Below are 115,343 nucleotides of genomic sequence, written 5' to 3'. Positions count from 1 at the left end.
AATACCACATTATCTAAAAGAGATTAAAAAAGGAGAAAGTGCCACTCAAATTATTGATAGGTTGTGTTTCACCAAGGAAGGGTTGTTGGTTAATGAATTTAAAAATCTTTATAGCTCTTTGTTCGAAATGGCTGACAGGCATATTGCAATCGTCAAAGCGCTTGCAGCAAAGTCTTCTGGATTAACTCGAAATGAAATCATCTCGGAATGCGGGTTGGTTAGTGGTGGTGGTACGACCAAATTATTGGATGAGTTGATGGAGTCCGGCTTTGTAAGTATTTATCTTCCATTTCAAAGAAACGTTAAGGAATCAATATATAAGCTAGCTGATGAATACAGCTTGTTTTATCTAAAATTTATTGAGCATTCGAGGGCAACAGGCCAGGGAACATGGATCAAGAAGGCGAGCTCACAATCATGGAAAAGTTGGAGCGGAATAGCTTTTGAAAGTATTTGCCTAAAGCATACTGTCCAGATCAAGCAAGTCATCGGAATTTCGGGCATCTATTCAGAAGAGTCAGCCTGGAGGTTTGCGCCAGGCAAATTAGGTAAGGGAGCCCAGGTCGATCTGCTTTTAGATAGGCAAGATGTATGTATCAGCATTTGCGAAATGAAATTTTCGAACGAAGAATATGCAATTAGCAAGTCTTATGCTGCGGAACTCCAGGACAAATTGAAGATTTTTAAAGCGGAAACAAAAACAAAGAAAACCTTATTCCTGACAATGGTCACCACTTATGGTACGAAGGATAACCTATATAAAACTGGTCTCGTACAAAATGAGGTGACCATGGACGATTTGTTCAAAGCATAGAGATATAAAAAGCTATTGCTGGTTTTTATATTCCTCAATAAAGCCGTATATTTAGTTAAACAAAATAAAAACCGTTACAAATACATTACGGGATTTCTTTGAAGGCTTGTAACTATTTGATAAACATATTGTTAGAAATAGATTACGTCCGTCTGTTAATCAGAGGGTCGCTGGTTCGAGCCCAGCAGAGGGAGCACCATAATTGGCGCAAAGCCTTACCAAGAGCGGTAAGGCTTTTTTTTGCTCAAAAATCTAGAAGATGATTACTATACATAAACTTGTTTTAAAAATTCGTTCGTTTGTTGATGAACCTCTACATTTAAAAAAAGTGAGGTATTCGGTTTAGCCTTCGATATTAGTGCATCAAAGAAAACTTCATTAATCTCTTTTGGTGAGCCAACAAAGATGGCAACTGGAAGTTCATTCTTAACTTTTTGTTCACTACTAAAAACAGTTACAATCATTCGGCTTTCATCTGTAAATGCAATGTCTATTTTCCACGAATCTGCTTCTGGTAAATTATTAATGGATTGAAAAAAATTGGTTCTCATGTTTTTATTTTTTAGCCTTAATAAGTTGTGTCGAACAAAAGAATCGTTTTTAATGAAGTTTTAAAAAATAATAAATACGCAGATCTACACGATAGTGGTAAAATGCTGATTATCAATTGCGAGAAAATAAACACTTGTTTAGTTAAAAAAAAAGTGTTTGATTTTCAATCTTATAAAACCTTGGAATTTTAGGATATTAAGCCTAATTTAAGTTTTAAAATTGTTATCAATAAATTTTAAGCATTTAAATAGGCTATTTAATGAAATGTGTAGATGTGAGTAGGGGTTATTTCTTTGATTATTTTCAATTTTGTTAAATTATTTATAAACAAGTTTAGATTATCCTACTTCTTATCCCTATCAATCCCATTAATGAATTTTACTTATACCTGGGCTTTAGCCAAAAAAATACTTTCTGTTTTCTTAATTTTTGTGATTATTGCCGTTGGCGCAGCAATTATTGTTTTAAATACAATAAACGAAAAACTAGGTGATATATCTAGTCTGGCTACTAATATAGAGCATAGTCAATTAGAACCCGAGAAAATCTTGTTACTTATACATGAAGCTGAAGGCGATTTTCAAGAATCTTTGGTGCGTGCAAGTAATAAAAAGTACGCAGATTATAATGTTAAGCTATCTAAAGTGTTTCTTATGATTGATACACTTCTTAAGGAAAGAACAGATACTTCACAACTTAATACCAAGCAAGTAAACAAGGTTAAATTTTGGTATCATCAAAAATCTAAACTATCCGATAAATTATTCGTGCTTAAACATAGTTTTGACTCCCTCTTAACTATTTATGCAAATTTTAATAAAGAGGCTTCCCAAAATTTAAAAAAAATAGATGTAAACTCTCATAAGCAAGAATCCGATATTAAAAGTAATGCAGATACAATTTTAAAAGTGGTGAAGGTTGAAAAAAAGAGTTTCTTTAAAAGAATTAAAGATGCAATTTCAAATAAAGATAAAACTGAAAGCATTAAAATCATCAATAATAAAAATACACATGTAACCGATTCTTATAATAAAAATATTGCTGGCGATGGTAGAAAAGAATATCTGAGAAAATTGCAACAACTGCAGCGAGAAAATGAAAAACTGCTTACAATGCAGGGAGAACTTATTGTTTTGAATAGTCACATTAGCAATGAATTACAAAGCATAATAAGCAATTTAAAAGACATTAATTACAAAATGATTGATGAGTTTAAGGTTTATGCACTTAAAAACTATAAAGAAACAACCACACTGTTAAATAAATTTTATTTGGGTTCACTTTTTCTAGTAGTTCTCTTTGCTGTTTTGCTTATCATATTCATAGTTAAGTTAAATGATGCAGAAATTTTATTAAGAACGGAGAGTGCAATGTCTATAGAAAGGGCACATCAGAAAATAAATGACCTGGTTAAGAAAGCAGAAATTAATAATGGTGCACAATCTCCAGCTAAAACAGAAGAATTGAAGGATATTGTTCAACTTGCTGTAGAGAATAACCCTGCATTTTTTATTAAATTTAACGAGTTTGATACTGAATTTAGTAAGAAACTTTTAAGTATTGCACCTAATTTAATTGCAGCGGAGGTAGAGTTTTGTGCTTTGTTACGATTAAATTTTGAAACTAAGGAGATTGCTCGTTACACAAAGAGCTCCGTTCGTGCAGTTGAGGGTAAAAAGTATAGAATAAGAAAGAAAATTGGTATACCATCTGTTACTGACTTGAATATGTGGATGGCGCAAATTTAATGAAAGATTTAAGACAGAAATAAACCCATCTCAAGCGGACCCTAATAATCAGAATGGACTGCAGTAAATTTAGAAACACCTACTGTTAGATAGCTTAAGTATTCTAAAGAAAGTACCAACGCACCTGATAAATATGGCTCATATCCTTTTGGCTTTATAATGTGTAGAATATTTCTTTTGCTGAAGTAATGATCATCACAAAAAAGATTAAACAAATTAAACCTTTTTTCTAAATTATTCATGGCTAGAATAAATGCTGCGGTTTCACCCGTTGGAATAAATCCGTTATTTTTAACATCTTTTACGCCACCAAATTCAGTGAAATTTTTATTGAGATTTTCATTTTTAATTAAGAAAACATCAAGCATCTCTGGTTTTATATGAGGCGCAATAGATAAAAGTAAAACAATTCTTTCAGCAATACTTGTTTGGTCTCGCTTAATTATTTCAGCATAAAAAGACTCATCTAAAGTAACATCGGGTGGCTGAATATCATATATGCTTTTATATTCTGTTTCCTGACCTAAAAATAATTTTATACTTGTGTTGATAATTTTTGACAACCAATCTAACTCTTGAGTTAATGCGACGGCGTTTTTTTTAATGATGCCTTTCATGAAAGCTTGTTTAATTTCTGACAAGTTAAGTTAAGTATTTTTTGTGGTTAAATAGAATTATTTTTTTTGTATAGTATTGATTTATTGTTTATTGCGATAAAGTACGGTGAAGGAAAAGTTGATTTTTGTAGAGATTTTTAAACATTTAGGAAATCTGAAATAAATATATATTAATAAACGGAGGGTAAGTCTTGTGTAGCAACTCCAATTGTGCTACTAGAATTCAAATTCCAGTTGATTGCTTTCTGGCTTATCAATCGAAACTTCATCGTAAAATCTTGATAAAGTAATCCCAAGAAGCCTAACTTTTGATAAGCCGATATTTGCTTCATTAAGTAATTTAATGGCTTCATCGTAAATTATTTCAGTATTATTAATAGGTGTTGTAAAAGATCGGCTTCTCGTTATTTGTTTAAAATCTTCGAATTTTATTTTTAGTGTTACCGTTTTACCTTTAAGCTGATGCTTTTCTAAACGCCCTGCAACCGTAGCACTAATTTCTTGTAGCAAGCTATGCATTACCGAATCGTCATTTGTGTCTTCTGAAAGCGTATCTTCGGCGCCAACAGATTTACTTTCTCTGTTAGATTGTACTGGCCGTTCATCTATTCCTCGCACTACTTTGTAGTAAAATTTACCTGTTTTGCCAAACTGGGAGATGAGTTGCTGTTCTGTTAATTTTTTTAAATCAGCACCAGTATTAATTTGCATGGCCTTCATTCTGGCGGCGGTTACTTTACCAACACCAAAGAATTTTTCTACTGGCAATTTTTCCATAAAGGCTTTAACTTTTGATGGACCAATAAAGGTTAATCCATCGGGTTTATTCATGTCAGAAGCAATTTTGGCGATAAATTTATTCACAGAAACACCAGCAGACGCTGTTAAATTTAACTCGTTTTTTATGGCATCTTTTATAGATTGGGCAATATCAATTGCCGACCCAATTCCAAGTTTATCTTCAGTAACATCAAGATAAGCTTCATCTAAAGAAAGTGGTTCAATTAAATCGGTATAACGGCTAAAAATCTCTCTAATACTTCTTGATACTGATTTATAAGCATCGAATCGAGGATATACAAATATTGCTGAAGGACAAAGTTGATAAGCTTTACTGCAAGACATTGCCGAACGGATTCCAAATTGACGAGCTTCGTAACTTGCGGTTGATACCACTCCTCTGCTATCGGGTTTGCCACCCACAACTAAAGGTTTCCCTCTATATTCTGGAAAATCACGTTGCTCAACAGACGCGTAAAAAGCATCCATATCAATATGAATAATTTTTCTTAATACTGGTAGGTTTTCTTCAGACATCTAATCATTTAAAATTCGGGATTTTTATCTTGAATCTTGAATTAGATTTTTTTCTTTACAAAACATGGAAAGAGCACATAGAAGATTGTTTTGATGGATTGTAAGGACTGGTTTTTTGCAAAGAATAAAACGTAAATTATTTTAACTACTACTTCGGTTTGGTAGATTTATTTACATGCTTGCTTAAAATTAATTAAGTAAATGAGTTACTTTATTTAGTAAAGAATCCATTTCAAAGGGTTTTTCCATGAAATCGTTAGCGCCTGCATCAAGAGCCGACTGTTTAATATCCCGACTTGCAGAAATCATCAAGATTGGAATTTCTTTGTAAATGGGGTCGCTTTTAAGTTGTTTGCAAATATCTCTGCCATCGTGTCCGCTCATCCAAATATCAAGTAAAATTAAATCGGGTTTGTTTTTAACGGCATCTAATACTGCTCCGCCATCGTAGGTAAAATCAACTTCATAACCCATAACTTGTAGTATCATTGTAACAGCATCAACTATTCCTTCATCGTCATCAGCTATAAGAATTCTTTTATTTTCCATCTTTTATTCCTAATACCAATTACAGGCTGTAACACGCAGCCATTGCTTTTATAAGCTTGTTATAGTATTAATACGTTTAGTCTATATTTTGTTTTATAAATATAGATTATTTTTTTGCGTTAAATCTTAATACATATTAGTATGAGTTTTAATACCTTCTCAAAGAGGTAAAATGGTTTTTTGTTTTAATTATTGATTTATAAGAAGATCATTACAATTAGTGTATTAATCCTTTATATTTACACCATTATTTTATAATAATCATGCTTTTTAACCAAAAATGGATAGTATTAATATAAAGAAATTAGCTGAAGCCCTAAATTTATCTACATCTACAATCTCAAGGGCTTTTAGAGATAATAGTGATATTAATGCTTCAACAAAGGAACTTATTCTATCAAAAGCTAAAGAGTTAAACTACCAGCCCAATCATTATGCTAGTAATTTAAGAGAGCAAAAAAGTAAAACCATTGCTGTAATTGTTCCAGAGTTGGCCAATAATTATTTCTCGCAGGCTATTCATGGTATAGAGCGTGTTGCAAGAGAAAATGGTTACCATATTCTAATTTACGTAACCGATGATGACTATTCGAAAGAGGTAAATTTTATTCGCCACTTGCATAACGGTAGAGCAGATGGTATAATTATGTCGGTTTCGGGAGAGGCAAATGACCATAATTATTTGAACAAATTTGGCGCCAGGCAGTTACCACTGGTTTTTTTCGATAGAATTTACGAAGATATTGAAACCCCAAGAGTAGTTACAAACGATTATAATAGTAGCTTTTTAGCTACCGAGCATTTAATAGAGCAAGGTTCTAAAAGGATTGCTTATTTAGTGGTAAATAAAAGTTTATCAATTGGTAAAACTCGTATGCAGGGTTACATAGATGCATTAGAGAAATATAAATTACCATTCGATGAGAATTTGATTGTAGATTGTAGCAACAGCTATGAAGAAAACAGTGTAATTATTAAGTCTGCATTAACCGAACTTAAACCCGATGGTGTTTTCACCTCTGTAGAGCGTTTAGCATTTGCCACTTATTACGCTTGTTATGATTTGAATATTTCTATTCCTCGGGATTTAAAAATAATTAGCTTTTCGAGCTTAGAAATTGCGCCGTTGCTCAACCCATCTTTAACTACAATTACTCAGCCAGCCACAGAGATAGGTACAGAAGCGGCCAAAATGTTATTCGATATTTTGAGCTCGGATGGTGATAAAAAACGCCCAAAAGAACTGGTTTTGCAATCAAAAATTATCATGCGAAATTCGACCTCAAATTCGCCTCAAAAACCCTAAAAAAAAGACAGTTATTTTTGCCTGTTTTTAATCAAAAAAAATCTTCACTTAGTGTATTTTAAGCAGAATTTACCGAATTTTTCGGGAACGTTCCCGAAAAATATTCCTTAATCTGTTGAAAAACGTCGGGAACGTTCCCGAAATTACCACCAGAAATAGCTTAGTGTAAAAAATACACTTAAATTAAAATTTCAACATTTATAAAATGTTGAATTACAGTTTATTGTGATTTTTAAAGTTGATTAATTGTAAAAATAAATTTATTAAAAATTACATTTTCTTCAATTAAAACAGCTCACAAAATAAGGCTGAAAATATATTTTTTAAATAAATTTTGAATTCTAATTTCCTGCTGTAAATTAGACCTGTGTGTAAATCACTATAATATTTAACCAAATTTTTATACTTAAACGAGCTTCGAATATGAAAGTATTTTACCTGTTAAAACAGGGGCTTTTGGTGCTGTTAGTTTTTTCAGCATTAATCGTAAAAGCACAAACCGGATCTGTATCCGGAACAGTGCTTGATGAAACCGGCCAACCATTACCTGGTGCATCCATTTTAGTAAAAGGAACAACCAGGTCTACATCAACAGATGCAAATGGTAAATTTAAACTGGCAGGTTTAACAAATGGTTCCCTAACATTATCAGCAAGTTTTATCGGTTATCAAACCTTAGATAAAGCTGTAAATGTTACCGCAAATGCAACCGCCGATTTTAAATTAGTTCCAGATGCACAAAAATTAAATGAAGTTGTTGTTATCGGTTACGGTACTGCAGAAAAGAAGAACTTAACCGGTTCAATTACAACGGTAAGTTCGAAAGACTTCCAAAAAGGTACGATTACTACGCCAGAGCAATTAATTCAAGGTAAAGTTGCAGGGGTAAACATCACTTCTGGTGGTGGTGCACCTGGTGGAGGTAGTACAATCCGTATTCGTGGAGGTGCTTCCCTAAATGCGAGTAACGATCCTTTAATTGTGGTAGATGGTGTTCCTTTTAGTGGTAATAGTATTGGTAATGCACCAAGTCCATTATCATTAATTAACCCGAATGACATTGAAACTTTTACCGTTTTAAAAGATGCAAATGCAACTGCAATTTATGGTTCAAGAGCATCGAATGGTGTAATATTGATTACAACTAAAAAAGGTGGTTCTGGTGCTCCGGTGATTAATTTTAGTACAAACAACTCTATTGGTACCGTTGCTAAAAAAGTAGATATGTTATCTGCTGATGAAGTTCGTGCTTATGTAAATGCAAATGGTAATGCTGCTCAAAAGGCTTTATTGGGTACTGCAAATACAGATTGGCAAGATGAAATTTATCGTACTGCCTTTACAACTGATAATAACTTAAGCATTTCAGGTTCATTCAAGGGTGTTCCGTATCGTGTTTCGGGTGGGTATTTAGATCAACAAGGTGTAGTTATCAGAAGTGATTTAAAAAGAGCAACTGGTGCAATTACTTTATCACCAAGATTATTTACCGATCATTTAAAAATTGATTTAAACTTAAAAGGCTCATTAACAGAGTCGCAATATCCAAATGATAATGCAATACAAAATGCTGTTCAATTTGACCCTACAAAACCAGTTTATGCTCCTAACCAATTCGGCGGTTATTTCGAATGGATAAATGGAGCTGTTCCAAATCCAAATGCACCCCGCAATCCTGTGGCCTTGATTGAATTACAAGATAACCAAGGAAATGCAGCAAGAAGTTTTGGTAACGCTAGATTCGATTATTCTTTCCATTTTTTACCAGAACTACATGCGAACCTAAATTTAGGTTACGATGTATCTAAGGGTTACGGTTCTACAAGTGTTCCTACTTTTGCAGCACAAAGTGCTTCAACAAACGGATCTTACTCAAGCAGAAAAAATATTGAGAAAAATACATTCTCTGAGTTTTATTTAAACTACGCCAAAAACTTTGAAAGCATTAAAAGTAGGTTTGATGTAACTGCTGGTTATGGATACTACGATATTGCACAAACCAATTTCAACTACAACACGTATAAAGGTACTGGCGAGTTATTAACTACTCCTGTATTTCCATTCTCTGTTGAGCAAAATAAATTGCTTTCATACTATGGAAGGTTCACTTATACTTTCGATGAAAAATACATTTTACAAGGAACCATGCGTGCTGATGCTTCATCTAAATTTGCTGAAGAGAATCGTTGGGGTTACTTCCCATCTGCAGGTTTTACCTGGAGAATTATTGGCGAGGATTTTTTGAAAGATAGTAAAGTAGTGTCTGACTTAAAATTGAGATTAAGTTACGGTGAAACAGGTAATAAAGATGGTATCGGAAACTATGATTACCTATCTAAATACTATGCCAACAGCAATAATGGTCAGTACCAGGTAGGTAATACATTTTACAACTACTACAGCCCGGCGGGTTATGACCCTGATTTGAAATGGGAAACAACCACGACCTATAATGCAGGTTTAGATTATGGTTTTATGAAAGGCAGATTATACGGAAGTGTTGATGCTTACTTTAAGAAAACCAAAGATTTATTAAGCACAATTAATATTCCAGTAGGTACTAACTTTAGCAACCTGTTAACCACAAATGTTGGTAATATGGAAGTTAAAGGTATTGAGGCAAGTTTGAATTTTGTAGCGATACAAAAAGAAAATGTAACCTGGGATTTTGGATTTAACATGGCTTACAACCAAAGAAAAATTACCAACTTAACTTTAAATCCAGATCCGGGTTCGAAAGTAAGTGCAGGTGATATTACTGGGGGTACTGGTGTAACACTTAAATATAATGCGGTGAACCAAGTACCTGGTGCATATTTTGTTTACAAACAAGTTTACAACGCAAGTGGTGCTCCAATTGAAGGTGTTTATGCAGATTTGAACGGCGATGGTATTATCAACACTAACGATCAGTATTTTTATAAATCTCCAGATCCGAACTTTACATTTGGTTTTAATACTTCATTCACTTACAAAAAATGGACTGCAAGTACGGTTTTAAGAGCTAATATTGGTAATTATGTTTACGATAACGTTTCTTCTAACTTCGGTATTAAAAATAACGTGTTGAGTACGCAAGGTATTTTAAATAATTCTAGCCGAGATATTTACAACACAGGTTTCCAGAGCAATCAGTTTTTAAGCGATTATTATATCAAAAATGCTTCATTCCTAAAAATGGATAATGTGGGTTTGGCTTATAATGTTGGTAAACTTTCTAAAAATGGTAATACAACAATGCGCATTTCTGCAAACTGCCAGAATGTATTTGTCGTATCTAATTTTAAAGGCGTTGACCCTGAATTAATCTCTGGTATTGATTATAACTTTTATCCAAGACCAAGAACATTCACTTTAGGTTTAAATGTTGGGTTTTAAAAATATATAAAAATGAAAAATTCATTTAAAATAATTTTGGCATCAGCTGTTTTACTGGTGTCATTAAATTCATGCAAAAAAAGCGATTTAAATTTAACACCAACTAATGATGTTACTGCACCAATAGTGTATGCTACACCTGCAGGTTATAAAAACAGTTTAGTTAAATTATACGCAACCTATTCATTAACGAGCCCCGGAGGTTCTGATGTAAGTGATGTCGGCGGATTGAACTCAGGTTTCGCAGATTTTTTAAGGTTATTCTGGACATCTCAGGAATTAACTACTGATGAAGCAATTTGTGCCTGGGGCGATACTGGTATTCCAGAATTAGATTATTCTACACCAAGTGTTGATAATCAATTTTTAAGAGGTTTATACTCAAGAAGTATTCTACAAATAACATTCGTTAATGAGTTTCTTCGCGAAAGCACACCAGAAAAATTAGCAGAGCGTGGCATTACTGGCACAGATGCAACAAACATTCAACGCTATCGTGCTGAAGCTCGTTTTTTACGTGCCTATCAGTATTGGGTATTAATTGATGCTTTCGGCAACCCGCCATTTGTAACAGAAAACGATGTTATCGGTAAAGTTGCCCCTCAACAAATTAAAAGAACGGCCTTATTCGCGTACATCGAATCAGAATTGAAAGCAATAGAACCTGATTTAGCAGAACCTCGTACAAATGAGTATGGTCGTGCTGATAAAGGTGCAGATTGGGCATTGTTAGCTAGGTTATACTTAAATGCTCAGGTTTATTTAGGAACAGCAAAATATACCGAGGCTATTACTTATTCTACCAAAGTAATCAACGCTGGTTATCAGTTAAAAGCAAATTATATGGATTTGTTTAAGGCAGACAATAACATTAACAACCCTGAAACCATTTTAAGCATTAATTACGATGGTGTAAACGGCACAAACTATGGCGGCACAACTTTCTTGATTAATGCAGCTATTAATGGCGATATGAATCCATCATCTTATGGTGTGCCGAATGGTGGTTGGGGTGGTAACAGAACCCGTGCTAATTTACCTGCTTTATTCCCTGATGCAAATGGAACTTTAGATAAACGTGGTGTTTTCTTTGGTACTAAAGCAGCAGTTGACGAAGTCGGCGTATTTACCGATGGCTTACGGGTAACTAAATTTAAAAATGTTACCATAACTGGAGCAACACCACCATCTTTAAATGGAACATTTAGTTCATTAGATTTTCCAATTTTCCGTTTGGCTGAGCAGTATTTAATTTATGGTGAAGCCGTATTGCGAGGTGGTAACGGTGGTTCGATAGCTCAGGCTTTAACTTATGTAAATGCTTTACGTACACGTGCTTACGGAAATGCATCAGGTAATGTAACTACACTTACAACAGATTTTTTCTTAGACGAACGTGGTCGTGAGTTGTATTGGGAAGGTCACCGCCGTACAGATTTGGTACGTTATGGTAAATATACAGACGCAAGTTATTTATGGCCATTTAAAGGTGGTGTTAAAGCGGGCACAGGTCTTCCTGCATTCCGTAACTTATATCCATTACCAACAGCAGATTTAATTGCAAATCCAAATTTGGTTCAAAACACAGGTTATTAATCTTAATATTTTATAAGATATGAAATCAATTTTCTTAAAATCCATGGCATTAAGCTTAATTGCTTTATCACTATGGTCGTGTAAAAAAGATGAAACTAAAGCAATTGCAACATCTGGCACTGGAGGCGCACTACAAACATCGGCAACTTCTGTTGTTTTGGATAAATCGAAATTAACATCAACCGTTGTTACTTTTACTTTAACTGATGCCAACTTTGGATATCAGGCAGCCGTTTCTAACGTTTTGCAAATGGCAGTTAAAGGAACCAACTTCGCAACGCCAAAAGAGACAATTTTAGATGCTAAGGCAGCTACCAAAGCATACAATGGCTTAGATTTTAACAATCTTCTGCTATCATTAGGTATTCCAACGACTTCAAATACGGATGTAGAAATCAGAATAAAATCGTCGATATCTACGGCTACCTCTCCTGTTTATAGCAATGTAGTTAGCATTAGCGCAAGACCATTCCCATTAACGGCGTGGATTTACGTTCCTGGAAATTACCAGGGCTGGAATCCGGCAACTGCCGATAGTTTAATTTCTGCTACAGGAAATGGTGTTTACACTGGTATTATTGCTTTCGATGGTGATAAATTTAAAATTGCCCCTGCTAAAAACTGGAATGTTTCTTATGGCGACGGTGGAAATGGTAAAATCAGCACTACTGGTGCAGATATAAATTCTGTAACAGCAGGAGCAAAACAATTGGTCGTAGATTTAAATGCAAACACATTTACTTTAACACCATTGGTATGGTCGATTATTGGTAATGCGGTACCAGGTAGTAACTGGTCTGTAGATACGGATATGAAATTCATTAATGATGGTAAAAATACCTGGACAATTACAACTCCATTAACTGCGGGTGAACTTAAATTTAGATTAAACCACGATTGGGGAACCAGTATTGGCGATGGTGCTAACAATGTTGTCATTGCTTCAGCCGGAACTTACAAATTAACTTTAACGCTTAATGCTGATGGTAAAACCGGAAGCTTTACAGCAGTAAAACAATAATAATTTAACTAAAAGCCCTGTGGAGATTATACTTTCTACAGGGTTTTTAATATTCCTAAAGTTTCAGCATGATTAGAACACATATTTCAATTTCTCCTCTACAAATTAATGCTAAGATTCGTTGTTCGCATTTCGCCGGAATAAAAACAATCCTTTTTACCTTTCTAATACTTTCATCAAGTATTAATCTTTTCGCTCAAAAACTTGAGCGTATAGAACCCATGTTTTGGTTCGCTAGGATGAAAAATCCCAAATTACAATTACTTGTACATGGCGATAATATTGCCGCAAGTACAATCTCACTAACTTATCCAGGTGTTAAGCTTGTTAAAGTTAATAAAGTCGAAAATCCTAATTACCTGTTTGTCGATTTGGAGCTTGCTCCATCTGCAAAAGCAGGTAAATTCCCTATAAACTTTTCTGCCAATGGCAAAAAGATATTCTCTTATACCTACGAATTAAAAAATCGCGATAAAAGTGCAGATAGAATTCAAGGTGTAACGCAAAAGGATTTTATTTATTTATTAATGCCAGATCGCTTTTCTAACGGCGATAAATCTAACGATGTTGTTAAGGGCTTAACAGAAACTGCATTAAACCGCGATAGTATGTACTATCGTCATGGCGGTGATATTCAGGGCGTAATCAATCACTTAGACTACCTTAAGGATTTAGGTGTAACGACCGTTTGGATGACTCCCGAAATCGAAAACGATATGCCACAGGCATCTTATCATGGCTATGCAGCAACAGACCACTATAAAATCGACCCCCGTTACGGCACAAACGAAATTTATAAAAAATATGTAGAAACTCTTCATGCAAAAGGCATGAAAGTGATTAAAGATATCGTTCATAATCATATTGGTACAAACCATTGGTTTTATAAAGATTTGCCAATGAAAAACTGGTTAAATCAATGGCCAAAATACACTCAAACAAATTATCGTGATCAAACGGTGATGGATATTCATGCTTCAGCAGCAGATCGTAAGCAAATGCTCGATGGTTGGTTTGTACCATCAATGCCCGATTTAAATCAAACAAATCCTTTTGTTCAAAATTATTTAACTCAAAACCATATTTGGTGGATAGAATATGCAGGAATTGATGGTTTGCGTTTAGATACTTACGGTTATAACGACCCGGTTTACATGGCCGATTGGGCTTTAAAATTACAAGCAGAATTCCCTCATCTTTCAGTTTTTGGAGAAACATTAGTTACTGCGGTTGCGAACCAGGCATTTTTTACAGGAGGTAACACAGTAAATCGTGGGTTCGATACGCATTTACAAGGCATAATCGATGCGACTTTAAAGGATGCAATTTATGAGGGCATTAATGGTAAAAATGGCTGGGTAGATGGTATTAATCGTGTTTATGCAACGCTGGCTCATGATTTCCTTTATAAAAATCCTAATACAAACTGCATCTTTTTAGACAATCACGATATGAGCCGCTTTTATTCAATGGTTGGTGAAGATTTCGATAAATATAAAATGGGCATGTCTATTTTATTAACTATGCGTGGTATTCCTCAAATGTATTATGGTACAGAAATATTAATGAAAAATTTCTCTAATCCAGATGGTTTAATACGTTCTGATTTCCCTGGAGGATGGGATGGAGACAAAAAAGATAAGTTTACTGCCGAAGGCAGAACAAATAAAGAAAATGAGGCATTCAGTTTCGTTAAAACTTTAGCTAATTTCCGCAAAAATAGTCCTGCTTTGCAAACCGGAAAGCTAATGCAGTTTGTGCCGCAAGATGATATCTACGTATATTTTCGCTACAATGAAAATGCAAAAGGTACAGTAATGGTGATTGTAAATAATACTGAAAAAGAGAAAAATTTAAGTACAGATAGGTTTGCCGAAAGAACGAAAGGAGTTACTGCAGCAAAAAATGTAATTAGTAACGAAACTTTATCCTTTAAAGAAATTAAAGTTCCTGCTAAAACAACTTTAGTTTTAGAATTAAATTAATTAGAAACCTGAAAGACTAAAGCAAAAAGATTGGGCGATTTATCTTTATACTTGATATACGCTACCTGAAACAAAAATTATAAAAATGCAAGATACAGCTCACATCTCACATCTCACATCAGCTATCAAAGCCTGCCTATTCGATTTGGATGGCGTTTTGGTCGATACTGCAGTTTACCACTATAAAGCTTGGAAACGTTTGGCTAATACCATGGGCTTCGATTTTACAGAAGAACAAAATGAGCAATTGAAAGGCGTAAGCCGGGTAGAAAGCTTAAATAAAATATTGGCTTGGGGTAAAGTAGAGAAAACAGATGCAGAAAAAGAAGAACTGGCAACCTTAAAAAATAGCTGGTATGTTGATATGATTACAAAAATGACACCTGCTGAGGTTTTACCTGGAACAGTTGATTTTTTAACCGAAATTCACAAGGCGGGTTATAAGTTGGCTTTGGGGTCTGCTAGTAAAAATTCAGGAATCATTTTAGAGCGTACCAATCTCGCTCATTTCTTCGATGAAATTGTAGATGGAAATATGGTTACCAAATCAAAACCAGACCCTGAGGTATTTCTAAAAGGTGCTGAGCTTTTGGGTTTCCAGCCTGATGAATGTGTAGTTTTTGAAGATGCAGTCGCAGGTGTTGAAGCGGCAAAGCGTGGGGGAATGAAAGCCATTGGTATAGGCGAAAAAAGTGTACTTACCGAGGCAGATATTGTGGTAAGTGGATTAGATAAATTAACGGTTAAAGATTTAGAGCGTTTATAGGTTAAAGGTGTAGGGTTTAAGGTTTAGGCTCCATGTCTTAATACCTGATACTAACTACTCGATACTAGATTATGAAGAATTACATTAAAGCAGATGAGTGGAACATTATCGAAGAAGGCTTTGATCCACATTTAAATAAAATTTCAGAAAGTATTTTCAGCTTAGGTAACGGCCGAATGGGGCAGCGTGCCAACTTCGAAGAAACTTATACTGGCGAAACTCTGCCTGGTAACTATGTTGCCGGTGTTTATTATCCTGATAAAACCCGTGTAGGTTGGTGGAAAAATGGCTACCCTGAATACTTTGCTAAAGTTTTAAATGCTGCAAATTGGGTAGGCATAGAAGTGAAAATCGATGATGAGGTTTTAGATTTAGCCACAGCCGAAGTAAGCGATTTCAAACGCGTACTGAATATGCATGCTGGTGTTTTAGAACGTACTTTCACGGCGAAATTAAAGAACGGCAAAACTGTAAAAGTAAAAGCAACTCGTTTTTGCAGCATCGCTGATGATGAAGTGGGGGCAATACGTTACAGCATAACGCCAGTAGATTTTGATGGTAAATTAACGTTAATGCCCTTTATTGATGGTGATGTTAAAAATCAAGATAGCAATTACGACGAAAAATTCTGGACTATGGTTTCTGATGAAATCACAGGAACCGGAGCTTACATCAAATTAAGAACCAAGAAAACGGAGTTTGAGGTTTGCACAGGAAGCAACATCGAAGTTTATAAAAACGGAGAAAAATTATCAGTAAACCCACAAGAAGTTCGTAAAGAGAAATTCGTCGGACAAGCCATTTCTTTAGACGTAAAAGCAAACGAAGAAATTACATTAGTTAAAATCGCTGCAAATTTATCTTCAGAAAATTATCCAAAAGAATCCCTTTTAAAAGAAACTAAATCGGTGATCTCGAAAGCAACTGCCAAAGGCTTTGATACGTTGTTAAAAGAACAAACCAAGGCTTGGGCAACAAAATGGGAAGAAAGTGATATCGTTATCGAAGGCGATGTTTCTGCTCAACAAGCAATTCGTTTCAATATTTTTCAGTTATTCCAAACCTATACTGGTAAAGATGACAGACTGAATATCGGTCCAAAAGGTTTTACAGGGGAAAAATACGGAGGTTCTACTTATTGGGATACCGAAGCGTATTGTGTGCCTTTCTACTTAGCAACTGCGCCACAAGAAGTAAGTAAAAACTTATTGATTTATCGCCATAAACAATTGGGCAAAGCTATAGAAAATGCGGCGAAATTAGGTTTTAAAGATGGGGCTGCATTGTATCCAATGGTTACTATGAATGGCGAAGAATGCCATAACGAGTGGGAAATTACATTCGAAGAAATCCATCGTAATGGTGCCATCGCATTTGCTATTTTCAATTACATCCGTTACACAGGTGATGAGAGTTATCTATCCGATTTCGGTTTAGAAGTATTAATCGGTATTGCTCGTTTCTGGAAACAACGTGTAAACTGGAGCGGCGACAAGCAGCAATATGTAATGCTCGGTGTTACTGGTCCCAACGAGTACGAGAATAACATCAACAATAACTGGTACACCAATTTACTGGCAACCTGGTGCATGAAATATGCAACCGAAGCTGCCGGAATTGTTAAAAAACAACAGCCAGAAAAATATACAAGCTTATTAAAAAGTTTAAATTTTGATGATAAAGAATTTGCCGATTGGGCAGATATTATCGAAAAAATGTATTACCCACAAGATGAAAAGTTAGGCATCTTTTTGCAACAGGATGGTTATTTAGATAAAGAACAAATTCTGGTTAAAGATTTAGCGGCATCTGATAGACCCATAAATCAAAAATGGAGTTGGGATAGAATTTTGCGTTCGCCTTTCATAAAACAGGCTGATGTTTTACAAGGAATCTATTTCTTCGAAGAAGATTATGATTTGGAAACAATTAGAAGAAACTTCGATTTTTATGAGCCACGTACCGTTCACGAAAGTTCTTTATCGCCTTGCGTGCACAGTATTTTAGCGGCTAAATTAAACGATGAAGCCCGCGCTTACGAATTCTATTTACGTACTGCCCGTTTAGATTTGGATGATTATAACAACGACACTGAAGATGGTTTGCATATCACTTCGATGGCCGGAACCTGGATGAGTGTGGTAGAGGGTTTTGCTGGTATGCGTGTTCGAGATGGTAAATTATTATTCAATCCGTTTTTGCCAACGCAATGGAAATCATTCTCATTTACAATTGGTTTTAGAGGCGCAACTTTAAAAATAAATATTACCGAAAATGGTATCAATATTAAAAATAACAATGATATCGATTTAGAAATTGCCATTAAAAATCAGGTTTATCAACTTAAAGGTAACGCCAACATTAAAGTTAACACTAAAGAAATGGTATGATTTTAAATGTAAAAAGTAAAATAGAAACCGACATTTTCTTCGTGAATTGTTATGGCGAGAAGGAACGACGAAGCAATCTTATTGCAGTAGCTTATTTAGCGGTGCTTTTCTTTTTATGTATTTCATCATCATCATTAGCACAAAAAAAGAGTAAAAGTATGAACGATAAACAAATCGTTATCTACCAATTATTACCCCGGTTATTCGGAAATAAAAACACTACAAATATACCTTACGGAACCATTGAGCAAAATGGTTCGGGTAAATTTAACGATATTACGGATAAAGCCTTAGATGGCATTAAAGAACTACATGTAAGCTACGTTTGGTACACTGGTGCCATTGCCCATGCCAGCTTAACCGATTATTCTAAATACGGAATAAAGGTTGATGATGCAGACGTGGTTAAAGGTAGAGCTGGTTCGCCTTATGCTATCCGCGATTATTATGATGTAAATCCTGATTTAGCCGTTGATGTTAACAGAAGGATGAAAGAGTTTGAGGCTTTGGTTAAAAGAACTCATGCTAAAAACTTAAAAGTAATTATCGATTTTGTTCCAAATCACGTAGCCAGAAGTTATCATTCTTATGCGAAGCCTAAAAATGTAATCGATTTCGGCGCAAAGGATGATGTAAATGCAGGTTTTAGTCCTGCTAATGATTTTTATTACATCCCAGGGCAAAAATTTTTAGTTCCTCAGCTTGCGCCACAACAAACGCCAATTTCTTCTTTGCAGGATGGTCATTTTGATGAAAATCCAGCTAAAGCATCGGGTAACGATGTATTTGTGGCACAACCAAAAGGCGATGATTGGTACGAAACCATTAAGTTAAACTACGGCGTAGATTATCAAAATGGCAAACAACAACATTTCGACCCTATTCCACCTGTGTGGACTAAAATGCGTGATATTTTAGTGTATTGGGCAAAAAAGGATGTGGATGGTTTCCGTTGCGATATGGCCGAAATGGTGCCAATTGCGTTCTGGAATTGGGTTATTCCGCAGGTTAAAAGCATAAATCCAGATATTATTTTCTTAGGCGAAGCTTATAATCCAAAGGTTTATAAGCAATATTTAGATGAAGGTAAATTCGATTACCTATATGATAAAGTTGGTTTATACGATGGCTTAAAAAGATTGATCAAAGATGAACCGAATGCAGATGTTGCATCTATTAAATATGTTTGGCAATCAGAAAGTGCTGGTTTTGGCAATCGTATGCTGCGCTTTTTAGAAAACCATGATGAAGAACGAATTGCTTCTGCTGGATTTGCAGGAAAAGCTGAACTGGCATTGCCTGCGATGGTGGTTTCGGCAACATTAGGTTCTGGTCCGGTAATGCTTTATTTCGGGCAAGAAGTCGGCGAACCGGGCAAAGGACAAGAAGGTTTCGGCGGTGATGATAACCGCACTACAATATTCGATTACTGGGGCGTTCCGAATCATCAAAAATGGATGAATAATGGCGCTTTCGATGGAAAACAACTGGATGAAAATCAATTAAAACTAAGAGCTTATTACAAGCAGTTATTAAAAGTAACTTCTACGAGCGATGCTGTTTTACACGGTGATACTTACGAAGCGCCACATACTGGAAATATGAATAACAGGATGTATGCTTTCATTCGTTACTCAGGAAAACAGCGACTTTTAGTTGTGGTAAACTTCGATAGAAACCAAACTTTAGAGGCAAGTATAGAAATTCCGGATAGTATTCTTAAAGTGAAATCTTCATCTCCGGTTACGGATTTGTTAACGGATAGGAAATTAAATATCCCCGCAGGAACGAGTATCCCGGTAAAACTTGAACCAGTTTCGGCGCAAGTGATAGAATTTTAAAAATGAATAATTTTAACCGCAAAGAACGCTAAGTTTTTACGCAAAGAAATTGAAGAGCATGCTTTGCGTTTCTTCGCGGATTTTTCTTTTCGAACTTTGCGGTTAATCAAAACCAAATAGAATGAGCTTAAAAACAATATTAGAGAACCCAAAATTAACGCTTGTACAGATTATTAATATGAGCGTTGGGTTTTTCGGAATCCAGTTCGGCTGGGACTTACAACGTGCCAACATGGGTCGTATTTACGAAAACCTTGGTGCAAATCCAGATCAGGTTCCGCTATTGTTTTTGGCAGCTCCGCTAACAGGGCTTTTGGTTCAGCCAATTATTGGCTATTTGAGCGATAGAACATGGCATCCAAAATGGGGTAGAAGAAGACCTTATTTCATGATTGGTGCAATTGTAAGCAGCATCGCATTAATTTTTATGCCGCATAGCAGTGCTTTATGGATGGCCGCTGGATTATTATGGGTTTTAGATGTTTTTGGTAATATTGCCATGGAACCTTTCCGTGCTTTTGTTACAGATAAATTGCCCGATAGTCAGGTTAACCGTGGTTTCATTATGCAAAGTATGATGATTGGTTTAGGCGGAAGTGTGGCCTCATCGTTACCTTGGTTAATGAATAATATTTTTCATTTGGATAATACAGCAGCGCCAGGAAATATTCCCGAAAACGTAAAATTTTCTTTTTATATCGGTGCATTTTTCTTCTTCGTGGCTGTGTTGTGGACTGTTCTTACAACTAAGGAGTATCCACCGCAGGATGTAGATTTTAAAGAGAAAGTACGAGAGAGCAATAAAGGTTTCGGTGGTGGTGCCCGTGAAATTTTTCATGCATTAAGGAATATGCCAAAGCGTATGCAAATTGTTTCATTGGTTCAGTTTTTTACATGGCCAGGGTTATTTTTAATGTGGTTTTATTATACTACAGCTGTAGCTGTAAATGTTTTTGGTGGCAAAGATGCCGCCGATCCGGTTTATGCTCATGGTGCCGATTTCGGAAGTTTAACTTTAGCTTATTATAGCGTAATCACTTTCCTTTTTGCTTTAGTTTTGCCAAAAATAGCCGATGCTTTAGGTCGTAAAACAACACATGCTATTTGTTTGCTTTGTGGCGCAATTGGTTTAATTAGTGTGGCTTGGGTACACGATAAAAATATGCTTTATCTATGTATGACAGGTGTAGGTGTTGCCTGGGCAAGTATTCTATCGATGCCTTACGCTATGTTAAGCGGCTGTTTGCCCAAAGATAAAATTGGCATCTATATGGGGATTTTCAATTTCTTTATTGTCCTTCCAGAAATTATTGCCTCATTAGGTTTCGGTTGGTTAATGCGTAACGTATTAAATAACGATAGATTATTAGCGGTTCAGTTGGGTGGTGGGTTAATGATTTTAGCCGCTATAATTTGTTATCTCTTCATTAGAGAGCCAAAGAAAATCAATAATGTTTTAGCTACCGAACTTGGGATAGAAGAAAACCGATCTGTATAAATTAACTTAACAGCAAAGTTTACAAAGATAAATGGCAAGAAACGCTAAGAAAACTTGCTTAGCGTTTCTTTGCCGAATCCTTTGAGCCTCTTAGCGGTTAATAAATTCCTAACCAAATGAAAAAAAAAATATTCTATCTGCTACTTTTGGTAGCAGCCTTTACTTCCTCGTGCAAAAAAGCAGCTACAGATGGTGGAATTGAAACGCCAATAACTCCATCAACAGAATTACCTGCTGGTGCTAAAGATGGAGTCGCATTTATCAATAATGGCAAATCGGCAATTGTAACCTTATATGCTCCCGGAAAAAGTTCTGTTTCGCTAATCGGAGAATTTAATAATTGGTCAGCTACAGTATCGGTAATGAAAAAAACATCTGACGCAAATACCTGGTGGGTTCAAATTGATAATTTGGACGCAAACACAGAATATGCTTATCAGTTTTTAGTTGATGGCACTTTGAAAATTGCAGACCCCTATTGTGAGAAAATTCTTGATCCAGCAAACGATAGTTATATTTCTGCGATTACCTATCCGAATTTAAAAGCTTATCCTGCCGGAAAAACTACAGGTATTGTAAGCACAATGATGGCCAATCAACCAACTTATACTTGGAAAAACACTGGTTTTACCCGTCCGGAGAAAAACAATTTGGTGATTTATGAATTGCTTATCCGCGACTTTACTGCCGAACATAATTATACTTCTACATTAGCAAAGCTCGATTATTTGCTTGCTTTAGGCATCAATGCAATTGAATTAATGCCTGTAAACGAGTTTGAAGGAAATTTAAGCTGGGGTTATAATCCATCATTTTATTTTGCTCCTGATAAATATTATGGAACCAAAACGGCTTTGCAGAATTTTATCGATGAGTGCCATGGAAAGGGCATTGCTGTAATTATGGATATGGTTTTAAATCATTCTTTCGGGCAATCGCCAATGGTACAATTATACTTTGATGGTTCGAAACCAACTGCAAATAGCCCTTGGTTTAATGTTGATGCAAAACATCCGTTTAATGTAGGTTACGATTTTAATCACGAAAGTGCAGCCACAAAAAAGTTTTCGAAAGATGTAATGAAATTCTGGATGCAGCAATATAAAATTGATGGGTTCCGTTTCGATTTATCTAAAGGATTTACCCAAACACCATCATCGGATGATGCCGTTTTTAGAAAGTACGATGCAGGTAGAGTAGCGATTTGGAAAGATTATAATAGTTATATCAAAAGCATCGATCCAAATAATTTTTATGTGATTTTAGAGCATTTTGCCGAAGAATCAGAAGAAAAGGTTTTAGCTGATGAAGGAATGATGCTGTGGAATAACCTAAATTATAACATGAACGAAGCCACTATGGGTTGGTTAGCAAATTCTGATTTCTCATGGGGATTTTATGCTAAACATGGCTTTAGCAGAGCTGATGGTTTAATTACCTATGGCGAAAGTCATGACGAAGAGCGTTTGAACTACAAAAATATTTCTTTTGGAAACATGTCGGGAAGTTATTTAATCAAAGGCAATTTGCCAACCTCATTAAAACGCCAAGAGATGGCTGTCGCTTTTCTTTTCAGTATTCCCGGGCCAAAAATGGTATGGCAATTCGGAGAATTGGGTTACGATATAAATATCGATTTTAACGGAAGAACTGGTGAAAAACCCATTAAGTGGGAATATTTCAGCGATCCAAATCGAAAAGTTTTATACGATGCTTACGCTAAGTTTATCAACTTAAAGAAGAATAACAGTATTTTTAATTCAAACAATTCTACATACAATTTAGCTGGTGGAGTTAAATACATAAAACTCGTAGAAGGTTCAAATACTGTTATAGTTGTTGGCAATTTCGACGTTGCCAATCAATCTGCTAACATAGATTTTGGTGCATCTGGTGTTTGGATGGACGCAGTTGGTAGCTCAATAAATTTGTCATCAAATACCTATTCTGGAACATTAGCACCCGGAGAATATCATGTTTTTAGCAAAGTCGCTTTAAAGTAACATCAATTTATACTGCTTTTGCCTTTGATGATTAGAGTTTATAAAAGAAATCTGATTATCAAAGGTTTTTTGCATTATAATTTATCTATTTTAGCTAAGAATACCCTAACAACTAACTAATATATGGAGAACAAATTAATGCATCACCTGCTATGGGAACGAATACGTGCCGGGGACAAGGATGCTTTTTTTGATCTTTACAAAGAACTTTATTACCCTTTAGTAAATTTTGGTATTCGGGTTTGTGCTGATGCAGATATATCAAGCGAAGCTACAGATTTGGTTTTTACCACAATCTGGGAAAAACACGAGACATTAAATCGTGTAGATAATGTTGAAGCCTATCTCCGCACTTTCCTCAAACGTAAACTCTTGAGGATTTTAGAACGCAAGAAAAAAGTTAACGACGCACTTTTTAATGCTGGTGCTGAGGGCGATTGGATGGAAATGAGTTATGAGGAGTTTATTGTTAAGGTACAAAGTGATGAATTGGTAAAATATCAACTAAAAAATGCTCTGGAAAAACTTACTTTCAGACAAAAACAACTTATTCATCTCAAATTTTTTGATGGTTTGAGTTATGAACAAATTGCCGAGCAGACTAGCCAAACGATTAAAACTGCTTACAATACTATTTATGATGCCTTAAAGGTACTTCGCAAGGAACTTAAAGCTTAAAAGAGCATAATAATTCCTTAAAAAATTGGCTTTCTCGTATGACGATATATGGTTTTTCGTAATCTCGACTGGAGCGTAGCGCAACGGAGGGATCTTTGGATCTAGTTTTTACTACTTTAAAAGATTTAGGTACGCTGAGCACTTCGTGGTTCTCGGCTTCGATCGAAATGGTTGGCTAGAGAGTTAAATATCCAACATTAATTTTGTCACTCTATTAGTCTGTAAGGCATATATTTCGTCCTGTTAAAAAAAAGTTAAAATTTCTTTAGGAAAAAGTAAACTTTTTAGGCACTGATATATAAAAGCCAAATAATAATGATTGATAGAAGTCAATTCAATGCAGAAGACTTTCTTGTTGATAGTACCTTTCAGCAATTTTGCGAAGGAACTGATAAGCTCTGTGTTGGATATTGGGAGAAATATATTTCGGCTCACCCAGAGCAAGCAGGTGTTATCGCCGAAGCAAAAAGATTACATTTTATTTTAAGTGGTAACAAACGTTCATTAAATAATCAGGTTGAAATACTAAAGCAGGATACTGATGAAAGAAAAAATATCAGAATTTATAGAAAATATAATTGGTTAAAAATTGCTGCGGCGATTTTATTAGTTGCGAGCATTGGTTTCCTGTACCGAAACTACAGCTCAAGAAAAGAACAAGCTGAAATTGCGGTAGCCCATACTTTTACAACAAAAAGTGGAGAAAGAAAAAAAATTACACTTTCTGATGGCTCTACAGTTCTTCTAAATGCAAAAAGTTCTATTTCGATAGGTGCAGCGTTTAACGAAAGCACTCGCGAAGTTGTTTTAAAAGGAGAAGCTTATTTTGATGTTGTTCACAATAAGGACAAGCCCTTTAAGGTTCATACAAGTGAATTTGATATCAATGTTTTAGGTACTGCATTTAATGTTAAGGCATATCCTGATGAAATTTCATCAGAAGCAACTTTAATTCGGGGTTTAATTACAATGGAAGCTGTAAATGGAAATGGTGGCACCATAACCCTTAAACCAAGTCAAAAAGTTACATTTTATAAAAATGTTGTTGTTAAAGAGAAACAGAAGATTTTAAAACCTGCAGCAACCCGTCCTGAAATTATAATTAACCATTATACTTTAATAAAAGACAGTACGATTGTAGAAACAGCATGGACTCAAAATCGAATTGAAATTTACGATCAGGATTTCGATCAAATACAAAGCGTTTTGGAAAAGTGGTTCAATGTAGAAATAAAATTTGCCGATCCTGAAATAGAAAAATATCGATTCACGGCAACTTTTAGCCACGAAAGTATAGAACAGGTTATGTCGGCTTTACAAAAAGTAGAAAATTTTAAATATGAGATAAAAGGGAATCAAATAATCATCTCAAAGTAGATAAAAAAGGACGGTGTTGGCGCACCGCCCTTCCAAAATTCTTCTTTGATTAATCAATGGCAGTTTATGCGCAAACAGATTGCTGCCAAATAATTATGCAACCAAAAAAACAAAAATATGATTTATTATTACTTACTGCAAGGGCATCCGAAATACAGGAGGCTTTTAAAATTCATTATGCTAATGAAACTAACCTGTATCATGGTTTTCATTACCTGTCTTAATGTTTCTGCATCGGTTTTTTCCCAGGAAAAAATTTCACTCGATGTAAAGAAAACAAAACTAGCCAGGGTATTACAGATTATAGAGCAGCAAAGCAGTTACCATTTTGTTTACAGCTCTTCTTATGTTCCGGTTAATAAGGATGTAAGCATAACGGTTTCTAATACATTAGTAACCGATGTTTTATCTACAATTTTAAATCGAACAAACTTAAAGTATTCTGTTTCTGATGGTGGCTTAATTGTTATCAGCAGAAATAAGGAGGTTCCAGTTTCGGGAACAGTTAAAGATGCGCAAGGCGGCTCGCTACCCGGAGCAACTGTTCGGGTAAAAGGAACGGCTATCGGAACATCGACAGATGTTAACGGTAAATTTACCTTAAATGCGCCAGAAAATGCCACTTTAGTAATATCATATGCTGGTTTTCAAACAAAAGAAGTTTCGATAGGTACTCAAACTGCTATAGATATTGTATTAACCGAAGATACAAAGCAACTTACCGATGTTGTGGTTACCGCATTAGGTATTAAAAAAGAAAGAAGAGCTTTGGGTTATTCAGTTACTCAAATTGGTGGCGAAACCTTAACGCAAGCTCGTGAAAATAATATTACCAACTCCCTTGTTGGTAAAGTTGCAGGTTTAGATATTGCTGGTACTTCTGGTGGAGCAGGAGCGGCGTCAAATGTTACTATTCGCGGTGTTTCTAGTCTAGGCTCATCAAGCCAACCTTTATACGTTGTAAATGGAATTCCTATGGAAAGTGCACCAGTTGGTTTTGGTAGCACAATTGGAATTGGTAATAATGGAGGACAATACGATAATGCACCAGATTTGGGCGATGCCATTAGCAACCTAAATCCTGATGATATCGAAAGCATATCGGTGCTTAAAGGTGCTGCTGCATCTGCTTTGTATGGAAATAGAGCCAAAGCTGGTGTAATTTTAATCACTACAAAAAGTGGAAAAGGTAATAGTATAGAGTTCAGTAGTAATTACGTTGCCGAGCAGGTAATGGATAGAACAAACTGGCAATATGTTTATGGTCAGGGTGTAAATGGACAAAAACCAGCAACACAACTTGCAGCTGCTTCAACAGGAAGTTCAAGCTGGGGCGCAAGATTAGATGGCAGCAATGTCGTTCAATTTGATGGCGTAAGCAGACCATATTCTGCACAAGAAAACAATATTGAAGACTTTTACAGAACTGGTGGTACCTGGACAAATACGCTCGCTCTTAATAAAAGCTTTACTGGTGGCGTAATCCGTTTATCGGCAAGTGATTTAACTAATAATTCTGTCGTGCCAAACTCTGGTTTAGACAGGCAAAACTTCACCTTATCGGGGACCTTCGACCCAATTAAAAATCTGGTTATTGATGCCCGAATTAACTATATTTTAGAGCAGGCAAAAAACAGACCGATGTTATCTGATGGAGCGGGTAATGCAAATTATAATGCAGCATTTTTACCTACTAGTGTTAATATTGCAACTCTACAACCAGGTAAAAATCCAGATGGAAGTGAGTTGTCTTATAATACTGGTAATCCTTACGCAACAAATCCATGGTTCGCTGCTAACGATTTTATTCACGATACCAAAAGGGAGAGGTTGTTAAGTTCTTTTAGTGCTAAATATACTTTCGACAATGGTTTATTTTTACAAGGCAGAGCCGGAAGAGATTCTTATAACGACAGTTATATTGCTGTAACTCCATCTGGCACTGCTTATGATGCCGATGGTGGATATACTGAGCAAAACAGTAAATTTTCTGATATAAACATTGATGGTTTAGTTGGTAAATCCTTTAAAATTGATGATTTCTCTATTACACCAAATTTAGGTGCCAGTTATCGCCGTACTAAAAGCGAAGCCGTTACAAATGGAGGAGCTTCATTTCAATTATTCGGAATATATACTTTAGCAAATACTGGTGGTAAATCGGTTTCTGCTTACAAGCAAGATCAGGAAACTCAATCGGTTTATGGAACTTTAGAATTAGCTTATAAAGATGTTTTATATTTAACAGGAAGCGCCAGATCGGATTGGTTCTCTACACTTGCTACGCCCGGACGAGATAATAAACTTAATGTAATTTATCCTTCTGTTAGTGGTTCATTTGTATTTTCTGAATTATGGAAACCATCATTCTTAAGCTTTGGTAAATTAAGAGCTGGTTATGCAATGGTTGGTCAGGCTACAATACCTTTTCAAACTCAACTTTATTATAACTTAAGAAGTGAGACCGTTAATGGTAGTCCACTTGGAAATATTGTAAATCCTTCTATACCAAATTCATCTCTTCGTGCATCAAAAGCTACCGAGTTAGAAATTGGTACAGAAATGAAGTTTTTTAATAACAGATTGAGTTTAGACCTTACTTGGTATAATAAAAAATCTACTGATGAGATTCTTCCGGTGCCAACATCAACCACAACTGGCTATAGTGGTGCCGTATTAAATATTGGTAAACTTAGAAATAAAGGCTTGGAAGCATTAGTTTCTGGAGTGGTTTTAAAAACTAATGATTTTAACTGGACATCAAGCATAAATGGTTCTTATAACGATAATAAAGTAATTACACTTGCACCAGGAACAGCCTCGCAATTGTTAGCAACTTCTAGAAGTAACGTAGGTTTCTTACAAAATTTAGAAGGAATGGCAATTGGACAGGTAATGGCTTATGATTTCTTGTATGATGCAAGCGGTAATATTGTAAAGGATACGAATGGCGCACCACAAAGAGGCGAATTAAAAGCTTACGGTTCCGCATATAATAAGTGGGCAGCTGGCTGGAACAACGAATTCAGTTATAAAGGTGTAAATCTATCTTTCTTAATCGATGGCAAATGGGGTGGTAAAATCTTCTCTGCAACAGATTATTATGGCTATGTTTTTGGCTTACATCAGGCAACGCTCGAAAACAGAGATGCTTTAGGAATTAATGCTGCTAATTATTACAGCACTTACGCCAATAACGTTTCAAAACAGTTTGTTCAGGATGCAAGTTTTATCAAATTCAGACAAGTTATACTTGGTTATAATTTCCCTGCTAAAATGTTTAACAACAAAATTAAGGGCTTAAATGTAAGTTTCGTTGGTCGTAACTTATTTATCCTGATGAAGAAAACGGATAACATCGACCCTGAATCGAGTTATAATGCAACAATACCAGGTATGGAGTTGGGTGGTGTTCCACCAGTACGTACTTACGGTCTAAATTTAAGTGTTAAGTTATAATCCTTTAAACGAATTGAAAATGAAAACGATCATAAAATTATACGTACCACTTTTATTATCTGGCATAGTGCTAATATCTGGGTGTACCAAAAACTTTGAGAAAATAAATACAGATCCTGTTTCAGTAAGTCAGGATCAATACAATCCAAATTATCTCTTATCTACGGCACAACTAACTTATACAGGTAGTACCGATTTTGCATACGAAACATGGAGAGGGAATTTAATTTACTCTGCAACTATGATGCAAGGATTATCATCTGTAATAGGATATTGGGCCGGAGATAAGTATATGTTAAACGAAGGTTATACTGCTGCTTATTGGGAAAAGGCTTATCCTGACCAGGTAAAATATGCCGTTGATTTGGTTGAATTTACCAGAGGTAAAGCACAATACAACAATATTCATCAAATGGGTAGAATCTGGAAAGCCTTAATTTTCGAAAGATTAACAGATTTGTACGGAGATATTCCATATTCTGATGCAGGAAAGGGGTATTACTCTGCAATTCTCTATCCAAAATATGATACTCAGCAGGCCATTTATACAGATTTATTAAAAGAAGTAGATGAAGCTTCGACTGCATTAAATGCTTCTGGCGATGTAGTTATTGGCGACCTAGTTTTTGCAGGTGATGTTGCCAAATGGAAACGTTTTGGTAATAGTTTGATGTTGCGGATGGCTATGCGTTTAACTAAGGCCGATGCTACTTTGGCGCAAACCTATATTACAAAGGCTGTTGGTAAAACAATGACCAGCGATGGCGACAACGCTTTCTTTAAGCACGATGCAAACGGTGGTCGTGTAACACAAAATAGAAACGCACAGGTTTTACTAGGAGATGGTGGGCAAGAAAACTACTACACTAGATGGAGTAATACTTTTATTAACTACTTAAAAACAAATAATGATCCGCGTTTAAGCAAAGTGGCTGTTACAAAATTGTATTTAACAGATGCAACGAAAGTTCAAAACTCGGCGTTTATTACCACGGCATCTGTTCAAAAAGGTATGCCTAATGGGAAAGATTTAAGTGGTATTGCAGTTAGAGATGTTCGTCAGGATGCTTCTTATACAGATTTTACTGATTATTCATCACCAAATCCTGGTATGTTAAAAAGAGATGGAAACACTTTCATTTTAACTTACGCAGAAAGCGAATTAATGTGGGCCGAAGCTGCACAACGTTTTAATATTGGTGGCTCGGCAGCAGCACATTACAATGCTGGTGTAACATCAGCAATGACTTTCCTTTCTCAATACGATGCAAGTATGGCGGTAAATGCAAGCGATGCGGCAACTTATTTAACTGCACACCCTTACGTTGCAGCTAATGGTTTAGAAATGATTTCTACTCAATATTGGGCGCACACCATTACTATGCTAGATTTCTACGAAACATGGTCTAATTGGAGAAGAACAGGCTTGCCTGTTTTAACACCAATTGTATATCCAAATACAAATACTGGTGGTTCAATTCCTCGCCGTTTTCCTTATCCTTTAGGAGAAGGCGTATCGAATGCGACAAACTATAAAGCTGCTTCGGCTGCGGTTCCTGGCGGCGATAAGTTGGTTGGAAAAGTTTGGTGGGATAAATAATATTTAATACAACAAAATTTTGAAACGACATTGCGTAAAGCAGTGTCGTTTTTTTATGGTAACATTTTCAATGCTTTTTTGATTAGAGCCACTTTAATTTGATATTTATATCCCAAACCATAAACTAAATGAAATTTAAACTCTTACTCTCTGCCTGTATGCTTGCAGGTTTTTTCGCAAATGCACAGCAAGCGTCTAGAAGAGCGCCAGCTAAAGAAACCACAACCACATCACAGGTAACCATTAAAGAGGAACCGAAGCCAACAGGTAGCGAACGAGCTATTAAAGTTGAAAGCGCTGTAGTTACTAACCATTCAGTAAATATTGATGGTAAATCAGTTCCTTATAAAGCCACAACAGGCACTTTACCCGTTTGGGATGAAGATGGTAAACCAATTGCTGGTTTATTTTACACATATTACGAAAGAAGCGATATCCAAAATCGTGATAAAAGGCCTTTGGTTATTTCGTTTAATGGTGGCCCTGGCTCTGCATCTGTTTGGATGCATATTGCATATACTGGTCCGGTTGTTTTAAATATAGATGATGAAGGTTATCCGGTTCAGCCTTACGGTTACAAAGAAAATCCATATTCTATTTTAGATGTTGCCGATATTGTTTACATCGATCCGGTAAACACAGGTTATTCAAGAGCGGTTAGTAAAGATATTCCAACAAATAAATTCTTTGGTGTCCGTGCTGATATAAAATATCTGGCCGAATGGATTAATACTTTCGTTACCAGAAATAATCGTTGGGCTTCTCCTAAATTTTTAATTGGCGAAAGTTACGGAACAACTCGTGTTTCAGGTTTAGCTTTAGAATTGCAAAACAGCCAATGGATGTATTTAAACGGTGTTGTTTTAGTTTCGCCTACAGAATTGGGTATAGAGCGTAGCGGTCCGGTTGATGCGGCTTTGCGTTTGCCATATTTCGCAGCTACTGCATGGTATCATAAAGCTTTGCCATCAGATTTACAATCGAAAGATTTAACTGCAATGCTGCCAGAGGTAGAGAGTTTTACCATTAACGAAGTTATTCCTGCTATTTCGCAAGGCGGAATGTTAAGTGCCGATAAAAAGAAAGCCATTGCTGCAAAAATGGCTCGTTATTCGGGCATTTCAGAAAAAGTATTTTTAGATTATAATCTTGATGTACCAACAAATTTCTTCTGGAAAGAACTTCTAAGAGATAAAGGATTTACAGTTGGCCGTTTAGATTCGCGATACAAAGGCGTAGATAAAATGACTGCCGGCGATGGACCAGATTACAACGCAGAGCTTACTTCCTGGTTGCATTCTTTTACTCCGGCAATTAATATGTACATCAGAAATGAGCTAAATTATAAAACAGATTTGAAATACAACATGTTCGGTTCGGTTTATCCCTGGGATAAAACAGGAGATAATACTGGCGATAATTTAAGACAAGCCATGGCTCAAAATCCATATCTGCATTTATTGGTTCAGTCTGGTTATTACGATGGTGCCTGTGATTATTTTAATGCAAAGTATAGCATGTGGCAATTAGATGCAGCCGGTAAATTGCAAGATAGAATGAGCTGGGAAGGTTATCGTAGCGGGCACATGATGTACCTGCGTAAAGAAGATTTAAAAAATTCTAATAATCATATTCGAGAGTTTATTAAAAAAGCGTTGCCTAAAGCTGGCGAAGCGGCTAAATTTTAGGCCAGGATTTTTTAGAATTTAAGACTTTTCAAGTTGCTGCTGCAAAGCATTTATTTTCTTAAATCAGCAGTTTTTATTGGAACTTTTTTAAAGTTTATTTATATAATTTGTAGCGCAAATACAGTAGAAATATTAATCGTTCGTACTGCTTTGCGCTACAATATTTTTTGCTCTCCTTAGGCTACGCTCAGGATTACCGCAAAAAAGTATTCTCCCTTCAATCAGTGCTATTTAACTTCGGCAGCTGCAACTAAAACCCTTTATAGTTGTAAAAACTGGATAATCTAAACCCGGTAGAACGAACGCCATTTTTCATGGCAGCAGAGATAGCGGGGCAGAAACCTACCTATATTTTACTGTCATTGCTTTTCAAATCATTAATGTAAGTTTGATATCATAAATGAAATTTTTATATTTCGTTTATAAACCAAGTAACAATGAATATCGTTCTCAATCTAATTTGCATAATTGTAGCCATTGCACTTATTACCATAGGTGTAAATGCAATCAGTCAACCGTCTGATTTTAAAGTGATAATCGGCGTTGTTGAAATTGTTCTGGCACTAATTATATTATATTTTCCTATCAAAAAACTACTAAAAACCTTTTAACGCTCATGGAATACGAAGAAACCGGAAGAAAACCTTTAATAAAAAGATTAATAAAATATGGTGCAATATTGGTTGCGCTAATTATCGTTTATGTTATACAGCCCTTTACCTACGAAAATATTGACGCTGGTAATGTTGGCATAAAAATTAACTTATATGGCACAGATAGAGGTGTTGATAACATTACAATTGTAACAGGGCGTGTTTGGTACAATACATGGACAACCAAAATAGTTGAGTTCCCGACCTACACACAGTCGGTAGATTATGAGCCTTTTGTAGTTACTACAAGAGATGCTGCGGAATTTAAAGTTGACCCTAAACTAAACTATCATGTAAATTCTACAATGGTTCCGCAGATTTACAGACAGTATCGTAAGCCTTTGGCAGAAATTGAACAGCAATTTATGCGTAATACCATTTACGATGCGTACCGGATTGTTGCAAACTCTTTCAGTTCTGATTCTGTAATGAGTAATAGAGAGCGTTTTGAGGATAGAATTCAAATGATTCTGACCAAAAACTTAAGCAAAGATGGCTTTGTTTACGACCAGTTAACCTCGGCAATTACGCCTCCAGAAAGTTTAAGACAAATGATTGATGAGAAAAATGCTTCGATTCAGGCAAGATTAAAGGCCGAAAATCAAGCAAAACAAGCTGATGCAGAGGCTAAAGTTAAAGTGGCAACCGCAACTGGTGAGGCTCAGGCATTGTTGGTTAGAGCAAAGTCAGAATCTGAGGCCAATCGTTTAAGGCAATCGTCTTTAACGCCAATGTTAATACAGCAAGAATGGATTAAAAAGTGGGATGGTAAATTGCCAACTACTCAAGCTGGTGGTAATACAAGCTTAATGATGCCAATAAAATAATTTTAATGTGGCGGCTTAAAAAAAACTGTTAACTGCAAACTAAAAATAATTGCTTATTTTTGTAACCCAATTATGCAGCAGATAAAAACATCATTCGATTTTGAGAAACCTATTGCCGATTTAGTTCAGCAGATAGAAAAGGTTAAGCAAGTGGCCGAAAAAACTAAGGTAGATATGTCTGCCACGTTAGACGAGCTTGATGGTAAATTAGATGAAACTACCCAAAACTTATATAAAAATTTAACTGGTTGGAATAAGGTTCAAATGAGCCGCCACCCAGACAGACCGCAAACGCTTGATTATATAAGTATGATTTGCGATGATTTTATAGAGTTACACGGAGATAGAACGGTAAAAGACGACAAAGCAATTATTGGCGGTTTTGCAACTATTAATGGTCAAACAGTAATGGTTATCGGTCATCAGAAAGGTAAGAATACAAAAGAGCGTCAGTTTCGCAATTTTGGTATGGCGAACCCAGAGGGCTATCGAAAAGCTTTACGTTTAATGCGTTTAGCCGAAAAGTTTAACAAGCCAGTAGTTTCTTTTATTGATACGATGGGTGCTTACCCAGGTTTAGAAGCCGAAGAGCGTGGACAAGGTGAAGCTATTGCCAGAAACTTATTAGAAATGTCGGTTTTACGTGTACCGATTATCTGTGTTGTCGTAGGCGAAGGTGCATCGGGTGGTGCTTTAGGTATTGGCATAGGTGATAGAGTTTATATGTTGGAGCATACATGGTATTCTGTTATCTCTCCTGAATCTTGTTCTTCTATTTTATGGAGAAGCTGGGATTTTAAAGAAAAGGCTGCAGAATGCTTAAAATTAACTTCAGACGATATGTTTGGGAATAAGTTGATTGATGGTATTATTCCAGAACCACTAGGTGGAGCACATCAAGATCCTGAACAAATGGGACAAACTTTAAAAGAATATATCCTTAAAGATTTAGCATCATTAGGTAAATTGAAAACCGATAAACTTATCGAGCAGAGAATTGATAAATTCTGTGCGATGGGTGTTGTGAATGAATAATCATTAGCTAATTATATTGAAATCCTGCATGACTACTTGTCTTGCAGGATTTTTTTTGCTTTGGTTTTTAACCCATACTTACGAAGTTTCTTCTTGTGCGTTTATAAAACTTCGTAAGTCTTTACTGAGAGTTTTATTAAGCAAGTCAATTCATACTTAAGGAATTAGTCTGAATACTAAAAACGCAGCTACAAATTATTTGCAGCTGCGTTTTTAGTATTGTCAATTTAATCTATTGACCTTGTTGCTGACCAAAATAACCTGAAAATCTGGCTTCTAAGCCTGTAAATTGTTTTTCGAGTTGGGCACTTACTTTTGTTTGTCCAACAGCTTTAGCTGTTTTAATCATTCTATCTAAATAGTACAATCCGGTTTGAACATTCTGTGTGCCTGTTAAACTTCCTTTCGAGTTAGAAATATCGGCCAAGTAGGTTAATTCTTTTTGAATATAATCACCCGATTTAAGCAGAATTTCGTTTGCTCTTTCTGTTTCACCAATTTTGTATAAATTTTCTGCCATGTAGTATTTTACAACTACGGTACGAATGCCGTAGAATTTCTCAGGCATCACAGCAAAATACTTATCTACAACTTTCTTTGCGTCTTCAATTTTACCTTCTTTAATTAAGCTTCCAGTTAGGCTGCTGAATAGATTTGTGAAAATAAATGTATCATCAGATGATTGAGGATCTAAATATGTTGCAGTTTTCATATTGCCCCATTTAAATTTTTCCATCACGTTTTTATACAGAACAGGTGTGTTAAGTAACTCTTCTCTTTCATCACTTGCAGTTGTGTCCGCTTTTAAAGGTAATAAGCGCAATGCTAACCCTTCACTGTATAAATAGCTACCTAAGCCATTATATTGATCTGAAGGAACCGTAGAAGCGAAATAAATTGGCCTTTTCCAGTTGTTGTGAGCAAGAATATCCAACATGGCTAAAGTTCCTTTAGTTACGTAACCTTTGTTAAACTTCCATTCCATTACCGGTGCAATTTTATCTGCATCAGCAGCAGCAACTGTTCCGGTGCTAATTACTTCTTGTGGATTAATGGTTAGTTTAAAGTTTTTAGTAGGCAAGAAGTTCGATTTAGTGCCATCTTGCATTGCAACTTTATCATCAGGATTATCAGATAATAATAAATCTACAACGTTTTTAATTTCTACGCTACCTGCAATTTTATAATCATCGTACGGCATCACATCGCGTTCTCCTTGTACAAACTGCGACTCTTTCATCGAAATTGGTAAAGGTTCAGAATCGTTTTGTTTTTGCTTCATTCCGTTGATGTACCAATCGGTATCAAACAAACTTAAATTTACAATACGAACATCCGGGCGAACTTTCTCTACCTCTTGGATGTACCATAAAGGGTAGGTATCATTATCTCCATAGGTAAATAAAATAGCGTTTGGTGCGCAAGATTGAAGATAATCTAAAGCAATATCGTGAGCAACTAGTTTCGAAGAACGGTCGTGGTCATCCCATCCTTGTTGAGCCATAATTACTGGCGCTGCAAATAAACCAATAACTGTTGCAGCGATTGCGCCTGTTGCTGGGGTTAGCTTTTTAAATAACCATTCCTTTATGGCTAAAACGCCCAGGCCTATCCAAATGGAGAAAGCATAAAATGAGCCAACATAAGCGTAGTCACGTTCACGTGGTTCTAATGGTTTTTGATTCAGGTATAAAACAATTGCAATACCTGTAAAGAAAAATAATAACCCAACAACACCTGCATCTTTTTGATTACGGCCAAAATGCCAGATAGCACCCATTAAACCAATAATTAAAGGTAGGAAGAAGAATCTATTATAGGCTTTATTATCTACCGTTGATGGAGGTAAATGGCTTTGGTCGCCATGCCAAATTGCATCAATTGGCTTAACTCCACTTAAAGAAGTACCTTCAAAACCACTTCCCTGACCTTGTTCGTCGTTTTGGCGACCAACAAAGTTCCATCCAAAATATCGAAGATACATGTAGCCAATTTGATAACTGAATAAGAAACCAATGTTATCTACGGTATTTGGTTTTTTACTTTCATCAAGATGCATCCATTCTTTGTAAAACTCAGCATGTTTCTGGTCATCACTATACATACGTGGTAAAAATGTGTTATCACTATATTGATAATCACTTTTTTTACCTGCAACTTCATATTTTTCAGCACCTTTTCTCCAAATGGTTTTTCCTTGTTCTACACCAGTTCTTTCTGAATTATAGTTCGGACCAAATACCAATGGCCTGTCGCCATATTGTTCACGGTTTAGATAACTCAAGAAAGAGAAAGCATCTTTAGGTGCGCTGTTATTTAAATTTGGATCTGCTTTAGCTCTAATGATAATCATCGAGAACGATGCATAACCGAAAATGATTAAAACGGTAGAAATTAAACCTAGGTTTAAAAGTTTCTTTTGATGTTTGATAGAATAACGAATCCCCCAAACTAATGCACCAATAACTAAAAGTGCGAAGAATAATACACCAGTTCCAAATCCTAAGCCTAAAGTATTTACAAAGAACAAGTCGAAGTAAGCTCCAAATGAAACGAGATATTGAATAATACCATATTGAATTACACCCAATATTAAAATACCAACAAAAAGAGTTTTAAAAATACCAGTGGTTGTAACTTTTTCTGATTTTTTGAAGTAATAAATAAAAGCAATTGCAGGAATCGTTAATAAGTTTAAAAGGTGAATGCCGATTGATAAACCCATAATATAGGCGATAAACAATAACCATCTATCGGCTCTTGGTTCATCAGCATGTGCTTCCCATTTTAAAATACCCCAAAAAACGATTGCAGTGAATAATGATGATTGTGCATAAACCTCAGATTCTACAGCCGAGAACCAGAAACTATCAGAAAATGTATAAGCTAAAGCACCAACAGCACCCGCACCCATAATGCTGATTAATTGTCCGTTCGTTAATACTTCGCCTGCTTTTACTAAAGTTTTTTTAGCTAATGCAGTGATTGTCCAGAATAAGAAAAGGATCGTTGCACCACTTGAAATCGCCGAACCAATGTTCATCCAATAAGCAATTTTAGTGACATCGCCGAATGCAAATACAGAGAAAAATCTTTGTAGCATTAAAAATAGAGGAGCACCTGGTTGGTGAACAACCTGCATTTTAAGCGCAGAAGCGATAAACTCACCGCAATCCCAAAAACTTACAGAAGGTTCTAATGTTAGAACATAGGTTAGTGTTGCGATGAAAAAACAGATCCAGCCAGTAATATTATTAACTTTTGAATAATTCATTGGTATTTGATAATGATAAATTAAATGTTTTGCACATAAAAATGCTGCCGAAATTAATTAATATAGTCGATAAATGAGGAAAATCTCCCATTGTTTTTACAATTTTAACGCTTTAAAATTTTGTTATTGTATAATACGAGTTCTAAAGCGCATTTCAATTAAATAACAAAACCCGTAAAATGCTATTAAGTAGAACACCTTACGAGTTTTGTAGGATTGTAAATTATAATCTAACTGCCTAGAAAAGGGGTAAACCTCGTCATAAACTGGTTGTACTGTTTTTCTAATTTATTGCTGAGTTCATTTTGTTTATAAGCTTGAGTCAGTTTTACCATTTGACCCAAATAGGTCATGTAAACCTGTATTTCTCTTTCAGATGAAAGCTGATTTTTACTTTCAGAAACATCTGCAAGGTGAGTTAACTCTTTATTCATGTAATCAGCTGATTTATTAATGAAAGCATTGGCACGACTAAGGTCATTTAAACGATAAAGATTTTCAGTAAAATAAAACGAACTCATAATCTGGCGCATACTATAAAATTTATCGGGCATTACCGCGTAATATTTATCAATTACCTTTTGGCTTTCTGCTATTTTGCCTTCGCTAATTAGACCTCCAATTAAGCCATTAAACATATTCGTAAACATGGTCACGTCATCGGCCGATTGCCTGTCTAAATGATTAGCATATTTAATATTTCCCCACTTATAATTATTCATAACGTTATTGTAAAATGGTTTCACATTCACTTGCTCATAGGTTTCTTTTTTTGAGGTATCTGTTTTTAATGGCAGTAGCCTCAAATTTAAGCCTTCAGAATATAAGTATTTCTTCAAGCCAATATATTGTTCATCGGGCATTGCGTTGGTGAAATAAATTGGTCTTTTCCAATCGTTATTTGCTAAAATATCAAGAACAGCTAGCGTTCCTTTTGTGATGTATTCGCCATCGTAAGTCCACTCCATAGCATTTGCAATTTTTCCAGCATCTTCAACAGGCACGGTTCCTGTATCTACGACTTCTTTAGGATTTATCGTTAACTTAAAATTTTTGGTAGGTAAAACATTTGATTTTGAACCATCCTGAAGGGTAATTTTATCTGCATCATTATCGGATAATAAAACTTCCAGAATATCTTTCAGTTCGATGCTTTGTGCAATTTTAAAATCCTGGTAATACATTACTTCTCTTGTTCCTGCTGCATATTGATTTGGTTTCATAGAAACTGGAAGCGGGGCAGATTCGTTTTGTTTTTTCTTCATTCCATCAATAGCCCAATCGAAATTGACCAGACTTAAGTTTACAACACGTACATCTGGACGAATATTCTCTACCTCCTGTGCGTACCAAACCGGGAAAGTATCGTTATCTCCGTAGGTAAATAGAATAGCATTTGGAGCACAAGATTTCAAATAATTTACGGAAATATCCCTTGCCAAATAACTTTCTGAGCGATTATGATCATCCCAGCCTTGCGTTGCCATAATAATTGGCGCAGCAAACAGACCAATTGTAGAAGCGAATACAGCAGCTTTAGTCGGTGTTAGTTTTTGGAAAACCCATTCTTTCAAACCGATTACACTTAAGCCAATCCAGATGGCAAATGCATAAAACGAACCTACGTATGCGTAATCTCTCTCTCGCGGCTCGATAGGAACCGAATTTAAATAAAGAACAATGGCAACTCCGGTAAAAAAAAAGAGTAGAGCAATTACGCCAGCGTGTTTCTGGTTGCGTTTAAAATGCCAAACTGCTCCAATTAAACCTAAAATTAAGGGTAAAAAGAAAAAGCGATTGTAAGCTTTATTGTCTGCAATGGATGGTGGTAAATTTTTCTGGTCACCTAAACGAACTGCATCAATTGGTTTTACGCCACTTAGCCAAGCACCTCCATTTTCTCCTAATTGACCATCTTGATTATTTTGACGACCAACAAAATTCCACATAAAATAACGCATGTACATATGGCCAGCCTGAAAGGAAAACATGTATTTTAGGTTATCAGTTAATGATAATTTATGGTCGTTATCAAAACCCATCCAGTTTTTATAAAACTGTATGTGCTCCGGTTTATCGCTATACATTCTCGGTATAAACGTATTTTGGTCAAAAACATATTTAGAGTTGGTGCCTGCAGATTCATATTTCTTCGCACCTTTTCTGTACAGCTTATCCGTTTCTTTAAGCGCTATTTTTTCCGAATTATAATTTTCGCCATAAAGCAATGGTCTGTCGCCATATTGTGCCCGGTTTACATAATTTAAAAATGTAAATGCATTTTCTGGATTTGTATTATTCAAATTAGGTTTTGCATGAGCCCTGATTATCAGCATACAGAAAGAACTGTAGCCGAATATTAATAAGATTGTAGAAACTAACGCCAGGTTTAATACTTTTTTATTTGTTTTGATAGAATATCTAATCGCTAAAGTAAGCCCCGAAATTAATAAAACAGCAAAGAATAAAACGCCTGTTCCAAAACCTAATCCCAGCGTATTAACAAAAAATAGATCGAAATACGCCGCTGTTGAAACCATGTACTGAATAATGCCGAATTGTACAAAAGCCAGAATAGCGATAGAAAGAATAAAGGTTTTAATTATTTCTTTATTGGTTGGATTTGGATTTTTGCGGAAATAGTAAACAAAGATAACAGCAGGAATTACCAATAAATTTAAAAGATGAACACCTATTGATAAACCAATAATATAAGCCACAAAAGCAAGCCATCTGTCTGCTCTGGGTTTATCTGCTTGCGATTCCCATTTTAAAATTCCCCACAAGGCAATTGCCGTGCATAAAGAAGACATTGCGTAAACTTCTGCCTCTACTGCCGAAAACCAAAAACTATCAGAAAATGCATAAGCCATTGCGCCAACAAGCCCTGCACCTAAAATGGTTATCGTTTTTGAGATGCTGATTTCTTCGTCTTGTTTTACCAAAGTTCTTTTAGCTAATGCGGTAATTGTCCAGAATAAAAATAAAATTGTTGCAGCACTTGCCATTGCCGAAGCCACATTCATGAAATAGGCAACCTTTGTTAAATTTCCAAAAGCTAGTGTCGAAAATAACCTTTGAATCATCGAAACCAGGGGTGCTCCAGGCTGATGAACGACTTCTAGGCGGAAAGCTGAGGCAATAAATTCGCCGCAATCCCAAAAACTTGCAGAGGGCTCTAAAGTTAAAATGTAGGTTGCCGCGGAGATAAAAAAACACAGCCAACCAGTAATTGTGTTCATTCTGGAGTAAGTCATAGTTCGGTTATTGATTGATTGTAAATGGGTTATAGGTTTAGCCTATAAAGTCGGATTTAAACTAGGAATGTTGCATCTATGGCAAAGATTTTTTCGAAAAGTTTAGTGATTAAAATAAATTTTAATTTTTTTTGAAATCACTCTTGCATATTTAAAATATGCTGCCTACATTTGCATTCCCAATCGGGGATATATCCTCGATAAGTAGTTTGTCCGATAGTATAAGGGTAGTACGACAGTTTTTGGTACTGTTTGTCTTGGTTCGAATCCAGGTCGGACAACAAAATTTAGCATCGGATCGTGTATTTAAATAATGCATGATCCGATTTTTTTTAAACCGTAAACTACACACGGACCATGCCATTGCAGTTTAACTCGGTAAAGTTATTTTCCGGAACAGGTTCAAGAGGGTTATCACTAAAAATTGCCGAAAGTTACGGTAAATCACTTGGTGAAGTTACTATACACAAATTTAGTGATGGCGAATTTCAGCCTTCATTCGATGAATCAATTAGAGGTTGTGATGTTTTTTTAATCCAATCTACCTATCAGCCTAGCGATAATTTGATGGAACTTTTATTGATGGTTGATGCAGCGAAAAGAGCATCAGCACATTATATAACTGCAGTTGTTCCTTATTATGGTTTAGCTCGTCAGGATAGAAAAGATAAGCCTCGTGTAGCAATAGGAGCTAAATTAGTTGCCAACTTATTAAAATCTGCAGGTATTCACCGCATTATGACGATGGATTTGCATGCAGCTCAAATACAAGGATTTTTTGATATTCCGGTAGATCACTTAGATGGTTCTGTAATATTTGTTCCTTATATAAAAAGCTTAGGCTTGAAAAATTTAACTATAGCATCTCCAGATATGGGTGGTTCTTACCGGGCTCGTACCTTTGCTAAATTTTTTAACGCCGAAGTTATTATTTGTGATAAACGCCGTAAACGTGCCAATGAAATCGAATCTATGTCGATTATTGGAGATGTTACCGGGCAGGATGTTGTGTTAATTGATGATATTTGCGATACGGCAGGAACTTTATCAAAAGCCGCGGCTTTGATTATGGAGAATGGTGCGGCAAGTGTTAGAGCAGTTTGTACACATGCGGTTTTATCGGGCAAAGCAATTGAAACGGTAGAAAACTCAGTTTTAACTGAATTAATTGTTACGGATACGATTCCTTTAAAAATGGAAAGTCCGAAGATTAGAGTGCTGAGTACAGCTAGTTTATTTGCAAGAGCAATTGCTAATGTAAACGAACATGGTTCTATCAGTGATTTGTTTAAAGTATAATCGAGCTGAAAGCCAAAAGACTAGCGCTCAAAGCGAAGAATAGTAGCATAAAAGAAAAAAGTAAGCAGTAAAAGTTTAAGATGTATGTCTTGATACTGATTACTTAAATACTAATAATAAATAAATATAAAATGAAAACAATCGCAATTAGCGGTTCTCCAAGAGAGAACGTAGGGAAACGCGATGCCAAGGAACTTCGTTACGAAGGTAAGGTTCCTGCGGTATTGTATGGTGGTAAAGAACAACAACATTTAGCTGTTGTAATTGCTGACTTAAGAGACGTAATTTATACACCAGAAGCAAACTTCGTAGAAATTGAAGTTAACGGTGCAAAAACTAAAGCAATCGTAAAAGATACACAGTTTCATCCACTTACAGACGTTTTAATGCACATCGATTTTCTTCAATTATTTGATGATAAAGAAATCGTTATGGAAATTCCGGTTAGATTAACGGGAACTTCTCCAGGTGTTAAAATGGGTGGTAAAATGATCCAAAAATTACGTAAACTTCGTGTTAAATCTTTGCCAGCTAAAATGCCACAAAACGTTGAGGTAAGCTTAGATAAATTAGAAGTTGGAAGTTTATTCCGTGTACGCGATCTTAAAGTTGAAGGTTACACAGTTACTAACACTCCTGAAGATACTATCGTTTCAGTTGCAATGTCTAGAGCATTAAAACAAGCAGAAACTGAAGCAGCTAAAGGTAAAAAATAATCAAGATTTTTAGATTTCCTTGATTGACAAGATTAAGCGGTGCAAATTTATTTGCACCGCTTTTTTTTGGATAGGATTTTTTAGATGGAATTTTATAATCTTTCTTACATATTAACCTTTAGTCTTTGCTCTTTAATCCTTGTTCTTTAATCTTCAGTCTTTCAGCTTAAACCTTTAGTCTTTGATTCTTGCTGTTTGGTCTTTAAGCTTTCTTCTTTTCCCTTTGGTCTTTAAGCTTTAAGCTTTTACCTTTGCAGCCATGAAATATCTTATAGTTGGCTTGGGAAATATCGGTACAGAATACGCACATACTCGTCATAACATTGGTTTTGATATTGCCGATGAATTGGTTAAGGGCTTGGGCGGAAGTTTCGATAACATTCGTTTGGCTTATTATGCAGAAGTAAGCTTTAAAGGAAAGAAACTCCATGTGATTAAACCTACAACTTTTATGAACCTAAGTGGCAAGGCTGTAAACTATTGGATGAAGGAACTAAAGATTGCGCCAGAGAATGTTTTGGTTATTGTTGATGACTTAGCGCTACCATTGGGTAAGCTTCGTTTAAAGCTGCAAGGAAGCAGCGCTGGGCATAATGGTTTGAAAAGTATAGAAGAAGTTTGTGGAGGGCAAAATTACGCTCGTTTACGTTTTGGTATTGGTAGCGATTACCCCAAAGGCAGGCAAGTAGATTTTGTTTTAGGTTTATTCGATAAAAATGAGCAATTAGAACTTCCTGCGTTGATTGATAAAAGTGTAGAATTAATAAAAAGCTACGTAACAATTGGGCCTGCGCATACCATGACTGCTTTTAATAAATAGTTAGCTACGCCCTAAAATTTTCATTTGCGAGATCCGAAGTCATTTGGCATTAAAGTAGGTTGCTTCCTTTCTCGAAATGGACAGCATATTGTAAAACAAAAAAAGACCATCCGAAGATGGTCTTTCACTGTAATATAGTTAGTTAATAATTATTTAACTTGTTCTTCAGCTCTTGCAATGTAAGCATCAACTAATTGAGCTTCCTGGCTTTCAGGGTATTGAGTTTTAATTTTTGTGTAAGCATCAACAGCACCTTTAAAATCTTTAAGGTTTTCGCTTACTAAACCTAATTTCTTTAAAAACATTGGAGAAGTAAATTTACTTGCTTTATCAGCAGCTTTCTTGTAATAAGTAGAAGCTTGTTTGTAATCTTTCAATTCACTGTAAGCATCGCCTAATAAACCTAAAGCTAATGGATCTGCTACCGGACTACCAGTTGCAGTATATTTACTTAAAGCTTCAACAGCTTGTTTGTACTCCCCTTTACGTAAATAAATGCCACCTAAATAAAGGTTAGCTAAGTTTGCCGATTTAGTGTTATCGTAATCTTTAGCAATTTGCTCTAATCCTGGATAACCGCCCTCACCTTTAATCGCTTTGTTAGATAAAGAATCTACGCCGATTAATTGTTCTGCTTTAAACATTTTGCTTGCAGCCTCTTGTGCACGATCTTTTAAGTAAACGTTTTGGTACCAAAAGTAAACACCAATTAAAACGATTACAGCACCAGCTATAAATAGCAAGCTTTTATTATTTTCCTGTAAAAAAGAACCTTTTCTAATAGGTTGAGTTGTCTGGTTATCTGTTGTAGACATGTTTGTTTAAAAAATTTAAGATTGCAAAAATACGTTTTTCAATCAAAGTATCAACCTTTATTTTGAAGTATTTGATTAAACTGTAGTTATTTAGGTGCCAGAAATTACAGATGTTGTATTTCCTTTATCGTAATAAACTAATTAAGGTATTAAACCAGGTTTTATTGTCGGTAAAAAGGCCTGTATAGTTTATAACGAGATAAATGGTTTGACTTTCGGAATTGGTTATAAAAGATTTAATTCTGATGGGTTGCCAAAGTACACCAAAGTTTTTTACCGATGAAGCAGGAAATAATTCGTCGAAACCCATGTAAACTTCTTCAATGTGCGAAAGTGGAAGCTCTAAATGCTCATCGCCAGTAATGAAAATACCATTCGAAGCCAGTAAAATACTGCCCTCGTGGTTATGCATTGGCTTAAGGAATGAAAAAATCCCAGCAATTTTTTTTATCCAGCCAAATCTTTTTTCGTCGTTTAGTTCATAATCGTATGACCAAAGAACATTTCCTTCTAACATTTTTTGCGCAACCATATAATTTTCCTTGCGATGAATGTAAGCTTTATTTTTAACATTGAACATTTGAAGGGTAAAAATTCGGTAAATTGCGCAATATTTATGTGGTTAAAAAACATTACCCTTCTTAATTTTAAAAACTATAGTGATGCTGGAATCAGTTTTTCTGAGACTGTAAATGTTTTTACGGGTAATAATGGCTCGGGCAAAACCAATATGCTCGATGCAATTCATTATCTCTGTCTTTGCAAAAGTTATTTCAATCCGATTGATAGTCAGCAAATAAAAACCGGCGATGATGTTTTTATGATTCAAGGCGATTTCGATCGAAGCAATAAAAACGAAAAGATAAGTTGTGGTGTAAAGCGGAATCAGAAAAAGCAGTTTAAAAGAAACAAGAAAGAATACGTTAAACTAGCCGACCATATTGGTTTATTTCCTGTAGTAATGGTTTCACCATACGATGTAAATCTGATAATGGAAGGGAGCGAGGAACGTAGAAAGTTTATTGATAACGTGATTTCGCAAACTGATTCACATTATTTAGATCAGTTAATTACTTATAACCGAATTTTGGCAAACCGTAATGCTTTATTGAAGCAAATTGCCATTACCAGGAAGTACGACCCAACTTTACTCGAAATTCTTAACGAGCAATTGATTTTTGCCGGCAATAAAATATTTGCTACGCGAAAAGCTTTTATGGATGAATTTATTCCGCTCTTTAACCAGTATTATATTTACCTTACAGATAATAAGGAAACTGTTGAATTAAATTATCAATCGCAGTTAAGCGAAATGCCTTTTGAAGAATTGCTTCAAAAATCTGTTGAAAAAGATCGGGTTTTAGAAAGAACTACAACGGGTATTCATAAAGATGAACTAGCTTTTGTAATTAGCCAAATGCCTTTAAAGAAATTTGGTTCGCAGGGACAACAGAAATCTTTTTTAATTGCTTTAAAGCTGGCTCAGTATGCTTATCTGGCAAGAAATAAAGGATTTAAACCTTTACTTTTGTTAGATGATATTTTTGATAAACTGGATGATAATCGTGTTCAGAAACTGATGCAGATGGTTTCGCATCACGATTTCGGGCAAATCTTTATTACAGATACAGGAATAGAAAGGGTAAAATCGATTTTTAAAAAGATAGAAGTTGATGTAACTTTATTTGAAGTAGATAACGGACAAATACAAAATGCGTAAACCTAACGATATAACAATGAAAGATGCAATCAGCAAAATGCTTGATGTGTATCGCTTACGCCGTAAATTCGACGAAACATCTATTTTGGCTATCTGGCCAGAAATAATGGGTACTGCAATTGCCAATCGTACCAAACAGATTTATATTCACGATAAAAAACTATTTATAAGGATAGAATCTTCGGTAATTAAAAACGAGTTAGTAATGGTTAGAGAAGGGATAATTCAGAAACTAAATGCACATGCTGGTGCTACGGTTATAAATGAAATGGTATTCTTGTAAAAAAGCTTGAAGGCTTTTTAAATCTCCAAGCTTTTGTTTTTTTATTAAGTGAATTTTAGCCCTTATTTCCGCCTCCAAATACTTTTGCAAGTATCCAGATAAGCAGAGCGACTACAACTACAACTACTATAACGCCAGACCAAACGCCGGCTTTGAATATACCACCTATAAGTTCACAACTGCTAAGGGTGCTGCATAAAAATGCAATTATTGCTAAAGGAAATGCTCTTTTCATAATGTTGTTAATTTTTGTAATAGCTAACATTAGAAAAGAAATAAAGTTTTAAACTAAGCTTATTTTCCGTTAACTTTTAATAATTCAATTTCGAAAATTAAGGTGCTATATGGTGGAATATCTTGGCCTGCACCGCGTTCTCCGTAAGCTAAATCGTATGGAACATAGAATTTATATTTAGAGCCAGTTGGCATTAGTTGCATGCCCTCAGTCCAGCCTTTAATAACTTGGTTTAAGGTAAGTGTAATCGGCTCGCCTCTATCGTATGAACTGTCGAATTGTTTTCCATTTAGTAAAGTGCCCTTGTAGTTTACCAATACGGAATCGGTTGGAATGGGTTTAACTCCCGTTCCGGCAGTTATAACTTCGTATTGTAAGCCGCTTGCTGTTGTTTGTACACCAGCACGCTTTTTATTTTGCTCTAAAAAGGTTTTGCCTTCTGCAATTTGGCCTGTAAACTTGCTTTTGTTTGCATTTGTTAATATGTTGCTAATACATTCTTGCGCCTGTTGTTGATCTAGAATTAACTTTCCACCAGTAAAAGCATCCTTTAAGCCTTTTAATAATACATCATAATTGAAAGTAGAAAGTCCGGTTGTTTTTAAACTGGCTCCAATAGAAGTGCCGAAAGCGTAACTTGCAGAATCTAGTGAAGATTTCAAAGAAATGGGAGCAGCTGCAGGTTTTGTGCTTGTTGCAATTGGTTTTTTAGCGACTGGTTTTTTTGTTTGTGCATAAGATGCAACTGCGATACCAGAAATAAGTATCGATAAGAAAACTTTTTTCATTTATTTATTGTGATTTTTTGAGTATTTGAGAGGTGAAAGATACAAAACTTATAAAAAAATAAAACCCCGAAAATTCGAGGTTTTAAATGGTATTTTTTATAACGAGGTTTTAGAAACGCTCATCAGCTTTGAAGAAGAAATTACCTTCTATTTCTGCATTTTCATCAGAATCCGAACCGTGAACTGCATTTGCATCGATAGATTTAGCATATTTCTGACGGATTGTACCTTCTGCAGCTTCGGCAGGGTTAGTAGCGCCAATTAATTTTCTGAAATCTTCGATCGCATTATCTTTTTCTAAGATAGCTGCAACGATTGGTCCTGAAGACATAAAGCTTACTAAATCTTTATAGAATGGGCGCTCAGCGTGTACCGCATAAAACTGACCGGCAGTTTCATCAGTTAACTTAGTATATTTTAATGCAATGATTTTAAAACCTGCATTTGTAATGTCGTTTAAAATAGATCCGATGTGGCCATTTGCTACTGCATCTGGCTTAATCATAGTAAAAGTTCTGTTAGTGCTCATTGTGTTTTTTGATATCAATTTTTTTTTGCAAAAGTACGTTTTAATTAACAAAAGAAAAATGTTTAATCTACTCCACCTACTAAAGCCGCAACTATAACAATACCTGATGCCAGTATGTTCTTAATATGTTACCTAATAAAGGTTTAAATAACAACCTAACTAATACTAAATTTACTTAGCTTTGCAGCGCAAAAATTATGCTTACATTAATACAACTAAAATCCTTACTGGCTACGCCACAGAAAATTGTAATTACTACACATCATAAACCAGATGGTGATGCAATGGGCTCCTCGTTGGGTTTATATGGTTATTTGATTCAGAAAGGCCATCATGTAAAAGTGATTACTCCAACTGATTATCCGGTGTTTTTGCACTGGATGCCAAATAATGCCGATGTTGTAATTTTTACCGAAGAGCAAGAAAAATCTGCAAAACTTGTAGAAGAGGCTGCATTAATTTTCTGTTTGGATTTTAATACCCTTAGTCGAATTAACGAATTAGGGGAATTAGTTAGGGCTGCTTCTGCAAAGAAAGTAATGATCGACCATCACCTTGATCCTGAAGATTTTGATGATTATCGCCATTGGGATATAAATGCTTGCGCTGCTGCTCAATTAGTTTACGATTTTATTGTCAATCAACTGGAAGATGAAAAAGGTATAAATAAAGACGTTGCATCTTGTTTATATACCGGTATTATGACAGATTCTGGTTCATTCCGTTTCCCTTTGGCGACATCCAGTGTTTATCGTATTGCGGCAAATTTAATTGATGCAGGTGCAGAACACTGGAAAATCCATCAATTAGTATACGATAATGCAAGTGAAGACAGATTACGCTTTCTAGGTTATTGCTTATCTAATAAGTTGGAAGTTTTTCACGAATACAATACAGCGATAATTACCGTTACTAAAGAGGAACTTTCAAAATACCACAGTACAACGGGCGATACAGAAGGTGTTGTAAATTACGCTTTATCTATAAATGGAATTCGTTTAGCGGCATTGATTATCGAAAGAACTGATAAGGTTAAATTATCTTTACGCTCTACAGGTGATTTCCCAGCCAATGAAATTTGTAAAAAATATTTTAACGGTGGTGGCCATAGAAATGCAGCAGGTGGTGCATCTGATAAATCGTTAACAGAAGTTATAGCTGAATTTAAATCTATACTTCCAGCCTATAAAAGTCAATTAATCGTTTAATAAAATAAAAATAAACGGGTTTATACCTGATAGCAATTCAAAACAATCAAATTAATAATGAAACCTGCGAAGCAAGCTTCATAACAAAAGAAAAACAATAAATTAATAATGAAAAAAGGAATTATCATTCTGTTTGCAGCAACATTAGGTTTAGCTGCTTGTAACAATTACAAAAAAGGTGAAGGAGATTTGCAATATAAAATCCTAAAAGACGAAGGTAAAGAGAAAATTAAAGAGGGGGATTTTGTTAAGTTAAACGGTATTCAAACTGTTGAAGGTAGCACTAATGCAGACTCTACTTTAGTAAATACTTACGATAACGAGCGTCCTGCATTTTTTCCAATTAACAAATCTATGTTTAAAGGCGATTTAGTTGCGGCATTAAAAATGTTAGGTGAAGGTGATAGCGCATCATTCAAATTGAATTTAGATTCGATGGCTAAATATTCTGGTCAACCTAAACCAGCTGGTTTAAAAAGCAACTATGCAACTTTTACTGTTAAAATTGAAAAAGTTTTGCATAAAGTAGCTAATGAGGCTGATTCTACTTTCGAGAAAAAGAAAAGAGAGTTTTTTGAAACAGAATACAAAGGTTTAATTGCTAAAAACAAAGCAAATGAATCGGCAAAAATCAAAAAATATATCGATGACAATAAATTAGAAGTAAAATCTACAGCGTCTGGTTTACAATATATTATTGAAAAACCAGGTAATGCAGAGAGAGCTACATTAACGGATACAGCAGTTGTTGATTACACAGGTCAGTTCACAAACAAAAAAGGCGACGGTAAAATCAATGTATTTGATACATCAAACGAGAAAATAGCTAAAGAAGCAGGTATTTATTCTCCAATGGCTCAGTATGCAGCTCGTCCTCTAGTTTTAGGTCAGTTAGCACCAGGTTTTATCGAAGGTGTTCAATTAATAGGTGTTGGTGGTAAAGTTAAAATCATCATTCCTTCGAAATTAGGCTATGGTGAAAATGGCGGTGGTCCAATTAACCCATTCACGCCTTTAGTGTTTGATATCGAAATCAAATCAATTAAAAAAGGTCCGGTTGGTGGCGCAGTTACATTGCCTCCAGTTCAAGCAACTCCTGCTCAATAATAAAATATTATATAGTTAGAAAGCCCTGAGATTTTAAAATCCCAGGGCTTTTGTTTTGATTAAATTTTTGGCCTTTATCTTTTGATTTTAAACTTTTAGCTTAATCCTTAACTTTGCAGCATGATTTTTACAGATACACATACTCATTTATATTACGAAGAAGATGCTGATAAGCAAACCCAATTAATGGAGCGTTGCTTTGAAAATGATGTTAATCGCCTATTTTTGCCTAATGTTGATGTAAAATCAATTGCAATGATTGATGATTTGGTGAGCAAGTATCCAGAAAATTGTTTTGCAATGGCTGGTTTGCATCCCTGTGATGTTAAGGAGGATTATATCGCTCAATTGGATGAGATTTACAAAAGTATTTCTAGGAGGAAAATATATGCAATAGGCGAAATTGGGATAGACTTGTACTGGGATAAAACTACATTAAGTATTCAGCAAGATGCTTTTCATAAACAGATAAGCTGGGCTAAAGAACTAAGTTTGCCAATTGTAATCCATTGTAGAGAGGCCTTTAATGAAGTATTCGAGGTGTTGGAAAGTGAACGTGATGAAAAGTTAAGAGGAATTTTTCATTGTTTTACCGGAAATGAGAAGCAAGCAAAGCAAGCCATAGATTTGAATTTCTATTTAGGAATTGGTGGTGTAGTAACTTATAAAAAATCAGGATTGGATGCGGTTTTATCTCATATTCCTTTAGGTGACTTAGTTTTAGAAACAGATTCTCCGTATCTGGCTCCTGTTCCTTTCAGAGGCAAACCTAACGAAAGTAGTTACCTGATTTATATTGCTCAAAAATTAGCAGAGATTTATAATTGTTCAATTGAAGAAATTGCGAATGTAACGACTGAAAATTCAAAGAAAATTTTTGGGGTATAGTTTTTTGTAACTCTCATTTCGACCGAAGCCGAGAAATCTTTGAAACGTGGTTTGTGTTACAAATAGATTTCTCAATTTCAGCTTTGCTCCATTCGAAAAGGACGGCTGTTTGTGGTGGTGTGACAAAAAAATGTCGGGGAATCTATGGTTAACGAAAATTAATGTATTTGTGAACGTTGATTTGTTGTTTGATTTTTAGAATATAAGCTTATAAATTGCCGTATTTATAATTTTAATCAAATTTTTAGCTATATAATTATGATTTTGTAAATTTCGTTCTATCATTTATATTTTTTTGCTTTCTTTGCGGTGAGCATTCAACTGAATAAACCAAATGAACAAAATTCTTATAATTTATACCGGAGGTACAATCGGTATGATAAACGACCCAGATAATGGAATGTTAGTTCCCTTTAACTTTGAACAGATAAAAGAAAATGTTCCTGAGTTAAGTCGTTTAAATTATCATTTGGATGTTCACTCTTTTAATCCAGTTTTAGATTCATCAAACATGGATCCCGAAATCTGGAAAACTCTAGCAGAATTAGTTTACACAAACTACGATTTATACGATGGTTTCGTTATTCTACATGGGTCGGATACTATGGCTTTTACAGCTTCAGCTTTAAGTTTTATGTTAGAGAATTTGGGTAAACCTGTTGTTTTAACGGGTTCGCAACTTCCAATTGGTGAGATAAGAACAGATGCAAAGGAGAATTTAATTACTGCCTTAGAAATAGCTGCAACTAAAGAAAAAGGCAAGGCCTTAGTTCCCGAAGTATGCATTTATTTCGATGCGCAACTCTTCAGAGGTAATCGCTCTATAAAATATAACATAGAAAAGTTCGAAGCTTTCCGCTCTCCAAACTATCCATTGTTGGCCGAAGCTGGTGTTCACTTAGATTTTCACAGCAATTACATTTTAGAAGCACCAAAAGATAAATTAATTCTACGCACAAATTTCAATTCTAATATTGGTGTATTAAAATTATATCCGGGTATTACTATACAGGCGGTTCAGGCAATTACCGAATCTAAGGTTGACGCGATAATTTTAGAAACTTTCGGTTCGGGTAACACCACAACGGCACAGTGGTTTTTAGATAGTCTTCAGAAAGCAATTGATAACGATAAAATTATTATCGATATTTCTCAATGTAAAAAAGGTTCAGTTCAACTTGGTCTATACGAAACAAGCAGAGAATTACAGCAAATGGGTATTTTAAGCGGATTCGACTTAACTTTTGAAGCAACTGTAACCAAGCTGATGTTTGTTATGGGTTTAGGTTTGCCAATTGAAGAAAGTAAAAAGCTAATGGAACAATCATTACGAGGAGAATTATCTAATTAAGTAAAACTTCTGCAATTATGACAGAAGTCATTTCGGATGTGAGTAATTAGCTCTATTTTTGTTAGAAGAGGTAAAACATAAAGTTTAGGGCATAAGGTTTGTCTTCAAGCTTTGTATGCTACTTTATACTTATTAACATGAAAATAGAACAAATTTATACCGGTTGTTTAGCAGAAGCTGCATATTATATAGAAAGTAATGGCGAGGCTGCAATTATCGACCCATTAAGGGAAGTTGGAACTTATTTAAAGAAGGCAGAAAAAGCTGGAGCATCTATTAAATATATCTTTGAAACTCATTTTCATGCTGATTTCGTATCTGGGCATGTAGATCTAGCCGAAAAATCTGGTGCTGAAATTATTTATGGCCCTACTGCAAAAACTGAATTTAAATCTCACATAGCAAAAGATGGCGAGCAATTTAAAGTTGGTAATATCTCAATTACCGCTTTACATACCCCTGGTCATACTTTAGAATCTACAACCTATCTGTTAAGAGATGAAAATGGAAAAGACCATTGCATTTTTAGTGGAGATACACTTTTTATAGGCGATGTGGGTCGACCTGATTTAGCTCAAAAAGGAAATTTAACGATGGAAGACTTAGCAGGAATGCTTTATGAATCGTTAAATAATAAAATTAAGCCTTTGGCTGATGATGTTATCGTATATCCTGCTCATGGTGCAGGCTCGGCTTGTGGTAAAAGCATGAGTAAAGAAACTTTTGATACTTTGGGCCATCAAAAGCAGGTTAATTATGCTTTAAAGGCAGAAACTAAGGAACAATTTATCGCAGAAGTAACAGATGGAATTATGCCTCCGCCCCAATATTTTGCTAAAAATGCAGCTATAAATAAAGGTGATGTAGAAAGCATTGATGATGTTTATGAGAAAGGTTTGAATGCTTTAAATGCACAAGCTTTTGAAGATATGGCTAACCAAACCGGAGCTGTAATGTTAGATACCCGCGACCCTCAGAATTTTGCCAAAGGCTTTATTCCAAATTCAATTAATATAGGTTTGAACGGACAATTTGCACCTTGGGTTGGTGCTTTAATTACCGATTTGCAACAGCCGATTTTATTAATTACGGATGAAGGTAAAGAAGAAGAAACCATTACCCGTTTAACCCGCGTTGGCTATGATAGTACGATTGGCTATTTAGAAGGTGGTTTTAAAAGTTGGACGGATTCGAATAAAGAGCTAGATACTATCGAATCAATCTCTGCCGAAACATTTGAACAATTATCTAAAGAAAGAGAAATTATAGCACTTGATGTTCGTAAACCAGGCGAATATGAAGCTGAACACTTAGAGTTTACTTTAAGTCGCCCTTTAGATTTTATAAACGACTGGACAAATGAAATTGATACTAAATCTACTTACTATATTCACTGTGCTGGTGGTTATCGTTCTATGATAGCGGCTTCAATTTTAAAGTCGCGTGGCGTAGAAAATGTAATTGATATAGCTGGAGGTTACGGTGCTATAAAAAATACAGGTTTAAAAAGAACCGATTTTGCTTGCCCAAGTAAGGCGATGAAAGTTTAATCAATATCTAATTGCTAGGCGTTAAGTTGTTTATTTGTCTTGGCCAGACGGGCGCTTTTCTTTTTGATGTCAAAAAGAAACAAAAAACACCGGCTTAAAATTTTTCTTTTAAAGTTAGTAGCTTGGCATTGGTAAGCTATTCCGAAAAATTTGTTAGGCTGGGTTAAAGTAGAACGAAGATTCTCTACTTAGGCAAAACTACCGTTCATTTATATTTGATAATCATGTCAGTGTTACAAAATCATTACGATATCCTCATCATTGGAGCCGGACCAATTGGTATGGCTTGTGCTATAGAAGCTCAAAAAGCTAATTTAAGTTACGTGATTATTGAGAAGGGCGCTTTAGTAAATAGTTTATTTAATTACCCTGTTTTCATGACTTTCTTCTCTACATCTCAAAAATTGGAGATTGGAGGAGTACCCTTTGTAACGATTAGTCCTAAACCAAATCGAAATGAAGCTGTAGAATATTATCGTCGCGTAGCAGAGAAATTCTCTTTAAATATTAACCTTTTCGAAATGGTAAATCAGGTTACTAAAAATACTGCAGGCACTTTTGAAATCAATACATCAAAAGCAAATTATACTGCAAATAATGTAATCGTTTCAACTGGTTTTTATGATGTTCCTTTGTTGATGAATATTCCTGGAGAAGATTTACCAAAAGTTACGCATTATTATAAAGATCCGCATTTATATGCATTTCAAAATGTGGTGGTTGTTGGTGCTAATAATTCTGGCGTAGATGCAGCACTCGAAACTTATCGTAAAGGCGCTAATGTTACGCTTGTTGTTCGTAGCGGAGAACTTGGGCCACACGTTAAATATTGGGTAAGACCGGATATTCAAAACCGAATCAAAGAAGGTGAAGTTAAAGCATTTTTTAATTCTGAATTGGTAGAAATAAGAGCAGACGAAGTTGATATTAAAACACCCGAAGGAATTCAAACCATCCCTAATGATTTTGTAATTGCAATGACGGGTTATCAGCCTGATTTTTCTATGCTGCGCAAATTCGGAATTGATTTACCCGAAAACCTTTGCCCGGTTTATAACGAAGAAACCATGGAGACTAATGTGAAAGGTTTGTACCTAGCTGGCGTGGTTTGCGGTGGCTTAGATACACACAAGCTTTTTATAGAAAACTCTCGTATTCATGCAGAAATGATTGTGAATAATATTATTGATGCGTAAGACTTAAAAAGTTTTAAATACGCTATTTGCTGTAAACTTCTCAAGTCTAATGCTGGTTTATTTCTTCGGATAAAAAAGCCCAAAACCTCTGTAAAGCCCGTTGTGTAAAATGGTTGCATGATTTTCATCAGGAAGTTGGAGGAAATTTACGTTTAGATTTTTGTGTTGTTTTAAAACCTCAGCAAGTTTTTTTGCATCCTTTTCCATTTGTTTTCCCTCAGTTTCAACTGAAATAAAAACATCAGCTTTAGCGGTCGAAAGGCTCTTCGAATATTCAGAAATAGCATTTAAAAGCGATTCATTATTCCACCATAAACTTGGGCTTATTATCATGTACTTCGAAAAAAGCTGAGGCTTTTTAATTAATATTTCAGTTGCTAATAAGCCGCCAAGCGATTGTCCGATAATCGTTTTTGAATCGTTGGTTTTGTAATTCTTTTCAATGTATGGTTGCAATTCTCTTTCGATAAAAGAAATAAAATTAGCCGATTTTCCGGTTGTTGGGAAATCTTTTAAATCTTCCTTTATTGTTGTCGGAAAAGTGAAATCTCTTTTACGGTCGATATTTGCAATGCCTACGATAATCGATTTTGGCATGATTTCAGTCATAGTTAAAAACTGAACTAAACCCGTTACATGTATAAAATCTTCATTCGCAGAACCATCCAAAAGATAAATTACAGGATACGTTTTTGCAGAATCGGGCGAATAACCTTCAGGTAAATAAATATTTAATATTCTTGTTTCCCTTAGTTCCTTTGAATCAATTTTTTCAATTCGGGCTAACACGAATGGCTCTGTCTGTTTTTGTGCAAAAGATGCAGATTTAAAAACTATTAGTGTAATGAGTAAAAAGAGTGTTGTTATTTTGCTTTTCATTAAGGATGATTTTGTAGATACACTATAATATGCATCGGATGTAAATATTAATATATAGGAATTTTTAAGACGTTTCCTGCAAAATTATCTATCGAAGTTACTACGCTTGGCAAATCTTTTGAAGTTAGGTAAGAACCTAAAACATGATTTCCTGCGTTTGGAATTGCTATTTTCTTTTTCAATTCTGTTGGAGTTCCCAGCTCATCGAACATTTTAAGCATAGCATCTACACGTACAACCGGGTCTTGTTCTAATTCATTTTTATAATAGTAAAGCATTAAAACGGGCTGTTTTACTTTTTCGAAAACACTTTTAGTCATTGTACTTTCGATAAATTCCTGTAATTCAACTAAAGATTCTATACGGTAATTTGTGTACCAGTATTTTTTATATTCCAATGTTCTGCCGTCAACTAAACGTTCATCGCTGCCAAGTACCTTTCTTGCAATTTGCAAACCCCAAGGGTCGTTAAGTAGCCATGCATTTTTATCGTTAATGGCCACATTTGGCGAAAGGAGGATTAAGCTATTAATTTCTGGGTAAGTTGCTGCAAGCTTTAAAGCAACTGTTCCGCCGGTAGATGTACCAACCAAAATCACCTTTTTGCCAAGCTTTTTACCAATTTCGTAAGCTTGCTTACTGGTTTCCCAAAGTTTATCCGCAGTAAAATATTGCATTGGCGCAATAGTATCAATACCGTGTTCGGCCAGGCGAGCCAGATAAAGATTAGCTTTTAACTTTTTAGCTAAGTGTAAATGAACCGGATTACCTTCGGTTTTTGATGCAGAAAAACCATGTAAGTAAACAACTGCATATTCTGTTTGTTGATGTATAGAATCTGCCCAAATAATTTCTGCTTCGTTGCCAGGCTTAATCTTATGCTTACTTTCTATTGTTTTAACATAATTGTCGAGGTCTTTTAAATCGGGAACGTTTATTGGTGCGGTACTGTAAACTGGTTTTTTTGGCTTCGGGCCAATTAAATAGCCTGCCACTATTATTGCGGAAAGGCTTAATAAAACTTTGTAACGCTTTTTCATGAAATACTAAATTGTTCGTTAATGGTATTAACTTAAGTATAATACTTTTTTCTGCAAAATAATCTCAATTACCTCAGTAATGGCGAGCGCTAAAAAAAAGAAAATTATCGATTTAAATGTAAACTTTTGAAATAAATAAAGCTAATTTTTAACTGAATAGCTCTGTAGTTTTGAGGGAAAACTTACCTGCATTTGCCTTTGTTTTTAAACCCGACAGAGCCAAATAGCCCGCAAGCCGAAGTATGAGGGTAAGGGCTATAGGCGACGGCGGGAGGAAAGAAATGAAATATTACTTCCGCTGCTTTTCAAGCCATTATATTGCTTTTTATTAGATTATCTTTTTAAGGGAAATTAGCTTAAGTTTGCAGTCAAAATTTTTCGACTTAATGCCGGGAATCGAACAGATAAAAAAACCTATAGCAGCCGATATTAAAGCGTTTGAAAAAACCTTTAAAGAATCTATGCACAGCGATGCGCCGCTGCTAGATAGGATTACGCACTACATTGTTAAACAAAAAGGGAAGCAAATGCGTCCGATGTTTGTGTTTTTTGCTGCAAAACTTTGCGGTGGAATTACAGAATCGACACACCGTGGAGCTGCTTTGGTAGAACTTTTACATACTGCAACATTGGTGCACGATGATGTTGTGGATAATGCTTATGAGCGCCGTGGATTTTTCTCGATAAATGCTTTATGGAAGAATAAAATTGCCGTTTTAGTCGGCGATTATCTTTTGGCAAAAGGTTTATTGCTTTCGGTAAACAATAACGAGCATCGTTTGTTACAAATTGTATCGGAAGCGGTTAAGCAAATGAGCGAAGGCGAATTGTTACAAATTGAAAAGGTTAGAAAGATGGATATTTCGGAGGATTTGTACTTCGATGTTATCCGTCAGAAAACAGCTTCTTTAATTGCTTCTTGCTGTGCAGCTGGTGCTGCCTCGGCAGGTGCTGATGATGCTACAATAGAAAAAATGCGATTGTTTGGCGAAAAGGTTGGTATCGCTTTTCAAATTAAAGATGATACTTTCGATTTTGGTACAGATGATGTTGGTAAACCTTTGGGTATAGATATAAAGGAAAAAAAAGTTACTTTACCTTTAATTTATGCTTTAAATAAAGCCGAAAAAGCAGAACGGAAACAAATTATTAATTTGGTAAAAAACCATCAGGACGACCCAATTAAAATTCAGCAGATTATTGATTTTGTGAATGCTAAAGAAGGCGTTTATTATGCAAATCAGAAAATGCAGGAATATCAAAAGGAAGCTTTCGATATTTTACATGAGTTTGAAGCCGGCGAGGCAAGAACAGGTTTAGAACAACTCGTATTATATACAACCGAACGTAAAAAATAAATGAGCAACGAGTTACTTTTCAGCATAGGATTTCTTCTATTTATTGTGCTTATACTGGCTTTGGATTTAGGTCTTTTTAGTCGTAAAGAGCATATTGTAAGCTTAAAACAAGCTGGGATTATGAGTTTAATTATGGTTGCTATGGCAATTGGGTTTTACTTTATCCTGCTTACAGAAGGCCATCAATTGCATGGAATTAAAGATTTTGCTCACCTTAAGGAAATTGTAGCTAGGCATCAGCATCATATAAAGCTTATCCCCGATGATTTTGAAGGTAGTTTGGCTGTTTACAAACAAAATCTAGGTCTGGAATTTTTAACTGGTTATGTTATTGAATATGCATTATCAGTAGATAATATTTTCGTAATTGTTTTAATTTTTACAGCCTTTGCAGTAGAAGAGAAATATTATCACCGCGTGTTGTTTTGGGGTATTTTAGGCGCAATTATTATGCGCTTTATTTTCATATTTGTTGGTGCAGCGTTGATTACAAAGTTTGCTTGGATACTTTATATTTTCGGTGCTTTCTTAGTATTTACAGGTATTAAAATGTTTTTCAGTAAAGATGAAGAGGATAAAATAGACCCAGAGAATCATCTTGTCGTAAAATGGGCTTCTAAAATATTTGCCATTCATCCAAAGTATGAAGGAAAAAACTTCTTTGTAAAAATCGACCATAAAACATTCGTAACCCCATTATTTCTGGTGCTTTTAATTGTAGAATTTACCGATTTGCTTTTTGCTGTCGATTCAATTCCTGCAATTTTTGCGGTGACTAAAGACCCATATATTGTATTCTTCTCTAATATTTTTGCAATTATGGGGTTGCGCTCTATGTTCTTCTTATTGGTAAATATTATTCACAAATTCCATTATTTAAAAACTGGTTTGGCAGTTTTATTAGCTTTTATCGGTGTAAAAATGCTCGGTCATGTTTATTTAGAGAAATGGGGCTTCACCACACAACATTCGCTAATTGTTATCTTAGCTATTTTGGTTATAAGCGTGGTGGCGTCGTTAGTTTTTCCAAAAAAGAAAGTTCATCATACTTAGTATTTTAACCATATAACATTGAAGAACATATAATTTTATGTAAATATTTAAGATTAGCTAAGTTTTTCTCCAATGCCTAAGCAGGTAAAATTATCAATTCATTATTTTTTTGAAAAGCAGAAGCTGTATTTCATTTTAGCTGTCATTCCTGCTCTTTTCTCTCCAATTCCCGAAGAAAAATCGGGATATTTCCGTTTCTATCAGGTTTAATTTACTCAAAACTGTAATTCTTCGCTTCAGTTGCAAAATCCCTGCAAAGCAAAATAAACGTTACAGCCCATTGTGTTGCTTAATATTTTGTATTTTCATCCGATAAATCAACAAACCAATCATTTTATGAAATATCTTTTTTCTGCTGCAATTATTTTTGCTGCATCTTTAGCTAGTGCACAAGATAAATTTGCCGATGTATTTACTAAAATTAATACTGATGTTCAGCAAAATTCAAAAGCATATCAAACCCTTAAATACGAAACTGAAACTATTGGCCACCGTTTAACAGGTTCTGCCAATGGTGCTAAAGCAGAACAATATGCATTCGATTTATTAAAATCTTATGGTTGCGATGTTAAGTTTCAACCCTTCGAAGTAGAAAGCTGGAACAGAAAAACTATTAATGTAGAAATTGGTGCTGATAAAAATAGCCTTGCAAAGACGAAGGCTGTAACGTTGGCACATTCTCCCGTTAGTGCAGATATTACTGGCGATATTGTCGATGCCGGAAACGGATTAGAAGTAGATTACCAAGCCAATCCTGATAAGTTTAAAGGTAAAATTGCATTGATTTATTTAGGCGTTTTGCCTGGTTCTGCAGCAGGAACAAAATCATTACACCGTTCTGAAAAAACAGCAATTGCAACTAAATACGGTGCAAGTGGTGTAATTATCATCAATACAGTGAAAAACGGCGTTTTATTAACTGGTACGGCTTCAGTTACAGGTAAGCTAATTCCAATTCCTGCAATTTGCATTGGTTTGGAAGACGGAATGGCGTTAAAAGAAAAATTAAAAACGCAGCCACAAGTTGCACATATTGCGATGACTAATTTTTCGGGTTTAATTAAAGCCAGAAACGTGGTTGCAACTTTTAAAGGAACGGAAATGCCAAAAGATAAAATTGTTGTCGGCGGCCATTTAGATAGCTGGGATTTAGCAACTGGCGCAATAGATAATGGTATTGGTTCTTTTGCTATTATGGATATGGCTCGTACTTTTAAGAAACTGAATTTGAAAACCAAACGAACCGTAGAGTTTGTGTTGTTTATGGGCGAGGAGCAAGGGTTATTGGGCTCAAAAGCTTATGTAGAACAAGCTAAAAAAGCTGGTAATTTAGGACAGGTTAAATTTATGCTTAACTATGATATGACTAATGACCCGAAAGGTTTCTCTACATCAAGAGCAGAAATGAAAGAATTATTTACGGCCTGGGGTGCAGATATTGTAAAAATAGATACTGGCTTTAAAAACTTATTCAATGCTGGCGCAGGCTTACATAGCGATCATCAACCATTTATGTTGGAAGGTATTCCAACTGGCGGTGGAGCAGGTGGTAAATTGCCAAATAACTCTGGCCCATTCTATCATTCTGATGGCGATGGTTTTAAATTGGTAGATGAGCAAGGTTTAAAAAATACCGTTCGTTATAGCGCAATGCTAACTTATGCTTTAGCAAATACGCCAAAAATTCCAGTGGGTGTGCAAAACGAAGAAGAATTAAAAACGTTCTTAGAGTCTCAAAATTTAAAAGAACCACTAACCATTGCTGGTGAGTGGAGATGGAAGTAATTAAGTGTTAATTATTTAATAATGAAAAGGGCAATCAATGATTATAAGATTGCCCTTTTTTATGAAATAGATTTATCCACTAATGTAGCTCTCTAACTGTGAAATAGTTTGTTTCTGGTCGGCGATAATAAATTTCACTAAATCTCCAATAGAAATCATCCCTCTTACCTCAGCATCCACAACTATAGGTAAATGACGAATATGTTTGTCTGTCATAATTTCCATGCACTTATCAATTGTATCTGATAAAGTTATACTTATAGGATTAGCGGTCATGGCCTCTTTAATTAAAGTATCTTTTGATGATTTGCCTTGTAGGATAATTTTCCTGGCATAATCCCTTTCTGTAAAAATCCCTAACAATTTCGATTTTTCCATCACCAATAAAGCGCTTATATTTTTTTCGGTCATTACTTTTAGCGCGTCTAAAACAGAGGAGTTTTCTGTAACAGAAATTATTCTCACTTCTTTGGTATCAAGTAATTGTTTTACAGTTTTCATATTAGTTTAATTTGGTTACGTTAATTTATGAAATAATAACCTGTAAATCAATTTTTTATTTAATTGATAATTTTTAAATTATTAGGGCGATTTCACCGTAAATTAAGGCTCATTTACCTTTACAAAAAGGGTGATTTTACCTTAGAATGGTTTTACGATAGGTTTTAAATTTGATTTATGAACAATCAACCAGATGAAGCCGGAAAAACGCTAATCGTTATGTTAGCTTTTATTTTTGTAATAAGTATTGTAAGTTCTTTAATGTTACGAAATCAGGCACCGCTTACTCAAAAGGAGAAAATTGCAATTTGCCCTACTTGCGATTTAATTTCTTATCAGCAGTAATTAATTTAAAACCTAATATATTTTACAATCTACAAACCTCCTTGCTCTTTTAATTATTTGGGTTTGACAAAGCTATGTGGTAACTTTGCACTACATTTAAAAACAAGAAATTATGTCATCAGTAGAGACAACTTACGTTCCTTACAAAGTTAAGGACATTTCACTGGCAGAATGGGGCCGTAAAGAAATCGAATTAGCCGAAGCAGAAATGCCAGGTTTAATGAGCTTACGTGAAGAATTCGGTCCTTCGCAGCCCTTAAAAGGTGCTCGTATTGCAGGCTGTCTGCATATGACCATCCAAACGGCTGTTTTAATTGAAACTTTGGTGGCTTTAGGCGCTGAAGTTACCTGGTCATCTTGTAATATTTTCTCAACTCAAGATCATGCTGCTGCTGCAATTGCTGCTGCTGGTATTCAGGTTTACGCTTGGAAAGGCTTAAATGAAGAAGAATTTGACTGGTGTATTGAGCAAACTTTACATTTCGGTCCAGAGCAAGAACCATTAAATATGATTTTGGACGATGGTGGTGATTTAACCAACATGGTTTTTGATAAATATCCTGAGTTAATTGCTGCAATTAAAGGTTTATCAGAAGAAACTACAACTGGTGTTCACCGTTTGTACGAACGTATGAAAAACGGCACTTTGCACTTACCTGCAATTAACGTTAACGATTCGGTAACTAAATCTAAATTTGATAACAAATACGGCTGTCGCGAATCATTAGTGGATGCAATTCGTCGTGCAACTGATGTGATGATGGCTGGTAAAGTAGCTGTTGTTTGTGGTTATGGCGATGTTGGTAAGGGTTCTGCAGAATCATTAAGCTCACAAGGCGTTCGTGTAATTGTTACTGAAATTGACCCAATTTGTGCTTTACAAGCTGCAATGGAAGGTTATGAAGTTAAAAAATTCGCTACAGCTGTTAAAGAAGCAGATATAATTGTGACAACAACTGGTAACCGCGATATTGTTCGTGGCGAGCATTTCTTAGCTATGAAAGATAAAGCTATCGTTTGTAACATCGGTCACTTCGATAACGAAATCGATGTTGCTTGGTTAAACGAAAAATACGGTTCAACTAAAGTAGAAATCAAACCTCAGGTAGATAAATATACTATCGAAGGTAAAGATATTATCTTACTGGCTGAAGGCCGTTTGGTTAACTTAGGTTGCGCAACTGGTCACCCAAGTTTCGTAATGAGTAACTCTTTCACCAACCAGACTTTAGCACAATTAGAGCTTTGGATGAACACAGATAAATACGAAAACAAAGTTTACGTTTTACCTAAGTATTTAGATGAGAAAGTGGCTCGTTTACACTTGGCTAAAATTGGTGTAGAATTAGATGTTTTAGACCAACACCAGGCTGATTATATCGGTGTACCAGTAGAAGGTCCATTCAAATCTGACGAGTATCGTTACTAATTTAGTTATCAGTTAACTAAAACCAATTATACGAAAGGGATGTGCAAATTGCATATCCCTTTTTTATTTCCCACCATTAAAGGGGTGGTTATTTGCCATGTATGAACATTCAAGCTTATGTTTTCTTCAATTGCTTATGTGGTAATATAATTTTTAGAAAAAGGTCGTTTAGTAGCTCTTTTGCTACTTAAGATCTATATTTATAGAAAAAATAAAGGCCTATGAAAAACTTATTCTTTGTACTATTGATTACTATAATTGGCTTTAGTGCAAGTGCACAAACTACACCTAAAAACTCTTCATCGGCAAAAGTTATTACAAAGCAAACTGTAGAAATCGCGTGTGGCGAATGTCAGTTTAAAATGAAAGGTAAAGATTGTGACCTGGCTGTAAAAATTGATGGTAAACCATATTTCGTTGATGGAAAAAGCATCGATGATTTTGGCGATGCACATGGTGAACACGGTTTTTGTAATGCAGTTAGTAAAGCAGAAGTTACCGGAGAAATTGTAAATAATCGTTTTAAAGCAAAAGAAATAAAATTATTGCCAACTAAGAAGTAATTTAACCGCAAAGGGCGCAAAGTTTATCGCAAAGAAATGCAAAGCTAATCTTATATTCTTGCTGCTTTATGCACCTTACTTATTTGTTCTTAAATATCTTATATGGTTTAAAATTGGCGACTAACTTAACTTGTTTCTTCGACTTTTACTTTGCATTCTTGGCGGTTAAAAAAACTACTCAAACTCTTTTTCCAAGCCCTGCCTTAAATCAAAAAGCAGCCATTGTTTATTTGTAACATCTTTTTGCTTCAACTTCAATAGCTGGATAAAATCTTTCACGCCAATTTCTTCGTTACCATTGCCGCGAATGAGTACGATACTACCTGCGTTTGGTTTTTGTCCTTTAGCCAACCAAGCATCACTTCCGATAGGAATTAATCCATATTCTTCAATTTTCTGAACGATTGTTTTATCAGAAACTAAACCTGGAAATCGAAAGAAAACCGAAGGTATTAAACCATATTTAAGCATCAGTTTTTCGTTTTCTAAAACTTCAATATCTAAATGGGTTCCGGGAGAAAGCAAAAAATTTTCGGCTAATGGCAAGCTGTTCACCTCGTGATTGTATGAGTGGTTTATCCATGTAATATCTAATTCTTTCTTATCTACTAAGCTCTTCAACCAGTTCAAATCGTCTAAATGTTTTAACATCCATTTACCAGAAACAGAAACTGCCAGAGGAGCAGGCTGCTCTATCTTCTTAAATTCATCAAAAACAGATTGAAAAATAACTCTATCTAATGGTTTGTGCGACGGACAAAGGTCAATTGTTAAAGTAATTCCTTTTTCATATGGAATTGAATGGTCTATTCCGGCATTTTGTAGTTGTAAATCTTTATCAGCAGCTTCTTGTAAAGATTTTACATAAGCAGAATTTTTAAAAATTGATAATATGTTAGCATAAGCTAAACCGCTTAATGAATAGTTACTGGCTAAATCTATTTTTGTATCTAAAGTTTGCGGATTAACCAACAGCAAAAACTTCTGATTGTTATTTACGAAACTCCTCACCGTAATTAGCTTCTCATTAGATTTAGTTGCGACACCGAAATTTACCTTATATCGTTTGATAGATTCGAAGTTTTGTGCAAAAAGGTTTATTGGAAATAAATAAACTAGTAAAATTGACGAACGTAGTGCTTTAGATAAATTCATGTTTCGTTATTTAAAACCTTTCTAATTTAATTCAAATATTTTATCTTTACCATACAACACCATGAATAAAGAAAATGTAAAATTATGGTTTAAGCGGGTTGGATTAGTAGGGTTTTTGTTCTTCCTGATTAAAGGATTGGTTTGGCTTGTGGTTTTCTATTTTATTGGCAAAAACGTTACTTAAAAGTAAACATCATATTGGCCAAAAAATTCCATACAAATACAATTACGATTGCAAAGAATTTAGCCAGGTAAAAGTTTGTGCCATTTTTCCTTTGGTGAAAAAGGTAAATTATAAAAGTATTTAAACCTAAGCCAATTAAACTTACCACCAAGAATTTTCCAAACTCTGTTCCCCAATGTACGTTGGTACTCTCGAAAGTCCAAACGCGATTAATTAGATAATTATTGGTTACAGCCAATGTAAAACCGATGGCGTTGGCAATGTATTTATTCACTTTTATTTTTTCTTTGAAAAGCCAGGTTGCACCAAAATCTATTGCCATTCCAAGCAAGCCAGTTAATCCAAATTTTATAATGCGAAAAAATAAATCCATTCTTAATGCAATTTAACCAAATAAAAATGTTCTAAAACCTGATTGCGTGTTTTGGCATTTAAAAATTTACCTGTTAATTTTGTGATGTGAAAATATTCAAACGATTTTAAAACTTCTGCATTGTATTCACCCTGTAATTTTGGTAATTCTGATTCAGGAACGTAAATAATTAAATTTTGTATGTTTTTGATTTTATCCAAATCATCATAACTGTAGAGATATTTCACTTCGCCAGGAGCATAAAAATCAAAAGAGAAAGCATCAATATAATTTAAAACCGCAGGTTTGGCTGTAGGATAATTTTTCTTTAGCCATTCGCCAGCCTCACTGCCAGATTGGTATTTCATTAAAGCCGGATAAAAGAAAATAAATAAGAAAAGCATTAATCCGACAGATGTAAATGCACTTCTGGCGATAATGGTTTCGACTTTTATTCCTTTAAATAATAAGAATGAAGCTGCCATAATCACAATTAGAATTCCAATAATTAAATATGGGTTTTCGAAACCATAGAAAAGGCTTAATGCAGAAAGTAAAGCAAAAACTAAAATCAATAATCCGTTTTGTACAGTAAAGAAAATTTTCAAGCCTTTACCTTCCAACTTTTTTAAATATAAAGCTGTAATAATAGAAAATTGCGGAAAAACTATTAAAATGTAATGAGGTAGTTGAAATTTAGAAAGAGAGAAGATTAAAAAAGTGACAGCAGCACTTGCCCAAATCATAATGCTTTCAGGAGCTAAATCGGCTCTGTTTTTCTTTTTGAAAAGATTAATTGCCGCTGTATAAAATAATATAGACCAAGGCAAGAACGCCCAAAGTGTAGTGTGTAAAAAGAATGAAATATCGCCTTTGCCTTTAATTGGTCCGTTGTTAAAAAAGCGACCAAACTGGCTATCCCAAAAGAAAAATTTTAATCCCGAAACTCCAGTTCTGTTGAATACGATTTTTTCTGGATGTAAATCAAATTGGGTGTAAAGTGAATAAAGTTCTGGTGTAATGAAAATGAAAATTAGTACAATAGCTATCCACCATTTTGCTTGCCATAACTGTTTGTATTGTTTTGTAAATAACCAGTAAATTATAAAGCCTGCAAATACAGGAATCAGCACGAAAATTCCCTTAATTAATATCGCACAGGCCGCAAAAAATGAACCAGCAACAATGTGCCAAAATGAACCTTCGTGTGCTTTGTAATAATGATAAATAGAAGCAAGTGTAAACGTTGTAATGTAAATTTCGGCTCGAACATCGAAATTAGACGTGATAATGTGAAGCGCACTCAAAAATATAACTGAAGATATAAAGCCGATTTTTTCGTCATAAATATCTTTTGCAAGTTTGTATAGGTAAAATGCACCTAACATTCCAGCTAAAAAGTTAGGCAATTTATAAGCAAATGCAGAAACTCCTAATATTTTAAAAGATATTGCAGATAACCAGAAAGTTAAATGTGGCTTGTCTAACCAATCTGCTCCGCGACCATAAAGATTAAACCAATCTTTAAGTAAAATAATGTTTTTCGACATTGACGCATACAATGCGCCATCAGGTTCCATCACGCCGCCAAATAATGCAGGAATACTTGTCAGAACAAGTAAAACGATAAGGAATTTATATAATGTTGTGTCCTTTAAATTCATCTTGATTTGAACAAATATGAGCAAAAAAAAGTCAAATTTCTTTAAGGTTTCCTATTAACAAAGGCAAAGCCTTATCTTTGAAGCATGACAAAGTTATCGGTTAACATCAATAAAATAGCTACGATTCGTAATAGTCGAGGTGGTAATAATCCTGATTTAGTTAAGGTTGCATTAGATTGTGAGCGTTTCGGTGCGCAAGGAATTACCGTGCATCCTCGCCCTGATGAACGCCATATTCGTTATCAGGATGTTTACGATTTGAAAGCCGTTATTGCAACTGAATTTAACATTGAAGGCAATTGCCGGGAAGATAAATTTGTTGATTTAGTTTTAGCTAGCAAACCTGCACAGGTTACTTTGGTGCCCGATGCCGAAGGTCAAATCACTTCAAACCACGGTTGGGATACCATAGAACATAAAGATTATTTAAAAGAAATGGTTGCTGTTTTTCAGAAAGAAGGCATTCGTGTTTCCATTTTCGTAGATCCACTTGTAGAAATGGTTGAGGGGGCAGCAGAAACAGGAACAGATAGAATTGAATTATATACCGAGGCTTATGCCTATAATTATTTTGCAGATAGAGAGAAAGCAATAGTAAGTTATATTGCTGCCGCTCATCATGCTAATTCTTTAGGTTTAGGGATAAATGCTGGTCATGATTTGGATTTGCACAATCTTCATTATTTTGCTCAAAGTATTCCTGGTTTATTAGAAGTTTCTATTGGTCATGCCTTAATTAGCGATGCGCTTTATTTGGGTTTAGAAACAACTGTTCAAAAATATTTACAACAATTAGCGTAAAGGATAAAGCCGAAAGACTAAAGCTGAAAGCACAATCAAATGTCGCATTTGCCTTGTCGGCATGTCATGATACTAAATACTCCATACTAGCAAAATTATGTTAAAAGGAATTCTCCTTGTCTTTTTTGGTGCCTGTAGTTTTGGTATCTTATCTACATTTGTAAAACTAGCATATCACGAAGGTTATACTTTAGGCGATGTAACAGGTGCTCAAGCTTTTTTCGGAGCTGTAATTTTATGGATTTTGTTTTTCTTTCAGAGCAAAACATCAAAATATAAAGCCAAAGAAATTAAATTAATTACCCCTTGGTGGAAAATGGTTTTGGCTGGAACCTGTACCGGATTGGTAAGTCTTTTTTACTATCAATGCGTTAAGCTCGTTCCCAATTCTGTTGCCATTATTTTGCTGATGCAATTTATCTGGATGAGTATTCTGCTTGAATTTTTAATTTTTAAAAAGAAGCCTTCAAGTTTACAATTCGTTGCGATATTGTTGGTTCTGGGCGGGACAGTTTTGGCTAGTGGAATGGTTGAAACTAGTATCGAAAGTTTAAACCTAATTGGAATTGGTTTCGGTTTATCGGCCGCTATCTCTTACGCTGGTTTTCTTATGTTAAGCGGGAGAATTGGAAACGAATACCCAGCATTAAAGAAAAGTGCACTAATGATAACCGGAGCCTGTATTTTAATCTTCCTGATTTTTCCGCCAGTGTTTTTATTTAATGGTGCACTCAGCGGAACTTTATTAAAATGGGGATTGATTATTGCCGTTTTCGGAACGGTAATTCCGCCATTATTTTATGCCGAAGGTGTGCCGAAAATTGGTACTGCATTAAGTTCGATTTTAAGCGCTGCCGAATTACCCGTTGCGGTAATGATGGCTGGTTTTGTTTTAAACGAGCAAGTTTCATTCTTGCGCTGGGTTGGTGTAGCTGTAATTTTGTCGGCAATGGTTTTGCCTAATTTGAAGTATTTGAAGAAAGGTGAAGGGTAAAAGGTTTGAGGTAAATGGTTTTATATTGCGAAAAACTTTCAGACTTCTAACCTCCGACTTATAAAAAAAATAAATACCTTTAAAAAGCATAAATTATCAAACATGAAAAAATTTACTATCTATATTCTATCAGTTATTGTTATCGGCTTTGCCGGATGTAAAACCAAAACTACTATTAATCAGGAAGAAGCAGGTTCGGTTATTATTGATTATTTGAAAGCCAATCCTGAGTATAAGACTACGCATTTTAAATTTGGTGAAATTAAATTTAGCAGCAAAAGTGATAAAGCTGATTTAGTAAAATATAAGGCATTGGCAGGAAAGGGTCTTGTTTCTCTAACTCTAAAGGAAGCAAATAAGAAATTCTTATCAAGCGATAGTAGTTTCGTTTATCAGATTACCTTGACCGAGCAAGCGAGTCCTTTAGTTTTAAAACAAGACAATGATAAAGCAACGGTTAAAGTTGTTCAATATGTTCTTTCTGATGAAAAACCAGTTGATTTTTCTCAGGTAAATTCGAGTACGGCTAAAGTTACCGTGTCGCTAAAAAAAGTAAATACCGATTTTGCTCCATTTGATAAAGATGCTGGTGAAAACAGCAACTTTATTACCAAAACGTATAAACTTAAGTTGAGTAAAGATGAGGGCTGGAAAGTGCAGAATTAAGTTTTATGCTAAAAGGATTTGACTTAATTATTTAAATTAACCTTTCCTTTGCAGGAACCAGGTTTTAAACTTCTTAAATAAATCTACTTTTTTAGGTTTGGGTTTTCCATCATGTGTTAAATCATTATCATAATGGTTTTGCAATTCTTTTGCGTAATTCTTTTCAGCTTTGTTGCCAGATTTTAATTCTTCGATAAAACGAACTGAATTATAGTTTAGTGTACTGTTAAATGAAACAGCAAAGTATTCGCTACGCTTATTTGGTTTTTTGTTTGAATTAAGCTCCGCAGACCCATTTTCTGAAAAGTAATCTACATGTTGTATCAAAGGATTTAACTTTTTTAAACGTTTGGTTCCTTTTCTTTCATTGCGCCACGGATGTTCTTTTTTATAGAGTTGAGCCAATAAAAAATCTTTTTTCCAAAGCGTAACCTGATGCGACATTAAAAATTGTGAAGCTTTGTTATCAATTTCAGCAATATTAAAACCCTCGATAAAGGTGTCAGTTTGTTTAGTTTTATAAACATCAGAACTATGAAGTTTTATTTGCTGACAATTATTTTGCTTTGCAAAATCAAATAATTGGCTTAAAAAAGTTGGGTTTACTGGTTTGCTCAACCACATGTCTTCCTGAAAATAGAGAACATAGTCTTCATCAATACCTCTTAGTAATGTTGCAAGCCTGTCTGCCCATTCGCCCTTACCAGATTTAATATTTGTAAAGCCATTTAGTTCTGCATCCTTAACTTCGGTAGCAAAATAATAATTGCAAGGAACAGTAAAATCCCAGTTTTTGGAAAAGAAAGAATCGAAACCCCTGTAAAGAAATTCATAGCGATCGCAGGCATGAACTAACAGAGCAACATTATTTTTAGGCTTCGACATAAATAGGCAAATCGTGTAATTAATATTTTCCAAAGCTACTAAAAACGTAAAGGTTTTTTTCGTTGCAGTTTCTTTGGCTTTCCAAACCCATAGCAGTTTAAAAAACTTTAATAATGGCATAGCCCCTGCTTTTCAAATTAAAAAAAATCTGTCAAACATTTGCCTTCTGTTCCATTATAAAATCCATCTATTTAGTCGCGTTTTCGATGTAAATAAGACACCTTTTTTACACTGGCATTTAGTAAAATACAGCTTCAAATTCCCTACCTTTGCAGCAAATTTATTATTCACATCCGCATGAGCTTAAATATCCATTACAAGGAAGATTTTCAAAACCGTCATATTGCACCAAATGAGGCAGATACAGCCGAAATGTTGGAAGCTGTTGGCGTAAATTCTATTGATGAGCTGATTGAACAAACCGTTCCCGCAGCAATTAGGTTAAAACAACCTTTAAATTTGCCAGCAGCGAAATCAGAAACTGAATATCTTGGTGCTTTAAAACAAACTTCATTGTTGAATAAAGTTTTTAAAAGCTTTATTGGTCAGGGTTATTACGATACCATTACGCCTGGAGTAATTTTGCGTAACGTGTTCGAAAACCCAGGATGGTACACACAATATACACCGTATCAAGCAGAAATTGCGCAAGGTCGTTTACAGGCTTTGTTAAATTTCCAAACCATGGTTATCGATTTAACCGGGATGGAAATTGCCAATGCATCACTTTTAGATGAAGGTACAGCTGCGGCTGAGGCGATGTTTATGCAATACAGTACACGTAAAAATCAAGCTGCGAAAAAATACTTTGTTTCGGAACTGGTTTTTGCTCAAACGATAGATATTTTAAAAACCCGTGCAAATCCTTATGGAATTGAATTGGTTATTGGCAATCATTTGGATTTTGTTGCAACAGAAGATTTCTTTGGTGCAATTGTTCAATATCCTGCTGGTAATGGCGAAGTTTTCGATTATAAAAACTTTGCATCAGAATTACACAATCAAAATATTAAATTAACAGTTGCTGCAGATATCTTAAGCTTAACCTTGTTAACGCCTCCAGGCGAATGGGGAGCTGATATCGTTGTAGGTACAACACAACGTTTCGGTATTCCGATGGGTTTTGGTGGCCCTCACGCTGCATTTTTTGCCACTAAAGACGAGTATAAGCGCTCAATACCAGGTCGTATTATCGGTGTAACCATTGATAGCCATGGCGATTACGCTTTACGCATGGCTTTGCAAACCCGCGAACAGCACATCCGTAGAGATAAAGCAACATCAAACATTTGTACTGCACAAGCATTATTGGCTATTATGGCTGGTTTTTATGCAGCTTATCATGGTCCAAAAGGTTTGAAAGCTATTGCAGAACGTACTCACGGTTTGGCGATTAGTTTGGCATCTACACTTAAAGCTTTAGGTTACGAGCAATTAAATTCAGCATATTTCGATACCATTCGTTTCGATTTAGGTGATTTAAAAGGTGGTATTCACTCAGGTTGTTTAGATAACGAAATCAATTTAAACTACGTTGGTAACGTTGCAACAATTTCAATTGATGAAACTACCACTTTCGAAGATATTACGCTAATCGCAAAAATTTTCGCTAAAGTTAAAGCCGTTGCTGCAGACCAGGTTGAAGTTGTAGAAAATGTAAAAACGGTTATTCCAGCAGAATTACAACGTACTTCAGCATATTTAACACACCCAATTTTTAACTCGCACCATTCAGAACACGAAATGTTGCGTTACATCAAATCGTTAGAAGCAAAAGATTTATCGCTTTGCCACTCGATGATTGCTTTGGGTAGCTGTACAATGAAATTAAATGCAACGGCAGAAATGATTCCAGTTACCTGGTCTCACTTTGGTCGCGTTCACCCATTCGCTCCAGCCGACCAAGTGTTAGGTTACTATTCGGTTTTTAACGAATTGGATAAGTGGTTAAGCGAAATTACAGGCTTTGCCGCCATGAGTTTACAACCAAACGCTGGTGCTCAAGGCGAATATGCTGGTTTAATGGTTATCCGTGCATATCACCAGGATAGAGGCGATTTCCACCGTAACGTAGCGTTAATTCCTGCATCGGCTCACGGTACAAACCCTGCTTCTGCAGCAATGGCCGATATGAAGATTGTTGTTGTTAAATCTTTAGAAAATGGTAACATCGATGTTGAAGATTTAAAAGCAAAGGCAGAACTACATAAAGAAAATTTATCTTGTTTGATGGTAACTTATCCGTCAACTCATGGTGTATTCGAAGAAAGTATTATCGAAATTTGCGAAACTATTCACGCCAACGGTGGACAAGTTTACATGGATGGAGCAAATATGAATGCTCAGGTTGGTTTAACAAGTCCGGCTAATATTGGTGCCGATGTTTGCCACTTAAACTTACACAAAACGTTCTGTATTCCTCACGGTGGTGGTGGTCCTGGTATGGGCCCAATCGGTGTTGCAAAACATTTGGTTCCATATCTTCCTGGTCATGCGGTGGTTGATATCGATAAAGGAAAATCTATTTCTGCGGTTTCTTCTGCGCCTTGGGGTTCAGCATCAATTTTAATTATTTCTCACGCATATATTGCCATGATGGGTGCCGATGGATTAACCAACGCAACCAAATACGCAATTTTAAACGCTAACTATATGAAAGCTCGTTTAGAGCAACATTACCCAGTGCTTTATTCAGGTGCTCAGGGTCGTTGTGCACACGAGATGATTTTAGATTGCCGCTCGTTCAAAGCTTTCGGAATCGAAGTTACTGATATCGCGAAGCGTTTAATGGATTATGGTTTCCACGCACCAACGGTTTCATTCCCGGTTGCGGGTACTTTAATGGTTGAGCCTACAGAATCTGAGCCTAAACACGAGTTAGACCGTTTTTGTGATGCCTTAATCGCCATTAAAAACGAAATTACTGAAGTAGAAAATGGTATTTTAGATAAAGTTGATAATCCGTTGAAAAATGCACCTCACACGGTTTCGGTAATTACCGCGAACGAATGGGATCATGCTTATAGCCGTCAGACAGCTGCGTTTCCACTTCCTTATGTGTTAGAGCGTAAATTCTGGCCATCAGTTGGTCGTGTTAACGATAGCCATGGCGATAGGTCGTTAATTTGTGCTTGTCCGCCAGTTGAGAGTTATTTAGAAGAAATAGTACCTTAAAAGTTTAAGGGTAGAAAGGTAGAGGGTTTAAGATTTTCCTTTCCATAGCCATTACCAGTTCCGTCATTGCGAGGGGGCACTACGAAGCAATCTATTTAGATAAATCATCTAAACGCCTTGGTTCGTGTCCTCACGAACAAATCGTCTGCAAGTTTTTGAATTCATTTTCATAAAGCTTGCAGATTTTTTTTTAGGAATGAATGTCAGTTTTTTAATACGGAGTTACAGTCCCGCCATTCATTTCAATATTCAGAGTTGCTGCAATTTTAAATTATTTCCGTTACTGTCGGGTTTATCAACAACGTTTATTCGCTAAAAACTTCCAAAATTCCGTGCGTTACGCAAACGTTTTCGTATCATTCTCTTTACCAAGCTTTATTGCAGGTGCTTTTAGTAATTTTATCAAAAGCCAAATAGGTAATTAAAAACTTCATTTTTAATATAACAGAACGCTTTTTAAATTTAACTAACATCAACCAAAACAAAAATAATGATGAATTTATTTTTAAAACTTCAACAAAAACAAAAGTCGCTACTTTTCATTTTCTTTGTTTTTTTTGTGTCGTACACCAACGCTCAAAACCAGCAAAAAGATAAAGAAACGGTTAAAATTGTGAGTGCGAAAAAAATAAATTCGACTACAATTGAAGTTTTATACGCCAACAATGAAAAACTAATTTTCGATTTTTATGGTGACAATATTTTTCGTTTATTTCAAGATAATGCAGGCGGTATTCTCCGCGACCCAATAGCAAAACCCGCTGCGAAAATTTTGGTCGATAATCCAAGAAAAGCCATTCAAAATCTTTCGTTTACCGATGCTAACAATCAAATTTCGATTGCAACCAGCCAGGTTAACGTGGTAATGGATAAAAATACAGCTTTACTGAAAGTCACCAATCAAAAAACTAAGGCAAACGTTTTAGAATTATTAAAACCAATTGAATTTGAAAAAAATGCAGTGGTTTTAACCTTAAAAGAAAATCCAGAGGAATATTTTTATGGTGGTGGCGTTCAAAATGGGCGTTTTTCGCATAAGGGAAAAGCTATCGCCATCGAAAATCAAAACAGCTGGACAGATGGAGGTGTAGCCTCACCAAACCCATATTATTGGTCAACTGGTGGTTATGGAGTGATGTTTTATACTTTTAAAAAGGGGAAGTATGATTTCGGCGCCAAAGAAAAAGGCATTGTAAAATTGAGCCATGAAACCAATTACCTCGATTTATTTGTAATGGTTAACGATGGTGCCGTTCCATTGCTGAACGATTTTTATCAGCTTATCGGTAACCCTGTTTTGTTGCCGAAATTTGGCTTTTATCAAGGTCACTTAAACGCCTACAACCGCGATTTTTGGAAAGCAGATTCTACAGGAATTCTTTTCGAAGACGGAAAAAAATATAAGGAAAGCCAGAAAGATAATGGCGGAGTAAAAGAATCGCTAAACGGAGAAAAGAATAATTATCAGTTCTCTGCCCGTGCTGTTATCGACAGATATAAAACACATGATATGCCTTTGGGTTGGATTTTGCCAAATGATGGTTATGGCGCTGGTTACGGCCAAACCGGAAACTTGGATGGGAACATCAAAAATCTTAAAGATTTCGGCGATTACGCCAGAAAAAATGGCGTAGAAATCGGTTTATGGACACAGTCTGATTTGCATCCAAAACCAGAGGTAAGTCCGCTTTTGCAAAGAGATATTATTAAAGAAGTAAAAGATGCAGGCGTGCGAGTGCTTAAAACCGATGTGGCTTGGGTTGGTGCAGGTTATTCTTTTGGCTTAAATGGCGTGGCCGATGTTGGTAAAATAATGCCCGATTATGGCAAAAATAGCAGACCATTTATTATTTCGTTAGATGGTTGGGCAGGAACGCAGCGTTATGCAACCATTTGGAGTGGCGACCAAACCGGTGGTGTTTGGGAATATATCCGTTTCCATATTCCAACTTATATTGGTTCAGGTTTATCAGGTCAACCCAATATTACTTCTGATATGGATGGTATTTTTGGCGGCAAAAATCTAGCGGTTAATGTTAGAGATTTTCAATGGAAAACCTTTACGCCAATGCAGTTAAATATGGATGGTTGGGGTTCGAACGAAAAATATCCGCATGCTTTAGGCAAATCTACAACTTCGATTAACCGTACGTATTTAAAACTGAAATCAGAACTGATGCCTTATACTTACAGCATCGCAAAGCAAGCAATAAATGGTTTGCCAATGATAAGAGCAATGTTTTTATCATATCCAAATGCCTACACACAAGGTAAAGCTACACAGTACCAGTTTTTATACGGGCCGTCGTTCTTAGTGGCACCCATTTATCAAGCCACCAAGGCCGATGAAAAAGGAAACGACATTCGTGATGGGATATATTTGCCAGATGGAATTTGGATTGACTATTTCACGGGTGAAAAATACGAGGGTAACAGAATCATCAATAACTTCGATGCTCCAGTTTGGAAACTGCCTGTTTTTGTTAAAAACGGAGCGATTATTCCAATGGCAAATCCGAATAATAACGTATCCGAAATCAATAACAAATTACGCCGCTACGAACTTTATCCGGCAGGAAAAACTGCTTTTACCGAATATGACGATGATGGTAAAACGGAAGCTTATAAGTTAGGGAAAGGTGCTTCTACTTTAATAGAAAGCGAAGTTGAAAACAAAAAAGTAGTATTAACTATAAAAACTACGCAAGGCGATTTTGAAGGTTTCGTAAAAGAAAAAGCAACAGAATTAAGAATAAATGTAACCGAAAAACCTAAATCTATTGTTGCTAAAGTTGGAAAGCAAAGAGTTAAACTTAATGAGGTCAATTCGTTAGCTGATTTCTCAAAATCAGACAATGTTTATTTTTATAATGCTGCTCCTAATCTAAATCAATTTGCTACAAAAGGTAGCGATTTCGAAAAAGTGGCAATGATTAAAAACCCGCAGTTGTGGGTTAAGTTGGCTGCAACAGATATTACATTGAACGAAATTTCGGTAGAAATCGAGGGTTTTGTTTTTAACCCCTTAGATAAACAAATCGTAAAAACGGGTGCTTTGTCTGCGCCACAGCAAGCGAATGTGAGCCCTAAAAATAGCTATGCCTTTAGTTTAAAACCAAGTTGGAGTAAAATAGATAATGCCGATTTTTATGAAATTGCTTTTGAAAACATGACTTACAGCACCATTAAAGATACCACACTTCTTTTCGAGGGTTTAAATCCGGAAACTGATTATGCTTTTAAAATACGTGCTGTAAATAAAGATGGAAATTCGAGTTGGGAATCGTTTTCTGCAAAAACAAAACCTAACCCGTTACAATTTGCCATTAAAGGTATTGTTGGCGAAACAACAGCCAAAAACCAAGGTGGCGAGGGAATTGAAAATCTTTTCGATTTTGATGAAAGTAACATGTGGCATACCGCATGGGGAGCAAAAGCAGTTCCTTTCGATTTGGTGCTGGATTTGAAATCGGTAAATCAATTAGAGAAATTTAGTTACGTGCCACGCTCGGGTAGAGGTAATGGCCTTTTGTTAAAAGGTACCGTTTACTACAGCAGCAATAAAGAAACCTGGACAACTGCCGGAACTTTTGAATGGAAGAGCAATGGCGATGTTAAAACCTTTGCCTTTGCCGATCAACCTAATGCGAGGTATATTAAATTTGTGATAACGGATGCCATTGGTGGTTTCGGTTCGGGTAGAGAATTGTACGTTTTTAAAGTGCCTGGTACCGAAGGTTACCTGCCTGGCGATATCAATAACGACCGTTTAATTGATAAAAATGATTTAACATCATACACAAATTATACTGGTTTGAAAAAAGGTGATGCCGATTTTGAGGGCTACATCAGCAATGGCGATATCAACAAAAATAACATGATTGATGCTTACGATATTTCGCTAGTAGCTACTCAATTAGATGGTGGCGTAGAAAATAAAAAGGCCGATAACGTTTCGGGTAAAATTGAAATTACAGCTTCGAAAAAGGCATACAACAAAGGCGAAACAGTAGAAATTATCGTGAAAGGAAATAATTTACGTTCGGTTAATGCTTTGGGTTTTGCCTTGCCGTATAACTCGCAAGATTACGAATTTGAAAGTATAAAAACCATCGGCACCAAGGCAATGGAAAACCTAACGAACGATAGGTTACACACCGATGGTACTAAGGTGCTTTATCCTACTTTTGTTAACATTGGCGAAAGGGAAACCCTAAACGGAACGCAACAATTGTTTATCATAAAACTGAAAACCAAACGAAATATTAAGTTCGAGCTTAAAGCTGTTGATGGTTTGTTGGTTGATAAGAAATTGAATTCGGTTAAGTTTTAGGTTTTAAAAAAGCCGTCATTTCGCTGCGCTACAGTAGAAATGACAGCGTTAGATTTTTATTTTTTGGAAATAAAAAGCTTCAATCTTTTAAAAAAACCTGTTATTCTCAGGAACGAATAATATGTTTCGTTGGCTGCAGATGCTGTCAAGAAAAGTTGAGTAAACTTTTCCTATCATCTACGTATTTTAACAATAGAAGACATTTAAAAAAATGTAAGCTCAAATGTTCTTACATTTCTTAAATGGTTAATTTTTATTAGCGCAAAGTTATACGTATTGAATTTTATAAAATAAACAGTGTTTCGCCATTTAAAAACTTACCGGTGTATCGCTATTTAAACGTTCCAAAATGCCACAAATTCCCAGCCGGGTCGTGTAAGAAACATTCGCTTCCCCAATCTTCGTGTCTGATTGGGCTTAGTTTAACATTATATTTAGCTGGTAAATCTAAAGCTGCAAGTTCATTGTAAAAGCGATTTACATCATCAACTTCCATAAAAATCATGGTGTTTTCGATCCAATCTTTTACGTAGGCGTTCTGCAAATAAAAGGCCATATTACCACTTTTAAAAACTGACATTTGATCGCCTAAAGTAGTTTCTTCGAAGCCTAAGTCGCTGTAAAAACTTCTCGAAATTTCAAAGTCTTTTGCGCCAATAAATGGTCTTATTGATTTTGCGTTGTGTTTCATTTTATTAGTTTTTTAGATAAATAAATTCGTTTGTGACCTACAGGGAAATTATTTATCTCTCCAATGGGCTCATAGCCATTTTTAAGATAAAATTCTTGAGCTTGAAAATCGAATGTATCGAGCATCGAAATTGTTGCTCCTTTTTTTATGGCAAGATTCTCTACGTGTTTTAATAGTTTTGTTCCAATACCTGTTTTACGATAATCTTCTTTAACCCAGAGGATTTTTATTTCAAGTCCATTCCAATAACCAATTCCAGCTAATATTCCTCCAATTTCAACACCATTGTTATTCTTTATTATAAAATCTAATGCTGTCCATATTTCACTTAAAGCAGCTACTTGGCTTAGATTATAATCGTTAATTCCATCAATTATAGTTTTTGAAGTTTCTTTATTGGCTGGTTCGATTGCAAATTTATTAAGCATTGTGATTTTTTGAAATGAATGATAATTGATGTTCAAATATATAAAGAAGATGAAAAGGTCGATAGTCAAATTTTTTATTTAGGCTGTGGGTTTTGGCGACCTTCAAATAGTATTACAGAATTTTCCGGCCTAAACGGGATTGAAATGATATCCTTTTTGTTGTAGGTACTTCGACAGGCTTATTAGCATTACAATACCAAAAAGATTTAATGTAAAGCCCGACTACCTTAAATCTGATTAGTGATATGCTTTTCTGATTATTTCTATTCAAATTAAACCTTTTGTATAATATCACAGTCAATAGAATGATTTTAAATAAATAGATTATTTTTGAAAAACTTAACATAGGTCAATAACAGAATGCCGAACGTTAACATATCTTTGTATCAAATTATAAAAAACCAGAAAATGAAATTAAAAATCTCTTCAATCTTTTTATTAGTAGCTGTTGTGTCATTATCAGCTTTTACTACTATTAAGCCAGTTGCTTACACTGTAGACGTAGCAAAATCTACTATTACTTGGGTTGGTAAAAAAGTAACAGGTTCTCATAACGGAACTATTGCTTTACAATCAGGTACATTAAATGTTGATGGTAAAAAAGTAACTGGTGGTACTTTCACTATCGATATGAACTCTCTTAAAGATGCTGATGGTAGCGCTAAATTAGAAGGCCATTTAAAAGCTGATGATTTCTTTGGCGTAGCTAAATTTCCAACTGCGACTTTCGTAATTACTAAAGTTGCTGGTACAACTGTTTCTGGTAACTTAACTATTAAAGGTATTACTAAGCCATTAAGTTTCCCTGCAACTGTTACTGTAAATGCTGATGGTACCGTATCTGCTTTAGCTGGTAAAATCGTAGTTGATAGAACTAAATATGATATCAAATATGGTTCAAAATCATTTTTCGATAGCATTGGTGACAAAGCAATTAACGATGAGTTTGAATTAGCTGTTAAATTAGTAGCTAAAAAATAATTTTCCAGGTCTCGGAAAAATGTTAAAGGTCTCGATGAAAATCGGGACCTTTTTTATTATAGTGATTTTTTACCATGTAAGAAATTTAAGCTTCATATAAGCTTACATTCCTGATATGGCTATAAATTTAAATTTTAATGATTTTGGAAAGCAGTTGCAGTGTAACTATCGAAGGGCTTTCCCGCACTCCACTAAATCTTTTAGCCACTCATTCCTTACCCTCATAAAAACCAAAGCTAAAAGGATACCGCTACGTTCGGGTTTAGGAACCTACAAAACTGCAACAAACACAGATTGAAAATTTGTCTACCCCTTAGCGCTTTATATATTTCAGTCAGCTAAAGCTAGACGGTAACGAAATTAAAATACGATTTTACTGCTTTGGTCTTTTGCCTTTACACCTTCCACCTTCAAACCTTCCGCCTTTGGCCTTTAAGCTTTGGTCTTTTGCCTTTTACCTATCTAATTCTAAATCCGCCTTCAACTTCCTCAACAAAACCTGTCGCTTGGTCTTTGCTGTGGTAAAATAAGCATTCCCAGTTTTCTGCTGCGGCTCTTTTGCCAAACTCCTTACGTAACTCCATCGCTTTGCGGCCATCAAAATCGTATTTCGCAATAAAGTTTTTTATTAATTCACCTGGTTCGGGTAAAACATCGCCACCAAAAAATACTTTTTGTTTGTCTTCTGTTAGCAGAAAAACCTGATGGTTTGGGCAATGCGCACCAGTAAATTCAAAGGCTATTGTTTCATTTAAATTTCCATCACCTTCAACAAATTTCAGTTGCGCATTACGCTGAATAAATTCGAAAATATCGGTATGGTATGATGAAGATGTACTGCTAAAAGCGGTTTCCCACTCTCCACGATTAATTACATATTCAGCATCAGGAAAACTCAATTCTGTTTTGTCGCCAAGCTTGTGAATCATTCCACCAGAATGGTCGTAATGTAAATGCGACATTAAAACTTTAGTTACATCGGTTGGGTCGAAACCTGCGTTGCGAATGTTTTTATGTAAAATCAATTCGCCATGCTCATCACTAAAACCTAATCCTGTATCAAAAAGGACTAAGTCGTTTTTAAGTTCGACCAAAAATGGCTGAACGTTGATGAATAGTGATGCTGGTCTATCTTTAAAACTGTGAATGGCAGAATCGAAAGGAACGAATTTCTTTGATGCATCAACCGAGTAGGTGCCTTCGAATAGGGTATGAACTTGCAAAATGTGAAGATTTAATTTACAATGCAAAGTTAACAATCTATTTGTTTATTCGTTTTTCGAAAAGTCTGGCGAATGTTTTAATTCTTCCCTAAGAAAATTAAAGTTTTGAGTAAAAGGTAGTGATATAGTTCACACATGGCAAGGTTGTATCTATATCCAATTAAAATGTATATTTACTGTTCGGAGATAAAATAAATGGAAAAAAGATGGGTGCAATCATCAAATTGTAATGATGATACCATAACAACAATAGCAGAACAACTTAATATAGATAAATCGCTGGCTCAAATATTAGTACAAAGAAATATTTGCGATTTCGATTCAGCGAAAGATTTTTTCAGACCAGATTTAAACCATCTTCATAATCCTTTTTTAATGAAGGATATGGATTTGGCCATCGAGAGAATTGAAAAAGCTTTAGCCAATAACGAAAAAATTATGATTTATGGCGATTACGATGTTGATGGAACAACATCGGTTGCTTTAGCTTTTAGTTTCTTTTCTCAACTCACAAAAAATATAGAATATTATATTCCAGATAGATATTTAGAAGGCTATGGTATTTCGACTACAGGAATAGACTATGCCAACGGGAACGGCTTTTCACTTATTATTGCACTCGATTGTGGTATAAAATCTATTGATAAAATCGATTATGCAAATGGTTTTGGAATCGATTTTATTATCTGCGACCATCATTTGCCAGGAGATGAACTTCCAAAAGCTGTTGCCGTTTTAGATCCAAAACGTTCGGATTGTGAATATCCTTTTAAAGAATTGGCCGGTTGTGGAATTGGTTTTAAACTGGCTCAGGCTTATGCTCAAAAACATAATTTACCTAAAGAAACTTATCTTCAATATTTAGATTTGGTAATGGTTTCCATTGCTGCAGATATTGTTCCTGTGGTTGGCGAAAATAGAATTTTAGCTTATTACGGTATTAAAAAGCTGAATACCAATCCTTGCGAAGGCTTGAGAGCTTTAATGGAAGTTTCGGGCAAAACCGAAAATTATACCATCACCGATGTTGTTTTTACTTTAGGTCCGCGGATTAATGCTGCTGGAAGAATAGACCATGCAAAACACGCGGTTGCTATGCTTCTTTGCCAGGTCGATGGCAATTCTTTAGAACAAAGCGAACTCATTAACCTTAAAAATACCGAGCGTAAAACTTACGACCAGGATATTACTCGTGAAGCTTTAGCTTTAATAGGCGATAGTGAAGTTTTAATAAACAAAAAAACTACTGTTGTATTCAATGAAAACTGGCATAAAGGTGTAATTGGAATTGTTGCATCACGTTTAACAGAAAAATATTACCGCCCAACAATTGTACTTACAAAATCTAATGGACACGTTGCAGGTTCTTGTCGCTCGGTTGTCGGCTTTGATTTGTATGAAGCCTTAAGCGGTTGTGCAGATTTATTAGATCAATATGGCGGGCATAAATTTGCCGCAGGCTTAACCATGCAAGAAGATAATGTTGAGGCCTTTGCTGATAAATTTGAAGAAATTGTTTCTGCAAGTATTACTGAAGAACTTTTAACGCCAATGATTCGGATTGATGCAGAAATTGAACTGGCTCAAATTGATGGCAAATTTTATCGCGTTTTGGCACAAATGGGCCCATTCGGGCCAGAAAATATGGCGCCGATTTTCGTTACGCATAATGTTTATTTAGCTCAGCATGCGATGGTAGTTGGCGCAAATCATTTAAAAATTAATTTAAAACAACAAAATTCGAGTATTTTTGAAGGCATTGGATTTGGGTTAGCAGAATTTGAAAAACTTTTACAACCAAAAGTTCCATTTTCTGTTTGTTATACAATCGAAGAAAATGTGTGGCGAGATAAAAAACGCCTCCAATTAAATATTAAAGGAATAAAGGTAAAAGAATAAGGATAAAAGAACCAATAGCAATGATTAGGAAACCGATCTTTAATCCTTGCTCCTGATTCCTTATCAATAAATATAGAGAATGATATTAAGAGCCGAAAATCTGGTTAAAAAATATAAGCAACGAACCGTTGTTAACGATGTTTCTTTTAATGTAAGCCAAGGTGAAATTGTTGGTTTATTGGGGCCAAACGGTGCTGGTAAAACAACCTCATTTTACATGATTGTTGGTTTAATTAAACCAAATCAGGGACGAATTTTTTTAGAGGATGAAGATATTACTGAAGATGCAATGTATCGCCGTGCTCAAAAGGGAATTGGTTATCTGGCTCAAGAAGCATCTGTATTTAGAAAACTTACTGTAGAAGATAATATTCTTTCTATTTTGGAAATGAGTAATATGACTAAGGCAGAGCAGAAAGATAAACTCGAAGAACTAATTAATGAGTTCAGTTTACACAAGGTTCGTAAAAATCGTGGTGATTTATTATCAGGAGGGGAACGAAGACGTACAGAAATTGCAAGAGCTTTGGCTGCAAACCCTAATTTTATCCTTTTGGATGAGCCATTTGCAGGTGTTGATCCAATTGCTGTTGAAGAAATTCAGAGTATTGTGGCCAAGCTTAAGCATAAAAATATTGGTATTTTAATAACCGACCATAATGTGCAGGAAACACTTTCTATTACGGATAGAGCTTATTTACTTTTCGAAGGAAAAATTTTAGAGCAAGGTGTTCCAGAGGTTTTAGCAGAAAACGAAATGGTGAGAAAAGTTTATTTAGGTTCGAACTTTGTTTTGAAGCGCAAGAATTTTGATGTTTAATAAAAGCGAATGGCATTTGTAAATTCAATTTTCACCTGGTTAATGAAGAAGCGGATTCATCAAATCGAGCTTTTTATGAAATATCCTCATGATGTTCAGCAGGAGTGGTTTCATACTTTAATAGATAGTGCTGAAAATACCGAGTGGGGAAAAAAATACGACTACAAAACGATTTTAACCACATATCAATACCAGGAACGTGTTCCTATCCAAAATTACGATACGCTAAAACCATATATCGAGCGAATGCTTAATGGCGAACAAAATATATTGTGGCCATCGGATATAAAATGGTTTGCAAAATCATCGGGAACAACTAGTGATAGAAGTAAATTTATTCCTGTTTCTGAAGAATCTTTAGAAGAATGCCATTTTAAGGGCGGTAAGGATATGCTTTCTATCTATTGTAATAACCGCCCAGATAACCAGATGTTTACCGGAAAGGGACTGGTTTTAGGAGGTAGTCATCAGGTTAATCAGCTAAATGAAGATTGCTTTTATGGCGATTTATCAGCGGTGCTGATTAAAAATTTACCAATTTGGGCAGAATTTTATCGTACTCCAGATATGTCTATCGCATTAATGGATAATTATGAAATTAAGATGGATAGAATGGCTGAGGCTACCATTCAGGAAAATGTTACGAGTATCTCGGGAGTGCCAACATGGACAATTGTTTTAGCCAAAAAGGTTTTAGAACTCACTGGTAAGAAAAATTTACTGGAGGTATGGCCAAACTTAGAATTGTATGTTCATGGTGCGGTAAATTTTGGCCCCTATCGGGAACAATTTAAACAGCTCATTCCATCAAGTGAGATGTATTATCTTGAAACCTACAATGCATCAGAAGGTTTTTTTGGCATCCAAGATCAAGATAATTCAGAAGAAATGCTTTTAATGCTCGATTATGGTATTTTCTACGAGTTTGTTCCGATGGAAAACATTGGAGATGAAAATCCGAAGGCGTTATTGTTGGGTGAGGTAGAATTGAATAAAAACTATGCAATTGTAATTTCAACAAATGGTGGTTTGTGGCGTTACATGATTGGCGATACCATTCAATTTACTTCCTTAGAGCCCTACAGAATAAAGATTACCGGGCGGACAAAACATTTTATAAATGCATTTGGAGAAGAGGTAATTATCGATAATGCAGAACAAGCGCTAACAAAAGCCTGTGCCGAAACTGGTGCCGAAATTAAAGATTACACTGCCGGGCCAATTTATTTTAAAGGCGAAAAAGCTGGTGGTCATGAGTGGATTATCGAATTTGATAAACAGCCGAACGATTTTGAGAAATTTATCGATGTTATGGATAAAACCTTACGCGAGGTAAATTCTGATTATGATGCGAAGCGTTTCAAAGACATGGCTTTATGTAGGCCAAAAGTTCATAATGCACCGGCAAATACTTTTTATAACTGGCTAAAAGCAAAAGATAAATTAGGCGGACAACATAAGGTTCCTCGGCTTGCTAACGAACGTAAGTACGTGGATGATATTTTGGAGATGATAAAATCTCGTTAGATTGAATATTTATTCTCTTTTTAAGCGTTTTTACAAGATGGATTATGGCACTGAACAGGCAAAAAATATTAGATTTCTTCAAAAAATCGGAAAGTAAAGCTACGGTTATTCTAAAGGATAAAAAGAAAGCAAACGATACAATTAAAGAGGCATTAGGTAAGGCTGTTACTAATAAAGGTGATTTAGAAGGTATTTGGGCGAAAATGGTTTTGCTTTTTGCTGTCGCTAAAGATTACGTTAATGGCGATTACAACGAGATTCCTAAACGCTCAATTATAGCAATTCTTGGCGGGTTAATCTACTTTCTTTCTCCCATTGATGTAGTTCCTGATTTTGTGCCGGTTTTAGGTTTTATTGATGATGTTTTTATTCTAAATCTGGTTTACAAGCAAGTTGTAAAAGATTTAGAGAAATATAAAATTTGGAAGAATAATCAAATAAAAATAATTGGTCTTGTAGATGAATCAGATACATAATTTTCTGAATTGGTTAAGTCTGCATTTATTAAGTTGCCCTTTTAAGTCTCATTTCGGAATTGATTGCCCCGGTTGCGGTTTGCAGCGCTCTATCCTGGCTTTACTGAAAGGTAATTTTGTAGAATCTTTTAAGTTATATCCTGCAACTATACCCTTAATCTTTATTGTGGTTTTTACATTTATCCACTTAAAAATTGATTTTAAATTTGGTGCACAAGTTATAAAAATCACTTACATCGCTATTGCAGTAATTATTCTAATCAATTACATTTACAAAATATACAACCATCAGCTTATAAACTAAATTTATGTCAGAAGAACAAGGACATCCATCGGAAAACCAACCAATTATACCTCCAAATAATGATAACTCTGCATTTGGGCCTGTAAATACGCCGCCATTAACACCACCTCCTTTTCAACAAGCGCCGGGCTTTAATCAATTTGGTGGTCCTCAAAATTTACCAAACTCAACTGTGGCTTTAATTTTAGGAATTATATCAATTCCGGCTTGTTGTTGCTATGGTTTGGGTTTAATCTTCGGGATTATTGCCTGGGTTTTAAGTGCTGCTGATATTAAAAAGTATAATCTTAATCCTGCAAATTATTCAATCTCATCTTATAAAAATACTAAGGCCGGTAAAATATGCGGTATAATTGGAGCAATCTTGAGTCTGCTTTACCTTATTTGTATCATTGGCGTAATTGCCATGTTTGGTTGGGCTGCTTTAAAAGATCCTGAACTTATGAAAGAGTTATTGAGAGAGAAAGGCTTACAGTAATAAATTTACCTTAAAAATATAAATCGAATGGTTCATGCTGTTCGATTTTCTTATTTTTGTGCTTTAGAAATTGTAAATAAAATCAAAGATAATGTATCCAGAATATTTAGTAGAACCAATGCGTAAGGAATTAACTAACGTTGGTTTTGAAGAGTTAAAAAGCGCACAAGATGTAGACCAAGCTATTAAAGGCGAAGGTACTGTTTTAGTTGTTGTAAATTCAGTTTGTGGTTGCGCAGCAGCAAATGCTCGTCCGGCAGCAAGGGCAGCAGCAGCTCACGAAAAACATCCCGATAAATTGGTTACTGTATTTGCAGGAATGGAAAAAGAAGCTGTAGATCAGGCAAGAAATTATATGATGCCTTTCCCTCCATCATCTCCAGCAATGGCGTTATTTAAAGATGGTAAATTGGTTCACATGATAGAGCGTCATCAAATTGAGGGTCGCCCTGCACAAATGATTGCCGATAACTTAATTGGTGCTTTTGAGCAGTATTGCTAATAGTAGGATAAAAGATTGAGGAGCAAAGATTAAAGACCATGTGTTTTTAATCTTTGCTCTTTTTTTATGGCTAAAGGTTTTTTGAATTTTATCTTTACTCCTTTATCCTTGCTCTTTATTCTTTGCTCTTTTATCCTTGCTCTAATTAAAAATCCTTATTGAGTAATTTCTCCAATTCTCCGAAGGAAACATTCATCCGTACTCTGCCTTGTTTGGCATACGATATTTCTCCGGTTTCTTCAGAAATAATTACAGCCACAGCATCAGTCGTTTCAGATACACCGATTCCAGCTCTATGTCTTAACCCGAATTGCGAAGGTAATTGATCGTTATCTGTTAGCGGTAAAATACAACTCGCACTTTTAATTTTATTCTCAGAAATAACTACAGCACCATCGTGCAGTGGACTATTTTTTTGGAAAATACTTTCCAATAACCGTTTCGAAATTTTAGCATCAACAACTTCACAACTATTTGCGAAGAATTGCTCATCGTAAAACTTAACAAAAACAATTAAAGCACCTGTTCTGGTTTTTTTCATCGTTTTACAGGCATCAATGATTGGTTTAATGCGTGTTAAATTATTTCTTTCTATCTCTTTTCGACCGAAAAGGTAGCCCCACCAGGCTTTATTTTTTTGGAGGAAAGCATTTTTTCCGATAAGAAGTAAAAACCTTCTAATCTCTGGATGGAAAATTACAATCAAGGCAATAATGCCTACACTCATAAATTTCTCTATGATGGTTGTAAGCAGCTCCATGTGTAATCCTTTTACTATCCAGTAAAAAACTGTGATAATAAACATTCCAACTAGTAAATTTACAGCAAGCGTATTACGAATAAGCGTGTAAACATAGTAGATTAACAATGCTACTAAAACAATGTCAACAGCATCAGTTACAGATAATTTAAGAAAATCGAAGTCAAATCCTTTCATTAAGGGCAAGATAGTAAAACAGTTTTCAGTATACAATTTTCAATTGATGTAAAAGTGCATACTAACCCATCATCTCAACTAGTTTCATGCACTCTACTGCTTCTTTCACATCATGAACTCTTAAAATTTTTGCTCCTTTTTGCAGTGCGATAGTGTTTAAAACTGTAGTGCCATTTAATGCTTCTGCTGCTGTATTTTGCAAAACTTTATGAATCATTCCCTTTCTCGAAAAACCAACTAAAACGGGTAATTTAAAAATTTTAAACTCCTGCATTTGATTTAACAATTCGTAATTATGTTCAATTGTTTTTCCAAATCCGAATCCTGGGTCGATGATTACATCATGGATTTTGAGTTTTTTTAACTTGTCAATTTTCTCTGCCAAGTAACCAATAACATCTAATAAAACATTAGTATAAACTGGATTTTGCTGCATATTTTGCGGCGTTCCTTGCATGTGCATCATAATATATGGCACCTGAAGTCGGGCTATCGTTTCAAACATTTGTCCATCCAAATCTCCGGCAGCAATATCATTAATTATATGTGCGCCTGCTAAAATAGTTTGTTCAGCAATTTTTGCTCTAAAAGTATCAATAGAAATTATTGCTTCAGGCAGGTTTTTGTTTAGTGCTTCAATAACTGGTATAAGTCGGCTAAGTTCTTTATCTTCAGTAATGTTTTTTGCTCCTGGTCTTGATGAATAACCACCAATATCTATAAAAGTTGCTCCTTCATTTAAAAAGATTTCGGTTTTTCTTAAAGCATCATCAATTGAGTTTGTTCTACTATTACTGTAAAAAGAATCGGGTGTAATATTTAATATCGCCATTACTTTCGGCGTACTCAAATCGAAGATTTCGCCTCTAATATTTAAGCTCTGTTTTGGTTCAAAAAAGTTTTTTTCTACCATATTAAACCCTTTCGGGATTTGGGTTTCGCTTTAAAAATGTATCTTTAGCTTTTGTTTTTTCAATACAAAAATACATTAAAACTAAATAATTATTGGCCTTGGCACAAACAAATACCGCTTCTGAATTTGATGAAGTGATCGCAGTTTGCAGATCGCTTTTCCTTAAAAAAACAAAAGATTATGGCACAGCATGGCGCATTTTAAGGCCAAGCTCTATCACTGATCAGATTTTTATTAAAGCACAACGCATTCGTACTTTAGAAGAAAAAAAAGTAAGTAAAGTAGATGAGGGCATTATTCCAGAATACATTGGTATAATTAATTATTGTGTTATTGCAATGATGCAGTTAGAACTTAACGAAAACGATCCCCTTGAAATGCCTTTTGATGATGTGCAAGATACATTTGATACTAAGGTTCAGGAAACAAAGGATTTAATGTTTGCTAAAAACCACGATTACGGAGAAGCTTGGAGAGATATGCGAATTAGTTCGCTTACTGATTTAATTTTAATGAAAGTTTTCAGAGTTAAACAAATTGAAGATAACGAAGGGCAAACTCTTGCATCAGAAGGCGTACATGCAAATTATCAGGATATGTTAAATTATTCTGTTTTTGCATTAATCAAATTAGGCGTAAAATAATGAAGAATGTACTTTTAACAATTTCCAGAATTTTTGTCGGGGTATTATTTATCTTTTCAGGGTTGATAAAAGCCAATGATCCACTAGGATTTGGTTATAAGCTTCAAGAATATTTCGAGGTATTTCATATGGATTTTTTAAGTCCTGCTGCAACTGGTATAGCAATTTTACTTTGCACACTCGAAATTGTTTTAGGTGCATTGCTTTTACTTGGTTTTTGGGGTAAAAAAGTTTCCTGGGGATTGCTATTACTGATAATTTTCTTTACACTTTTAACTTTCGTTTCAGCCTTTTTTAAAGTGGTAACCAGTTGCGGCTGTTTTGGCGATGCTATTCCGCTTACGCCCTGGCAGTCTTTCGGTAAAGATATTGTGCTACTGGTACTTATCATTTACATATTCCTTAAAAAAGATTCAATTCTTCCTTTTTTTAAAAAAGATAAAACGCAACTGAATATTGCAATTTTGATTTCTGTTGTAGCTTTGCTTTTCGGGCTATACACTTATAATTTTTTGCCAGTTATCGATTTTCTACCGTATAAAGTTGGCGCACATATTCCTTCGTTAATGGTTATACCTCCCGGAGAAAAACCAGATGAATTTCAAATCATGTATCACCTTAAAAATAAAAAAACTAAGGATGAAAAGGATATGAGCGATAAGGAATATCTGAAAACTGAAATCTGGAAAGATAATAACTGGGAGATTGTTGGAGAACCTACGAAAACGTTAGTTAAAAAAGGATATGATCCTAAAATTAAAGATTTGATTATTACTGATGCTTCAGGAACAGATTATACAAAAGAACTAATAGAAAATCCATATTACAGTTTGGTTTTTGTGGCTTATAATTTAAATAACACAAATGAGAAAGCCATTGGTGATTTAAATGCTTTAGCGTTAAATGCAACACAACAATTTAATATCAGAAGCGTTTTGTTAACCTCAAATTCGGCAATTGATGCACAGAAATTTATTAAAAAGAATAATCTTTTCTCCGAAGTTTTTTATGCTGATGCTGTTCCTTTAAAAAGTATGGTTAGGGCTAATCCTGGTGTAATACTTTTAAAAAATGGTGTGGTTATAAATAAATGGCATTTCCATAATGTACCAAGCTTCGAACAGTTGAGTACAAAATATTTTAGCAAATAGATGTTAGGATACGCAGTAAAAAAACTCTTATACGGATTACTGGTTATGGCTGGCGTTGTATTGGTTGTTTTTGTTTTGTTTAATATTTTACCTGGCGACCCTGCAAGAATGACGATGGGACAAAGAGCAGATGTGCAATCGCTCGAAGCTGTGCGTAAAGAATTTGGTTTAGATAGGTCGAAACCAATGCAGTTTGTTCTTTATGTAAATGATTTATCACCAGTTAGTGTTTTAGATAATGATAGCTTGACACAGAAAAAGTATCACTACGCAAAGCTTATCAATTTCGAAAAAAAGGCTTTAGTTCTTAAATGGCCATATTTAAGAAGCTCTTATCAAACCAAAAGAGATGTTACGGCAATTCTCTCAGAAACCGTTCCGAATACTTTTATCCTTGCCTTAACCGCTATGATTTTTGCAACAATTATTGGCGTTTTTTTGGGTGTACTATCAGCAGTTTATAAAGACTCATGGATAGATAAATCGGCTAATGCATTTGCAATCTTGGGTATTTCTGCACCTTCTTTTTTTGCGGGGATTATAATTGCCTGGCTTTTTGGTTTTGTGTTAAGTAATTATACGGGATTAAGAATGAGTGGTAGTTTATATAGTTATGATCCTTTTAATGGCGAAATTTTAACATTAAGAAATCTTTGGCTGCCAATGATAACTTTAGGTTTAAGACCTTTAGCTATAATTGTTCAACTAACCAGAAGCGCCATGCTTGATGTTTTAGCACAAGATTATATCCGTACGGCCAGAGCAAAGGGTTTGGGTAGAAATGCGATAATTTACAAGCACGCGTTAAAAAATGCTATGAATCCAGTCATAACCGCTATTTCTGGGTGGTTTGCTTCATTGCTGGCAGGTTCTTTTTTTGTTGAATATATTTTTGGATATAACGGATTGGGTCGAACTACGGTTACAGCTTTAGAAATGTCGGATTTCCCGGTGGTTATGGGCTCTATTTTATTTATTGCATTTGTTTTTGTGGTTATAAATATCTTGGTTGATATCTTGTATGCGTATGTTGATCCGAGGGTTAAATTAACCCCCTAGCCCCCAAAAGGGGAAACTAAAGATGAAAATAAATGCAGTAGAGTAAAAGTAAAAGAGAAACTGAGATAGGAATAACGATAACTAAAAATAGAAGTGGTATATGAACGATAGAAATTCAAGTTCCCCTTTAGGGGCGGAGGGGTTAGGAATTATTTTTCTTATCGGCTATATGGGTTGTGGTAAAAGTACAAAAGCCAAACAGCTAGCGCATAGATTAGATTGCCCGGTTATTGATTTGGACGCGGAAATTGTTTCCAGAACTGGAAAAACAATAGCGGAGTATTTCGAAGCTTTTGGCGAAAGTGGTTTCAGAGATTATGAAAGTGAAACGCTTAAAACTTACCCATATCCTGAAAACTGTGTTGTGGCAACGGGCGGCGGTTTACCATGTTTTTTTGATAATATGGATTGGATGAATACAAACGGCACAACTGCTTATCTAGAAATGCAGCCTGCTCAATTAGTATCCAGATTACAAAACAGGCAAAAACGACCTTTAATTAAAGATTTAGATGATGAGCAACTACTGGAGTTTATAAATGTAAAACTGGCTGAGCGAAATCCATTTTATACCAAAGCAAAAGTTATTGTTAATGCATTTGATTTAGATGCAGAAAAACTCAAAGAAGTAATTAAAATGCAAAGCAAAACTTAAGCATTGCCTTGGTCTTCTTCAGCAAACTGTTCTTCAATATATTTTATTTTCGTTTTACCGTGAGGTGTTGGCTCGCCATAATCATTAATGTTTACGAAAACAATTTTGTCAATTGTTAAAATACTTTTTCGGGTAATTTTATTTCTTACTTCGCAGCACATGGTAATAGAAGTTGTGCCGAAATTTGTGGCTGTGATACCCAGTTCAATAATGTCGCCTAATCTGCCCGAACTAACGAAATTAATTTCAGACATATATTTGGTTACTACTTTTGGGTTTTCGAGCTGAACAATCGCATAGATTGCAGCTTCTTCATCTATCCATTTTAAAAGACTTCCACCAAATAATCCTCCGTTAGGATTTAAGTCTTCTGGTTTTATCCATTTGCGTGTGTGAAAATTCATAATATGATTTGTTAAGATTGGGACAGTTCAAATGCCATCTAAACAAATGTATCCTTTTAAGATTTAGTAAGCTTCAGATTATCGTCAATAATTTTAGCAGATAGTAATGCTAGGGGAATTCCACCGCCGGGATGCACGCTACCACCGCAGAAGTATAGGTTTTCTATTTTTGAACTAAAATTTGGGTGCCTCAAAAATGCTGCAAACTGATTATTTGAACTGTTGCCATATAACGAGCCTTGATACGAGCCTGTTTTAATTTCAATGCTTCTTGGGTCGAGGATTTGCTCGCAAACAATATCATCAGCAATATTTTTCTTTAGTATTCTGTTTAGTTTTTGAATAATGTTTTCTTTAGCTTTAATAATAAACTCATCCCAATTTTGGCCATTATTTGCCGGAACATTTATCATCACAAACCAATTTTCACAACCTTTAGGTGCATCAGCTTTAATGTGTTTTGAAGTAATATTGATATAAATTGTTGGGTCTGAGCAAATGGTTTGCTCTTTCCAAATTGAATCGAACTCTGCTTTATAATTTTCAGCGAATAAGATATTGTGCAAACCTAATTCTGGGTATTCATTTTTCATGCCCCAATAAAAAATTAGTGCAGAGCTGCTTCTCTGCTGACTGAGTAGCTTTTTCGGAGCCTTGAAATCTTTTAGGAGATTTTTGTAAGTAAACCAAATATCTAAATTCGAAATAACAAAATTCGCCTTATGAATTTGTCCATTGTTTCTAACACCTTCAACCTTTATCCCTCTACCATCCGCCTTAAAAACAATTTCTTCAACTTTTGTATTAAATTGAAATTTAACACCCAAATCTTCCGCCAGTTTTACTAAAGATGTAGTAATGCTATACATTCCTTTTTTAGGTAAAAAAGCGCCAAAATGATACTCAAAATGAGGAATAACATTTAAAGTGGCAGGAGCTTGATATGGATTAGAACCGTTGTAAGTTGCATAACGATTAAATAACTGAACAATTCTCTCATCGTTAAAGAAAGCTTCATTGGCCTTGCTTTGTGTACGAAAAGCATCAATTTGCCCAAACCTAAAAACAGATTTTACGGTGTCCCAATGTAAGTAGCTATTTAATTTATGAAGTGTTCTTTCTAAAAATACTTTATGCGTTACCGAATATATGGTTTCGCTTTTATTCAGAAATTTTTTGATTTCCTCTGCAGAAGAATTTGTTTTCTGCTCAATTTCATCTGCAAATTTATTAATGTCGGTCCAGGCGGTTAGATTCAAGCCATCTTCATAAAAATACCTACATATTTCACCTAGTTTATCATATTGAAAATAATCGGAAGGATTCTTTTTTGCCAGCGCAAAAAGCTCATCTACATATTGTGGCATGGTAAATAAACTTGGCCCAGCATCAAAACGAAAACCGTGTAAATTAATCTCGGCAAGTTTCCCCCCAGGATAAGAATTTGATTCAAAAACCTCGACTTCATAGCCTTTAACAGCCATTCTAATTGCAGAAGCTATTCCAGCAATTCCTGCACCTATAATTATTGCTTTTGGCATTTTATATAATTGAATTACTTCAACTCTTCCAGATAGGTTTTTGTTTGCTTTTCAATTTCGCCAGTTGCAACTTTTATGGTAGAACCAACTCTTGTTGTTTCGGGTTTTACTGGCATTTTATTAATTGTAGCCAAAGCATCAATATACCATTTACTCCAAACTTCGATAATATGCTTTTCGTCAGCAGCGGGCTTTCCATCTGCAATTGCTTTTTTACTTAAATCGAATTCGGTTTTAAGGCGAATCAGTGCATCTGCTTTAACCTGCGCTACTGTTGCGGTTGCCGTATTTTCATCCGCAGAAATTAAAGTGTAGGCTGCAGTTAAAGCGCTTATACCAACGTTTTTCATTTCGGTTGGCGATACTTTGTCTAATCTGTCGTTATCTGTATGGTAAAAAACATCGGTAAAATGCCACATTAATAAACCAGGAATTTTATTTTGTAGAAAAGGAGTATGGTCACTTCCACCTTCAAAAGGATTATAGTTTACCGTCCAGTTTGCGAACTTTCCTTGTGTTTTGCAGATATCGAAAATAAAGTCGTTGAAATAATGAGGGAAAAGGTCTTTTTCGCCAACATCTCCAGCACCCCATTCTGTGTGTTTGTCTGTTCCCCGGGTCCATATTGCCGATGGGTCTGGCATTTTTTCAATCAAGAAAGAACCACCAGTTTTCTTTGTATCTTCACCTACCATATCCAAACTCATTCCCCATAAAATCCCTTTTGCTCTTGTGGTGTCTTCTACAATATATCGCTTAGTCGATACAATTTCATCGCCCCATAAAAAGGTTAATGTACGTTTTGGGCTAATTTTTTTTGCTTGATAAAGCTCTGCTGTTAATCTAGCCATTTCAGCGAGCGTACCTACACCGCTTGCATTATCATTTGCACCAGGCTCCTGAACGTGAGCGCTGAAAACGAAACGTTCATCAGGTTTCTCGCTACCTTTTAAGTTAGCAACAATGGTTAATTCTTCTGCCTGATAAATTTTAGTTTCGATGTTAACTTTTAGTTTTGTTGAGCCTTTTAAGCAAGAAGCTTTCAGTTTTTCTTTTGCGCCAAAAGATAATAACAACGTCCACACATCGCTATTGGCTGCCATCCTTCCAAATTGAATTGAAGTTTGGTGTATTTCTGGTTGTGTATATGTGGGCATAGAATAACCTAAAACACCTACAGCTCCAGCTTTTGCTGCTATCGCTAATAATCTTGATGGATTTGTTTCTGAAAATAGAATTTTTCCTTTCAAATCCATTTTGTCAATTTCTGCCGGAACCACTTTTGGGATGTAAATAACTTCTGCGGTAATACCTTCGGGTGGTGTAGATTGACAGTTAATCGGAATCATATTGCGATTCGTTTTAAAAGAAATCAATGGCTGTGATTCTCCAACGATGTCGATATTTGCGTTTACCGGTTCCCAGGTTTTGTTTTTCATCGCTCGTTTTTCGATGCGATAAGTTAATGGTGCTTCAAACTCATTTTGTTTTTGCTCTACAAAACCTGCTTTTTTCAAAATATCTTCTACATGATGAATACTTGCATTGAAACCCGTATTACCTGGCAAGCGGAAATATTTTTCTACAAATGCTGTTGTTGCAAATGCATTTTGCTCTTTAAATCCTGGGCGTGTTAATTTAAAATTTGCTTCTGCTGAGTTTTGAGCGTAACTCGAAAATCCCGCTAAAAGCAGGCCTAAAAGTATCTTTGATTTCATGAATATTAGCTATAATCGCTGAAAGATACTAAGAATAGTTTTATTGTTGATAAGCTTTTAATTAATCGTAACGCTTACCTTTTTTATTCTTTAAGCCATCATCAACCGATAGTGGTCCTGAACCTATAACCCAAAATAGAATTAGCATAAATAAGACTAAAATGGATAACCAAAGTTCTGAGTTTGGCATCGAAAATCCTTTAGTAAGATTTACGAAAAATACTGCAAATAGTAATATCGGAATTTGAATAACAACTGCAAATCGTGTTACTAATCCCAACGTAATTAAAATGCCGCCAACTAAATGGGCAAAAGCTACAATGTGAATAGCTACACTAATTAGAACACCAGAAAATCCAAATACATTGTTTTCGGTAATTAAATTTTGAAGTGTTGAGGTGTCGCTGATAAAAGATATGCCTTTGCCAAAAATTACGAGGCCTAAAATAATTCTAAGAAAATCTAGCCATTTTGTTTGATGAACATCGCCCCAATGTTCAATTTTACGGATAACGTTCATGATGAACCTCCTTTTTAGGTGAAATGATGTATTAAGTTACCAAATTATATCGGTTAATCAAATAGTTATGAATTTGTTAAAGTACTTTTAGTAGGCTTATTATCGGCGAAAAATTGAGCAAGGTGTGCTGTCCTAAACAAAAAATGATTTTTTGTGAATTTCTAAATGTTAATAAAACAAATTATGATTCTCCCACATAATAATAGGATAGGTGGCGCTGCTAATTTAAAATTCGGTTCATTTAATGCGGGATAATCCATCCGCGAAAAGTTTATAAGTTGCACGCTAATCTTATTCTTTGATTTATAAAGTTTTATCCTGCAATTGCACCTTCTATCCTGCATTTATGCCTTTCTGTCCCGAATCTTATTGTTCCGGGTAGCAGGGAAGAAAAAAGGATGATTATAATTTCTATATTAGATTTATCACTTAAGCAATCCTTATCGGTAACGCCATATGAGAATTGAACGAAAAATTATTTTAGCTGTCTTATTTCTATTTATTTCTGCCACAATAGCTCAATCGAATGTCTTAAATCTTCATTCAGAAGAATTATCGATCAACGGCGGGATCCCATTTTCATCAACGTCTGAAGTGATAAAAAAAATTGAATCCAAAAATACTGGCATTCAGTTTATCAAAGGAAAGGAAGTAAACGGGAATGAACACTTTTATGCAAATTTCAAAGGCAAGGGGGGGATACAGATTTTTTCAAAAAAAAATCAGGTATTAGGTATTAATATTATTTCTATAATGGGCCGTAGTGCTCTTGGTAAAAAGGCTCTGCCGCTGTCAATTAATCAATTGCTGACTGACCTAGTAAGTGTAGAGGCTTCAGCCTGGTTTAATACATCTCTTAAGGCTTTTAGCGCAAGCACGAAAGCCAAAACAACGATCACTCATAATGAAAAACTGGCGGTCGTAACGCTCTCTTATGACGACTCGAACAAGGCATTGACTATCCTGTTAAAGCCCCATTGATCTAAATGCCAACTCCAATATAGCAGGAATTTTATTTTCTGCACCTGATTACTTTCATCTTGAACTTTTAAGGGATGCAAAAAAAAAATGTAAAGGGAATTCCTGAGTTCTTGAGCAGGATCAACAGTTGGATTTAGGTTCCTGCACCCTCTTATGAAGAAAATTATGCACTTTGTCAAGCACGAGGAGTTGTTAACCCAAATTTAATTAAGGCTATTTGTAAAGACCCAGAATTTAGAAATTTAAGCAGCAAGTTGGAAGAATTTGGGCTTGAAGCAGTTAGGTGTGTCGAATGATTGGATGCGGATTAAAAGAATATGGAATAAAAAATGATGATTCTGATAAAGCGTTGTAAATATACTTATCTAAATAATACTGAAAAATGCTCTAGAGATAAAACAGTAGCATTTTTTGTTTAATTCTTTTTGATGGGTCTTGAATAAATCATCTAGCTAATAAAAATAAATTAACAACGGAACAGCAAACATTAACATACGATTATTTCTTAAATGAATTCATTGGACTCTGAAAGTTAGGTTAGATTTTTTGTATCGAGATGATGGTCAACTTTATGTTTAAGAAAAAATAGGCACATATTGTTTTATTAACATTGCACATTTTGTATTGAACACATCAAATTATTAGCTAAATATGCTTAAAGGTCTTTTCAATTAACCTATTCATGTAAATTTAACAAAAAATTAATTTGAACCGTTTTGGTTTTTGGTCTGAATTTTGTATTATTGCTTAAATAGATAGGTTTTTTATCATGAGCAAAGAAATATTAGAATTTTCTGTATTAGTAGACGAAAAATTTGACCTAAAATTTAATTGGGCAGACGGGTTTTGGGGAGCTGCGCTTAAATTTTTCGGCAAATAGTAAGAAACTGTTTAAATTTCAACTCCAATTCCATGGCAATAGCCAAGGTGTGTGTCTCCACGCACCTTTGTGAAAATCCTCTTTAAACAGTTTCTAAATCTCTTTTTAAAGTTATTTTCTAAAATTAAGTTTTTAGAACTAAACAGGTTTACATCCAAAGCAAGCTATTGTTAAATAAACCCGATTGCAGCGAACACGAAGTGCAACGAAGTAAAGCGGAATGCGGGGCCGATTTTGCCAAATGGTAATACCGTTCATTTTCAAATAAAGAACACAAACTATTTTTCTGCCTAAATTTTCCTTTGGTCTTTCCTCTTTAGTCTTTCAGCTTTTACTACTATCTTTGCGGCATAATGAGTAGAAGAAAACCAGGTACGGTAACTATAATTCCGAACGTAGAAATAATTGATATTGCCGAAGAGGGAAAGGGCGTAGGTAAAGCTGATGAATTGGTGATTTTTGTAGATAAGGCCGTTCCTGGAGATGTGGTTGATGTTCGCCTGACCAAAAAGAAAAAGAATTTTGCGGAGGCAATTATAGAGCAGATACATGTAAAATCGGATTTACGTACCGAGCCTTTTTGTCCTCATTTTGGTACTTGTGGTGGTTGCAAATGGCAACACATGGGTTACAATTCACAGTTAAAATTTAAACAACAAAATGTTGAGGCCGCTTTACAGCGACTTGGTAAAATAGATACCTCATCGGCCGAACCAATTTTAGGTTCTGTTAAAAACAGATATTATCGTAATAAACTAGAGTTTACTTTTTCTAATAAACGTTGGTTAGATAGAACGGATATTGAGCGTGATGAAGACTTAGATATGAATGCTCTGGGTTTCCATGTACCGTTACGTTTTGATAAAATTTTAGATATAGAGCATTGCTATTTACAGGATGAACCATCGAACAGTATTAGAAATGCCGTTCGAAAATATGCATTAGAAAATTCGCTTTCGTTTTACGATTTAAGAAATCATGAAGGTACTTTACGCAACCTGATTATTCGTACTTCATCTACTGGCGAGGTAATGATTGCCGTTGTATTCGCTTATCCGGAGCAAGAACAAATTGATGGTTTAATGAATTTCCTAAAAGGAGAATTTCCGCAGATTACTTCGTTGCTGTACATTATCAACCAAAAGGGAAACGATACCATTTTTGATCAGGAGGTAATTACTTTTGCGGGTCGCGACCATATTTTTGAAGAAATGGATGGTATTAAATTTAAAATTGGTGTTAAATCTTTTTATCAAACCAATTCTGACCAAGCGTTTGAATTATATAAAATTACAAGAGATTTTGCTGATTTTAAAGGCGATGAACTGGTTTACGATTTATACACCGGAGCTGGTACGATTGCAAATTTTATAGCAAAAAATGTAAGGCAGGTTGTTGGCGTAGAATACGTGCCAACTGCAATTGAAGATGCAAAGTTCAATTCTGAATTAAACGGGATTAACAACACCATCTTTTATGCTGGTGATATGAAGGATATTTTAACGGGCCATTTTATTGCTGAGCATGGTAAACCAGATGTGGTAATTACCGACCCACCAAGAGCTGGTATGCATGCTGATGTTGTACAACGTTTATTGGAAATGGAAGCCGAGAAAATTGTGTATGTAAGTTGTAATGCGGCAACACAAGCAAGAGATTTGGAATTATTAAAAGATAAATATGATGTTGTGCGGATTAAACCAGTTGATATGTTCCCACATACACAGCATGTTGAAAATGTAGTATTATTAAGGCTGAAGGCATAAGGAGAAAGGTTTAAGGTATTTATGCCTTAACTTTTATGCTTGTCAAAACCTTATTCCTTAAACCATATACCTTTTACCATAAAATGGATAGAGAAGAATTATTAAATGCAACGCCAGAAGATAGCGGAGCGCAGAAAAAACAAGAAAGTCCGTTGGTTAGTTTAGAAAAGGACTTAGAATTTTATTCGGATACGATTAAAGAAGTTGCAATAGAAATTATGGTGGAGGGAATTTCTAACCATCCAATTTTTATCGCTCATCAACATGTAGTAAGCATTGGCGAACTTATTTTAAATAGAGAAGAATTAAACACGGAATGGTCTATTCAGGCATCTACATTAGAAGAGTTTGTGGAGAAGGGCATAATTAATAAAGAGAAAAAGGAATCGTTTTTGAAAACCTATAAAAAACCTGAAACCTTTATGTGTGTTTTTGTAGTCGTGCCAGAAGGAGCGAATTTCATTTACTATCCTTATAAGAAAGGTTAAAATGTTTAAGGTTTCTGCAATGATTTTATAGAGGTGAAAATCCGTGTAAACTTTTAATCTGTGTAGTCATTTCAAAAAAAAGCGCTGTTTTTGCATCCGCAAAACAGCGCTAGTAAATTAATTAAACCTAAAACTAACTAGTTTACTTTAGTCACATCACCACTTTTGGATGATGATGTTTTCTTTAACGAAGCATTGCCCTTGTAATGAACATCGCTTCCGCCAGAAGCACCTGCTTCTAATCCTTTAGTTACATTTATATTAGCATCAGAACCTCCTGAAGCCGAAACTTTAGCATAATCAACAATAAAATCATAAGCATCAACATCACTGCCACCACTGGTTTGCAGAACCATGTTTTCTGCTTTTCCATTTAGTTTAACATCGCTACCGCCGCTGCTTTGTAATTGTAAATCCTCGCAAACCAAGGTTAATTTTACATCAGAACCACCTGAAGACCGTAAAGCAAATTTATCTGCTTTAATCTGATTTTGACTGTAAACATCGCTGCCGCCAGATGCAGTTAACGCTGATAATGTTTTGAAATTTACATAAGCCTTAATGGTTTGGTTTTTAAACATGCTACCCCAGCTAATGCCTTCTTTCATTTTTATTACCAGGTTGCCACCATTTTGTTCCACAACAACATTTTTAAGTAAATCTGAAGACGCTTTAATGTTTAAACTTTCGCTTCCACTTTGAGTTAAATATAAATCGATACCACTACTTACGGTTATGCTGCTAATGTTTTTCACCGCAACGTTTTTGGTTTCTTGAGCTCTTGTCATGTAACTGCTCACAACCATAAATAATAAAGTAGCCGAGGCTTTTAAAAGGTTTTTCATAATATTTTTAATTAAATGATTCAAATTTATTCCAGTTTTATAGTTTGAAATAAGTTTGTGGATTTGTTTTTTGGTTAGTTATTAGACGTCGCTCTAACCAAAACGTTGCAGGATAAAGAAATTATTTTCGAAAACGCTTGAATTTCACCCTTAAAATCGTTCTTTTTGTATTCAAACCTTTTTGAAATGGCCGCATCGCAATTACTCATCCTGAATAAAAAACAAATACAACAAAAAATAGACCGTATAGCTTATCAAATTTTGGAGGATAACCTTAACGAGAAAGAAATTGTACTTGCTGGAATTTGGGATAGGGGCTATAAATTGGCTAAAAGATTAGAAAAGGTGCTTAAAAAAATCTCTGATTTTAAGCTAACCTTACTTCGAATCGATTTAGAAAGAGAGGCAAGCAAGCTTATTGCATCTACAGATTTGGATGAAAACCAATGGAAAAATAAGGTGATTATTCTTGTAGATGACGTACTTAACAGTGGCAAAACACTTGCTTATGGCTTGGGTGTTTTCTTAAATACGCCTCATAAAAAAATCAGAACTGTAGTGCTAGTAGATAGAAGTCATAAGATTTTTCCTATTGCCACAGATTTTGTTGGGCTCGAACTTGCTACCATTTTAAAAGAACACGTAGATGTTGTTATGGATGTAGAAGGGGAGGAAGACAGAGTTTATTTGAGTTAAATTAAAAGCTCTATTTGCAATTAACCCTAAATTTTTGCAATTTTCCACTATGTATCAGCCCCGAAAAAATACAATAGTCTATAAATTTTTCTCCTGGTATATTCAGTTTATCATCAAAAAGGATTTTGCAGCTTTTAATTTTGATAAGGCAGAAATCAATCAAAATTCATCAGTTCTAATTCTAGCAAATCATTTTAGCTGGTGGGATGGTTTTTTTATTTTTTATATCAATAAAAAAATTTTCAAAAAGCAGTTTCATGTATTGGTAAATGCCGAAAATTACAACAAAGTTATTTTTTTAAAATATTTAGGTGCTTTCGCGGCAGAAAACAGGGGTAAAGATGTTTTGGAGACTTTAAATTATGCAGGTAAATTACTTGATAATCCTGATAATTTAGTCTTAGTTTTTCCTCAGGGGAAATTATATTCCAATCATTTAACAAGCATTTCATTTGAAAAAGGTGTTATGCAAATGATTAATGCCAGTCAAAAGAAAATCAATATCATATTTGCAGCTACTTTTGTTGATTTTTTTGAGAGGCGTAAAGCATCAGTATATACTTATTTACAGAATTGGGAAAATGAAGAATATATTAGTTTGCAGTTGCTCAAAAGTGCTTACAATAAACATTACGATACTTCGGTTGTTAAACAAAATCACATAACCGAATGACAATTTTTATTTACGCTGCATTAATTTTTCTGGTTATTAGGTTTTCAGTAACCGTTTTTAATTTTCTTTCCAATCCGAAATTACCAAGGGCAATAAAGCACTATCAAGATAAGGTTTCTATTTTAATCCCTGCCCGAGACGAAGAAGAGAATATAATTCAACTCCTGAAATCTATAAAAGAACAAGATTACGCTAATTACGAGGTTATCATTTTAGATGATGGTAGCGTAGATAACACCTTTAATGTTGTTGATGGTTTTGCAAAAGAAAATCCTCGGTTTAAGGTTGTAAAAGGAGCAGAGCTTCCTAAAGGATGGTTGGGTAAAAACTTTGCTTGCCATCAACTCTCGGAAATGGCGACCGGAAAATATTTGTTATTTGTTGATGCGGATGAAACCATTAAAAAAGGTTTAATAAATAGCTTGATTTTTAGAGTAGAAATAAACGGAATAAGCTTGCTAAGTTTATTTACCAACCAAGAAATGGTTACGCTTGGCGAAAAATTAACGGTTCCCTTAATGCATTTTATTTTATTAAACCTTTTGCCACTTCGTTTAGTGAGATTTTCAAAAAATCCGGCTTTTGCTGCGGCAAGCGGACAATGTATGTTTTTTAATGCAGCTAATTACCACGCAAATAAATGGCATGAAAGGGTTAAAGAGCAGGTTATAGAAGATGTAGAAATAATAAAATTACTTAAACAAGAGGGCTTTAAAACAGAGGCTTTATTGGCTAACGGATTAATTTACTGCCGGATGTATAAAAATCTTAACGAAAGCATAAGCGGTTTTAGTAAAAATTTACTTGCTGGTTTTGGTAATAACATTATAATATTATTACTTTACCAGCTTTTGGTAATTATTGGCCCGCTTATTTTAATTTTAAACTTTAATGTAAGTTTGCTTGTATTACCATTAACACTGATTGTTCTTAGCAGATTAATGATATCTCTTTTATCGGGTCAAAACGTGATTCTGAATCTTGTTTTGCATCCTTTACAGATGTTATTTTTTTTACTAATCTCAATTATTTCTATAAAAAATCACTTATTTAAAAAAGGTACATGGAAGGGCAGATTGATCAGGCAGATTTAAAAATAAAACGATTGGCCGTTGCCGTTATTATAATTTTTCATTTGGTTGGTTTAATTGGTTTCCTTATTCCTGCAGCTCAACCATATTTCATCAAGCTAGTTCCATTTCATCTTCTTTTAATGTTTGCTGTTATTGTTTTTTCTTACAATGCGGATATTAAAAGGCTCTTACTATTTGTTTGTGGCGTATTTCTCTGCGGATTTTTAGTCGAGGTTTTAGGCGTAAAAACAGGTAAAATTTTCGGGAGCTATTATTATGGAACAACATTAGGCCTAAAAGTTGCAACCGTTCCATTATTAATGGGCGTTAACTGGGTTATTCTTATCTTCAGTACTGGGCAAATGATTAAAAGCCTAAAAATCAGAAATGGTATTTTAGCATCGCTTTTGGGAGGCCTTTGTTTAATTATTTTCGATTTTTTTTTAGAGCCAATAGCCATGAAATTTGATTACTGGCACTGGGATTGGAAAGAAATTCCGATGCAGAATTACATTGCATGGTTTATCGTTTCGGTTATTTTATTAAAGTTTTACTATGCTTTGGGGCTTAAGCAACAAAAGTACATCGGTGCTACAATGTTCATTTCTCAGCTAATATTTTTTGTTGTCTTGTACATGACAAGATGATAGGATATTTTTGCTTAATTTTGCTTTGCAATGAGTTACAATTTACAAGTTACTATAGATAAATCATCTGGCTTTTGTTTCGGTGTAGTTTACGCTATCGAAATGGCCGAAGATATTTTGGCAAATGAAGGCCGGTTATATTGTCTTGGTGATATTGTACACAACGACGAAGAGGTAGAGCGTCTAACCAATATGGGGCTTAAAATCATCGATCATGAAGTTTTAAAAACTTTAAAAAACGAGAAGGTCTTAATCAGAGCGCATGGAGAAGCACCTTCTACTTATATGCTTGCTTTAGAAAATAATCTAACCTTAATTGATGCTTCTTGTCCGGTTGTTTTGAAATTGCAAAACAGGATTAAAAATTCTCATGATGATAATGAGCAAATTTTAATTTTTGGTAAGCACGGACATGCAGAGGTTATAGGTTTGCAAGGGCAAACCGATGGCGAGGCAATCGTTTTTCAGGATTTAGCTGAGTTAGATAATGTAGAATTACCTTCTAAATTTACTTTATATAGCCAAACAACAAAAAGTGTAGATAAATTTTATCACATAAAAGATGAACTGATATCTCGCGGCTACGAGGTTAAAGCAAATGATACTATTTGCAGACAAGTTTCTAATCGTTACGAAGAGTTGGAAAATTTTGTAAGTGATTACAATAAAATAGTCTTCGTTTCTGGTAAAAAATCATCAAACGGAAAGGTTTTGTATGATGTTTGCAAGAAGTACAATAACGATTCTTATTTTATTTCTAATGTAGAAGAGTTGGATAAAAGCTGGTTCACTGAAAATGATAAAGTAGGTATTTGTGGTGCAACATCAACCCCGATGTGGTTGATGGAAAAAGTAAAAGCTGCGTTAGAGCAATATTAATCTCAAATTAATAAATCAATTTTCAGTTTAGGGTGTTTAATCGTTAAATATTAAACAAATAAATAATAGCAATTGAAACCTGTAAAATCAGCTATCGGAATTTTTGTCGCGTTAACGGTAATCTGTGGTTGGTTTGGTCTACTTTTTTATCTTTTACGCTGGGATTTTCAGTGGAATAATCCATTAGTTTATTTACTCATTTTCTGCCAAATGCATTTATTTACCGGCTTGTTTATCACAGCTCATGATGCAATGCATGGTACAATTTCATCAAATAAAACCATTAATACTTTTGTAGGTTATCTTTCCGTGTTTCTTTATGCAGGTTTTTTCTATAATAAACTTTATAAAAAACATCACAAACATCATAACCATGTTCATACAAATGAAGACCCTGATTTTGCGCCTCACGGTTTTTGGAAATGGTATTTTAGCTTTATGATGAATTACGTTACTGTTATTCAACTTATAATAATGGCTGTTGCTTATAATGTTTTAAAAATTTGGGTTGATGAGAGAAACTTGTTGCTTTTTTGGGTTCTTCCATCTTTGCTAAGTACCTTTCAGCTATTTTATTTTGGAACCTATTTGCCGCATAAAGGTGAGCACGATAACGAATATCATTCTTCTACCTTAAATAAAAACCATTTATTTGCTTTTTTAACCTGCTACTTTTTTGGCTATCATTTAGAGCATCACCAAAAACCTGCTACACCATGGTGGCAATTGTATAAAACAAAAAACTGATGGTAATTTGACTGAAAAATGTCGGCTATCATATTTTTCGGATAGGTTAAAAACAATAAAAAAACGATATTTGCGTCACAAAACATATTCTTTATAAATGAGCAAGAAGGGAATTTTACTGGTTAATTTAGGCACACCTGATAGTCCTGCGGTATCTGATGTGAAAAAGTATTTAGATCAGTTTTTGATGGATGAAAGAGTAATTGATATTCCTGCCTTTAATAGAACATTATTGGTTAAAGGCATAATTGTTCCTTTCCGTAGCCCTAAAACCGCAAAACTTTATAAAGAAATCTGGAATGAAAATGGTTCGCCCTTGCTTTTTTACAGTAAGCTGCAAGCAAAAATGTTGCAGGAAAGATTAGGCGATGATTATCATGTAGAATTGGCAATGCGTTACCAAAGCCCTTCGATTGCTTCTGCTTTGGCTAATTTAAAAGCTGGTTTGGTAGAAAGTATTCAGGTTATTCCAATGTTTCCTCAATATGCATCGGCAAGTACAGGTTCTGTAATGCAATTGGTTATGGAGTTAGTGAGCAAGTGGCAAACTGTTCCTCCAATTTCTTTTATTAATTCATTTCATGACAATGAATTAATGATTAAAGTTTTTGCAGAAAACGCTAGAAAACATAGTCCAGAAACTTACGACCACATTTTATTTAGTTTCCACGGACTGCCCGAAAGACAACTTTTAAAATGTGACCATACCGGTAATTATTGTTTAAAAAATGCAAACTGTTGCCAAACGTTAAACGACACAAATAAATTTTGTTATTCTGCACAAGGGCATGATACGGCAAGATTAATTGCACAGGAGTTAAATATTGCAAAAGAAAACTACACTGTTTGTTTTCAATCCCGTTTAGGTAAAGAACCTTGGGTTCAGCCTTATACCACCGATATTTTAAAGAAATTAGCTTCGGAAGGTAAAAAACGTTTATTGGTTTTTAGTCCGGCTTTTGTAGCCGACTGCTTGGAAACACTTTACGAAATTACGGTAGAATATCATGAAGAGTTTAGAGCATTAGGTGGAGAACACGTTCAGTTAGTTGAAAGTTTAAATGATAGCCCTGTTTTTATTGAAGCACTAGCTGGAATGATTAAAAATTAGAAAAATTTCTTTTGTATAGAGAAAAATTTCTATATTTGAGTATGAAAAAATCTAAAGCTTATAATATAGAAATTTCTGAACCAATTGTTGAGGAAGCTATGGTTAATTATCAGGCCATGTATGCCAATCCTGTTGCATTGCTTTCAAATTCAAAAAGAGGTTTAGCAGCAAAAGCAGCTCTAGATTTTATTTCTATATCGGGTTTTACTTACGATGAGTTTCAAACTACCTTTAAAACAACCGTAAAAACCATTCAAAACTATGCCATTCAGGATTTAAAACTTGATGCATCTTTAAGTGAAAAATTGCTTAAATCTTTTGCGTTATTTAAAAAGGGTATTGAGGTTTTTGGCTCTGCAAGTGCCTTTCATCAATGGTTAAATACCAGCGCTTTTGGTTTGGGTAATCAAATTCCTTTTAGCTTAATGGATACATTTACAGGTATTACTTTAATTGAGGAAGAACTAATTCGTATCGAGTTTGGAGATTTAGCTTAATGTTTGTTTTCAGGATTACTTTAACTAAATATGCCGATAGTTTGGTGGCTTCTGGTAGAGCCGCAAGATGGAATAGCAATGATATTAAAGTTATTTATACCTCTGGGTCTCGAGCTTTAGCCTGCTTAGAAAACGTTGTTCATAGAAGTAAGCTAGGTTTATCAACAAATTTTAGTGTAATGCAGGTAGAGATACCGAATTCAATATCTGTAACCGAAATTTATTTAAAAGATTTGCCAAAAAACTGGGATGATTTTGAGCACATGCACTTTATGCAGAAAATCGGAAATCAATGGATAAAAGACAGTAAAACAGCCATTTTAAAAGTTCCGTCATCAATCATTCACGAAGAGTTCAATTATCTTTTAAATCCAAATCATCCTAATTTTAACAAAATAAAATTAAAAGAAGTATTGCCCTTTTTATTTGATGATCGCATTAAAAATTAATATTTTTCAATATCACTTCCGTTGCTCCTTTTTTCTCTTCCACATAATTTTTAGCGGCGGCTGATGAACTTTCATTTTGATTAAAGTATTCAAAAGCAGTAATTAATTCTTCAGTTGTTGAAATACTTTTGGCCGCAGCTATTTTAATTAAATCTTTCGCTTCTTGAAATTTATGATATTTTGGACCAAAAATTACAGGTAAACCAAATGCTGTTGCTTCTAAAGTATTATGTATTCCAGCACCAAAACCACCGCCAATATATGCTAACTTTCCGTATTGATATAATGAGGAAAGCATCCCAATATTATCTATAATCAAAACTTGAGATTGAGGTTTTGAACTTTGAGATCCCCATTCAGAAAATTTAATTGCTTGGGGAAATAAAGTTTGAATACTTTGAATATGGCTTCCGTCAATTTCATGTGGGGCAATAATAAACTTCCAGTTTGGATATTTTAAAGACAATTCTGCTAATCGTTTTTCATCTTCTGGCCAAGTGCTTCCGCAAATTAAAACAGGTGAGTTATTGCAAAATGATTCTATTTCTGGTAATTTCTTTGGTGAAATCGAATTCTCATAAACTCTGTCGAATCGGGTATCACCACTAATCGTTGTATTGCTTAATCCAATTGATTTTAAAAGTAAATCACTTTCTTCATTTTGAACAAAGAAATGATTTACATGTTTTAATATATTTCTATAAAAGCCACCGTAGCTTTTGAAAAAAATCTGTTCTTTTCTGAATATTCCTGATATTACAAATAATGGGATTTTGTTCTTGCTGAGTTCTTTAAAATAATAATACCAAAATTCATATTTGGTAAAAATGGCCATTTCCGGATTCACAATTTCTATAAATCTTTTTGCATTTCTTGCTCCATCCAAAGGCAAGTAAAAAATCCCATCAGCTAAGGCATAGTTTTTTCTAATCTCATATCCAGAAGGAGAGAAAAACGTAACAATTATTTTTTTTTGTGGATGTAGTGCCTTTAATTTTTCTAAAACAGGCCTGCCTTGTTCAAACTCCCCTAATGAGGCGAAATGAAACCATACATTTTGATTAGAGCTGATCACTTTTTTGGCTATCTGATTGAATATCTGTTTTCTGCCTGAAATAAATAACGCAGCTTTTTCATTAAAAAAAGAGAAAATCCAAATAATAAAGCTATAAGTTTTAATTCCTATTGTATAAAGTAAAAGCATTGGTGGGATTTTATTATCTTCGTGGCAAGATAAAACGAAAATATTTAAAAAACCTTATTATATATATGAAAATAGCAGTAGTTGGTACTGGATACGTAGGTTTAGTTACCGGAACTTGTTTAGCTGAAACAGGCAATAATGTGATTTGCGTTGATATAAACGAGGCAAAAGTAAAAAAAATGCAGAATGGCGAGGTTCCTATTTACGAACCAGGCTTAGATTTGCTTTTTCACAGAAATATTGAACAGGGAAGATTGCATTTTACCAATAATTTGGCAGAAGCGATAGAAGAAGCACAAATTATTTTTATGGCATTGCCAACGCCTCCGGGCGGAGATGGTGCTGCCGATCTTTCTTATATTTTGGGTGCAGCTAAAGACATCTCAAAAATTATTAAGGGTTATAAAATAATTGTTAATAAATCTACAGTGCCTGTTGGTACAGCAGATAAAGTAAGAGCAGTTTTTGCTGAAAATACTGATATCGAAGTAGATGTAGTTTCGAATCCTGAGTTTTTACGCGAAGGCGTTGCTGTAGAAGATTTTATGAAACCTGATCGAGTTGTTTTAGGTACTAAAAGCGAAAGAGCTAAAAAATTAATGACTGATCTTTACGGACCATACGTTCGTCAGGGTAACCCAATTTTGTTTATGGATGAGCGTTCATCTGAATTAACAAAATATGCAGCGAACTCATTTTTAGCTACAAAAATTACCTTCATGAATGAAGTTGCAAATCTTTGCGAATTGGTTGGAGCAGATGTAGATGCAGTTAGAAGAGGAATTGGTTCTGATGAACGTATTGGAAAACGTTTCTTATTCCCAGGTATTGGCTATGGTGGTTCTTGTTTCCCTAAAGATGTTCAGGCATTGGTTATGGCTGCAGATGAGAATAAGTATGATTTCCAAATCCTTAAATCGGTTATGGAAGTAAACGAACGCCAGAAAACAATTTTGGTTGATAAGGTTTTGAAATATTATAAAAACGATATCCAGGGTAAACATTTTGCACTTTGGGGTTTGGCATTCAAGCCAGAAACTGATGATATTCGTGAAGCACCAGCTTTATATATTATTGATGCTTTAGTTAAAAATGGAGCAACGGTAACTGTTTTCGACCCGGAAGGAATGGCGAATGTTAAAGGTGTAATAGGTGATAAAGTTAAGTACGCAGAAAATCAGTATGAAGCATTAGAAAATGCCGATGCATTACTAATTGCAACAGAATGGTCGGTTTTCCGTAACCCAGACTTCGAAAAAATTGAATCAACTTTAAAAAACAAAGTAATTTTCGATGGAAGAAACTTATACGACCTCGAAAAAATGATTGATTTAGGATATTATTATAACAGCATTGGCCGTAAATTGGTAGATTAATATGAGTAACAAAAGAATTTTAATTACTGGTGCAGCTGGATTTCTAGGTTCTCACCTTTGTGATAGATTTATAAAAGAAGGATATCATGTTATCGGTATGGATAATTTGATAACTGGCGATTTAAGTAATATCGAACATTTATTTCATTTAGAGAATTTCGAGTTTTATAATCACGACGTTTCTAAATTTGTTCATATACCCGGAACACTAGATTATATTTTACACTTCGCATCACCTGCAAGTCCGATAGATTATTTAAAAATCCCGATTCAAACCTTAAAAGTAGGTTCTTTGGGGACACATAATTTATTGGGATTAGCAAGAGCAAAAGGCGCTAGGATGCTAATTGCATCTACTTCAGAAGTTTATGGAGACCCAAGCGTAAATCCGCAACCCGAAGAATATTGGGGTAACGTAAACCCAGTTGGGCCAAGAGGTGTTTACGATGAAGCTAAGCGTTTCCAAGAGGCGATTACGATGGCTTACCATACTTTCCACGGGGTAGAAACGCGTATTATTCGCATTTTTAATACTTATGGGCCAAGAATGCGATTAAATGATGGCCGTGTTTTACCGGCTTTTATAGGTCAGGCATTACGTGGTGAAGATTTAACGGTTTTCGGTGATGGAAGCCAAACTCGCTCATTCTGTTATGTAGATGATTTGATTGAAGGAATTTACCGTTTACTAATGAGCGATTATGCTCAGCCTGTAAACATTGGTAATCCTGATGAAATTACTATCAAACAATTTTGCGAAGAGATTATTAAATTGACAGGTACATCTCAAAAGATAGTTTATAGAGAACTTCCACAAGATGACCCAAAGCAACGAAGACCAGATATTACAAAAGCAAGAGCTTTATTAGGTTGGGAGCCAAAAGTTGGCAGAGCAGAAGGGTTAAAAATAACTTACGAATACTTTAAGTCATTGCCTGAAGAGGCTTTGGCAAAAATAGAACACAAAGATTTTCAAAAATATAATCGTTAAAAATGTCTAAAATTTTAGTTACTGGAGGCACAGGATACATTGGCTCCCATACAGTTGTAGAACTGCATAATGCAGGTTACGAAGTTGTAATTGTTGATGATTTATCAAACTCTAGTATTAAGATTTTAGATCAAATCGAAGCAATTATCGGGGTTAAACCTGAGTTTCATCAATTCGATTTGTGTGATGCACAAAAGGTGAATGAATTTGCAGCAAAGCATAATGATATTACAGGTATCATTCACTTTGCTGCTTTTAAGGCTGTTGGCGAATCTGTTCAAAAACCGTTAAAATATTACAGAAACAACTTTTTCAGTCTAATTAACTTATTAGAGGTATTTAATGAAAATATCGATTTTGTATTTTCTTCATCATGTACAGTTTATGGACAGCCAGATAGCTTACCAGTAACAGAATCTGAAAAAGTAAAGCCTGCAGAATCTCCTTATGGTAATACAAAGCAAATTGCCGAAGAAATTTTGGTTGAAACTGCTGCAGTTACACCTGGCTTAAACATTGTGGCACTGCGTTATTTTAATCCTGTTGGCGCACATAAAACTGCATTGATTGGCGAACTGCCAAACGGTGTTCCTGCTAATTTAGTTCCTTTTATTACACAATCTGCTATTGGCAAACGTGGGCCAATTGTAGTACACGGAAACGATTACGACACGCCAGATGGAAGCGCGATTCGCGATTATATACACGTTGTAGATTTGGCAAAGGCACATGTTGCCGCAATTAAGAGGTTAGAAGAGAAAAAAGCAGAAGCAAACTACGAAGTTTTTAATATTGGAACAGGAAAAGGTTCATCGGTTTTAGAAATTATTAATGCTTTTGAAAGCTCGACCGGAGAAAAATTAAACTATCAGATTGGGCCAAGAAGAGGTGGAGACATCGAGAAAATTTATGGAGATGTTAGTAAATCTAAAGAATTATTAGGCTGGCAAACAGAACTAGATTTAAATGAAATGATGCGCTCTGCTTGGGAGTGGGAAAAATATATAAAGGCAAATCCATTTTAAATGAAGCTAGCAGAGCATAAAGACTTAAAAATTGCGATAACAAATTTACCGGTTAAAGAAAAAGATAAGTTATTACTGCGCCTAATTGCTAAAGATAAAGTGCTTACTGAACATCTTCATTACAAGTTACTAGAAGATGAAAGGGATTTAGAATATAGAAAAGAAAATATAAAAGCTGATATTGAAAGTCAAATATCAGAACTGAAAAAACTTAACGTAAAGGAAGCGCTTGTTAAAGTTCGAAAGATGATAACAAGCGTTAACCATTTTTATAAGGTTACCAAAGATTCTTTCGGAGAAGTTGAATTGAAGTTTTTCATTTTAGGCATTATCCCGCTCGATTATAAAAGATCGCTATTTGGCTATAAAGATTTTGGCTTTTTGTTCGCCACATTTTATGTTAAAACAGTTTCAATAACCTTAAATAAATTCAATAAACTACACGAAGATTTGCAATTTGATTTATCAGAAAACATAAATCAGTTGCTCTCTAAAATTTATTCCTCTAAATTAGCAAGTGCGGCAGAAGCGGCAGATTTGCCAAAAGAGATTTAATCTGCAAAATACAATTATTCAGTATGTTCGGATTCTTCAAAAAGAAAAAAATACTTCCTGAATTTAATTTTTCAAATATAGGTACAGATATGCACTCTCATATTATTCCTGGTATTGATGATGGTGCGCAGACCTTAAACGATTCTTTATTGCTTGCGAAAAGATTTAAGAATCTGGGATTTAAGAAATTAATCACAACGCCACACATCATGGCCGATTATTTCAGAAATACTCCCGATACGATTAACCGAGGATTGGATATTTTAAGAAAAGGTTTACAGGAGATTCAATTAGATTTGGAGGTGGATGCAGCTGCAGAATATTATCTGGATGAAACTTTAGAAAAAAAAGTTAAACAAAAAGAGGTTTTGACTTTTGGAAATAAATATCTGCTTTTCGAGTTATCTTATATTAACTCGCCTCAAAACTTGTTTGAGTTTATAAAAACTATGCAAGATGCTGGCTACAAGCCTGTTTTAGCTCATCCTGAAAGATACCCTTATTACTATTCATCAATAGAAAATTACCATCAAATAAAAGAAACAGGTTGTCTGCTTCAGTTAAACTCCATTGCTTTAACAGGTTATTATGGATCAAGCAAAAAAGTTGGGGAGTTGAGAAGTTTATTTAATTTTGTACAACATTATTATTTTGGACACTTCAATACTATCTTTAATACTACCTGAAGGGTTAA

At 35.0% G+C, this 115,343-nt stretch carries 100 protein-coding genes (1 of these 100 running past the window's edge); 71 read left to right on the top strand and 29 right to left on the bottom strand.

The window, feature by feature from the left end; all coding sequences use genetic code 11:
- Positions 1–814, top strand: the 3' portion of a protein-coding gene (locus ACFOUY_RS20350) for an AAA family ATPase (protein WP_378963125.1). It extends 623 nt beyond the left edge of the window; 814 of the gene's 1,437 nt are visible here — the last part of the coding sequence; the start codon falls outside the window, past its left edge; its stop codon occupies positions 812–814.
- Positions 815–1,080: 266 nt separating this feature from the next.
- Here the strand turns inward: ACFOUY_RS20350 and ACFOUY_RS20345 are convergent, their stop codons facing one another.
- A complete protein-coding gene (locus ACFOUY_RS20345; RefSeq protein ID WP_378963124.1) occupies positions 1,081–1,365 on the bottom strand; it encodes a hypothetical protein in 285 nt (94 codons plus the stop codon).
- Between the two features lie 432 nt (positions 1,366–1,797).
- On the opposite strand from ACFOUY_RS20345, the gene ACFOUY_RS20340 reads away from it, so the two are divergent.
- Positions 1,798–3,114, top strand: a complete 1,317-nt coding sequence (locus tag ACFOUY_RS20340) for a helix-turn-helix transcriptional regulator (RefSeq protein ID WP_378963123.1) — start codon at positions 1,798–1,800, stop codon at positions 3,112–3,114.
- Positions 3,115–3,155: 41 nt separating this feature from the next.
- Here ACFOUY_RS20340 and ACFOUY_RS20335 read toward each other — a convergent pair whose 3' ends face one another.
- From ACFOUY_RS20335 to ACFOUY_RS20325, 3 genes are all read right to left on the bottom strand, one after another.
- Positions 3,156–3,731 (bottom strand): hypothetical protein, encoded by a 576-nt coding sequence (locus tag ACFOUY_RS20335; RefSeq protein ID WP_378963122.1) that lies wholly within the window; start codon positions 3,729–3,731, stop codon positions 3,156–3,158.
- 216 nt (positions 3,732–3,947) lie between these two features.
- On the bottom strand, positions 3,948–5,048 hold the full coding sequence (gene dinB, locus ACFOUY_RS20330) for a DNA polymerase IV (protein ID WP_378963121.1): 1,101 nt from the start codon (positions 5,046–5,048) through the stop codon (positions 3,948–3,950).
- A 189-nt stretch (positions 5,049–5,237) separates the two neighbouring features.
- Positions 5,238–5,597 carry a response regulator gene (locus tag ACFOUY_RS20325; protein ID WP_378963120.1) on the bottom strand — a complete coding sequence of 120 codons (360 nt, stop codon included), beginning with the start codon at positions 5,595–5,597 and terminating at the stop codon, positions 5,238–5,240.
- A 280-nt stretch (positions 5,598–5,877) separates the two neighbouring features.
- On the opposite strand from ACFOUY_RS20325, the gene ACFOUY_RS20320 reads away from it, so the two are divergent.
- The 17 genes from ACFOUY_RS20320 to ACFOUY_RS20240 all read left to right on the top strand — a co-directional run bounded on the left by ACFOUY_RS20320 (position 5,878) and on the right by ACFOUY_RS20240 (position 34,698).
- The gene (locus tag ACFOUY_RS20320; RefSeq protein ID WP_378963119.1) at positions 5,878–6,903 is read left to right on the top strand and encodes a LacI family DNA-binding transcriptional regulator; all 1,026 of its coding nucleotides are present in this window, start codon (positions 5,878–5,880) and stop codon (positions 6,901–6,903) included.
- A gap of 423 nt (positions 6,904–7,326) precedes the next feature.
- Positions 7,327–10,281: a SusC/RagA family TonB-linked outer membrane protein gene (locus ACFOUY_RS20315; RefSeq protein ID WP_378963118.1), complete on the top strand. Its 2,955-nt coding sequence runs from the start codon at positions 7,327–7,329 to the stop codon at positions 10,279–10,281.
- 12 nt (positions 10,282–10,293) lie between these two features.
- A complete protein-coding gene (locus tag ACFOUY_RS20310) occupies positions 10,294–11,877 on the top strand; it encodes a RagB/SusD family nutrient uptake outer membrane protein (protein ID WP_378963117.1) in 1,584 nt (527 codons plus the stop codon).
- A gap of 43 nt (positions 11,878–11,920) precedes the next feature.
- Positions 11,921–12,898 carry a SusE domain-containing protein gene (locus ACFOUY_RS20305; protein WP_378963116.1) on the top strand — a complete coding sequence of 326 codons (978 nt, stop codon included), beginning with the start codon at positions 11,921–11,923 and terminating at the stop codon, positions 12,896–12,898.
- A gap of 68 nt (positions 12,899–12,966) precedes the next feature.
- Complete coding sequence (locus tag ACFOUY_RS20300; protein ID WP_378963115.1) at positions 12,967–14,883, top strand: glycoside hydrolase family 13 protein; 1,917 nt, start codon at positions 12,967–12,969, stop codon at positions 14,881–14,883.
- Positions 14,884–14,968: 85 nt separating this feature from the next.
- On the top strand, positions 14,969–15,649 hold the full coding sequence (gene pgmB / locus ACFOUY_RS20295; RefSeq protein ID WP_378963114.1) for a beta-phosphoglucomutase: 681 nt from the start codon (positions 14,969–14,971) through the stop codon (positions 15,647–15,649).
- A 71-nt stretch (positions 15,650–15,720) separates the two neighbouring features.
- The gene (locus ACFOUY_RS20290) at positions 15,721–18,039 is read left to right on the top strand and encodes a glycoside hydrolase family 65 protein (RefSeq protein WP_378963113.1); all 2,319 of its coding nucleotides are present in this window, start codon (positions 15,721–15,723) and stop codon (positions 18,037–18,039) included.
- Positions 18,036–19,880 carry an alpha-amylase family protein gene (locus tag ACFOUY_RS20285; protein WP_378963112.1) on the top strand — a complete coding sequence of 615 codons (1,845 nt, stop codon included), beginning with the start codon at positions 18,036–18,038 and terminating at the stop codon, positions 19,878–19,880. The genes ACFOUY_RS20290 and ACFOUY_RS20285 overlap by 4 nt, the downstream gene beginning before the upstream one ends.
- Positions 19,881–20,001: 121 nt before the next feature.
- Complete coding sequence (locus ACFOUY_RS20280; protein WP_378963111.1) at positions 20,002–21,378, top strand: MFS transporter; 1,377 nt, start codon at positions 20,002–20,004, stop codon at positions 21,376–21,378.
- Between the two features lie 116 nt (positions 21,379–21,494).
- Positions 21,495–23,381 (top strand): alpha-amylase family glycosyl hydrolase, encoded by a 1,887-nt coding sequence (locus ACFOUY_RS20275; RefSeq protein ID WP_378963109.1) that lies wholly within the window; start codon positions 21,495–21,497, stop codon positions 23,379–23,381.
- Positions 23,382–23,504: 123 nt separating this feature from the next.
- The gene (locus ACFOUY_RS20270) at positions 23,505–24,059 is read left to right on the top strand and encodes an RNA polymerase sigma factor (protein ID WP_378963107.1); all 555 of its coding nucleotides are present in this window, start codon (positions 23,505–23,507) and stop codon (positions 24,057–24,059) included.
- A gap of 315 nt (positions 24,060–24,374) precedes the next feature.
- Positions 24,375–25,436, top strand: coding sequence for a FecR family protein (locus ACFOUY_RS20265; RefSeq protein ID WP_378963106.1), 1,062 nt, complete (start codon positions 24,375–24,377; stop codon positions 25,434–25,436).
- A 183-nt stretch (positions 25,437–25,619) separates the two neighbouring features.
- A complete protein-coding gene (locus tag ACFOUY_RS20260) occupies positions 25,620–28,895 on the top strand; it encodes a SusC/RagA family TonB-linked outer membrane protein (protein WP_378963105.1) in 3,276 nt (1,091 codons plus the stop codon).
- A 19-nt stretch (positions 28,896–28,914) separates the two neighbouring features.
- On the top strand, positions 28,915–30,495 hold the full coding sequence (locus tag ACFOUY_RS20255) for a SusD/RagB family nutrient-binding outer membrane lipoprotein (RefSeq protein WP_378963104.1): 1,581 nt from the start codon (positions 28,915–28,917) through the stop codon (positions 30,493–30,495).
- A 128-nt stretch (positions 30,496–30,623) separates the two neighbouring features.
- A complete protein-coding gene (locus ACFOUY_RS20250; protein ID WP_378963103.1) occupies positions 30,624–32,183 on the top strand; it encodes a S10 family peptidase in 1,560 nt (519 codons plus the stop codon).
- Positions 32,184–32,799: 616 nt separating this feature from the next.
- On the top strand, positions 32,800–33,663 hold the full coding sequence (locus tag ACFOUY_RS20245; protein ID WP_378963102.1) for an SPFH domain-containing protein: 864 nt from the start codon (positions 32,800–32,802) through the stop codon (positions 33,661–33,663).
- A gap of 72 nt (positions 33,664–33,735) precedes the next feature.
- Complete coding sequence (locus tag ACFOUY_RS20240; protein ID WP_378963101.1) at positions 33,736–34,698, top strand: acetyl-CoA carboxylase carboxyltransferase subunit alpha; 963 nt, start codon at positions 33,736–33,738, stop codon at positions 34,696–34,698.
- A 232-nt stretch (positions 34,699–34,930) separates the two neighbouring features.
- Here the strand turns inward: ACFOUY_RS20240 and ACFOUY_RS20235 are convergent, their stop codons facing one another.
- Positions 34,931–37,972: a DUF2723 domain-containing protein gene (locus ACFOUY_RS20235; RefSeq protein ID WP_378963100.1), complete on the bottom strand. Its 3,042-nt coding sequence runs from the start codon at positions 37,970–37,972 to the stop codon at positions 34,931–34,933.
- 230 nt (positions 37,973–38,202) lie between these two features.
- Positions 38,203–41,229: a glycosyltransferase family 117 protein gene (locus ACFOUY_RS20230; protein WP_378963099.1), complete on the bottom strand. Its 3,027-nt coding sequence runs from the start codon at positions 41,227–41,229 to the stop codon at positions 38,203–38,205.
- A 357-nt stretch (positions 41,230–41,586) separates the two neighbouring features.
- Between ACFOUY_RS20230 and ACFOUY_RS20225 the strand changes: the two genes are divergently transcribed.
- The 3 genes from ACFOUY_RS20225 (at position 41,587) to pth (ending at position 44,064) form a co-directional block, all read left to right on the top strand.
- Positions 41,587–42,528, top strand: coding sequence for a ribose-phosphate pyrophosphokinase (locus ACFOUY_RS20225; protein ID WP_378963098.1), 942 nt, complete (start codon positions 41,587–41,589; stop codon positions 42,526–42,528).
- Between the two features lie 131 nt (positions 42,529–42,659).
- Positions 42,660–43,244, top strand: coding sequence for a 50S ribosomal protein L25/general stress protein Ctc (locus ACFOUY_RS20220; RefSeq protein ID WP_378963097.1), 585 nt, complete (start codon positions 42,660–42,662; stop codon positions 43,242–43,244).
- A gap of 259 nt (positions 43,245–43,503) precedes the next feature.
- Positions 43,504–44,064 (top strand): aminoacyl-tRNA hydrolase, encoded by a 561-nt coding sequence (pth, locus tag ACFOUY_RS20215; RefSeq protein ID WP_378963096.1) that lies wholly within the window; start codon positions 43,504–43,506, stop codon positions 44,062–44,064.
- Positions 44,065–44,213: 149 nt separating this feature from the next.
- Here pth and ACFOUY_RS20210 read toward each other — a convergent pair whose 3' ends face one another.
- Positions 44,214–44,879: a tetratricopeptide repeat protein gene (locus ACFOUY_RS20210; protein ID WP_378963095.1), complete on the bottom strand. Its 666-nt coding sequence runs from the start codon at positions 44,877–44,879 to the stop codon at positions 44,214–44,216.
- Between the two features lie 124 nt (positions 44,880–45,003).
- Positions 45,004–45,396 (bottom strand): hypothetical protein, encoded by a 393-nt coding sequence (locus tag ACFOUY_RS20205; protein ID WP_378963094.1) that lies wholly within the window; start codon positions 45,394–45,396, stop codon positions 45,004–45,006.
- Between the two features lie 99 nt (positions 45,397–45,495).
- Between ACFOUY_RS20205 and recF the strand changes: the two genes are divergently transcribed.
- Positions 45,496–46,599 carry a DNA replication/repair protein RecF gene (recF, locus tag ACFOUY_RS20200; RefSeq protein WP_378963188.1) on the top strand — a complete coding sequence of 368 codons (1,104 nt, stop codon included), beginning with the start codon at positions 45,496–45,498 and terminating at the stop codon, positions 46,597–46,599.
- Positions 46,592–46,882 carry a DUF721 domain-containing protein gene (locus tag ACFOUY_RS20195; protein WP_378963093.1) on the top strand — a complete coding sequence of 97 codons (291 nt, stop codon included), beginning with the start codon at positions 46,592–46,594 and terminating at the stop codon, positions 46,880–46,882. The genes recF and ACFOUY_RS20195 overlap by 8 nt, the downstream gene beginning before the upstream one ends.
- A 55-nt stretch (positions 46,883–46,937) precedes the next feature.
- Here the strand turns inward: ACFOUY_RS20195 and ACFOUY_RS20190 are convergent, their stop codons facing one another.
- The 3 genes from ACFOUY_RS20190 to ACFOUY_RS20180 form a co-directional block, all read right to left on the bottom strand.
- Entirely contained in the window at positions 46,938–47,117 is a 180-nt protein-coding gene (locus ACFOUY_RS20190) for a hypothetical protein (protein WP_378963092.1), read from the bottom strand.
- A gap of 59 nt (positions 47,118–47,176) precedes the next feature.
- Complete coding sequence (locus ACFOUY_RS20185; RefSeq protein ID WP_378963091.1) at positions 47,177–47,905, bottom strand: FKBP-type peptidyl-prolyl cis-trans isomerase; 729 nt, start codon at positions 47,903–47,905, stop codon at positions 47,177–47,179.
- A 109-nt stretch (positions 47,906–48,014) separates the two neighbouring features.
- Positions 48,015–48,434: a nucleoside-diphosphate kinase gene (locus ACFOUY_RS20180; protein WP_056088170.1), complete on the bottom strand. Its 420-nt coding sequence runs from the start codon at positions 48,432–48,434 to the stop codon at positions 48,015–48,017.
- 197 nt (positions 48,435–48,631) lie between these two features.
- Between ACFOUY_RS20180 and ACFOUY_RS20175 the strand changes: the two genes are divergently transcribed.
- The 6 genes from ACFOUY_RS20175 to ACFOUY_RS20150 all read left to right on the top strand — a co-directional run bounded on the left by ACFOUY_RS20175 (position 48,632) and on the right by ACFOUY_RS20150 (position 55,734).
- On the top strand, positions 48,632–49,642 hold the full coding sequence (locus ACFOUY_RS20175; RefSeq protein ID WP_378963090.1) for a DHH family phosphoesterase: 1,011 nt from the start codon (positions 48,632–48,634) through the stop codon (positions 49,640–49,642).
- 108 nt (positions 49,643–49,750) lie between these two features.
- Positions 49,751–50,749: an FKBP-type peptidyl-prolyl cis-trans isomerase gene (locus ACFOUY_RS20170; RefSeq protein WP_378963089.1), complete on the top strand. Its 999-nt coding sequence runs from the start codon at positions 49,751–49,753 to the stop codon at positions 50,747–50,749.
- Positions 50,750–50,869: 120 nt separating this feature from the next.
- Positions 50,870–51,637, top strand: coding sequence for a TatD family hydrolase (locus ACFOUY_RS20165; protein WP_378963088.1), 768 nt, complete (start codon positions 50,870–50,872; stop codon positions 51,635–51,637).
- A 334-nt stretch (positions 51,638–51,971) separates the two neighbouring features.
- Positions 51,972–52,988, top strand: a complete 1,017-nt coding sequence (locus tag ACFOUY_RS20160; protein WP_378963087.1) for an asparaginase — start codon at positions 51,972–51,974, stop codon at positions 52,986–52,988.
- Positions 52,989–53,125: 137 nt separating this feature from the next.
- Positions 53,126–54,538, top strand: coding sequence for an MBL fold metallo-hydrolase (locus ACFOUY_RS20155; RefSeq protein ID WP_378963086.1), 1,413 nt, complete (start codon positions 53,126–53,128; stop codon positions 54,536–54,538).
- A 224-nt stretch (positions 54,539–54,762) separates the two neighbouring features.
- Positions 54,763–55,734 carry a YpdA family putative bacillithiol disulfide reductase gene (locus tag ACFOUY_RS20150; protein ID WP_378963085.1) on the top strand — a complete coding sequence of 324 codons (972 nt, stop codon included), beginning with the start codon at positions 54,763–54,765 and terminating at the stop codon, positions 55,732–55,734.
- Positions 55,735–55,791: 57 nt separating this feature from the next.
- Here ACFOUY_RS20150 and ACFOUY_RS20145 read toward each other — a convergent pair whose 3' ends face one another.
- Positions 55,792–56,613 carry an alpha/beta hydrolase gene (locus ACFOUY_RS20145; protein ID WP_378963084.1) on the bottom strand — a complete coding sequence of 274 codons (822 nt, stop codon included), beginning with the start codon at positions 56,611–56,613 and terminating at the stop codon, positions 55,792–55,794.
- Positions 56,614–56,660: 47 nt separating this feature from the next.
- Positions 56,661–57,653 (bottom strand): alpha/beta hydrolase, encoded by a 993-nt coding sequence (locus ACFOUY_RS20140; protein ID WP_378963083.1) that lies wholly within the window; start codon positions 57,651–57,653, stop codon positions 56,661–56,663.
- A 386-nt stretch (positions 57,654–58,039) separates the two neighbouring features.
- Between ACFOUY_RS20140 and ACFOUY_RS20135 the strand changes: the two genes are divergently transcribed.
- The 3 genes from ACFOUY_RS20135 to ACFOUY_RS20125 all read left to right on the top strand — a co-directional run bounded on the left by ACFOUY_RS20135 (position 58,040) and on the right by ACFOUY_RS20125 (position 61,849).
- Positions 58,040–59,011 (top strand): polyprenyl synthetase family protein, encoded by a 972-nt coding sequence (locus ACFOUY_RS20135; RefSeq protein ID WP_378963082.1) that lies wholly within the window; start codon positions 58,040–58,042, stop codon positions 59,009–59,011.
- A complete protein-coding gene (locus ACFOUY_RS20130) occupies positions 59,012–60,064 on the top strand; it encodes a TerC family protein (protein ID WP_378963081.1) in 1,053 nt (350 codons plus the stop codon).
- A gap of 336 nt (positions 60,065–60,400) precedes the next feature.
- The gene (locus ACFOUY_RS20125) at positions 60,401–61,849 is read left to right on the top strand and encodes a M20/M25/M40 family metallo-hydrolase (protein WP_378963080.1); all 1,449 of its coding nucleotides are present in this window, start codon (positions 60,401–60,403) and stop codon (positions 61,847–61,849) included.
- A gap of 72 nt (positions 61,850–61,921) precedes the next feature.
- Here ACFOUY_RS20125 and ACFOUY_RS20120 read toward each other — a convergent pair whose 3' ends face one another.
- Complete coding sequence (locus tag ACFOUY_RS20120) at positions 61,922–62,350, bottom strand: CBS domain-containing protein (protein WP_378963079.1); 429 nt, start codon at positions 62,348–62,350, stop codon at positions 61,922–61,924.
- 177 nt (positions 62,351–62,527) lie between these two features.
- Between ACFOUY_RS20120 and ACFOUY_RS20115 the strand changes: the two genes are divergently transcribed.
- The 3 genes from ACFOUY_RS20115 (at position 62,528) to ACFOUY_RS20105 (ending at position 64,687) form a co-directional block, all read left to right on the top strand.
- The gene (locus tag ACFOUY_RS20115; protein WP_378963078.1) at positions 62,528–62,695 is read left to right on the top strand and encodes a hypothetical protein; all 168 of its coding nucleotides are present in this window, start codon (positions 62,528–62,530) and stop codon (positions 62,693–62,695) included.
- Between the two features lie 112 nt (positions 62,696–62,807).
- Positions 62,808–64,124, top strand: coding sequence for an adenosylhomocysteinase (gene ahcY, locus ACFOUY_RS20110; RefSeq protein ID WP_378963077.1), 1,317 nt, complete (start codon positions 62,808–62,810; stop codon positions 64,122–64,124).
- A 221-nt stretch (positions 64,125–64,345) separates the two neighbouring features.
- Positions 64,346–64,687, top strand: a complete 342-nt coding sequence (locus tag ACFOUY_RS20105; RefSeq protein ID WP_378963076.1) for a DUF6370 family protein — start codon at positions 64,346–64,348, stop codon at positions 64,685–64,687.
- A gap of 174 nt (positions 64,688–64,861) precedes the next feature.
- Here the strand turns inward: ACFOUY_RS20105 and ACFOUY_RS20100 are convergent, their stop codons facing one another.
- The 3 genes from ACFOUY_RS20100 to ACFOUY_RS20090 form a co-directional block, all read right to left on the bottom strand.
- A complete protein-coding gene (locus ACFOUY_RS20100; RefSeq protein ID WP_378963075.1) occupies positions 64,862–65,842 on the bottom strand; it encodes a polysaccharide deacetylase family protein in 981 nt (326 codons plus the stop codon).
- Between the two features lie 176 nt (positions 65,843–66,018).
- Complete coding sequence (locus ACFOUY_RS20095; protein WP_378963073.1) at positions 66,019–66,399, bottom strand: GtrA family protein; 381 nt, start codon at positions 66,397–66,399, stop codon at positions 66,019–66,021.
- A gap of 2 nt (positions 66,400–66,401) precedes the next feature.
- On the bottom strand, positions 66,402–68,042 hold the full coding sequence (locus tag ACFOUY_RS20090; protein ID WP_378963071.1) for an ArnT family glycosyltransferase: 1,641 nt from the start codon (positions 68,040–68,042) through the stop codon (positions 66,402–66,404).
- Between the two features lie 84 nt (positions 68,043–68,126).
- Here ACFOUY_RS20090 and ACFOUY_RS20085 point away from each other — a divergent pair, with 84 nt between their 5' ends.
- The 3 genes from ACFOUY_RS20085 (at position 68,127) to ACFOUY_RS20075 (ending at position 70,503) form a co-directional block, all read left to right on the top strand.
- Positions 68,127–68,843, top strand: a complete 717-nt coding sequence (locus tag ACFOUY_RS20085) for a pyridoxine 5'-phosphate synthase (protein ID WP_378963070.1) — start codon at positions 68,127–68,129, stop codon at positions 68,841–68,843.
- Between the two features lie 97 nt (positions 68,844–68,940).
- On the top strand, positions 68,941–69,837 hold the full coding sequence (locus tag ACFOUY_RS20080) for an EamA family transporter (protein ID WP_378963069.1): 897 nt from the start codon (positions 68,941–68,943) through the stop codon (positions 69,835–69,837).
- Between the two features lie 102 nt (positions 69,838–69,939).
- Entirely contained in the window at positions 69,940–70,503 is a 564-nt protein-coding gene (locus ACFOUY_RS20075) for a hypothetical protein (protein ID WP_378963068.1), read from the top strand.
- Between the two features lie 36 nt (positions 70,504–70,539).
- Here ACFOUY_RS20075 and ACFOUY_RS20070 read toward each other — a convergent pair whose 3' ends face one another.
- On the bottom strand, positions 70,540–71,508 hold the full coding sequence (locus tag ACFOUY_RS20070; RefSeq protein WP_378963067.1) for a hypothetical protein: 969 nt from the start codon (positions 71,506–71,508) through the stop codon (positions 70,540–70,542).
- Positions 71,509–71,685: 177 nt separating this feature from the next.
- On the opposite strand from ACFOUY_RS20070, the gene gcvP reads away from it, so the two are divergent.
- Positions 71,686–74,562, top strand: coding sequence for an aminomethyl-transferring glycine dehydrogenase (gcvP, locus tag ACFOUY_RS20065; protein ID WP_378963066.1), 2,877 nt, complete (start codon positions 71,686–71,688; stop codon positions 74,560–74,562).
- Positions 74,563–75,052: 490 nt separating this feature from the next.
- Entirely contained in the window at positions 75,053–78,895 is a 3,843-nt protein-coding gene (locus tag ACFOUY_RS20060; protein ID WP_378963065.1) for a TIM-barrel domain-containing protein, read from the top strand.
- A gap of 331 nt (positions 78,896–79,226) precedes the next feature.
- Here ACFOUY_RS20060 and ACFOUY_RS20055 read toward each other — a convergent pair whose 3' ends face one another.
- Together ACFOUY_RS20055 and ACFOUY_RS20050 are read right to left on the bottom strand one after the other, a co-directional pair.
- Positions 79,227–79,586 carry a VOC family protein gene (locus tag ACFOUY_RS20055; protein ID WP_378963064.1) on the bottom strand — a complete coding sequence of 120 codons (360 nt, stop codon included), beginning with the start codon at positions 79,584–79,586 and terminating at the stop codon, positions 79,227–79,229.
- Positions 79,583–80,014 carry a GNAT family N-acetyltransferase gene (locus tag ACFOUY_RS20050; RefSeq protein WP_378963063.1) on the bottom strand — a complete coding sequence of 144 codons (432 nt, stop codon included), beginning with the start codon at positions 80,012–80,014 and terminating at the stop codon, positions 79,583–79,585. Before ACFOUY_RS20050 ends, ACFOUY_RS20055 begins: the two co-directional genes overlap by 4 nt.
- 408 nt (positions 80,015–80,422) lie before the next feature.
- Between ACFOUY_RS20050 and ACFOUY_RS20045 the strand changes: the two genes are divergently transcribed.
- Entirely contained in the window at positions 80,423–80,995 is a 573-nt protein-coding gene (locus tag ACFOUY_RS20045; RefSeq protein ID WP_378963062.1) for a YceI family protein, read from the top strand.
- A gap of 458 nt (positions 80,996–81,453) precedes the next feature.
- Here the strand turns inward: ACFOUY_RS20045 and ACFOUY_RS20040 are convergent, their stop codons facing one another.
- Positions 81,454–82,218 (bottom strand): MBL fold metallo-hydrolase, encoded by a 765-nt coding sequence (locus ACFOUY_RS20040; protein ID WP_378963061.1) that lies wholly within the window; start codon positions 82,216–82,218, stop codon positions 81,454–81,456.
- 195 nt (positions 82,219–82,413) lie between these two features.
- Between ACFOUY_RS20040 and recJ the strand changes: the two genes are divergently transcribed.
- From recJ to ACFOUY_RS20005, 7 genes are all read left to right on the top strand, one after another.
- Positions 82,414–84,117, top strand: a complete 1,704-nt coding sequence (gene recJ / locus ACFOUY_RS20035) for a single-stranded-DNA-specific exonuclease RecJ (protein WP_378963060.1) — start codon at positions 82,414–82,416, stop codon at positions 84,115–84,117.
- A 79-nt stretch (positions 84,118–84,196) separates the two neighbouring features.
- Positions 84,197–84,937 (top strand): LPS export ABC transporter ATP-binding protein, encoded by a 741-nt coding sequence (gene lptB / locus ACFOUY_RS20030; protein WP_378963059.1) that lies wholly within the window; start codon positions 84,197–84,199, stop codon positions 84,935–84,937.
- A gap of 9 nt (positions 84,938–84,946) precedes the next feature.
- Complete coding sequence (locus ACFOUY_RS20025) at positions 84,947–86,464, top strand: GH3 auxin-responsive promoter family protein (RefSeq protein WP_378963057.1); 1,518 nt, start codon at positions 84,947–84,949, stop codon at positions 86,462–86,464.
- A 44-nt stretch (positions 86,465–86,508) separates the two neighbouring features.
- Positions 86,509–86,940 (top strand): YkvA family protein, encoded by a 432-nt coding sequence (locus tag ACFOUY_RS20020; RefSeq protein ID WP_378963056.1) that lies wholly within the window; start codon positions 86,509–86,511, stop codon positions 86,938–86,940.
- Positions 86,924–87,244 (top strand): DUF2752 domain-containing protein, encoded by a 321-nt coding sequence (locus ACFOUY_RS20015; RefSeq protein WP_378963055.1) that lies wholly within the window; start codon positions 86,924–86,926, stop codon positions 87,242–87,244. Before ACFOUY_RS20020 ends, ACFOUY_RS20015 begins: the two co-directional genes overlap by 17 nt.
- Positions 87,245–87,248: 4 nt before the next feature.
- Complete coding sequence (locus ACFOUY_RS20010; protein WP_378963054.1) at positions 87,249–87,722, top strand: CCC motif membrane protein; 474 nt, start codon at positions 87,249–87,251, stop codon at positions 87,720–87,722.
- A 91-nt stretch (positions 87,723–87,813) separates the two neighbouring features.
- Positions 87,814–88,224, top strand: coding sequence for a BrxA/BrxB family bacilliredoxin (locus tag ACFOUY_RS20005; protein WP_378963053.1), 411 nt, complete (start codon positions 87,814–87,816; stop codon positions 88,222–88,224).
- 145 nt (positions 88,225–88,369) lie between these two features.
- Here ACFOUY_RS20005 and cdaA read toward each other — a convergent pair whose 3' ends face one another.
- Both cdaA and folP read right to left on the bottom strand, forming a co-directional pair.
- Positions 88,370–89,161, bottom strand: coding sequence for a diadenylate cyclase CdaA (gene cdaA, locus ACFOUY_RS20000; protein WP_378963052.1), 792 nt, complete (start codon positions 89,159–89,161; stop codon positions 88,370–88,372).
- A gap of 61 nt (positions 89,162–89,222) precedes the next feature.
- The gene (folP, locus tag ACFOUY_RS19995; RefSeq protein WP_378963051.1) at positions 89,223–90,074 is read right to left on the bottom strand and encodes a dihydropteroate synthase; all 852 of its coding nucleotides are present in this window, start codon (positions 90,072–90,074) and stop codon (positions 89,223–89,225) included.
- A gap of 98 nt (positions 90,075–90,172) precedes the next feature.
- On the opposite strand from folP, the gene ACFOUY_RS19990 reads away from it, so the two are divergent.
- The 4 genes from ACFOUY_RS19990 (at position 90,173) to ACFOUY_RS19975 (ending at position 93,583) form a co-directional block, all read left to right on the top strand.
- A complete protein-coding gene (locus ACFOUY_RS19990; protein ID WP_378963050.1) occupies positions 90,173–90,718 on the top strand; it encodes a DUF1599 domain-containing protein in 546 nt (181 codons plus the stop codon).
- Positions 90,718–91,869 (top strand): BT_3928 family protein, encoded by a 1,152-nt coding sequence (locus tag ACFOUY_RS19985; protein ID WP_378963049.1) that lies wholly within the window; start codon positions 90,718–90,720, stop codon positions 91,867–91,869. Before ACFOUY_RS19990 ends, ACFOUY_RS19985 begins: the two co-directional genes overlap by 1 nt.
- A complete protein-coding gene (locus ACFOUY_RS19980; RefSeq protein ID WP_378963048.1) occupies positions 91,870–92,928 on the top strand; it encodes an ABC transporter permease in 1,059 nt (352 codons plus the stop codon).
- A gap of 100 nt (positions 92,929–93,028) precedes the next feature.
- Positions 93,029–93,583 carry a shikimate kinase gene (locus ACFOUY_RS19975; protein WP_378963047.1) on the top strand — a complete coding sequence of 185 codons (555 nt, stop codon included), beginning with the start codon at positions 93,029–93,031 and terminating at the stop codon, positions 93,581–93,583.
- Here the strand turns inward: ACFOUY_RS19975 and ACFOUY_RS19970 are convergent.
- The 4 genes from ACFOUY_RS19970 to ACFOUY_RS19955 form a co-directional block, all read right to left on the bottom strand.
- Positions 93,580–93,987 (bottom strand): acyl-CoA thioesterase, encoded by a 408-nt coding sequence (locus ACFOUY_RS19970; RefSeq protein ID WP_378963046.1) that lies wholly within the window; start codon positions 93,985–93,987, stop codon positions 93,580–93,582. The genes ACFOUY_RS19975 and ACFOUY_RS19970 overlap by 4 nt on opposite strands.
- 56 nt (positions 93,988–94,043) lie before the next feature.
- Positions 94,044–95,528 carry a 1-hydroxycarotenoid 3,4-desaturase CrtD gene (crtD, locus tag ACFOUY_RS19965; protein WP_378963045.1) on the bottom strand — a complete coding sequence of 495 codons (1,485 nt, stop codon included), beginning with the start codon at positions 95,526–95,528 and terminating at the stop codon, positions 94,044–94,046.
- A 14-nt stretch (positions 95,529–95,542) separates the two neighbouring features.
- Positions 95,543–97,246, bottom strand: coding sequence for a M28 family peptidase (locus ACFOUY_RS19960; protein WP_378963044.1), 1,704 nt, complete (start codon positions 97,244–97,246; stop codon positions 95,543–95,545).
- A gap of 61 nt (positions 97,247–97,307) precedes the next feature.
- A complete protein-coding gene (locus tag ACFOUY_RS19955; RefSeq protein WP_378963043.1) occupies positions 97,308–97,766 on the bottom strand; it encodes a DoxX family protein in 459 nt (152 codons plus the stop codon).
- Between the two features lie 456 nt (positions 97,767–98,222).
- On the opposite strand from ACFOUY_RS19955, the gene ACFOUY_RS19950 reads away from it, so the two are divergent.
- The 4 genes from ACFOUY_RS19950 to ACFOUY_RS19935 all read left to right on the top strand — a co-directional run bounded on the left by ACFOUY_RS19950 (position 98,223) and on the right by ACFOUY_RS19935 (position 101,881).
- Complete coding sequence (locus ACFOUY_RS19950; RefSeq protein ID WP_378963042.1) at positions 98,223–98,747, top strand: hypothetical protein; 525 nt, start codon at positions 98,223–98,225, stop codon at positions 98,745–98,747.
- A gap of 769 nt (positions 98,748–99,516) precedes the next feature.
- A complete protein-coding gene (locus tag ACFOUY_RS19945; RefSeq protein ID WP_378963041.1) occupies positions 99,517–99,627 on the top strand; it encodes a phenylalanyl-tRNA synthetase subunit alpha in 111 nt (36 codons plus the stop codon).
- A gap of 353 nt (positions 99,628–99,980) precedes the next feature.
- A complete protein-coding gene (gene rlmD / locus ACFOUY_RS19940; protein WP_378963040.1) occupies positions 99,981–101,393 on the top strand; it encodes a 23S rRNA (uracil(1939)-C(5))-methyltransferase RlmD in 1,413 nt (470 codons plus the stop codon).
- 83 nt (positions 101,394–101,476) lie between these two features.
- Positions 101,477–101,881: a hypothetical protein gene (locus tag ACFOUY_RS19935; protein ID WP_378963039.1), complete on the top strand. Its 405-nt coding sequence runs from the start codon at positions 101,477–101,479 to the stop codon at positions 101,879–101,881.
- A gap of 137 nt (positions 101,882–102,018) precedes the next feature.
- On the opposite strand, the gene ACFOUY_RS19930 is transcribed toward ACFOUY_RS19935, so the two are convergent.
- Positions 102,019–102,726, bottom strand: a complete 708-nt coding sequence (locus ACFOUY_RS19930) for a head GIN domain-containing protein (RefSeq protein WP_378963038.1) — start codon at positions 102,724–102,726, stop codon at positions 102,019–102,021.
- A 186-nt stretch (positions 102,727–102,912) separates the two neighbouring features.
- Between ACFOUY_RS19930 and ACFOUY_RS19925 the strand changes: the two genes are divergently transcribed.
- From ACFOUY_RS19925 to ACFOUY_RS19885, 9 genes are all read left to right on the top strand, one after another.
- Positions 102,913–103,422: a phosphoribosyltransferase family protein gene (locus tag ACFOUY_RS19925; protein ID WP_378963037.1), complete on the top strand. Its 510-nt coding sequence runs from the start codon at positions 102,913–102,915 to the stop codon at positions 103,420–103,422.
- 49 nt (positions 103,423–103,471) lie between these two features.
- A complete protein-coding gene (locus ACFOUY_RS19920; RefSeq protein WP_378963036.1) occupies positions 103,472–104,095 on the top strand; it encodes a 1-acyl-sn-glycerol-3-phosphate acyltransferase in 624 nt (207 codons plus the stop codon).
- Entirely contained in the window at positions 104,092–105,189 is a 1,098-nt protein-coding gene (locus ACFOUY_RS19915; protein WP_378963035.1) for a glycosyltransferase, read from the top strand. Before ACFOUY_RS19920 ends, ACFOUY_RS19915 begins: the two co-directional genes overlap by 4 nt.
- On the top strand, positions 105,159–105,815 hold the full coding sequence (locus ACFOUY_RS19910) for a carotenoid biosynthesis protein (protein WP_378963033.1): 657 nt from the start codon (positions 105,159–105,161) through the stop codon (positions 105,813–105,815). Before ACFOUY_RS19915 ends, ACFOUY_RS19910 begins: the two co-directional genes overlap by 31 nt.
- A gap of 30 nt (positions 105,816–105,845) precedes the next feature.
- The gene (locus ACFOUY_RS19905) at positions 105,846–106,694 is read left to right on the top strand and encodes a 4-hydroxy-3-methylbut-2-enyl diphosphate reductase (RefSeq protein ID WP_378963032.1); all 849 of its coding nucleotides are present in this window, start codon (positions 105,846–105,848) and stop codon (positions 106,692–106,694) included.
- A 72-nt stretch (positions 106,695–106,766) separates the two neighbouring features.
- Positions 106,767–107,441 carry a fatty acid desaturase gene (locus ACFOUY_RS19900; RefSeq protein WP_378963031.1) on the top strand — a complete coding sequence of 225 codons (675 nt, stop codon included), beginning with the start codon at positions 106,767–106,769 and terminating at the stop codon, positions 107,439–107,441.
- A gap of 97 nt (positions 107,442–107,538) precedes the next feature.
- Complete coding sequence (hemH, locus tag ACFOUY_RS19895) at positions 107,539–108,552, top strand: ferrochelatase (protein WP_378963030.1); 1,014 nt, start codon at positions 107,539–107,541, stop codon at positions 108,550–108,552.
- 41 nt (positions 108,553–108,593) lie between these two features.
- Positions 108,594–109,049 (top strand): type II RES/Xre toxin-antitoxin system antitoxin, encoded by a 456-nt coding sequence (gene parS, locus ACFOUY_RS19890; protein ID WP_378963029.1) that lies wholly within the window; start codon positions 108,594–108,596, stop codon positions 109,047–109,049.
- Positions 109,049–109,498 carry an RES family NAD+ phosphorylase gene (locus ACFOUY_RS19885; RefSeq protein ID WP_378963028.1) on the top strand — a complete coding sequence of 150 codons (450 nt, stop codon included), beginning with the start codon at positions 109,049–109,051 and terminating at the stop codon, positions 109,496–109,498. The genes parS and ACFOUY_RS19885 overlap by 1 nt, the downstream gene beginning before the upstream one ends.
- Here ACFOUY_RS19885 and ACFOUY_RS19880 read toward each other — a convergent pair.
- A complete protein-coding gene (locus ACFOUY_RS19880; protein WP_378963027.1) occupies positions 109,488–110,702 on the bottom strand; it encodes a 3-deoxy-D-manno-octulosonic acid transferase in 1,215 nt (404 codons plus the stop codon). The two genes, ACFOUY_RS19885 and ACFOUY_RS19880, sit on opposite strands and share 11 nt — an antisense overlap.
- 65 nt (positions 110,703–110,767) lie before the next feature.
- Between ACFOUY_RS19880 and ACFOUY_RS19875 the strand changes: the two genes are divergently transcribed.
- Genes ACFOUY_RS19875 through ACFOUY_RS19855 form a run of 5 tightly spaced genes read left to right on the top strand, consistent with a single transcriptional unit; the run spans position 110,768 to position 115,335 of the window.
- Entirely contained in the window at positions 110,768–112,078 is a 1,311-nt protein-coding gene (locus ACFOUY_RS19875) for a UDP-glucose dehydrogenase family protein (protein ID WP_378963026.1), read from the top strand.
- Between the two features lies 1 nt (position 112,079).
- A complete protein-coding gene (locus tag ACFOUY_RS19870) occupies positions 112,080–113,069 on the top strand; it encodes a UDP-glucuronic acid decarboxylase family protein (RefSeq protein WP_378963025.1) in 990 nt (329 codons plus the stop codon).
- Between the two features lie 2 nt (positions 113,070–113,071).
- Complete coding sequence (gene galE, locus ACFOUY_RS19865; protein WP_378963024.1) at positions 113,072–114,094, top strand: UDP-glucose 4-epimerase GalE; 1,023 nt, start codon at positions 113,072–113,074, stop codon at positions 114,092–114,094.
- Positions 114,095–114,649, top strand: coding sequence for a hypothetical protein (locus tag ACFOUY_RS19860; protein ID WP_378963023.1), 555 nt, complete (start codon positions 114,095–114,097; stop codon positions 114,647–114,649).
- A 23-nt stretch (positions 114,650–114,672) separates the two neighbouring features.
- Positions 114,673–115,335 carry a tyrosine-protein phosphatase gene (locus ACFOUY_RS19855; RefSeq protein WP_378963022.1) on the top strand — a complete coding sequence of 221 codons (663 nt, stop codon included), beginning with the start codon at positions 114,673–114,675 and terminating at the stop codon, positions 115,333–115,335.
- Positions 115,336–115,343: the final 8 nt, after the last annotated feature.

This window comes from Pedobacter jamesrossensis (genome assembly GCF_042650905.1).
Classification (GTDB): Bacteria; Bacteroidota; Bacteroidia; order Sphingobacteriales; family Sphingobacteriaceae; genus Pedobacter; species Pedobacter jamesrossensis.
This window is presented reverse-complemented; position numbering and strand designations above follow the sequence as displayed.

Excerpts from the sequence above, each read along its gene's own strand:
- ACFOUY_RS20345 (WP_378963124.1), bottom strand. The coding sequence starts at position 1,365 with ATGAGAACCAATTTTTTTCAATCCATTAATAATTTACCAGAAGCAGAT.
- ACFOUY_RS20335 (WP_378963122.1), bottom strand. The coding sequence starts at position 3,731 with ATGAAAGGCATCATTAAAAAAAACGCCGTCGCATTAACTCAAGAGTTA.
- dinB (WP_378963121.1), bottom strand. The coding sequence starts at position 5,048 with ATGTCTGAAGAAAACCTACCAGTATTAAGAAAAATTATTCATATTGAT.
- ACFOUY_RS20325 (WP_378963120.1), bottom strand. The coding sequence starts at position 5,597 with ATGGAAAATAAAAGAATTCTTATAGCTGATGACGATGAAGGAATAGTT.
- ACFOUY_RS20320 (WP_378963119.1), top strand. The coding sequence starts at position 5,878 with ATGGATAGTATTAATATAAAGAAATTAGCTGAAGCCCTAAATTTATCT.
- ACFOUY_RS20315 (WP_378963118.1), top strand. The coding sequence starts at position 7,327 with ATGAAAGTATTTTACCTGTTAAAACAGGGGCTTTTGGTGCTGTTAGTT.
- ACFOUY_RS20310 (WP_378963117.1), top strand. The coding sequence starts at position 10,294 with ATGAAAAATTCATTTAAAATAATTTTGGCATCAGCTGTTTTACTGGTG.
- ACFOUY_RS20305 (WP_378963116.1), top strand. The coding sequence starts at position 11,921 with ATGGCATTAAGCTTAATTGCTTTATCACTATGGTCGTGTAAAAAAGAT.
- ACFOUY_RS20300 (WP_378963115.1), top strand. The coding sequence starts at position 12,967 with ATGATTAGAACACATATTTCAATTTCTCCTCTACAAATTAATGCTAAG.
- pgmB (WP_378963114.1), top strand. The coding sequence starts at position 14,969 with ATGCAAGATACAGCTCACATCTCACATCTCACATCAGCTATCAAAGCC.
- ACFOUY_RS20290 (WP_378963113.1), top strand. The coding sequence starts at position 15,721 with ATGAAGAATTACATTAAAGCAGATGAGTGGAACATTATCGAAGAAGGC.
- ACFOUY_RS20285 (WP_378963112.1), top strand. The coding sequence starts at position 18,036 with ATGATTTTAAATGTAAAAAGTAAAATAGAAACCGACATTTTCTTCGTG.
- ACFOUY_RS20280 (WP_378963111.1), top strand. The coding sequence starts at position 20,002 with ATGAGCTTAAAAACAATATTAGAGAACCCAAAATTAACGCTTGTACAG.
- ACFOUY_RS20275 (WP_378963109.1), top strand. The coding sequence starts at position 21,495 with ATGAAAAAAAAAATATTCTATCTGCTACTTTTGGTAGCAGCCTTTACT.
- ACFOUY_RS20270 (WP_378963107.1), top strand. The coding sequence starts at position 23,505 with ATGGAGAACAAATTAATGCATCACCTGCTATGGGAACGAATACGTGCC.
- ACFOUY_RS20265 (WP_378963106.1), top strand. The coding sequence starts at position 24,375 with ATGATTGATAGAAGTCAATTCAATGCAGAAGACTTTCTTGTTGATAGT.
- ACFOUY_RS20260 (WP_378963105.1), top strand. The coding sequence starts at position 25,620 with ATGAAACTAACCTGTATCATGGTTTTCATTACCTGTCTTAATGTTTCT.
- ACFOUY_RS20255 (WP_378963104.1), top strand. The coding sequence starts at position 28,915 with ATGAAAACGATCATAAAATTATACGTACCACTTTTATTATCTGGCATA.
- ACFOUY_RS20250 (WP_378963103.1), top strand. The coding sequence starts at position 30,624 with ATGAAATTTAAACTCTTACTCTCTGCCTGTATGCTTGCAGGTTTTTTC.
- ACFOUY_RS20245 (WP_378963102.1), top strand. The coding sequence starts at position 32,800 with ATGGAATACGAAGAAACCGGAAGAAAACCTTTAATAAAAAGATTAATA.
- ACFOUY_RS20240 (WP_378963101.1), top strand. The coding sequence starts at position 33,736 with ATGCAGCAGATAAAAACATCATTCGATTTTGAGAAACCTATTGCCGAT.
- ACFOUY_RS20235 (WP_378963100.1), bottom strand. The coding sequence starts at position 37,972 with ATGAATTATTCAAAAGTTAATAATATTACTGGCTGGATCTGTTTTTTC.
- ACFOUY_RS20230 (WP_378963099.1), bottom strand. The coding sequence starts at position 41,229 with ATGACTTACTCCAGAATGAACACAATTACTGGTTGGCTGTGTTTTTTT.
- ACFOUY_RS20225 (WP_378963098.1), top strand. The coding sequence starts at position 41,587 with ATGCCATTGCAGTTTAACTCGGTAAAGTTATTTTCCGGAACAGGTTCA.
- ACFOUY_RS20220 (WP_378963097.1), top strand. The coding sequence starts at position 42,660 with ATGAAAACAATCGCAATTAGCGGTTCTCCAAGAGAGAACGTAGGGAAA.
- pth (WP_378963096.1), top strand. The coding sequence starts at position 43,504 with ATGAAATATCTTATAGTTGGCTTGGGAAATATCGGTACAGAATACGCA.
- ACFOUY_RS20210 (WP_378963095.1), bottom strand. The coding sequence starts at position 44,879 with ATGTCTACAACAGATAACCAGACAACTCAACCTATTAGAAAAGGTTCT.
- ACFOUY_RS20205 (WP_378963094.1), bottom strand. The coding sequence starts at position 45,396 with ATGTTAGAAGGAAATGTTCTTTGGTCATACGATTATGAACTAAACGAC.
- recF (WP_378963188.1), top strand. The coding sequence starts at position 45,496 with ATGTGGTTAAAAAACATTACCCTTCTTAATTTTAAAAACTATAGTGAT.
- ACFOUY_RS20195 (WP_378963093.1), top strand. The coding sequence starts at position 46,592 with ATGCGTAAACCTAACGATATAACAATGAAAGATGCAATCAGCAAAATG.
- ACFOUY_RS20190 (WP_378963092.1), bottom strand. The coding sequence starts at position 47,117 with ATGAAAAGAGCATTTCCTTTAGCAATAATTGCATTTTTATGCAGCACC.
- ACFOUY_RS20185 (WP_378963091.1), bottom strand. The coding sequence starts at position 47,905 with ATGAAAAAAGTTTTCTTATCGATACTTATTTCTGGTATCGCAGTTGCA.
- ACFOUY_RS20180 (WP_056088170.1), bottom strand. The coding sequence starts at position 48,434 with ATGAGCACTAACAGAACTTTTACTATGATTAAGCCAGATGCAGTAGCA.
- ACFOUY_RS20175 (WP_378963090.1), top strand. The coding sequence starts at position 48,632 with ATGCTTACATTAATACAACTAAAATCCTTACTGGCTACGCCACAGAAA.
- ACFOUY_RS20170 (WP_378963089.1), top strand. The coding sequence starts at position 49,751 with ATGAAAAAAGGAATTATCATTCTGTTTGCAGCAACATTAGGTTTAGCT.
- ACFOUY_RS20165 (WP_378963088.1), top strand. The coding sequence starts at position 50,870 with ATGATTTTTACAGATACACATACTCATTTATATTACGAAGAAGATGCT.
- ACFOUY_RS20160 (WP_378963087.1), top strand. The coding sequence starts at position 51,972 with ATGAACAAAATTCTTATAATTTATACCGGAGGTACAATCGGTATGATA.
- ACFOUY_RS20155 (WP_378963086.1), top strand. The coding sequence starts at position 53,126 with ATGAAAATAGAACAAATTTATACCGGTTGTTTAGCAGAAGCTGCATAT.
- ACFOUY_RS20150 (WP_378963085.1), top strand. The coding sequence starts at position 54,763 with ATGTCAGTGTTACAAAATCATTACGATATCCTCATCATTGGAGCCGGA.
- ACFOUY_RS20145 (WP_378963084.1), bottom strand. The coding sequence starts at position 56,613 with ATGAAAAGCAAAATAACAACACTCTTTTTACTCATTACACTAATAGTT.
- ACFOUY_RS20140 (WP_378963083.1), bottom strand. The coding sequence starts at position 57,653 with ATGAAAAAGCGTTACAAAGTTTTATTAAGCCTTTCCGCAATAATAGTG.
- ACFOUY_RS20135 (WP_378963082.1), top strand. The coding sequence starts at position 58,040 with ATGCCGGGAATCGAACAGATAAAAAAACCTATAGCAGCCGATATTAAA.
- ACFOUY_RS20130 (WP_378963081.1), top strand. The coding sequence starts at position 59,012 with ATGAGCAACGAGTTACTTTTCAGCATAGGATTTCTTCTATTTATTGTG.
- ACFOUY_RS20125 (WP_378963080.1), top strand. The coding sequence starts at position 60,401 with ATGAAATATCTTTTTTCTGCTGCAATTATTTTTGCTGCATCTTTAGCT.
- ACFOUY_RS20120 (WP_378963079.1), bottom strand. The coding sequence starts at position 62,350 with ATGAAAACTGTAAAACAATTACTTGATACCAAAGAAGTGAGAATAATT.
- ACFOUY_RS20115 (WP_378963078.1), top strand. The coding sequence starts at position 62,528 with ATGAACAATCAACCAGATGAAGCCGGAAAAACGCTAATCGTTATGTTA.
- ahcY (WP_378963077.1), top strand. The coding sequence starts at position 62,808 with ATGTCATCAGTAGAGACAACTTACGTTCCTTACAAAGTTAAGGACATT.
- ACFOUY_RS20105 (WP_378963076.1), top strand. The coding sequence starts at position 64,346 with ATGAAAAACTTATTCTTTGTACTATTGATTACTATAATTGGCTTTAGT.
- ACFOUY_RS20100 (WP_378963075.1), bottom strand. The coding sequence starts at position 65,842 with ATGAATTTATCTAAAGCACTACGTTCGTCAATTTTACTAGTTTATTTA.
- ACFOUY_RS20095 (WP_378963073.1), bottom strand. The coding sequence starts at position 66,399 with ATGGATTTATTTTTTCGCATTATAAAATTTGGATTAACTGGCTTGCTT.
- ACFOUY_RS20090 (WP_378963071.1), bottom strand. The coding sequence starts at position 68,042 with ATGAATTTAAAGGACACAACATTATATAAATTCCTTATCGTTTTACTT.
- ACFOUY_RS20085 (WP_378963070.1), top strand. The coding sequence starts at position 68,127 with ATGACAAAGTTATCGGTTAACATCAATAAAATAGCTACGATTCGTAAT.
- ACFOUY_RS20080 (WP_378963069.1), top strand. The coding sequence starts at position 68,941 with ATGTTAAAAGGAATTCTCCTTGTCTTTTTTGGTGCCTGTAGTTTTGGT.
- ACFOUY_RS20075 (WP_378963068.1), top strand. The coding sequence starts at position 69,940 with ATGAAAAAATTTACTATCTATATTCTATCAGTTATTGTTATCGGCTTT.
- ACFOUY_RS20070 (WP_378963067.1), bottom strand. The coding sequence starts at position 71,508 with ATGCCATTATTAAAGTTTTTTAAACTGCTATGGGTTTGGAAAGCCAAA.
- gcvP (WP_378963066.1), top strand. The coding sequence starts at position 71,686 with ATGAGCTTAAATATCCATTACAAGGAAGATTTTCAAAACCGTCATATT.
- ACFOUY_RS20060 (WP_378963065.1), top strand. The coding sequence starts at position 75,053 with ATGATGAATTTATTTTTAAAACTTCAACAAAAACAAAAGTCGCTACTT.
- ACFOUY_RS20055 (WP_378963064.1), bottom strand. The coding sequence starts at position 79,586 with ATGAAACACAACGCAAAATCAATAAGACCATTTATTGGCGCAAAAGAC.
- ACFOUY_RS20050 (WP_378963063.1), bottom strand. The coding sequence starts at position 80,014 with ATGCTTAATAAATTTGCAATCGAACCAGCCAATAAAGAAACTTCAAAA.
- ACFOUY_RS20045 (WP_378963062.1), top strand. The coding sequence starts at position 80,423 with ATGAAATTAAAAATCTCTTCAATCTTTTTATTAGTAGCTGTTGTGTCA.
- recJ (WP_378963060.1), top strand. The coding sequence starts at position 82,414 with ATGGAAAAAAGATGGGTGCAATCATCAAATTGTAATGATGATACCATA.
- lptB (WP_378963059.1), top strand. The coding sequence starts at position 84,197 with ATGATATTAAGAGCCGAAAATCTGGTTAAAAAATATAAGCAACGAACC.
- ACFOUY_RS20025 (WP_378963057.1), top strand. The coding sequence starts at position 84,947 with ATGGCATTTGTAAATTCAATTTTCACCTGGTTAATGAAGAAGCGGATT.
- ACFOUY_RS20020 (WP_378963056.1), top strand. The coding sequence starts at position 86,509 with ATGGCACTGAACAGGCAAAAAATATTAGATTTCTTCAAAAAATCGGAA.
- ACFOUY_RS20015 (WP_378963055.1), top strand. The coding sequence starts at position 86,924 with ATGAATCAGATACATAATTTTCTGAATTGGTTAAGTCTGCATTTATTA.
- ACFOUY_RS20010 (WP_378963054.1), top strand. The coding sequence starts at position 87,249 with ATGTCAGAAGAACAAGGACATCCATCGGAAAACCAACCAATTATACCT.
- ACFOUY_RS20005 (WP_378963053.1), top strand. The coding sequence starts at position 87,814 with ATGTATCCAGAATATTTAGTAGAACCAATGCGTAAGGAATTAACTAAC.
- cdaA (WP_378963052.1), bottom strand. The coding sequence starts at position 89,161 with ATGAAAGGATTTGACTTCGATTTTCTTAAATTATCTGTAACTGATGCT.
- folP (WP_378963051.1), bottom strand. The coding sequence starts at position 90,074 with ATGGTAGAAAAAAACTTTTTTGAACCAAAACAGAGCTTAAATATTAGA.
- ACFOUY_RS19985 (WP_378963049.1), top strand. The coding sequence starts at position 90,718 with ATGAAGAATGTACTTTTAACAATTTCCAGAATTTTTGTCGGGGTATTA.
- ACFOUY_RS19980 (WP_378963048.1), top strand. The coding sequence starts at position 91,870 with ATGTTAGGATACGCAGTAAAAAAACTCTTATACGGATTACTGGTTATG.
- ACFOUY_RS19975 (WP_378963047.1), top strand. The coding sequence starts at position 93,029 with ATGAACGATAGAAATTCAAGTTCCCCTTTAGGGGCGGAGGGGTTAGGA.
- ACFOUY_RS19970 (WP_378963046.1), bottom strand. The coding sequence starts at position 93,987 with ATGAATTTTCACACACGCAAATGGATAAAACCAGAAGACTTAAATCCT.
- crtD (WP_378963045.1), bottom strand. The coding sequence starts at position 95,528 with ATGCCAAAAGCAATAATTATAGGTGCAGGAATTGCTGGAATAGCTTCT.
- ACFOUY_RS19960 (WP_378963044.1), bottom strand. The coding sequence starts at position 97,246 with ATGAAATCAAAGATACTTTTAGGCCTGCTTTTAGCGGGATTTTCGAGT.
- ACFOUY_RS19955 (WP_378963043.1), bottom strand. The coding sequence starts at position 97,766 with ATGAACGTTATCCGTAAAATTGAACATTGGGGCGATGTTCATCAAACA.
- ACFOUY_RS19950 (WP_378963042.1), top strand. The coding sequence starts at position 98,223 with ATGAGAATTGAACGAAAAATTATTTTAGCTGTCTTATTTCTATTTATT.
- ACFOUY_RS19945 (WP_378963041.1), top strand. The coding sequence starts at position 99,517 with ATGAGCAAAGAAATATTAGAATTTTCTGTATTAGTAGACGAAAAATTT.
- rlmD (WP_378963040.1), top strand. The coding sequence starts at position 99,981 with ATGAGTAGAAGAAAACCAGGTACGGTAACTATAATTCCGAACGTAGAA.
- ACFOUY_RS19935 (WP_378963039.1), top strand. The coding sequence starts at position 101,477 with ATGGATAGAGAAGAATTATTAAATGCAACGCCAGAAGATAGCGGAGCG.
- ACFOUY_RS19930 (WP_378963038.1), bottom strand. The coding sequence starts at position 102,726 with ATGAAAAACCTTTTAAAAGCCTCGGCTACTTTATTATTTATGGTTGTG.
- ACFOUY_RS19925 (WP_378963037.1), top strand. The coding sequence starts at position 102,913 with ATGGCCGCATCGCAATTACTCATCCTGAATAAAAAACAAATACAACAA.
- ACFOUY_RS19920 (WP_378963036.1), top strand. The coding sequence starts at position 103,472 with ATGTATCAGCCCCGAAAAAATACAATAGTCTATAAATTTTTCTCCTGG.
- ACFOUY_RS19915 (WP_378963035.1), top strand. The coding sequence starts at position 104,092 with ATGACAATTTTTATTTACGCTGCATTAATTTTTCTGGTTATTAGGTTT.
- ACFOUY_RS19910 (WP_378963033.1), top strand. The coding sequence starts at position 105,159 with ATGGAAGGGCAGATTGATCAGGCAGATTTAAAAATAAAACGATTGGCC.
- ACFOUY_RS19905 (WP_378963032.1), top strand. The coding sequence starts at position 105,846 with ATGAGTTACAATTTACAAGTTACTATAGATAAATCATCTGGCTTTTGT.
- hemH (WP_378963030.1), top strand. The coding sequence starts at position 107,539 with ATGAGCAAGAAGGGAATTTTACTGGTTAATTTAGGCACACCTGATAGT.
- parS (WP_378963029.1), top strand. The coding sequence starts at position 108,594 with ATGAAAAAATCTAAAGCTTATAATATAGAAATTTCTGAACCAATTGTT.
- ACFOUY_RS19885 (WP_378963028.1), top strand. The coding sequence starts at position 109,049 with ATGTTTGTTTTCAGGATTACTTTAACTAAATATGCCGATAGTTTGGTG.
- ACFOUY_RS19880 (WP_378963027.1), bottom strand. The coding sequence starts at position 110,702 with ATGCTTTTACTTTATACAATAGGAATTAAAACTTATAGCTTTATTATT.
- ACFOUY_RS19875 (WP_378963026.1), top strand. The coding sequence starts at position 110,768 with ATGAAAATAGCAGTAGTTGGTACTGGATACGTAGGTTTAGTTACCGGA.
- ACFOUY_RS19870 (WP_378963025.1), top strand. The coding sequence starts at position 112,080 with ATGAGTAACAAAAGAATTTTAATTACTGGTGCAGCTGGATTTCTAGGT.
- galE (WP_378963024.1), top strand. The coding sequence starts at position 113,072 with ATGTCTAAAATTTTAGTTACTGGAGGCACAGGATACATTGGCTCCCAT.
- ACFOUY_RS19860 (WP_378963023.1), top strand. The coding sequence starts at position 114,095 with ATGAAGCTAGCAGAGCATAAAGACTTAAAAATTGCGATAACAAATTTA.
- ACFOUY_RS19855 (WP_378963022.1), top strand. The coding sequence starts at position 114,673 with ATGTTCGGATTCTTCAAAAAGAAAAAAATACTTCCTGAATTTAATTTT.